The following is a 112,581-nucleotide window of genomic DNA, read 5'->3' on the forward strand; positions in this document are numbered from 1 at the left end:
AGCGACGCGTCGGCCACTTTCAGCTGATAGCCATGCCCAGCCAGTTCGTTGAGTGCTGCCTTGATTTTAGGGAAGCGATCAATCACCGCCTGCGGCACTTCCGGCAGGCAAAGTCCTTCGGCAATAATCCGGTTTTTAACGTAGCGCTCGAACACTTCAGACAGGCCCTGCACCCGGGCTTCATGCCGGGTGTTCCCCGCTGACATGCCGTTACTGACATAGATATTGCCAATGAGATTAACCGGAAAATAACGCACCGCGGCATCACGGACACGGGTATAGGGCAAAGCACAAATCCCCCGCTCCGTATTACCGGAATTGGTATCAATAAGATGTTCCGGGCTGAGCTCGCGATTGGGATCAAAATGTGCCCACAGCTCCTGGTCCAGCAGGCCCTCCGGCATCTCTCCGTTTTCCGAGAGAAACCAGCGCTCATCCGGATAATGCACAAACTCGGCCTGACTATGCTGTTCACCGAGATAAAAGTCGGCAAAGAAGTAATTACAGCTCAGTCGCTCAAAATATTCACCCAGCGCACTGGCCAGGCAGGCCTTGGCACTGCTGCCCTTACCATTGGTAAACATCAACGGGCAGCTTTTATCGCGGATATGGACTGAATAAACATGGCTGACCGGATTCAGCCAGGAAGCCTCCTCAACATCAAAGCCGAAATCTTTCAGCGTCTGCTGCATGGTGGCGATACTGGTTTCCAGATCCCGGTCTTTGCCCTTGATAAAGGTTTTTTCTGTCATCGTAATTCCAAAAAAAGAACCCCCTGCCCGGCAAACGGACAGAGGGCGCTTCAGTCGTGGATAGATAAGTTACATTTCTTCTGCGGCAGCGATCGCTTTTCTCACCAGGCGACCTTCCGCACCGCCGACATCTTTCGCCTTGATGGCTTCCAGATTCTTCGGCTCACCGACAATAATCGCACCACCCATACCGGCGCCGATATGCGGTGTGCACTTGTAGACATAAATGCCTTCAACGGTGAAGGTGCGCTCATAGTTTTCACCTAGTTTTGAATGCCAGGCCTCAGCGCCTTCCGGGATCAGGCCTTCCAGCGATTGGGTATCGTGGGTCGGCATATTTTCCCAGGCCACGGTATCGCCCGGCTGGATTGTCACCACCAGCGGATCATATTTCAGACCGACTGCTTTAACGATATGTATTTCGCCGCCTTCAGCCGAAGCTGCATCATCTTCTTCAGGCAACACTTCTTCAGCCTGAGCGGGCGTGGCGGGAGCATTTTCCAGTGACTCGAACTCGGTACCCGTCTCAGCAACTTCATCAACAACCGTTTCAGGAACTGATTCCTTGGCATCTTCCATGTGTTCTGTTGTGGTCTCGTTCAGACCACCCACTTCATTCTGTTCCAGAGGCTGGGTCGTTTCATCCTTAACAGAGGCCGGCGCCACCGCACTTTGTTCCGCGATATCAGCTTCAGTTTGCGGTGCAGGCACTTTGCCGTAGCGTTCCTCGCTATCATCAACAAACACCGTTGTCACCAGAACGACGACAAAAATCGCGACGATTGCCAGTATCACGGCGACAGTAATGGCATTTTTCTTATACATAATCCCTCCTGAATTAAAGAATACCAACCCATCATAACATCACTCTGTGACAGGCTTGTGTAGATAAAATCAAACTCTGCCCGCTTTTCTGTCATACTATGCAACAGACGACAAAGATCCATTGTCAGTTCCTGCCCGGCGTTTCGCCACGGTTTTCAAACAACAATCCTAATTTCGTTTCAGGCTGCTCTATACAGCGCTTTGAACACGACAGGCTCGCGCCGGCTTTGCGAAGCTGAGCAGCGCCGGGATTGAGCTTATTTTTTGAGTATTTTTATGACATTTTCATCTCTCGGTCTCAGCGATCCGATTCTTCGGGCCATTGCCGAACAAGGTTATGATCAACCCACACCCATTCAGGCGCAGGCTATCCCTGCCATTATGAGCGGTCAGGATGTGATGGCCGCTGCCCAGACCGGTACCGGTAAAACAGCCGGCTTTACCTTACCTATCCTGCATCGCCTTGCATCAGGCAAGCCGGCGGGGGCCAACCAGGCCCGCGCCCTGATCCTGACACCGACTCGCGAACTCGCGGCCCAGGTCGCTGACAGTATCAAGACTTATGGCAAACATCTGCGCCTGCGCTCAACCGTGGTATTCGGTGGCGTCAAAATCAATCCGCAAATGATGAAGCTGCGGCAGGGTGCCGATGTGCTGGTTGCCACGCCCGGCCGCTTAATGGATTTGTACCAGCAAAATGCGGTCCGCTTTGACCACCTGGACGTCCTGGTACTGGATGAAGCCGATCGCATGCTGGATATGGGCTTTATTCATGACATCCGCAAAATTATCGCCCTGCTACCTAAAAAACGGCAGAACCTGTTGTTTTCGGCCACGTTCTCCAACGACATCCGTAATCTGGCCAAACAGCTGGTACACAACCCGGTGGAAATCTCGGTGTCACCGGCTAACAGTACCGCGACCAACGTCAAGCAGTGGATGGTGCCGGTGGACAAAAAACAGAAGCCGGCACTGTTAAGTCAGCTCATTCGGGACAATAACTGGTTTCAGGTACTGGTTTTTTCGCGTACCAAACATGGTGCCAACAAGCTGACCAAACATCTCGACAGTGCCGGCCTCAAAGCCGCAGCGATTCATGGCAACAAAAGTCAGGCCGCCCGGACCCGGGCATTGTCCGAGTTCAAGGCCGGTCAGGTGCAGGTACTGGTCGCAACCGACATTGCCGCCCGCGGTCTGGATATTGATCAGTTACCGCATGTTATCAATGTGGATTTACCTAATGTCGCCGAGGACTATGTTCACCGGATCGGGCGTACCGGTCGCGCCGGTGCCAGCGGTGAAGCGATTTCGCTGGTCAGCGCTGATGAGGCTGAACAGCTGTTCGCGATTGAACGGCTGATTGGAAAAAACCTGGATCGGGAATATATCGATGATTTCGAGCCGGTTCATGAAGTCCCGGTATCACGGCCTGTGACTGCCGCCCAACAGCGTCCACGCCGCCCCAAAAAGCCGCGACCGGAACACCGAGATGGTCAACGCAGTGAAACCGCCCACGCACAAAAACGCCGCCGTCCGCCTCAGGCCGCAGCGGGGCGTCGTTCCCGCCGCAGCCGCACTAAATCCGCTTAGTGTGCCGCGGCTGACGGGTCGTGCGCAGGTAAGGTTTGACTGTTTTGAAGCCGGCCGGAAACATCAGGCTGGCTTCTTCATCAGTCACGCTGGGAGCGATAATTACATCATCACCCAGCTGCCAGTTGACCGGGGTCGCCACCTTGAATTCTGACGTTAACTGAATTGAGTCCAGTACCCGCAGGATTTCATCAAAATTGCGGCCGGTGGTCATCGGATAGGTCAGCATCATCCTGATTGTCTTGTCCGGCGCGATAATAAATACCGACCTTACCGTGGCGTTGTTTACCGCGGTTCGCCCCTGTGCACTGCCCGGCTCTTCCGCTGGCAGCATGTTATAGCGTTTGGCCACGGCCAGATCGTTATCGGCAATGATGGGGTAGGTGATCTTATGGCCCTGGGTCTCTTCGATATCCCGCTGCCACAATTTGTGGTCCTCTACCGCATCAACACTGAGGCCGATAACCTTGCAGTCGCGTGCTGCAAATGCCTCGGCAAGCCCTGCCATATAACCCAGCTCTGTGGTGCACACCGGGGTAAAATCTTTCGGATGGGAAAAGAGGATGCCCCAGCTGTTGCCAAGCCAGTCGTGAAACTGAATCTTGCCATGCGTGGTCTGGGCAATAAAGTCCGGCGCTGTATCGTTAATTCTCAGTGACATATCCGCCTCCTTTGATTAACTCAGCAGGCTGAAAAATTCAGCATTTCATCAGCTTAATGATAACGCTAAATTCGGTGGCAGACAGCTTTTTTATCTAAGCCCCGACAAAGCGTTTTAATCCTTGTTGACTTCGCGTTTGTCGATATACATCAAAACGATCTGCCTATCGGTGTAAATGTCGTTGCCGCTGCTTTTTCTGACCGTATCGTAAAACTCGCGAAACTTCGGATCACGCTGCTTCATCCCCTCCAGATCCTGCAGCAGCACCTGGGCCTGAAAAGCGGTAGGCGCCGTATCAAAATGACGGGAAGCACAGTAGATGGCGAGGGTCTGTCCGGCCTGTTCGGCTTTGCTTTGATTGGTATCATCAAACAGGCAATGGTGATAATTGTCCTGTTGTTCGGCCAAAACGGATCCGGCACTTACCCCCAGCAATAAGATACTGAGTGGCAGGTAGTTTTTGTACATCATTCAGTCTCCGGCAAATTTCCAGCTCAGACTCTGTACAAAATCGTTCAGTTCCTCGAGAGTGAATAGCGCCTCCCCCACACGGTAAACCTGTTTACCCAGTATCCGGTCGGTAGGCAAAGCGCCCCAGTAGCGACTGTCTCGACTGTAATCACGGTTATCTGCCAGCACAAACAGCTGATCTTCCGGCACCGTGGTTTCGACCACCCCCTCAGGAATACGCTGCTGATTACGCAGATCATCAACGTAATATTCCGCCTGCCAGTACCCATCTATAAACAGGCCGCCACCATGTACGGTCACGCGCTCACCCGGCAGCGCCACCACCCGTTGCAGAACTTCGCGGTTGGTTTCAGGGTGAATCAACAGCACGACATCACCACGCTGAACCTGTCCGGGCTGACGCTTATCGGTGGCAATCACCACCCAGTCATACTTGTTGAGCGTGCCAGCCATACTGTTATCAGCGACCTGATGCAGTGTCAGCTGGAATTTCAAGCTCAGCACCAAGGCCAGCCACAACAGGCTGAGTCCCGAAAAAGCCAGCCAGAACAGGCTGTAATTTTGCCAGCGTTGCTGCTGGCGCTGAATCATCGGACTGAGATCACGGGCACGCTGCCAGCTCATCCGCATCACCATCAGCCATAAAGCCAGCGACAGTAAAGGCAGAATAATCACGGGAAATGGCGTACTCATCCGCCAGGGGAACAGTAACAAAATAAACCAGGGCAATATCACCAGCCCCATGAACAGCCAGGCCTCACGTGCTTGCCCCAGGTAGTACAGGCCCAGCCCCGGTGCCAGCAAATTAATCCCCGCCGCCAGTGACGGGGAACGATGTTTCACACTGAGATCCTGCATTCGCGATTCTCCCTGTGCCGCGACGAAACCTTTTCGTCGATCTTTACCAGTACCACAGCCAGGCTGCCAGCATGCCCGCTATACCGGCCAGTGACAAAGGCAGCGCCGCCTTAATTCCTAATTCCCGGCCCCCAATCAGGCCGCACATCAGCGCTTTGACCAGGCTGTTAACCCCGGCCGCAATGACGCAGCCCATCACAAACAGCCGGATCGCCAGATCATTATCGGCCATGCCGATCAAAGACAGCATCATCGCATCGACATCGGCCATTCCTGACACCGCTGCCAGTGTCATCAGACCCGCTTCACCATAGGTTTCGCGAAGCACGACACTGAGCAGCATCACTGCGGTCAGGATAGCACCGAAGGTCAGAGCGGTTTTCAATTCCAGCGGATTTTGCAAGGTGGACGACGTACCGAGCGAGGTTGAGGCTTTTCCATGGCGGTACAGTAATAATGGCAGATAAGTCACCAGCGCCATCAGCACGACCGGTGGCCATAAGTGACTGAGCAGTGATGGTGCCAATACGCCGACCACAATCAGCATCCTGACATACATCGTGCCGCAGGCAATCAGCACGCCGCTGGAGGCCACCGGCACCACATCCCGGTTCTGTTTCCCCAGTCTTGATAGATGCAGGGTCACCGCCGTTGAAGAAGCCAGACCACCAAACAGGCCGGTAAACAGAATCCCGCGGTGAGCACCACCGATTTTGATGGCAAAATAACCGACAAAGGAAATCGTCGCGATCACGACGACCATCATCCAGATTCGATAAGGATTGAGCGCCTCCCAGGGACCAAAGCCCTGATCGGGTAACACCGGCAGCATCACGACCGATATCAGCAACAGTTTAATGCCGGCACGCAGTTCTTCCAGTTGCAGCTTGCTGACTAGCCCGTGCAACTGCGGCTTGTAACTGAGCAGCAGCACCGTCACCACCGCCGCGGCCGAGGCCTGGATGATCTCACCGGACGTGGCCAAGGCTGCCAGCACAAACACCAACAGGGCGGCCACCAGACTGGTAATGCCCCACTCTCGTTCCTGGCGTTGCTTAAGCAGGAAGATGGAACCGACCACCAGACTGAGGGCCATAAAGCCCAGCCCCAGTACCAGCGGGCCGAAGATCTCGGCCAGCATGCCGAATACCCCGCCGAGCAAGCCTATCAGGCCATAGGTGCGGACACCGGCGATGCGCTGACCTTCTACACTGTCACGTTCCTGCCAGCCTCGTTCAACACCGATCATCAAACCGATGGCCAGTGCCACCAGCAGGTAATACAGGCTCTCAATCTCAGGGGTCATGATCGCCCACTCCTTTGTCTGTCACCACTTAATCAACAGTGCTATTGTGCCAACGAGCCGTTATTCGATCGCCGCTGCGGCGAGATGGCTCTGTTCTTCAAGAGACTACCGGCCGAATCGCGCCACACAAGCTTCAGATACCGCTCATAATCCAGCTGCAGCATGGTTTGATTTTAAACCGGTCTTTAATTGACTGCTTTTATAAACAAATAATTTAATCACGACAGTACCGTGTCGATAAATACATTACACCATGCACGTTGTGTATTAATATTCGGGGGTTAAATCCGATCAGCCAATTCTGATTTACAGGCATGTTGAAGAGTCGGCACAAAAACTGGAAATTCAGGAGTATGAAACAACCGACTCGTAATACCAGCCCCGAACAAAAGTATTTACAGTTTCTGGAATGCCTTGACCGGGTCAATCTGATCATTCAGCGGGCAGATAATCTTGAGCAGATGATGCAATCCTTGCTGGCAGAAATGCTGGCAGTGTTCGACTGTGATCGTGCCTGGCTGCTCTACCCCTGTGACCCGTCAGCCGAATACTGGCAAATACCGGTGGCCTGTGCCAACCCGGACTATCCTCTCGCGCTTCCTACCGGCGTGGATCACCCCATGCAGCCGCCCATCGCCGAAATCATCCGGCAATGTCTCAACGACTCCGGACCGTTCACGTCCAGCCCCGGCATTGATATCAATCAAACCACGGGCACTGTCACCAATGACGAGGTTGCAAGCTTTCTCGGCCTCACAGTCGCACCAAAAACCGGCAAACCCTGGTTGTTCGGCTTGCATCAGTGCGCCTACCACAGAAACTGGAGCGATGACGAACAGCGTCTTTTCAATGAGATTGGCAGCCGTGTGGCGGAAGGTCTCAACACGCTGCTGGTTACCCGCGAACTTCGGGATAGCGAAGAACGTTTCCGCCATGCCTTCGAATTCGCCGGTATCGGTATGGGTATACTCAGCATTGAGGGCCGCTGGCTACGTGCCAATCAGGTAATTTGCACCATGCTGGGTTATGACGAAGCGCAACTACGGCAATTAACTTTCCAGGAACTGACTCACCCGGATGACCTCATCAAGGGTCGCGAGGATCTGCAGCGGCTTATCACCGGTGAGCTCCCATTTATACAGCTGGAAAAGCGCTACCGTCACCGTCAGGGACACTATCTATGGGCTAAACTCACCACCAGCATTGTCCGTGATGACAGCGATCAGCCTCTGTACTTTGTGTCGCAGATTGAAAACATCGATCAATACAAAAAGACTGAAGATGAAATCGCCCTACTGAGCTTTGCCATCAACCGTGTCGGTGAGAGTGTCTATCTGATGAGTGAAGACGCGCATTTTCGCTACATCAATGACGAAGTCTGTCGCCAGTTGGGCTACCAGCGTGATGAATTGCTGCACAAGATGCGTGTACCGGATGTCGATCCCAATTGCCCGTTTTCACGCTGGCAGGCGCATTGGCAGAAACTCAAACAGGAACAGTCGATCACTCTGGAAAGTAGTCATCTCAGCAAAACCGGCAAGCTGATACCGGTTGAAATCAATGCCAATTATTTTGAGTACAACCATAAGGGTTACAACCTGGCGCTGGTGCGTGACATCAGTGAACGAAAACAGGCCGAACAAGCACAACGCAATACTGAACGGGCCCTGCGTGAACAGGAAGAACGGTTCCGCCAGATGGCGGAAAATATTGAAGAAGTTTTCTGGCTGACGGACGTTCCCAAACAACAGGTGCTCTACGTCAGTCCAGCCTATGAGGCCATTTGGGGACTGAGCAGAGAAAGCCTCTACAAGTCGCCCACACAATGGCTGGAATGTATCCACCCTGACGACCGTGACAGAGTCACCTGGTCTGCTTTTCATCAACAGATAAGCGGCGATTATGACATTGAATATCGGATTACCCGACCTGACGGCGGTGTACGTCACATCCATGATCGTGCTTTTCCGATCCGGGACGAAGCCGGCAAGCCCTATCGTATTGCCGGCATCGCACAGGACATTACCGACCGTAAGGAGCAGGAAGCGCACATACAATACCTCGCCTATCATGACGCCCTGACCGGGCTGCCAAACCGGGCACTGGTGATGGATCGTCTGGAGCATGGCACTGCCCAGGCCGACCGGCATCAGGATATTCTGGCTGTACTGTTTCTCGATCTGGATCGCTTCAAAACCATCAATGACACACTGGGCCACCCGGCGGGCGATTCACTGCTGCAACAAACCGCGAAACGACTGATGGCAACATTACGGGATGAAGATACCGTGGGGCGGGTTGGTGGCGATGAATTCCTGATATTGCTGCCGGAGCTGAATTCACTGGAAGATGTCGGCCATGTTGCCGAAAAGATTCTCGCATCGCTCACCGCTCCCTTTCTTGTGGCTGACTATGAACTGCATGTCAGTGCCAGTATCGGTATCAGTATCTATCCTCGTGATGCGGATAACGCTGAAGCATTGATTAAATATGCCGACAGCGCACTGTATCTTGCCAAGGAACAGGGCCGCAGTACTTTCCGCTTTTTCAGCCCGGAACTCGATAGCACTGTACGTGCCCGGCTGCACCTGGAAAATGATCTGCGTTCAGCGATAGATAGGAACCAGCTGTTTCTGGAATATCAACCGCTGATGAACCTGGAATCGGGTCGTTGCAGCGGTGCCGAAGCGCTGCTGCGCTGGCAGCATCCTCAGCACGGCCTGATTTGCCCCGATGATTTCATTCCTATTGCGGAAGAAACCGGGCTGATTATTCCCATTGGCGAATGGGTCTTGACCACAGCCTGTCTTCAGGCCCGGCTCTGGCAAGAAGCCGGGATGGCTGATTTCCGGATCTCGGTCAACCTGTCACGGCGTCAGCTTGAACAACCCGGCTTGCCGGCGACTTTACGGCAGATACTTGACAAGACCGGCTGTCCGCCACAACTGCTGGAACTGGAAATCACCGAGTCCAGCACCATGAACAACCCCGAACAGGCGATCATCAGGCTCAATGCACTGCATGAAATGGGTATCGGCCTGGCGCTGGATGATTTTGGCACCGGTTATTCCAGCCTGGCTTACCTCAAACGCTTTCCATTGGATCGGATGAAAATTGACCGTTCCTTTGTCGAAGGCATCGCTGATGACAGCGATGATATGGCGATAGTGCAGACCACGATCGTACTGGCACGACAGTTACGTCTCAAGGTGGTCGCCGAGGGCGTGGAAACCAGCGCACAACAAGCCTTTCTGCGGGCACTGGGTTGTGATGAAATTCAGGGTTACCTGTTCGCCAGACCGATGTCCGCTGACGCCGTAACAAATCATTGCGCCTTAGCCCGGCCCCCACTGAAATAGAGCCTTTCAATGATTGTTAAGCTTACTGTTGCTTATCCTTCCATCGCCAGAAAGCGGCCAACAGTGAGCCACTGATATTGTGCCAGATACTGAACATCGCACCGGGTAGTGCCGCCATCGCCGCAAAGTTCTTCAAGGCCAGTGCCACGGCCAGTCCGGAGTTCTGCATACCGACCTCGATGGCCAGAGTCCGGCAGATCGTCTCTGGATAGCCGAAACAGCGCCCTGCCAGATACCCCAGCGTCAGCCCCAGTAAATTATGCAGTCCCACCGCAAGCAGCAGTGCCATCGATAAGCCGGCCATGCTGTCCTTATTCAAGGCGAACACAATGGCAATGATAAAAACGATTGCCAGCGTGGCCAGCATGGGGCAAAACTGCTGAATCGGTGTCACAAGCCGCGGCAAACACTGATTCAGCAACATGCCGCCCGCGACCGGCGCAATCACCAGCATCAGTATCGTCTGTAGCATCGACCCTACCGGCACCGCGATGGCCGCATCGATGTAAAGCCAGCTGAGCCAAGGCGTCAATATCACTGCCAGCAGGGTCGACAGCGCTGTCAATGTGATCGACAAAGCGACATTACCGCCTGCGAGATAGGTCATCACATTCGACGCGGTACCACCGGGGCTGGCACCGACCAGTATCAGTCCGGTCGCCAGTAATGTATCCAGCGCCAGTCCCCGGCCGATCAGCCAGGCAAGCAGCGGCATTAATATAAACTGCAGGCTGACACCCAGCGCTATCAGCAGCGGCAGGGTCAACACACGACGAAAGTCCCGCAAGCTGAGTGTCAGGCCCATCGCGAACATGATCAATGCCAGCAGTGGCAGAATCGCTGGCTTCAAACTCAGGAACCAGCTGGTCTGCCACCAGGCCAGCAGACACATCAATATGGCCCAGAGCGGGAGAAATCGGCTTAAACTCATCATATGTAAAAGAATGTAAACATAGGCACTCGCTACTTGCCATCGTGGTCTGTCCGATCATTAAATTAGCCTTTTTCAGCGCTTTGGTTAAGCCTGCCGGGAACTAAACACGGGGTTCATGCCCCTATACCTCTGGTCACAACCAGACCAAACGGACTTTTTTGCAACAGGATTACTCATGCGACATCTAAGCTGGCTGCTGTTCAGCCTTTTCTGCCTGACTGTCAATGCTGATGATGCCACCCCGGTGTCAACTGCCACACCAACTCAATCCGCGATTGCGGAAACCCTGAGTCTCTCCGGCTCACTGACGGCAGAAAAACAGGCGATGCTGTCACCGCGGGTCGACGGTCTGGTCAAGTCAGTGCTGGTCGATGCCGGCTATGAAGTCAATCAGGGCGATCTCCTGATCCAGCTGGATCCGGCCATTGCCAGCCAGCAGTATGCTCAGACCCAGGCTGCCACCGCCGAAGCCGAAGCTGCCCGTAACGAAGCGCAGCGTCTGGTCAATGAGGCCGAGAGCCTGCGCAAGAAAAACTACATTTCCGAAAGCGAACTGGCCAACCGTCAATCCAATCTGGCGCTGGCTGAAGCGGCACTGGTCGCCGCCAAAGCAACTGAAAGAGCCGCACTGGAACAACTGCGACGACATGATTTGCCAGCGCCTTTCAGCGGCGTTATCAGTGCCAAAATGACCGAGGCCGGTGAATGGGTTAACCGGGGTACAGCGGTACTGGAACTGGTGGCGACCGATAAAGTGCGGCTTGATGTCAAAGTACCGCAGGAGCAGTTTTCTTCGGTCAGTCAGGACAGCCCGGTGGAAGTAATCCCCGATGTCTATCCCAACCGTCGCCTGCCCGGCCAGATCAGTGCGATTGTGCCGGTCAGTGATCCGCAGGCGCGGGCTTTTCTGGTTCGTGTCGTGGTAGATGCCTCGGATATCGATCTGCTGCCCGGCACCTCTGCTACCGCCGTGATCGGCCTCAATGGCGACGGGGGACAGAAACTGCTGATTCCCCGTGATGCGCTGTTACTCCACCCGGATGGCGGTTACAGTGTGTTTGTCGTCAACAACGATGTCGCCGAACGCAGACAGGTCACTATCGGCCAGCAAAGCCAGAGCGGTGTCAGTGTGCTTGAAGGGCTGGAGGCCGATGCCCGGGTGGTGATACGGGGAAATGAAGTCTTGCGTGATGGTCAGTCTGTCACTGTCGTCAACCCATAACAGGCTGTTTTAATCATGCTGGAAGCGCCAATCAGAAACGGAAAATTGCTGACGGTGATCGTGCTTATCATCGTCGTGCTGGGTATTGCGGCCGCTACCCGCATCCCCATCCAGATGATTCCTGACCTGGATGTCCGCACTATCAGTGTCGTCACCGGCTGGCCGGGCGCAACCCCGCAGGATGTGGAAAAAGAAATTCTGATTGAACAGGAACGCTATCTGCGCAGCGTTCCCAACATGACGCGGATGGAGTCGCTGGCTGATACCGGTCAGGCGCAGATTGAAATGGAATTTCCTTTCGGCGTTGATATCAACGAAACCCTGATCGAAGTCTCCAATGCCCTGAGCCAGGTCCCCAGTTATCCGGAAAATGTCGATCAACCCACGATTCGCAGCAGCTCCTTTTCTGAAAACGCGTTTATGTATTTTGCGGTCAAGCCGCTGCCCGGCAATCCGCTTCAGCTTGATATGGATATGGTTACCGACTTTGTCGATGACGATATCCGTCCGCGTATGGAGCGGGTCAGCGGCGTGTCAGAAGTGCAGCTCCGCGGCGGTGCCGAACGGCAGATTCAAATCACCATCGACCCGGCCAAGCTGGCTCAGCGTGGGTTGACGCTGACTGAAGTCCGCGATGCGATTCGAGAACGCAACCGGGATACTTCAGCCGGTGATCTGGATGATGGCAAACGCCGTTATTTCATCCGTACCACCGGCCGCTTTCAGGATATTCAAAGCCTGGAAGAGCTCACCCTGGCACACCGCAACAATACCGATATCAAGCTCAAGGACGTGGGCGAGGTCCGTCTTGATCACTACGAAGTCCGCAATATTGCCATTGTCAACAACGAAGAAGCGCTGACCATGGCGGTCAAGCGTGAGTCCGGCTCCAACGTCATTAATATCAAGGAGGAGATGCTCAAGGTTGTCGAGGAAATCCGTCAGGACCAGCTGCATCCTAACGGGATGACAATTGAGCTGATCGGTGATGATGTCCGTTATGTACAGGCCTCAGTGGATAAGGTCAGCTCCAACCTGGCCCTGGGTGCCGTGCTGGCGACCCTGGTGTTGTTTCTGTTCCTGCGCTCGGGTCGCGCCACCCTGATCGGCCTGATGGGCATGCCGGTCTGTACCATTGCCGCCTTCCTCGGACTGCTCGCCTTCGATCGCACACTCAATGTCATTTCGCTGGCTGGTATCGCCTTTGCTATTGGTATGACCGTGGATAACACCATCGTGGTGCTGGAAAGTATCGAGCAATGCCGACGACGCGGACTGGACCGCATTCAGGCGGCGATCACCGGGGTGCGTGAAGTCTGGACCGCGGTACTGGCCTCCAGTATGACCACCGTGCTGGTGTTTGCGCCGGTATTGTTTGTGCAGGAAGAAGCCGGTCAGCTTTATTCTGATATCGCGATTGCCATTTCCACTGCGATTCTTGCCTCAATGCTGTTTGCCGTCGGCGTGGTACCCGCCGCCTGTGCCCGGGTCGGTTTCGGTGATGATCGGGATCACGGCGATGATCTGGCTCACCCCGGTCCTATTCTCAAATCGATCAGCTGGCTCAACGGCGGCCCCCTGCGCCGGTTTGCCTGTATCGTTCTGATTTTTGCCGGCACCATGGGCGCGGGTGTCTATCTGATGCCTCCGGCTGAATATCTGCCGGAGGGCGAGGAGCCGAAGGCCTTCAGCGTCATGACCGCCCCGCCTGGCTACAACCTGTCGGAAATGCAGAAAATCGGTGAAGAAATCCGCGGTCATCTGGCAGCGGCACTGGATGCCGATCCTGCCAAATTCGTGAACGGCGAACATGAACTGCCGTCGCTCAAATATTACTTCCAGCGCATTGCACCGGGGGTGGTCTGGGTGTTGAGTGAACCGACCCGTGATCAGGATATTGAGCCGATGATGAATGCGCTGACCGAAATGTTTGAGAGCTATCCGGGCATGCGTGGATTTTCCCACCGCGGTTCCATTATTGCCAGTAATCAGGGCGGAACCCGTGCGGTAAACCTGGATATTTCCGGGGCCGATCAGGAAAGCTTATATATCACCGCTGAAAACGCCTTGCGCAGTGCAGAGCGTCTGTTCGGGGATCCGCAGATCGAGTCTGAACCCGCTGCCCTGTCACTGGATCAACCTCTGGTTGAAGTGCGTCCGCACTGGGACCGGCTGGCCGAGGTCGGAATGACGGCAGATAACTTCGGCTATACCGTTGCCGCACTCAGTGACGGCGCCTATGTCGGTGAGTTCTTCATGGATGATGACAAAATCGATATGTTTATCTTCAGTGCAGCCGGCCAGAACCAGAAACTGGCGGATTTGTCGACGATGCCGATCATGACACCGGCAGGCACGGTGTTACCGCTCAATGCACTGGCCGATATTACAGAAACCGTCGACAGTGACCAGTTGCGCCGGGTCGACGGTCGGCGGACCGTCACCTTGTCAATTATTCCACCACGCGAAATCGCGCTGGAAACCGCCGTTAATCGGGTCCGCACCCAGATGTTGCCGGATATGCAGGCCGCCGGAGAGGTTGCCAAAGGGGTATCAATCAGCATCTCCGGGGCTGCCGACCAGCTCGATGCGACCCGGGAATCCTTGTCCAGTAATCTGGTGATTGCCCTGATCCTGATTTACCTGCTGCTGGTGGCGATCTTCAGCCACTGGGGCTACCCGTTGTTGATTCTGACCACGGTACCGCTGGGTATCGCTGGTGGCATCGTCGGCCTGGTGGCCGTTAACCATGCCGGCCCGCTGCTCAATCTGGTCGGTCTGCCAGCCATCATTCAGCCTTTTGATATGATCACCATGCTGGGTTTTGTCATTCTGCTGGGCACCGTGGTCAATAACCCGATCCTGATTGTCGAGCAGACCCGCACTAATCTGCGCGATAAAGCCCTCTCTGTCCGCACTGCCGTCAATCAGGCGGTAGCGACCCGCCTGAGGCCGATTCTGATGTCGACCGCCACCACCGTATTCGGGCTGGCGCCGCTGGTCTTTATCCCGGGTGCCGGGACTGAACTCTATCGCGGCGTCGGTATTGTGGTGCTGGTCGGTATCCTATGTTCGATGATCGTTACGCTGACCTTCCTGCCCAGTCTGTTGATCACGGTGATGTCATGGGTACAGAAGCGTGAGCGCGCCGGACTGAATAAGGCTGTACCACAGGATAGCTGAGCTTAGCCATCATCTTCCTTTTTCATCAGGCTACCGAACTGGAAGATGCAATAGCCAATTATCGACAGTACCAGCGCCACTTCATACCGGCTGTAGGCGACAGAAATACCGATAGCGCCGGTCAGCCAGATACCGGCAGCATTGGCGGTGCCCATCGCCTTGCCGTGCTCCTTGATGATGGCCCCACCACCGATAAAGCCCATACCGGTAATGATGCCGTACATCACCCGTGCTTCTGCCTGACCATTCGAATAGACATCCATCGCCACCAGCATAAAGGCGCAGCAGGCTATAGAGACCAGGGGGTAAGTCCGCAAGCCGGCGCCGCGGGTGAGATATTCCCGGTTGAGGGCGATCGGCAATGACAAGATAAAAGCGATACCGATTTGCGTTAAGTTAAAACGTACAAGGGTCACGTCAATTTCCGGCATGATTATCCTCCCTGTCATCTGAAGAATCGTTGTTATTCAGCTTTGCGTCGTGTTCAACAAATATCAAATCCTGGGTGGCAAAACCGAGCTGCTCTGCTCTATCGATAAACTGTGCTTTGAGCGCCTCCGAGACCACCGGTTCGCGTGCCAGTAACCATAAATAATCGCGGCTGGGCCCGCTGACAAAAGCATATTGATACTGCGCGTCCAATTCGAACACGATGTAACTGCCATAAAAAGGGCCGAAGAAAGACACTTTGAGATGCGCCGTGTTTTTATCCCCGACAAAAAAAGCCTTGCCTTCCGCCTGCTCCCATTGCTGTTCAGCCGCTGAATAGCCCCGGTTGATAACCCGGATGCCGCCGGCTTCGCGAGGCTGATATTCTGCTGTCACCTGACTCAGACCACGTTCAAAGCCATGATCAAGACGGGCAATTTCATACCACTTGCCCAGATAGCGATCGACTTCGAATGACTGAACCGGTTCAATACCCGTCGGGATGCGGGTGCAGGCACTCGTCAACAGCAGCAGGAAAAGAATCAGATTTAGACGCATATTTCACCCGTTTGCAGATAACTTTGCTGATTATGCCGAAGATAGCAATGCCTTTGCGTGAAGCTGATCGCTCCCGCATTATAGAAATGGCCTGGGAGGACCGCACCCCGTTTGAGGCCATTGCCACTACTTATGGCCTCAGTGAAGCAGCGGTGATCCGGCTGATGCGTCTGTCGTTGCAACCCGGTAGTTTTCGTCTCTGGCGGCAGCGTGTCAGTGGACGCAAAACCAAACACCGCCGTCTCAGAAACCCGGATGTCGATCGTGCTTATTGTCCCAGCCAGTATAAACACCGCTGAGTCAGCGTTTTGCCAGCAACTGCTGTAATGTCAGCGGCAGGCTGCCACGCAGCTGATCACTTATTCGTGCTTCATGGCGTTGCCACAAGACGCCCAGATAAATAATCAACAATCCCAGCGCGCTGAGGACCACCGGAAACAGCAGGCTGTCTTCAAATACCTGATGCGACAAGTATCCCAGATAGCCAGCCACACCGAGGGCACCAAACACGACAAAGACCCGCCGCAGCAACACCACGCCGATACCCATCATCAGCAGATTAATCAGGCAATAGCCGAGCTTGGCGAGTTCACTGTCACTGTCCTGCATTGATAAGCCGCACCAGAAAGTCAGCACACCAAACAGATACAGCCAGAAGGCATAGTCAGCCGTGCTCTCGCGGCTGCGAATATCCACCCAGAATGCGAGCAGCGTCATCATCAAGCCAAAATACATCGATACCAAAGCCCGGATTTCATAGTCGATCCGGTCAAAGGCCAGCCAGGCCGCGAGATCCATAGACAGATACCACAGCGTAACGGCGATAGGCATCAGCAGGAACGGGTATTTATATCGCCAGACCATAGCGGTACCCACTGCCAGCGTAGCCAGTTCGAGATACAGCCAGTGCCACTGAATATAACGGTGGTAATCCCGATATGTACTGCTGTCTGGCCACAACCCCAGCCCCTGTTGCAGCCCGTAAACCGCCAGCGGCGTCAAAGCCACAACAAAGGTCGCACAAATCCCGGCCGGGAGAGCAAAATCACGGCGCAGAAAAAAGTCGCTCAGTTTCATACCGGTGCCGGCATAGAGTAAAGCAATGAAAAAAATGCCCCAGCCGCCGAAAGTTTCCCAGCCCAGGGTCATAAACAGGGTCATGGCACCGATGGCAATCAAACCGCCCAGGTAATAAAGCACATGGGTAAAATCGAAGGCCGGCCCGGTTCCGGGTTGTGCCCGCAGAAACCGATACAGTTCCTCCGCCTGTTGCGGCTTCAGTATCTGCCGCTTGACCGCCGCCTCCAGCTGCTGTTTGCTGATTTTCATTTAGCTGCCAAAGCTTATGTCGGCGACCGATTTGATGCCGATATAAAAACTGCACAGCCAGCCGATCATAAAAACCAGCGAACGGTACGGCGCCATATCCAGCATATAAAACACGGGGTGCGCTATCCGGCTCAGTAGAAACAAGGCGGCCGCATAACTGAACTGACTCAAATCAGTGCCTGATATAAAAGCAAGCAGACACATAACAGCATAAAACAGCAGCGCTTCCCAGGCATTTTTCTGCGCCGCCAGAACCCGGGCACCGAGACCGGTCATCTGTGCCTGCTGCAGACGCGGCTGTTTGTTATCAAAGCGACCGAACTGGCGATAGCGCAGATAACCGCCCAGCACGGCAAGTGTTATCGGAAACAAGGCAACGATAAACAGGGTTTGAAACAGAAATGGCATCAGTCAGTCCTTTTTGGTCGGGAAGCGAGTTGTCTGAGCGCCTTCAACAGCGCCTGATTGAACAATTCCGGCGACTGGATATGCGGCGAATGTCCCATCTTGGGGAATAAATGCAGGCGTGCATCAGCGAAGCGGCTTACTGTGATTGAAGCCAGCTGCCGGTAGTTACCCAGTCGGGATCGTGTACGCTCGTCGGCGAAGCCTTTGCCGACCGCTGTGTTATCCTGCGCACCGATAAACAGCCAGGTCGGCACTTCAATATTTTTCAGTTCGTGCACGACGGGCTGGGTCAGAATCATGTCGTAGATTTTGGCCGAGAGCCAGGCCGACTTTTCGCGATCAGCCTTAAACTGGCCGGCCAGCATATCGACCCAGACACTGTAATCCTCGCGCCATTCGCCGGCATAGTAGGTGTTTTGCTGATAACGTTTAATGCCTTCAGCATCCAGTTTTAACTGCTGCTGATACCAGGTGTCGATGTTGATATAAGGCACGCCTTTCTGCAGCCAGTCTTCCAGCCCAATAGGATTGACCAGCAACAGTCCCTGCAGCTGTTCCGGATAAAGCAAGGCATAACGACTGGCCAGCATGCCGCCTATCGAATGCCCCATCAGATAAAATTGCGAGATCCCGAGTTCTGTCAGCAATGCCCGCGTGTTGTTCGCCAGCTGGTGAAAGCTGAACTGATAATCCAGCGGTTTTGAGGATTTGCAAAAACCGATCTGGTCCACCGCGATGACCCGATACCCCGCCTCACTCAGCAGTGTTATCGCCTGTTTCCAGGTGGCCGCACAGAAATTCTTGCCGTGAAACAGGACTACTGTCTCACCATTGGCTGTGCCTCGTGGTGCCACATCCATATAGGCCATCTCCAGTGTCTTTTGCTGGGAGTTCAGCGAGAACATCTGCACCGGATAAGGGTAATCAAACTGCTGCAGACGAAAGCCGGTATCGGCCCGGCTGAGACTGGTGAAAAGCAGCATCGATAACAGCAGGACGAGACAGCAATGTGGTTTCATCTATCCTCCCTAATTATGTACGGCAGCCGGCCACCACCATTCACCAGCATACTCTGGCTGGCGAAACTGAGCGATTCGGGCCTGCGCACACAGGGTCAACAAATAGTCGCGCAACGCGCCGGCTCCTTCATGATTGACCTCGGCGACTTTCGCGGGATTGACCAGAATGATCGCTATTACCCGCTGTAGCACCGGATCAGCTGCAAGCAGAACGGGCGTATTCATCACAGACAGCCTGATCCGTTTGTTATCGGCCTGCAGGTCGGTGCTGATGACTGCCACCGCCACCAAAACAAGTTGGCGGAGCGTGCATTTGAAGCTCATCGCAATGTGTGCTCAAGAAAATGCATGAATCGTTGCCAGGAACGGCGATCCGCCTCGGGATGATAGCGATCGCCATGCCATTCGGTAAAGGCGTGACGAGCGCCGCCATAGGCAATCATTTCATAGTTTTTATGTTCGGCTTCCAGCTGTTTGGCGAGGCGGTTAAAATCATCCAGACTGATATGCTGGTCAGCTGCACCGTGCATGATTAATAAAGCACCCTGAGCGTTTTTGTAATCCTGCCCCTCCGGCGTCGACAGACCACCGTGAAAACTGACAAAGCCCTTGAAACCGGCTCCGGCACGGGCCATTTCCAGCACCGCAGCCCCACCGAAACAATAGCCCATTACAACCACGCTGTTCGCATCGGCACCGAGAGCTGAAGCTTCAGCTAGCGCCGCTTTTACCAGGCCGCGCATTTTACTTCGATCCTGATAGAGTTCACCGGTATGCTGGCGTTTGTCTTCATCCTTGGTGGGACGGATGCCTGCACCGAACAGATCGGCAGCAAACACCGCATAACCCTGCTCCGACAGCATCTGTGCACGTTTGATTTCGTAATCCGTCAGACCATTCCAGTCATGCAACAGCAGGATCAGTGGCTGACCTGTTGCTGAGGCCTGGTAAAAGCCCTCATAGTCCTGCCCCTGATACTGATAGGTGATGGTTTCCGCAGTGAGAGAGCCTGATACTAACAATAACGCTATCGCTATCAATTGCTTCATGATGTTCCCCCCCCTCTCAGGCAGCATAGGACATCAGCCGGCGGGCTACAACTCAGGATGACTGTGGTTACTGATAACGCCCGGCGGTGATAAAAATCTGGAAAGACTCGCACCAGACTATGGCGCTGTTGTAGCCCGCCGGATTCAGTCCGGTCGGCAGATCTACCATGAAATTATTGAAGGTTTTGACGTCACCGACCTGGACTATTTTGTCTTTGTTAGCCATAAACGCGGCCTGGGTCTCGACAAATACCGGTGACAGGTAAAGCCGGTAATCCGGACCCGGTGCGATTCTGCCATCGAAGGAGAATGCACTGTCGCTGATATAGAAGGTGCCATCACCAAAATGTAAGGCATCACTGTCTTCCAGATCAGGCGTGAAATGGCCGGTGAAATGCGCCTGGGCGGCGACCTCACCGATTTGTCTGTCATCCGGTGCGGGCGGCTGGGTCAGAATCGGCAACAGGTAAATCCCCAGAGCAAAACCGACTCCCAGAAACAAACCGTGCGAAAGCAGTAACAGCAGTTTTTTCATCGGCAACTTCACTCTGCAGTTGATCAATCTTCCAGCGCGGCCACCTGCTGCTTGAGAAAAGCATAATTATCAATGAACAAGCTGACCACAGCAGGATCAAAAGACTTGCCGGATTCCGACTTTATATAGTCAAGCACTTTCTGTTCCGGCCAGGCTTCTTTATACACCCTGGGGTGAGAGATAGCATCCCAGACATCGACTATCGCAAACAAGCGTGCAGAATAGGCAATCGCCTCACCTTTAAGTCCTTGTGGGTAACCGCTGCCATCCCATTTTTCATGATGCTGATAAGGAATATCAATACAGGGACGAAGAAATTCAATCTCATTGAGAATTTCGCGGGCAATGACCGGGTGGGTCTGCATCAGCGCCCACTCCTGCTGATCCAGCTTATCCGATTTAACCAGGATATCGTCAGGAATACCGATTTTGCCGATGTCATGCAGTAAAGCCCCGCATTTCACCAGGGCTAATTCATTGGCTTTGAAGCGGCCGGACAAAGTCGCCAATGCCACACACATTTGCATCACTCTTTCCGAATGATGACGGGTTTCCTGGTGTCGCTGATCCATCACCGTGATCCAGCCCCGGACGGTCTGTTCATAACTGGCCAGCAGGCGGCGATTGGCAGAAATAATCTGGCGGTAAGCGCGGCTGATTAACAGATACAGCAAGCCGCCTGTTACCAGTACAAACAACAGCCCTTTTAAATTCTGCGCCAGGGTTATTTGCACCGACTTTTCAGACAATGCCAGTACAAGGGCATCGGAGAACATCACCCAACCAATACCGATTAACAGGTAGATCAGAACGATCCAGTGCTGCGGTTTGATTAAGTTTGCACGTTCAGCGATGAAAGCATCATGACCGGATTGGTCATTGAGTATAGAGAATTTTGAAGACATGGAACTACCTGCTGTGAGCAACGCAGAATAAAGCGCTGCCAGCCAGATTGCAAGTGATCAGATAAACGGTGCAACCGGCTTTATACCGGCTTACTGATAGAGCTGATGTATTTGCTGCTGGTTGTGTTGGACTTCCTGCTTCAGATCCTGAATCTGCTGCTGAAATTCAGCATCCAGTCGATCCATCTCTTCAAACAGTCCGTGTTCACGGGTGGCTATCCGGCCGTCATCGCTGGTATAGGTGCGCTGTCGAAGCCGATCGAGCTCACGCTGCCGGTCCTGCTGCAACTGATCGATTTTGGCAGAAAGCAGTTTATTTTTCTGCTTAAGGGAATGAACCTGATTGACTCTCGACTCTTCCTGGAAACGCTGGGTAATCGCCTGCTGGCTTATAACGGCAGTCTCATCCGGCTGCCGGGCTTCAATCTCGACCCTCACCGCATTATCAGCACAGGGCCGGTCACTGAACAGGGTATTACCATTTACCGTGCATTTGAAAATATTAGCCTGCAACGGCAGGGGCAGTAATAAGCTGATCAGCATGATAAGGGCCTTCACACTTCAGCTTTCCAGGTGGTATCTCACTATACGCTCGACTTCATTTTTGGAGCCCAGAATCACCGGCACCCGCTGATGAATATCTTGTGGCTGGATTTCCATAATGCGTTGGTAACCGGTCCAGCTCAAACCGCCCGCCTGCTCCACGATAAAACTCATCGGGTTGGCTTCATACATAAGCCGCAGTCGTCCACCCTGCTTCACCAGACGACTGTCCATCGGATACATGAAAATACCACCGCGAGTCAGAATACGATAAATTTCTGCCACCATCGATGCATTCCAGCGCATATTGAAGTTTTTCTCACGGCCGCCGTCGACGCCCTGGATACACTCATCTACATAGCGCCGCACCGGTTCTTCCCACAGACGATGGTTCGACACATTAATCGCAAATTCGGCCGTGTCTTTGGGGATATTCATATTCGGATGCGTCAGAATAAACTCACCAACATCACGATCCAGGGTAAAACCATTTACCCCGCGGCCAGTGGTCATAATCAGCATGGTCGACGGGCCGTAAATACAGAAACCGGCGCAGACCTGTTCCGTACCCGGCTGCATAAAGTCCTTCAAGGACGGGTTTTTGGTCTTTTCCGGGCAACGCAGAATCGAGAAAATCGTGCCGACTGAAAAGTTAATATCGATATTGCCGGAGCCATCAAGGGGATCGAAACAGATGAGATATTTGCCCTTGGGGTAACGCGCCGGGATCTGAATGATTTCTTCATTTTCCTCAGACGCCATCGCAGCGAGGTGACCGGTCCACTTGAGATGATCAATCATTACCTCATTACTGATCACATCGAGTTTTTTCTGGGTTTCGCCCTGCACATTTTCCGAGTCGGCGTAGCCACCAAGCCCCGACAGTCCGATACGGCCGACCAGATGAGAGATTTTTTTGCAGGCACTGATAATATCACCGAGCAGACCTGATAAATCGCCGCTCGCGCCGGGATTGGCCCGCTGTTCCTCGACGATAAACTGGATAACGGTTTTTCCACTTTCAGACATGCGCTATCCCTCTCTTACCTGCTCCAGAACCTGGCTGTTTCAAACAGCTTACAAGGTAGAGATTAAACCAATTTTTCAGATTTGCCAAAGACAAAACCGAACACAGAAAAGCCTGCTTTGTAGCAGGCTTTTCTGACATCATCGTGACAGAACCGATTAAATTTTAATCAGTATTTCGCCCATGCCGATACCGGATAAATCGCCGGCATAGCGTTGAACCCGGGAAAAGGGTTCCAGATTGGCAAACTTGGAATCAAGCTTTTTAAAAGAGGCAAACATCAGCGGCAGAAAAGCCAGCGTATGCGAGCCGCAATCATTGAAATTGGCGGAAATCCCCTGCGTCGGTGCCTGTTGCAACAGCAGGGTGCCGCGTTTCATCGCATAACCGAGATGCGCACCAACCTGTCCCAGTACGGCGATAGTGCCGGATACCATCCGCGCGCCACAATAATCACCGGCATTGCCTTCGATAAGGATCATACCCCGACGCATATGATCACCGGTTCGGGCGCCGGTATCACCCGTGATAATGACGGTACCCCCCGTCATGCCGTTTTTGTATCCAATACGGGCCGCACCGACAAAGTCGCCGGCATTGCCGTTGACCTTGATCAGGCCTTTTTTCATTTCACAGGCCGTGTAGATACCGGTATTGCCATTAACAATGATTTCGCCACCCATCATAAACTGGCCCAGGTAAGCACCCGCGTTGCCATTGACGGTTATCGTGCCGGTGGTCATGCCGTGGCCGATGTGATCCAGTTTGTCGGTGGCATTGTCAAAACGCAACAGTGCGGGATCATCACCGCTGATATCGAACAGCTCATCAACGCGCAGTTTCTGATTACCCACAACCAGCGACACGGCAGCGATATCTTTAACACTTTTACCTTCCAGCTTATCCACGGTCAGCGGTGAGCAGTCCACCCGTTGAGCGGGGGCTGTTTTCAGGGTCAATATCAACTCGCTCATGCCATGATCTCCTGCAGGTGAAAGTGGAACGGTCCCAGTTTGCCGCCGTAGTTACCGGCGCTGATGCGGCGAATCCCATTTTCAGCGCCCAACTCACAGGCGGCCTGAATACCCGCGCGCATCGCCTTTTTGATGTCATCTTCAGTGAGGCCGTCAATAACGATTTCCATGACCGATTCCACTTCCGGTGACAACTCCGTTTTAGTCTGACCTTTCAGTGTCGGGCAGAAAGCATCGTTGGTGGACGCATTCAGGGCCTTGTACTTGGAACCCACCTTGGAACCGCTTCGCACCACCCCTCCCGGGAACGGCATGATCACATTGGGCAGTTTACGCATTTCCCGTATCGCCGCTTCACAGGCAGCCAGGGCCTGGGGCTGCGACTCGGCCAGAATCAGGAAATTACCGCCGCCGACCGAGGCGCGCATGCCGGTATTTTCTTCGGCAAGGAATTCGCCATCCATTACCGGAATACGCCAGTAGCGCTTGCCGTCGATCATCTTGGAGATCTGGTAACCGTCACCGAAGAAACGCAGGTTCTTACCCAGCGGGATTTCTTTCTCTTCCTGGTCCATGGCAAGTCCAGAAAATAAAGCCGATGTCGGCGAAGTAAGCACACACTGACCGGCGCGGGTTTCTACCTGTTTGGCCAAGCCCTTACCGCCCATGGCAAAAATGAGACAGGCTACACCGGGACGACCGTCCGGCGTTTCATGAGGCTCCAATGTGCGTTCAATTGCAGCTTCGCAGCCGCAGGCAATAACCGAAGTCGCAAAACCGGTGAAGGCCTGCGCTGAATTCATCGCCCATTCCAGATTCTGCGCGGTAATAATGACGCGGGTTCCCCGCATCGGAAAGGCTTCAGCGAAGGTGTCGTCTATCGTGACGCCGTTGATAATCATAGTTTGCCTCCTTGTTTCAACGGCTGGACGGTCAGACTGCCGCGACCGTCATCAATGATTTCATCATCGCTGATTTTGAAGTTACCCATTTTCAGTGTGTGATATTTATCAAAGTAAGACTGCAATGGTTTTTCAATGGACGCGTCATACTGCGGTTTGACCACATGGGTCGTGCCCCAGGTGATTTTAATCAACTGACCGTTCTTAACGACCATCTGACCATCTTTAAACACATAATCCGGACTGCTGAACATTTTTTCGCGATCAGGATGATCGGTATAAACGGTAATATCCGCTGCCGCACCGACACCAAGGTGACCCCGATCTGCCAGACCCAGCAGTCTGGCAGCACCGGCGCGGGTCATGGTAGCGATATCGTACAGCGTATATTCGCGATCAATCGACGCCAGATGGGTCGCTTGCTGTGCTTCCGGATGCAGTGTCGACAGCATGTCATTACGGAAGGATTTATCCATCAGCAGCTTGATCAGGTGTGGATAACTGGTGAACGGCGCCCCGTTGGGGTGATCCGTAGTCAGGAAGATCCGCCAGGGATCATCAACCATCAGGAAGGTTTCTAGGCCAATCATCCACTGCAGAGCGTTTACAAAGCTCTGATCCCGGTATTTGAATGGCACCACACCACAACCGGCATCACACTCGATATCCATACAGACCCACTTGTTGGGGTGAGCATGCGGTGCACCGGCAAACTGGCGCATACTGTCGCCGGAAGCGGTGACGGTCTGACCAAACAGGATCTGACCGACATCGACCGTGATGTTCTTGTTGCGGTTGATAGCCTCTGCGATTTCGGCCGCGCCGGAAGAGAATTTGAAATCCCCCTCGGTACCGTAGCTGTGGAACTGGATATGTGTCAGATGCATCGGCAGACCTTCGATGCCCTGAATGGTATCCAGTGTTGTGTCTTTATTGCCCGGAACCCCCAGATTACAGCCGTGAACGTGCAGCGGATGCGGCACGCCCAGTTCAGTCACGGCACGTGACAGGCGTTGCAGGATTTCGCGTGGCGAGACGTTGTAAAAGGTATTTTTTTCGTCCAGATCCAGTTTGCGCTGGTTGAACTTGAAGGCATTAATGCCGCCCGGGTTGACCACTTTCAGACCCAGTGCCTGAGTGTGCGTCAGGGTCCAGGCCACGTAATTGTTAATTGCATCCTGATCTTCATTCGCCGCCATCATCCGGAGCAGGAAATCGTCACTGCCCAGCATCGCATAACCACCCTTGTCGATAATCGGTGTGTCATGCATTTCCATATGCGCCTGACGGGCATTAATAGGCAATACAGCGGGTTCGAAACCGGCGGTATAGCCCATTTCAGCATAACGATAACCGGTGGTCAGCGTACTCGGGGCGGCGTGGCCACAGCCACTGCGCATCAGCTCGGTACGCTCAAGCAGTGACTCGGCATGATCTTCGGGCAACATCGTGCGGGCAATATTGACCTTGCCGCCGCCAATATGGGTGTGCATATCTATGGCGCCGGACATGATGATCTTGCCACGGACATCAATTTCCTCGTCAATTTTTCCATCGCTGGGCGCTTCGACAATACGACCGTCCCGAATGTAGATGTCACGGACTACATCATTGATCCCGTGTTCGGGATCAATAACGCGACCGCCTGTCAGTTTAGTAAGCATCGTTGTCTCCGTTTACAGGGCTTGTTCAACAGCAGTCAGCACGTCATAGGTGCTGGGCAAGCCGCTGTCACGTAATTTTTTCAAAGGCACCGAGACCACACTGTCACAGCGGAAAGTCCGGCCACTGTGATCAATACCGGGTACCCCCACCGGGATAAAGACTTCCGGTTCCTGATCGAAAGTCATTCCCGAGCGGCCCAGCACAACGGTGGTTGCATCCGTTGCAGGCGGCCTGCCGTCAGTGTTGAAGCTGGAAACCCATAACAGCACATCGACTTCGCCTTCATCCAGCATTCTCTGACCCCGATTCATATAGGGATCATAGTCAGGCATATTACGGCTGAAACTGGTCCGCATCGGATAACCTGACTGCCAGGAGGAGACTGCATTGACGGTGGTATCTCCTTCCTTACCTCCCAGTGGCAGCCCATTACAGCGTGTCGTGTGGTTGATTTCCTTGATCATTTCGCAGATGTTCTGAATCGTCACTTCTGCATGCGCATAATTCAGCTGGAAGCCGGACCAGGTAATGACACCATATTTGGCTGACTTGAGTTTTTCTGCTATTCCGGCCAGATCCGCGGCAGCAATTCCCCCGACTGTCTCGGCCTGAACTTTTTTCCCTTTAACCAGCGCCCGCAGCACGGACATGACTTCCGGCAGACAGGCGTCATCACATTCAATCACTTCGGCAGGACGTCCACCCGGTGAGGTTGAGGCTTGACCGGAAGGTTTCTTACCCAGATAGATGATTTCGCGGCTTTCCACCTGCTGGCCGAACATGCTCTCTTCGGGCCAGATAATTCGCTCAAAAAAGCGCGGAAAACTGGATTCAATATCGGTTCCCACCACCAGCAGTAAATCCACCCGGTTACGGACTTCGGTCAACGTGGTGGTCATATAACCACTGTCCTGTAATACCAGAATGTTACGGAAGGCGGCATCGGAAAACTGGCTGTCGATGGTGGCGCGACTGATATCGGCCAGCGCCATGGCCGCCCTGGCGCCATTCAGATCCGTGCCCATCCCGCCGATTAATGGCTGCTTGCTGTTTTTCAGCAAAGCGGCAATGTGGCTAACCGCTTCATCCAGTGTCGCTTCCTGCCCCTTGATTCGCGGTGAAAGATCGGTCATCGGCGATTCAAAGCCATGCCGGGTGACAGGGTCACCGTTTTCTTTCACCGTCACCGTATTGCCGTTAACCTCGACCACCAGGTCATCGGATGCAATACCGCAGAAAGGACTGGCAACATCATGAAAGATGCTGTCACTTTGCTTGTCCGTCATGTCGGTGTCCTCAATCAAATTGTCAAATTGTAAACTGGTGTCAGCAGGCCGTTTTTTAAACCGGCTTCACTGGTATCCGGCCTTGAGCCGGGGCATCGCTAACCACTCTGCTGGGTGCGAAGCAGCAAGGAATCAATCTGGTTTTCACGTAACTGGCGCTGCAACGCATCAGCCTTGTCGCGGCCGGCAATGGGTCCGATTTGCACGCGATGCCATGTGTCTTTGTTGTCTATGGTAACGGTCTGAACTTTAGACTCAATACCCAATAAGGCTAACTTGGCACGGAAGCCGTCAGCATCAGCCAGTTTTTTGAATGAACCGACCTGAATCATATAACGCTCAGCTGGTTCAGCTTGTGTCTGAGTCGCGGTTTCCGGCTCTGCCGCTGGCGGTTCCGGCGGCGCGGTCACCACGGGCTGCTCGCCTTTATTCTTGTTTTCGACCACCGTTTCCATTTCCGGTAACAAGGTATAGAAATCAAAGGTTGGCTCAACGCTCTGTGGCTGCTCCTGCTCGGCGGGTTTATTCACTGCCGCTGTCTTATCCTCCGGCACATTATCTTTCAAGTGCAAAAGGAACATGACAAAAGCGCCGACCAGAAAACTGAGCAGCATTGGCCCCCAGGGAAGACTGCGGCCTTGATCGTTGTTACGGGTATTTCTTCTCGCTGCCACAATGGACCTCTTACATGGATTCCGGCGCGGAAACGCCCATCACGCCCAGCGCATTGGCAATAACCTGACGAACAGCGGCGATCAGTGTAAGCCTCGCCTGACACAGGGCTTCATCTTCAACAATAAACTGATGCGCGTTGTAGTAGGTATGAAAATCACGCGCCAGATCGGTCAGATAATGCGCCAGCATATGGGGGGTGTAATTAATCGCTGCATTTTCCAACACTTCCGGATACGTCGAAAGACGTGTCATCAGCGCTTCTTCATGGTCAGCGGTCAGCGCCGACAGATTGGCTTCACCCTGCGCCTGGTTCCATTGCATACCACGCTCTTCAAGCTGGCGGAACACACTGCAGACCCGGGCATGCGCGTACTGGACGTAATACACCGGATTGTCATTACTTTGCGATTTGGCCAGTTCCAGATCAAAATCCATATGCTGATCAGCACCCCGCATGACATAGAAAAAACGGGCAGCATCCTTACCGACCTCATCACGCAGTTCACGCAGGGTGACAAATTCACCGCTACGGGTGGACATACCGACTTTTTCGGCACCCCGATAAAGTACAGCAAACTGCACCAGCAGCACTTTCAGCTGATCCACATTCTGCTGCATCGCCGTTACCGCAGCCTTGACGCGAGGAATATAGCCGTGATGATCAGCACCCCAGATATCAATAATCTGCTCAAAACCACGCTGGTATTTATTCAGGTGATAGGCAATATCGGAAGCAAAGTAGGTCGCCTGACCGTTATCACGAACCACGACCCGGTCTTTTTCATCACCATAATCAGTGGAACGGAACCACCAGGCCCCTTTGTCCTGATACAGCTGACCGGCGGCCTTGAGCTGTTCAATGGCTTTATCGACTTCACCGGACTCTACCAGTGAGCGCTCGGAAAACCATTCATCATATTCGCTACCGAATTCGGCCAGATCTTCCCGGATATCGTCCAGAATTGCGTTTAGCCCTTTATCAAATACGCGACGGTAATCCTTTTCACCCAGCAGTTTCTTTGCACGGTTGGTCAGGGCATCGATGTGCATTTCCTTGTCACCACCTTCCGGTTCATCAGCCGGAATACCTTCAAACACCGCATCGGCAGGGTGACGGAACTGCTCGCCGTACTGTTGTTTCAGTTCAGCCGCAATGTCACGGACATAATCCCCCTGATAAGCATTGCTGGGAAAGGTGAAGTGCTCACCGCAGGCCTGCAGGTAACGCAGCCAGACACTGGTGCCCAGAATATCCATCTGTCTGCCGGCATCATTAACGTAATACTCACGGTGCACATCGAAGCCGGCCGCCATCAGCAGACTGCTGACCACGGAACCATAGGCGGCACCGCGACCATGACCGACATGCAAAGGACCGGTCGGGTTAGCCGATACAAACTCGACCTGCACTTTTTTGCCTTTACCGATCTGACTACGACCGTAAGCCTCAGCTTTAATCAGGATCTCTGTGACAACCTGCTGACTGGCTTCTGCGGTAAGGAAAAAATTGATAAATCCAGGCCCGGCAATCTCCACCTTGCTGACCACATCGGAAGCCGGCAGGGCTTCAGTGATGTCAGTCGCGATCTGGCGAGGATTCATTTTGGCCGGCTTGGCCAGCATCATGGCGATATTGCAGGCAAAATCACCATGGCTTTTATCTTTGGTTCGTTCGATCTGAATCTCGGGCAGATCGATCTCAAGTTGATGTTTTTGGTTAAAAATAGATAAAGCCTGGCTGACCAGGTTTTTCAGTTGATCTTTCAACGTATTAACGCCCTGAAATGCAAATTGAAGTGTGTCGCGCATTTTAACCGATCAACCGTGCTCATGACATCCTTGTTTTAACGGGAGCAGGCTGGCAAGCAAATCAAATCAGATCCATCGGATCGATATCAATTGACCAGCGGCATTTACGAGCCAGCTTATGCCGACTGATGCTGTCGGTATAGCAATCCAGCAATTGATGCAGCGGTTTACGTGATTCGCAGGTTAAAAGTAGCTGGGCACGATAACGGCCGCCTTTTTTTTCCATGATGGTCGGCACCGGTCCCAGAATCATCACTTCCTGCTGCTCGGTATGATGCAGTATTTCTGACACCTGATGCAGAAAATCCATGGCCAGGCTGCGATCTTTGGCTTCCGCCCGGATCACCGCCCAGTTGCTGACCGGGGGCATGCCCATTTCAATGCGTTCACTGAGCAGTCTCTGTGCCGCGCTGGCATACCCCTCACTAATCAGACTGCGCCAGAACGGGTGCTGAGTCTGTTCGGTCTGAATCAGAACTTCCCCCGCTTTTTCACCACGTCCGGCACGGCCGGTGACCTGGGTAATCATTTGTGCCAGGTTTTCTGTAGCGCGGAAATCGGCACTGTAGAGTCCCTGATCAGTATCCAGTACCCCAACCAGTGTCACATCATGAAAATCATGGCCTTTGGCCAGCATCTGGGTGCCTACCAGGATTCGGGCTTGCCCCTGTCTGACTTCAGACACGATATCGTTAAAAGCATTGACCCGCTGAGTTGTGTCTCGATCAACGCGGATGACCGGAAAATCAGGAAACAGCTGCTGCAAATGCTCGTCGATTTTTTCGGTACCGGCACCATAGCTTTTCAGCTGTTTATGTTCACAATCCGGACAGTTTTCCGGTAAACGCTGAATCAGACCGCAGTGATGACAGAATAGAATCTGTCTTTGCCTGTGTACCACCATGCGTGCATCGCAGTCACGACACTTGGCCTGCCAACCGCATTCATGACACATCAAGACCGGCGCATAACCGCGGCGATTGATAAACAGAATCACCTGATTACCGGCTTTCAGGTGTGTCTGCATTCGTTTAAGCAATTGCTCACTGATGCCGTGATCAGGATGGGCAGCCTGACTGTCGACCAGGTGAACCGACGGCAGTCTGGCACCTCCGGCGCGCTGGCTGAGCTGTAACAGCTGAAACCGGTTCTGCTGGACCTGATAAAGGCTGTCCAGTGATGGGGTAGCACTGCCCATCAAAACCGGGATGGCCATTTTCTGTGCGCGCACCAATGCCACATGGCGTGCGTGATAACGCAAACCGTCCTGTTGTTTGTAAGAACTGTCATGTTCTTCATCGATAATAACAAGCCCCGGTTTGGGTAACGGGGTGAAAACTGCTGAGCGGGTCCCGATGATGACATCTGCCAGTCCGGCTTTTGCCAGCAACCAGCCCTGCTTCCTTTCGCTGTCGGATACAGCCGAGTTTAAAATCACGATGCGGGCATCGAGACGCTTCTGAAAACGTTCGACAAACTGACCGGTCAGACCGATTTCCGGAATAAGTATCAGCACCTGTTTGCCAGCCTGCAGCATGCGTTCCGTGAGTTCGATATACACTTCGGTTTTACCACTGCCGGTAATTCCCTGCAGCAGGAAGGTTTTGAATTGCTCCCTTTCCTGCCAGACACTGTCAACGACCTGTTGCTGTTCCTCATTCAAGGTCATTGGAAAAGTCAGCTCATTGCGACTCAGTGGCAGTTTGACCTGTTGTTTTTGATAAATCAGCTGCTGCTGTTCCAGTGCTTTCAGTGTTGATGAAACATTGCCAAGGAAAGCCCTCAATGCAGATTGACTGATGCCTTCCGGATAATCTTCCAGCAAGCTCAGACAGGCCTGTTGTTTTTTACCCAGCTTCTTTTCCGGGCTGATATCGGTTTTATACCACCATGGCTCCAGGTTCAGTTCTGCTCCAATGCCATTACGGATTTGTTTCGGTAACGCAGTCTGAAAAGCTTCTCCCAGCGGATGGTGATAATAACGACTGACCCAGAGCACAGTTTGCATGATTTCTTCAGGTATCAGTGCGGTCTCATCAATAATCGCCTCAATTTTTTTCAGTTTCCGTGTGGTACCGGTTTCAGCCGGACTGGCACTGATCACAATCCCGATGCAGTCACGACCGGCAAAATTCACTTTAACCCGCATACCCGGCTGCCAGAAGCTGTGCTCTTTTTCAGACAGATAATCGAAAAGCTGCCTGAGCGGACTGGGGACGGCGATATGTACAGTGCTGCTCATAGGTCAATTAACAATAAAGAAAGAGAAAGATAGTTTTTTTATGATGTTGATGATTTATGCCTGTGTGTAACTGGATAGTTGTGGTAATCAGCATAAATACAACATCTTATCCTGATCCTGTGTTGTTGATAACTTTTATAGGGAAGCAGGGATTTGTTGTGGACAAAATAGCGAGTTATCCACAGCAAAAGTTATCCACAAGTTATGATCGATCTTATTGTGAACTTATACAGCACTTATTACCGGGTGTTTTTAGCGTTATCCTAGTCCCTATTTTGAATGGAATGAACGAATGAAGTTAGCGATTATTGTGGCTACAGATGAGCAGGGCCTGATAGGAAAAGACAATGATTTGCCCTGGCGTTTGTCGGCTGATTTGCAGCATTTCAAACGGGTGACCATGGATAAACCCATTATCATGGGGCGTCGCACCCATGAATCGATAGGGCGTCCGTTGCCGGGTAGACAGAATATTGTGATCAGCAGCCGTGACAACTATCAGGCGCAGGGCTGTGATGTGGTGAATTCACTCGATGAAGCGCTGGCATTGTGCCGGGCACAGGAAGAAGTGATGATTATGGGGGGCGCGTCGCTGTATCAGCAGACACTGGCGCTGGCAGATAAGCTGTATCTGACCCTGGTTCACACCCGCCTGGAGGGGGATACCTGGTTCCCGGACTGGTCGGCTGAAGAATGGAAGTTAGTCAGCCGTGAAGATCACCAGGCGGATGAGAAAAATGACTATGACTACAGTTTCCTGCTCTATCAGCGGATCAGGAAGTCATGATTCTTAGCGCATGTTGCAGATGTTCTGCGGCTTCATAGCCAAGATCGGTCAGGTAGCCACCGTCTTCCTGGCTGATCAGGCCTTTGTCATATAAATGTTGCGCTGCCTCAATCAGCCCCTCCTTGGCATTCTGGTGAATTTTAATGCCGGCCTGGGTACTGTCGAGCGGGAATTGCAGTAATACTTCCAGCTCATCAATCAGGGCTTGTTTTATGGTCATAAGCAGCGCCTCTTTGCGTGTTGATTCAGATACAACATAGCATAAGTGCGCGTCTTGCAAAGGGGCATTTATCTGCATTTACAAGCGATGCCGTGGCCGGTAATCTTGGACCTATAAAAATGTCAGGAGAGCGTAATGACAGTACCGGTTATTTCCGATAATCCACTCTATCAGCTGCTGCGTGAGGGAAAGGTAGAAGAATTCAACCGGCGTGTAGCTGCCGGCGAACAGGTAAACCTGACCAGCTGTGATTTTCGTCACCTGAATTTACAGGGGCTCAATACCGAGGGACTGGATTTCTCCAACAGTTATTTTCGTCAGGCCGATCTGCGTGGCATTGACTTCAGCGCTTGTCTGAGCCTGGAAGGTGCCAGTATCCACGGCGCCAAAATCTCCGGGGTCTATTTTCCCAGCCAGATTCGTGCAGAAGAGATCGAGTTATCGCTGCAACACGGTACCCGGATGCGTTACAGCATCTAGGCTTGTTCCTCGTCGCTGCGACGTCTTTTCGGCAGCCAGCGGGCACTGAGTAGGCCCAGCTCGAATAACAGCCACACAGGCACGGCCAGCAAGGTCTGAGAAATCACATCCGGTGGTGTCAGCAACATGCCGACGACGAAGGCGCCGACAATCACATAAGGCCGTTTTTCAGTCAGGCTTTCCACGGTCGATGCCCCGGTCCAGATCAACAGCAAGGTAGCTATCGGCACTTCAAATGCAAGACCGAATGCAAAAAACAGCTTGAGCACAAAATCCAGGTAACTGCTGATATCAGTCATTACCGCCACCCCTTCCGGCGCTGCCTGGGTCAGAAACGCAAAAATCAGCGGAAACACGACATAAAACGCGAAGGCAATCCCCAGGAAAAACAGTAGCGTGCTGGCGAACAGCAGCGGGAAAACCAGTTTACGCTCGTGATCGTATAAGCCCGGCGCCACAAAAGCCCAGAGCTGGTAGAGCAGATACGGCACGGCCAGCATAATTGCGGTGCTCAGGGTGAGTTTAAACGGGGTTAAAAAAGGTGATGCGACCTCGGTCGCAATCATCGAGCTGGTTTCCGGCAGATGTCGCATCAGCGGCTCGGACAGAAACAGGTACAAGTCGTTGGCGAAAGGAAATAAGCACAGCGCCACCAGTAAAACCGCCAGGACCGCACGCAGCAGGCGATCACGCAACTCAACCAGGTGCGATATCAGTGGCTGCTGTTCATCCATCCTGTTTTTTGTCCTGTGATTGTTGCTTTTCTTTGTCATCCAACCGGATTTCTTCATTCATATCCGGCATATTGTCTGGTTTTTTCAGCGCATCACGAAGCTCTTCCGCACGCAGTTCCTTGGAGATTTCATTGCGGATGCTTTGCAGGGAAGCCTGGGCGCGGCCAATCCAGAGACCAGTAACACGAATCAGCCTGGGCAACCGTTCAGGACCCACGACGATAAGGGCGACCACCGCAATCAGCAGGATTTCCCAGAAACCGATATCAAACATAGCGCACCTGGCGGTAGTTTAGCGGGAGGATTTATCCTTATCCTGTTGTCGCTGCTGGTTGTGGGCATTTTTATCATCATGCTCGATGATATTGTCATCATCCTTTTTCTCCGACTCGTCTCGACCTTCCTGCATCGAGTCTTTGAAGTTCTTGATGGCACTGCCCAGATCACCGCCCAGCGAACGTAGTTTCTTGGTGCCGAACAACAGCACGACGATGACCAGAATGATCAGTAACTGCCAGATGCTGATTCCACCGATACCCATAAGGCGCTCCTATTTAAAGCCGGGCAGCGAACTGCCACCGAGGATGTGAATATGCAGATGATCAACTTCCTGCCCTCCTCCGGGCCCGGTGTTAATAATACTGCGGAAACCGTCGTCGAGGCCCTGCGCTTTGGCAATTTGCGGCAATGACAACATCATATGGGCCAGTAGATCAGCATGTTCCGGTCCTGTTTCGTCAAGACGGGCAATATGGACCCTTGGGATCACCAGCAGATGGACATCTGCTTTCGGATGGATATCTTTGAAGACATAGATTTTTTCGTCTTCGAATACTTTGGTAGAAGGGATATCGCCATTGAGAATTTTACAGAAAAGGCAATCACTCATGGTTCGCTCCTGCTGGCTTTTTCTTCATGGCCGGACAGACCGAAACGCCGGTCCAGTTCGTCCAGAATCAATTGCGGATCGATATCATTATGCGCCAGTAAGACCAGGCTGTGAAACCACAGATCCGCGGTTTCGTAAATAATTTCGTCACGCTGGCCGCCTTTGCCGGCGATCACGGTCTCGGTCGCTTCTTCACCCAGTTTCTTGAGGATCTTGTCGGTGCCGGCGGCGTAAAGACTGGCGACATAGGAGGATGCCGGGTCGGCCTGCTTGCGGTCGTTCAGCACCAGGCTGAGTTTGTGCAGAATATCGCTCATGAGTATATCTCGTCAGGGTTTTTCAGGACCGGTTCCACTGGCTGCCATTGACCGTCTTCCAGGCGGAAATAGAAGCAGTGATGGCGTCCGGTATGACAGGCGATGCCCCCTTTCTGTTCAACTTCCAGCAAGACAGCGTCAAAATCACAATCGAGCCGGATCGATTTGATGATCTGCTGATGGCCGGATTGCTCTCCTTTGTGCCAGATTTTTTGTCTGGAACGTGACCAGTAAACAGCATGACCGGTCTCAGCGGTGAGCTTTAAAGCTTCACGATTCATCCAGGCTAAAGTGAGTACTTGCTTCGTTTCAGATTCCTGAGTTATAACGGGAACCAGACCGTCATCATTCCATTTCACCTGTTGCAGAAAGTCCATTACAGTCTCACCTCAATACCCTGACTGGCCATCTGCTGCTTGGCTTCCTGTACCGTGTGTTCACCGAAGTGAAAAATGCTGGCGGCCAGCACCGCGTCGGCATGACCTTCGATTATCCCATCGCTCAGATCCTGCAGCTGACCGACACCGCCCGAGGCAATCACCGGTACATCAACTGCATCGCTGATAGTGCGGGTCAGTTCCAGATCAAACCCGGATTTGGTGCCATCACGATCCATGCTGGTCAACAGAATTTCACCGGCTCCGTTGGCGACCATTTTTCTGGCCCATTCCACCGCATCAATGCCAGTAGGTTGACGACCGCCATGCGTGAAGATTTCCCAGCGCGAGGGTTCGTCTTCTGCGGACACGCGTTTGGCATCAATTGCGACGACAATACACTGTGAGCCGAATCGTTCGGCCGCTTCGCGGACAAAATCCGGGTTCTTTACTGCCGCAGAGTTGATACCGACTTTATCAGCACCGGCATTCAGCATCCGGCGGATATCTTCCACTGTGCGGATACCCCCGCCGACGGTCAGTGGAATAAACACCTGGCTGGCCACTGCTTCCACCACATGCACCATGGTGTCGCGTTCATGATGGGTTGCTGTAATATCGAGAAAGGTAATTTCGTCTGCGCCCTGCTCGTCATAACGCTTGGCGACTTCAATCGGATCGCCGGCATCACGAATATCGACAAACTGCACGCCTTTGACTACGCGGCCGTTATCGACGTCGAGACAGGGAATGATGCGTTTGGCGAGACCCATTTGCGATTAAAACTCCAGTGGCGGATTCAGTTTATCGGCCAGCTCCTGACCTTTTTTCAGATCGATACTGCCTTCGTAAATCGAACGGCCCAGAATCGCACCCATCACCCCTTCAGCTTCGGCTTCACACAAAGCCTCAATATCTTCATAGCTGCTGACACCGCCGGAGGCGATGACCGGGATCTGGATCGCACGGGCCAGTTTGCGGGTCGATTCCAGGTTCACACCCTGCATCATGCCGTCACGGCTGATATCGGTGTAGATAATGGCTTCGACGCCGTCCTGTTCAAACTGTTGCGCAATATCGATGACATCATGATTAGACAGTTTCGACCAGCCATCAATAGCAACCTTGCCGTCTTTAGCGTCCAGGCCGATGATGATGTGGCCCGGGAATTCAGCGCAGACATCGCCCACAAAGTGGGGGGCATTAATCGCCTTGGTGCCCAGAATGACATAGCGGACACCGGCGTGCAGATAGGTTTCGATGGTTTCTTCGTCACGAATACCGCCACCGACCTGAACATCCAGCTCGGGGAAGGTCTCACAGACCTTATGAATGACATCCGCATTGACCGGGTTGCCGGCGAAGGCACCGTCGAGATCGACCATATGCAGCCGTTTCGCCCCTGCTTCCACCCATTTTCGGGCGACCGCAACCGGATCATCCGAAAACACGGTATTGTCTTCCATTCGCCCCTGACGCAAACGTACGCAGTGACCTTGTTTGAGATCAATGGCAGGGATCAACAACATAAATCATTCTCCGTTAGTTGGGCGGTCATCAGCTTTGTCCGTCCCAGTTTACAAAATTTTCCAGTAACTGCAGGCCGGCGCGCTGACTTTTCTCCGGGTGGAACTGGGTCGCAAACACATTATCGCGATAAATCGCCGAAGCAAAGTCATCACCGTAATGGGTTGTGGCAGCCACCACAGCGGGGTCAGCAGGACTGACAAAATAGCCATGGACAAAATAAAAGCGGCTGTCCTGTTCAATATTTTTCCATAAGGGGTGATCACAGGTCTGATGGACCTGATTCCAGCCCATATGAGGCACTTTCAATTTATCGCCCCGGGCTGATAGCGGCTTGTTAAAGGCTTTGACTTGGCCCGGAATAATGCCGAGGGCATCAATACCGTTATTTTCTTCACTATGGCTCAGCATCGCCTGCATACCCAGGCAGATGCCCATGAAGGGTTTGCTACGGGCGGTTTCACTGACGATATCTTTGAGGCCCCGCCGTTTCAGTTCATCAATACAGTCACGTATCGCGCCCACGCCGGGGAACAGCACGTGACTGGCCGAGAGGATTTCGTCCGGATCGGAACTGACGATAACCTGAGCGGATTGCCCGGAGACGGTTTCCAGTGCCTTGGAGACTGAGCGGAGATTGCCCATGCCATAGTCGATCACTGCTACGCGACGCATCTTAAACCTGTTTACAAATCATCTTGAATAACGTTGGCGATAAGCCTGAATGGTGCGCTTATAGTGCCCCTTTGGTTGACGGTAATTGCTCCAGCGCCCGCTGATCAAGCGCAACAGCCATGCGCAGGGCACGACCAAAAGCTTTGAAAATGGTTTCAGCAATGTGATGGGCATTACGACCTTTCAGGTTATCGATATGCAGCGTGATGCCGGCATGATTCACCAGCCCCTGGAAAAACTCGTAGAAAAGATCCACATCAAAATCGCCAATCTTGTCGCGGGTAAAAGTGACATCGAACTCGAGGCCGGGGCGGCCTGACAGATCCAGTACAACGCGTGACAATGCTTCGTCCAGCGGCACATAGGCATGACCGTAGCGAACGACGCCTTTCTTGTCACCCAGCGCTTTTTTCAGTGCCTGACCAATGGTAATACCGACATCTTCAACAGTGTGGTGGGCATCAATATGCAGATCCCCGTTGGCTTTCACCGTCAGATCAAACAGGCCGTGGCGGGCGATTTGATCCATCATGTGGTCGAGAAAGGGAACGCCGGTTTCGGCTTGGAATTTGCCGCTGCCATCGAGGTTGATAGCAACGTCAATCTGCGTTTCCAGCGTGTTTCGCGCAACAGTCGCGCTACGAGCGGTCATTGTTAATCCTGATTTTATTAATAAAACGAGATAATAACTGTTTCGGACAAGGGTTTGAAGGGTTATTATAGGCAATGTTACGCACAAGGATCAGTAATGGCTCAATTGAACAACGTCACCCCGTTATTCAAAGACCTCGCCAAAGTCGAGCACGAACACAATATAGCCTGCCGTGAATGTTCACTTTACCGGCTGTGTTTACCGCTGGGTCTGCACAGTAATGACCTGGCTCAGCTCGACAAAATCATCAAGCGCAGCCAGGGCTTTACTCGTGGTGAGGCATTGTTTGCGTCAGACACACCATTCAAATCGATCTTTGTGGTGCGTTCCGGATCATTCAAAACCACGGTGCAGGCCAGCGATGGCCGCGAGCAGGTCACCGGCTTTTATTTCCCCGGTGAATTCATCGGCATGGATGCAATCTACGAACAAGCCTACAAATCCACCGCCAAGGCGCTGGAAAGCAGCAGTGTCTGTGAATTGCCGTTTGAAAAACTGCAGGAATTCGGCACCACCATGCCCCAGCTTCAGGTGCAGATGATGTCGCGACTGAGCAAAGAACTGTCCGGTGACAAAACGTTGATGTTCCTGCTGGGCAAAAAGACCGCTGAAGAGAAGCTGGCGACATTTTTGCTGTCGCTGTCCCGACGTTTCCAGGATCGCGGTTTTTCGGCGCGCGAATTTCAGCTCACCATGTCGCGCGGTGATATCGCCAACCACCTGGGGCTTGCGGTAGAAACGGTCAGTCGCCTGTTTACCCGCTTTCAGGATGAAGGTCTAATCAGTATACAGAGCAAGGCAATCAGTCTGCTCGATTCCGACAAACTCAAGCAACTCTGCGGTTGATCCCCCTACCTTACGCATAATTGATCCAGGTCAATGCGCTGATAAGCGCCCTCCCCGACAATGAGCCCATGTTTGACGTACAAGGGTTCGTCCCGGAGGAAAAAGAATGAAAAAATCGGTTTTTGCTGCTGCCATGATCACAAGCCTGGGTTTGAGCGCAGCAACGCTGCCGGCCATGGCCTATGAAGCAGGCGACTGGCTGGTTCGTGGTCGTGTGATAAACGTTAACCCAAATGATGATAGTGGCAATCTCTATATCGGCGGCGCGAGCACGGGTTCTGAAGGCGTGGAAGTTGACAGCGATACCGTTCCAGAACTTGATATCACCTATATGCTGACAAGAAACTGGGGATTGGAGCTGATTCTGGGTTATTCGGAGCATACGGTTAAAGCTCACAAAACCTGGTCTGCGCTGGGCGATGTTATTGACACCAAAGTGTTGCCACCGACGCTGACCCTGCAATATCACTTCCTGCCGGACTCCAATATTCGTCCCTATGTGGGTGTCGGTGTTAATTACACCTATTTCTTCGATGAAGAGGTCTCAGGCAATGTTTTAGACATCCCCGGTGCGGATGTGAAACTGGACAGTTCATGGGGACTGGCAGCGCAGGCAGGGGTAGACGTTGCTATTAACCAAGACTGGTTTGTTAACTTTGATGTGAAATATATCGACATCGATACTGAAGCACATTTCTCCGGCACCCCCGTCGGAAAAGCCAAAATTACTGCAGACATCGATCCCTTCGTCTGGGGCGTCGGTATCGGCCGTCGTTTCTAACCCCCTCGATGCGCGGGTGTTCAACAGCACATCCGCGCATTTTGGTTGTGTCCTCGTAGTGCCATTGGCCCTCCTTAACGGAGGGCTTTTTTTAGCGCTGATGCGGCCGGATAAATTGCCTGATACGAATGCCGAGTAAGCTCAGTACGGCAAAATAAGCCAGGGCTGCCCCAACAATCAACATCATTAGTTGCCCAAAACGCTGCCAGCCGCTCCACTCCTGCCAGGCCGCACTTGCCGGTGTGAGCCACAGCAGCAGTGCCAGCATCAGCCCATTGGCAGCAACCAGTTTGACAGCAAGCAGCCACCAGCCGCTGTTCGGTGAATAGACACCGCGACGTCGGAGTCCGATATACAGCAGGCCGGCATTTAATACAGCGGACAGTGAAGTAGCCAGTGCCAGGCCGACATGGGCCAGGTACATCATTAAGATGACATTCAACACCATATTGCTGACCATGGCGATCACCCCGATTTTGACCGGGGTTTTAGTGTCCTGGCGCGCGTAATAGCCGGGCGCCAGGACCTTGATTAATATGAATGGCAGCAGACCGAGGCCATAGGCCATCAGGCTTAATGAAGCCTTGTAGGCATCGTCAGCCGCGAATTCTCCATACTGGAACAGGGTTGTCAGTAAAGGTTGTGCCAGCGCAATCAGTCCGATAGCGGCTGGCGTACCGATAATAAAGACCCAGCGCAAAGCCCAGTCAATGGTGTCGGAAAAGCCTTCCGCTGACTGGCTGGCATGTTTTTTCGACAAGCTGGGCAGAATCACGGTCGATAAGGCAATGCCGAATACCCCCAGTGGGAATTCCACCAGGCGGTCGGAATAATAAAGCCAGGAAATACTGCCGGTGACGAGGAAAGAAGCCAGCAGCGTATCCAGCAGCAGGTTGATCTGTGCTACCGAAACCCCGAACATGGCCGGAATCATCAGCTTCGTTATTTTCCTGACGCCTTCACTGCGCCAGCCCCAGCGTGGTCTGGGCAGGGCTTTAATCTGCAGCAGGAACGGCAGCTGAAACAATAGCTGCACCACCCCGCCGATAAACACGCCCCAGGCCAGTGCTTTGACCGGTTCATCCAGATGTGGTGACAACCAGATAGCTGCAGCGATCAGGGATAAATTCAGAAACACCGGCGTGAATGCCGGCACCGCGAATTTGCCAAAACTGTTCAGTATGGATCCGGCCAGTGCGGTCAGCGAAATAAATAACAGGTAGGGAAAGGTGATTATCAGCAATTCCCCAGCCAGGGTCAGTTTGTAAGGGTCCGCGATAAAACCTGGCGCAAAGATCATAATAATGACCGGTGCAGCCAGCATGCCTACGGCACTGATCAGCATTAAAATAATCGCGAGAGTACCGCTGGTCTGTGCTATCAGTTCTTTCAGCGGTTTATCGCCACGTTCACGAAATTCGGCCAACACCGGGATAAAGGCTTGCGAAAAAGCACCCTCTGCAAACAGGCGGCGCAGGAAGTTGGGAATTTTAAAAGCGACAAAAAAGACGTCAGCACCGACGCCGGCGCCGAACAGTCTGGCGATGACAATATCCCGCAAAAAACCCAGAATTCGGGAAATGAAAGTCATGATGCTGACAACTGCGGTAGACTGAAACAGTTTTTCGCTCATTTGATACTCATAGGGTTAGTTCAACAACGGGATCAACCGGATGAAGTCATTCAAAAGCTTTAATTCTAAGGGTTTTTTACTGTTATATCTCGTTGTCTTTGCGAGTCTGCTACTTGGCTGGCTGTACAAGACGGAGCAGAAACAGGTCGATATCCGGGAAATACCACCATCACTGGCACCCTTTCTGCGTTCACCACCGCTTAACCTGCCGCAGTTTCTGCTTTATTCCGATACGCAAGCGGTACTCACTGATCAGAGCTTGCTTGGTAAGTGGACTTATGTGTATTTCACCCATCCCGCCTGTCTACCACAGTGCCAGCCGGTGTTGTCAGTCATGCATAATCTGCAGCAGCTGGCCGCAGCAAGCGAGACACAGTTTGTACTGATTAATTTCGACAGTCGTCAGGAAACATTGCGGCCGCCGTGGTGGTTGCGCAATACACCGTCGCTGCCCTTGTATGGGGGGGATAAGGCAATACTTACTGAACTGAGTGAAGCCTTTGGGTTTCTCTACCTGAGGACGCCACTGGAACGTGGTTACAGTCTCGAGCAGCAACACAGCATTTTTCTGGTTGATCCCAAAGGCCGGGCTTATGCCCGCTTCGAGCCGCCCTTTTCTTCGCCGCTGGTCCAGCAGCAATTCCTGGCATTAAGGGATTTCTATGCGCGCACTGAATAATCCGTGTCTTCTAACGCATCAGAGAAGGTTTGTGCCAGTTGCTCCAGTGTAGCGGTACGGCGGAAACTGGGCCGCCATACCAGGCCGATTTCGCGCATGGCCTGATCATTTTTATTTTCGAGCGGCACCAGGCTGATTTCCGAATGACTGACCATATCGGATTTGATCGCCATATCCGGAATCAGCGTGATCCCAAGCCCGCTGGCAACCATTTCGATCAGGGTATAAAGACTGGTGGCCTGTACACTTTTGCGCTGTGCTGATGCCGGCAATTGACAGGCGCTGAGTGCGTGCTCACGCATGCAGTGACCTTCAGCGAGCAGCAGTAGCTCATTGGTAGGCAGTTCATCGGGTTTCAGCGCTTTCTTCTGGGCCAGACGGTGCTGTCTGGGCAACGCCACCCAGAACGGCTCACGAGCAAAGATCCGATGGGTGAGGCCGCGGGTATTAAACGGAAACGCTAAAACAGCGACATCAATACTCCCCGCCTCCAGCAGATCCAGTAAGCGTTCTGACTGATCTTCAATCAGCAAAATTTCCAGATTGGGTAATTGTTTTCGCACCGTGGGCAGAACTTTGGGCAGCAGGAATGGACTGATAGTGGGAATGATACCGACCTGAATTCGGCCGGACAGCGGGTTTTTTTCTGACTGTGCCAGGTCGACAAGATCTTCACTGAGGGACAAAATCTGTTGAGCGCGTCCGGCAATCTCTTCACCAATCGGTGTCGGCAGAACTTTACGGTTTGTTCTCTCCAGCAGGGAAACTTCCAGCAGTTCTTCCAGGTCCTGTATACCGGCACTGAGTGTGGATTGAGTAACGAAACATTTTTCGGCAGCATGACCAAAATGTTTCTCTTCAACTACTGCGGTCAGGTACTGTAGCTGGCGTAGCGTGGGTAATCTCATAATCGAATTTTCCGTTTAAAATTCAAACTTTAATCAGTTATCTAAACTATCATGAATATCGGCTTTTGTATCCTGCTCTACACGTCAGGACGCTTGTTTATGAGCGTCACTCAATGTGACTCATAGCAATCCTGATTAGTTTTTGACATAGCGCGTCAAATCAGCGTGAGCATTCCCGATATTTGTTAGAATCGACGTATTCGGTTTAATTAGATCAGAAGGAGAGTTTTTCAATGAAAAAATGGCAATGCATCGTTTGCGGCTTTATTTACGATGAAGCACGAGGTTTACCGGAAGAAGGAATCCCGCCAGGTACCCGATGGGACGAGATTCCGGAAGATTGGGAATGTCCTGAATGTGGTGTTGGTAAAGGGGATTTCGAGATGGTCGAAATTTAAGGGCACACAGGATCAATCTAACAAAACATGTTCAGCCAGTTATTTTCATCTTCGAAACCCTGCTGGCTGATTTTAGAAAAAACGCACCTGCCGGTTCTCTCTAGAAAAAATTATTGTGCTGTCCCAGATTCACATTAATCAATTCCGCAATATTCTTGATGCAGAACTATTTCCTTCGCAGGGTATCAATTTTATTCTGGGCGATAATGGTTCAGGCAAAACCAGCTTGCTCGAAGCGATATTTGTATTGGCGATGGGCCGTTCGTTTCGCTCACGCTTTTTAAAGAATCTGGTCAACTATGAGCACTCACGTCTTACTCTGTTCGCTCGTTCTCTTGATAAAACACCAATTGGTCTGCAATATGACCTTCAGAGTGGTTTGCAGATTCGACTTAATAATGCACCACTCAAGCGGCTGTCAGATCTTGCCTTTCATCTCCCAGTACAGCTTATTCCGGCTAACTGTCACCAGTTCTTCGAGCAAGGTCCAAAATACCGCCGCAGGATGGTCGATTGGGGTGTGTTCCACGTGGAACATCAATTTAATTACCACTGGCAATCGTACAAAAAAGTCCTACAGCAACGTAACGCAGCCATCAAAAAACATAAACCGGTTTCAGAAATCAGCCTGTGGGATAAGGCGCTGACTGAGCATGGTCTGATTATTACCGAAATGCGGGAACTTTATCTTAAGGAATTAATAGTTCACTTCCGACCGTTTTTCAAAAAACTCTGTCCAGCATTATCAGACCACCAGTTTTCATTACGTTATATGCGAGGCTGGAATAAAGAGTCCGAACTGGCTGAGTACCTGCAAATGAACCTCGAGCGGGATCAGGCGCTGGGATATACACGCTCAGGTCCGCATGCGGCCGACTGGTCATTCAGGGTCAATGACGCTGACCCTAATGAACTGCTATCAAGAGGCCAACAAAAACTCTTTTTTCTGTCATTGAGCATGGCGCAAATCATGATTCTGGCTGAGCAGCAGCAGCGTAAAAACACCCTGCTTTTAATTGATGATTTGAGCTCTGAACTGGATTGGCATCATCAAAAAACAGTCATTAACACGCTGCGTGAACTGCCGGTTCAGAGCTTCATCAGCAGCACTAACAGGGATCTGCTTTCGCTCATTTCCCAGGAAAACGAGAAAAGGTTCCACGTGGAACACGGCATCATTTCCGAGAAAGGGCATGATGCTATCAACGCAGGTCCAGACGTAGTAGAATAATAGGTTATTCAACATCCTAGACAGGAATAGTTTGATTATGGCAACGGATAATAACAGCACCTACGACTCTTCGAATATTAAGGTATTGAAAGGACTCGACGCCGTCAGAAAAAGACCGGGCATGTACATCGGCGATACCGATGATGGCACCGGTTTACATCACATGGTGTTCGAAGTGCTGGACAACGCAATTGACGAAGCGCTGGCTGGGCACTGTAGCCAGATCGAGGTGCGTATCCATCCCGATGACTCAGTTTCAGTCATAGATAATGGACGTGGCATCCCGGTAGATATCCATGAGGAAGAAGGTGTTTCGGCCGCTGAAGTTATCATGACCGTACTGCACGCGGGCGGTAAATTTGATGACAATTCCTACAAGGTTTCAGGTGGCCTGCACGGCGTTGGTGTCTCTGTGGTCAATGCCCTCTCCAAGAAGCTGACAATGGAAATTCATCGTAATGGCCGTTTGCACAAACAGTCCTACACACACGGTGTGCCAGATGCGCCACTGAAAGACGTTGATGATACCACCCTCACCGGTACCCGCATTCAGTTCTGGCCCAGTGAAGAGACCTTCACTAATGTCAATTTCGATTACAATATTTTAGCCAAACGTATCCGCGAGCTCGCGTTCCTGAATTCCGGCGTCAGAATTAAACTGACCGATGAGCGTGATGAACGCACTGAGACTTTCTATTATGAAGGCGGTATCACGGCCTTTGTTGAGCATCTGAATAAAAACAAAACGTTGATTCATGACAACATCATCAAAATTCATGGCCTGCGTGATGATGTTACGGTTGAGCTGTCGATGCAGTGGAACGATTCCTACCAGGAAAATATTTACTGTTTCACTAATAATATTCCGCAACGTGATGGTGGTACCCATCTAGCTGGATTCCGCGCCGCCCTCACCCGTACCCTTAACCAGTACATAGAAAGTGAGGGTCTTGCCAAGAAATCCAAGGTCACGACCAGCGGTGATGATGCCCGTGAAGGTCTGACGGCGGTGTTGTCGGTGAAGGTGCCTGATCCGAAATTCAGCTCGCAAACCAAGGATAAACTGGTTTCATCAGAAGTCCGGACCATTGTCGAATCACTGGTCAATGAATTCTTCCATGATTTTCTTATTGAGAATCCGAATGATGCCAAGCTCATCGCCAACAAAATGATCGATGCAGCCCGTGCCCGTGATGCAGCCAGAAAAGCGCGAGAACTGACTCGTCGAAAAGGCGTACTGGATATTGCCGGTTTGCCGGGCAAGCTGGCGGACTGTCAGGAGCGTGATCCTGCCCTGTCTGAACTGTTCCTGGTGGAGGGTGATTCAGCAGGGGGCAGCGCCAAACAGGGCCGTGATCGACGCACGCAGGCCATATTGCCTTTGAAAGGTAAAATTCTCAATGTCGAACGGGCGCGTTTTGACAAAATGATCAGTTCGGCGGAAGTCGGCACACTGATTACCGCGCTGGGATGTGGTATCGGTCGCGATGAATACGATCCGGAGAAATTGCGTTATCACCACATCATCATCATGACTGACGCCGACGTGGATGGTTCGCATATCCGCACCCTGCTGCTGACTTTTTTCTATCGTCAGATGCCGGAGTTGATAGAGCGTGGCCACGTCTATATTGCCCAGCCGCCACTCTATAAAATCAAGAAAGGCAAGCAGGAACGTTACGTTAAAGACGACGCGGAGATGGAGCGTTACCTGACAGAAGTGGCCCTGCAGAATGCGTCACTCTATCCCTCGGCGGATGCCAGCGCGATAGAGGGTACGGCGCTGGCCTCGCTGGTTGCTGAGTACCAGACCATCAATGCGATCATCGGCCGTCTGTCCAACCACTATTACCCGGCATTCCTGGATCAACTGGTTTATCAACCGCAAATTCCGGCCTTTGGGGATCCGGCAATGGATAACTGGTTGCGGACTATTGAAACAGCAATGAACCAGGGGCTGCCAACAGGTACCAACTACAAACTGAGTATTCAGAAGCAGGAAGATGAACCGGTACCGATGGTGAATATCAGTTTCAGCCGGCACGGTATCAGCACTGATTTCCATGTACCGGGTGAGTTCTTTGATAGTACTGAATATCAGAAGATTTTGGCTTTTTCCAACAAAATCAATGGTTTATTTGGAGATGGTGCGCGCGTTGAGCGTGGTGAGCGTTCTGAGAATATCCACTACTTCTCACAAGCGGTTAACTGGCTGCTGGCTGAAGCCAGACGTGGTCAGCATGTCCAGCGCTACAAAGGGCTGGGCGAAATGAACCCGGATCAGTTGTGGGAAACCACGATGGATAAGAGCAAGCGCCGGTTGTTGCAGGTGAGGATCAATGATGCCATTGCGGCAGATGAAACCTTCAACACGCTGATGGGGGACCATGTCGAGCCGCGTCGGGAATTTATTGAAACGCATGCGTTGCAGGTATCCAATCTCGACATCTAAAGAAACATCGTAAGAAAGAGAAAAGCCCTGTCTGAATCTCCAGTCAGGGCTTTTTTATTGTCGACGGTCATGTTTAAGCGCCGTAAATAGCGATAAGAGCGATTTTCAGCCATTTCTGGAGTATCTCTGACGTTTTATCAAAAAAAGACGTCATACGGGGACTGAGAAGGCTTATAAGCGTGTCCGCTGCGAAACGAATGGCGGATAATAAAAAAGGCCCTGATCAGGGCCTTTTTTTATGCAGCACAGTTTGGGTTTAAATCAATGCAATTTGATTTTGGGGTGTACGCTGCGTCTGAACAGGTGTGACAGCGACAGCATCATCACCCGGAACGGACCGAACAGCGCCATCTGATGCATTTTGTAGAGCGACAGATACATCACCCGTGCCATCATACCTTCAATCATCATGCTGCCCCTGCTGAGATTGCCCATCAGGTTGCCGACGGTGCTATAGCGGCCCAGGGAAACCAGTGAGCCATAATCATGATATTCATATTCCGGCAGCGGCTTGTTTTTCAGACGGTTAACAATCGATTTGTAGACCAGTGACGCCATTTGGTGTGCAGCCTGGGCGCGCGGTGGCACATTCTCATCGTGGCCCTGCCATTTACAGGCGCAACAGTCGCCGATGGCATAAATATCATCGTCCAGCGTGGTTTGCAGGGTTTGTCTGACAACCAGTTGATTCATCCAGTTAGTTTCAAGCCCGTCGATGTCCTTGAGAAATTCCGGTGCCTTGATACCAGCCGCCCAGACTTTGATCGCTGCAGGAATCACACTGCCGCTTTCGGTAATGATTTCCTTGTCGTTGACTTCAACGACCCGCTCACCGGTCATCACGTTAACGCCCAGCTTATTGAGTTCTGACAAGGTCGCATCAGAAATATTTTTAGGCAGACCGGACAGAATGCGATCTGCGGCTTCGATAATCGTGATTTTCACGTCCTGTGGGTTAACTTCATCCAGGCCGTAAGCGGTCAGTAGATGAGACACTTCATGTAACTGGGCGCTGAGTTCTACGCCGGTTGCACCGGCACCGACAATGGCAATATTGAGCTGGCCTTCATCCAGTGGTTTGCCCTGTGTATGGGCGCGTAGATAGGTTTGCAGCAGTTTGCTCTGGAAAACCTCGGCTTGTTTGGTGGTATCCAGAAACAGGCAGTGTTCACGCACACCCTTGATGCCAAAATCGTGACTGATACTGCCAACCGAAATAACCAGGTAATCATAGTCAAAGTTGCGGCGGGGAATGATTTCTACGCCTTCATTGTTGAGTGTGGGGGCTACAGAAATCTGTTTGTTTTTACGATCCAGACCATCCATACGGCCGAGGCGAAAGCGAAACCCGCTGTAGTTGGCCTGACCCAGGTATTCGATCTCGTCTTCATGCGAGTCCAGCGTACCGGCTGCCACTTCGTGCAGCAGAGGTTTCCAGATATGGGTGTGGGTGCTGTCTACCAGAGTAACCTGGGCTTTACCTTTTTTGCCCAGTTTCTTGCCGAGTTTAGTGACCAGTTCCAGGCCACCTGCTCCGCCGCCAACAACGACAATTTTGGGGATGTGGTTTGACATTCGCTATGGCTCCAATCCGACGCTTAATAGTGAGGACTGCAGGTCTTTCGATTTAGCGGCATCGGGATTCTGCGCTGCGGAATCAGCGTACACCTAAACGAGCCTGGAAAGATCAATGAGTCCATCGAGTAAAACCGTGATTTTAACGTAAAAAACCCTATAAAAACTATCTTATTTTTACTACAGGGGCGGACTCTGGCAAAATTAATGATCTTGATCAATTTTAGAGACCACAAATGCAAGCAAGGCCCGAAAAACCACGCCTGGCCTGGGCTGTCACCGGTTCCGGACATTATCTGGAAGAGTGTCTGGAAATCATCCGCGAATTGGATGATGTTGATCTGTTTTACAGCCGTGCCGGTGAGGAGGTCATCAGAATGTACGGTCACGACCCGAAATCCATCGTGCCGGAAGGCCGTATTTACCGTGACCGTGCCGCTAGTGCCCCGCCTGTTGGCCTGTTTTATCGCGGTGACTACCACACACTGGTAGTAGCGCCGGCTACTTCCAACACGGTAGCTAAGATGGTGTTGGGCCTGTCCGACACGCTGGTCACCAATATCTATGCCCAGGCAGGTAAATGTCAGGTGCCGAGCATTGTACTGGCCTGCGATGCGATCCCTGAAGTGGATACGCCCGCACCGGACCGCATCGTCAGGCTGTGGCCTCGCCAGGTCGATCTCGAGCATACCGCCAGACTGAAAACCCACGAGGCTACCACGGTGGTTGAGACAGCCGGACAACTCTCTGAAGCGATAAAAAAACGCCTGGCAGAGGTAGGTTGAGCCCGACGATGGCTGACCGGATTCTGTTTCTGACCGGTAAACTGGCGGAACCCAGTGTGCGTAAGGTTCTGCAGGAAATGGCGCCGCTGCCGTTCGATTATCAGGTGCATCAGCTGGGCTTGTCAGTGGCCGCGCTGATGACAGACAAAATGATTGCCAGGCGTCTCAAACCGGAAGATTATCAGGGCTATGATGAAATTATCGTTCCGGGGCGCTGCCGTGGTGATCTGGCAGCCCTGAGCCAGGAGCTCGGCATTAAAGTCACGCGAGGTCCTGAAGAAATCAAGGATCTGCCAGTGCATTTCGGTAAAGCCCGCAAACAGCCTGATCTCAGCCGCTATGACGTTAATATTTTTGCTGAGATTGTCGATGCGCCGGAGCGCAGTATCGACAGTCTCATAGCGCGGGCACAATATTACCGCGATAACGGTGCCGATGTAATTGATATTGGCTGCCTGCCACAGGAAGATTTTCCACATCTGGAAGAGGCGATACAAGCGCTGCATGGAGAGGGTTTCAAGGTAAGTGTGGACTCACTGTCACTACCCGACCTACAACGTGCTGCTAAAGCGGGTGCCGATTATCTGCTGAGCCTGACCGAAGAAACGATTGACCTGGCCAGGGAAACGGATGCGGTGCCGATTCTGGTCCCCGCAGAGCCGGGTTCACTGGTGTCACTGGAACGGGCCATGGAGGCCATGGATAAAATCGGTAAACCCTGGATCGCAGACCCGATACTGGATCCGATTCATTTCGGTCTCACCGCTTCTATCGTCCGCTACCATGAACTGCGGCAGAAATACCCGCAGGCACCGATAATGATGGGGGTGGGTAATCTCACTGAATTGACCGACGCTGATACCAGCGGCATCAATGCGATGCTGTTCGGCATAATTTCCGAGCTGAATATCAATTGCGTGCTGGCGACAGAAGTCAGTCCGCATGCCCGCCGCGCGATTCGTGAGGCTGATGTGGCCAGGCGTATGATGTATGCCGCTAAAGACGATAACAGCCTGCCGCGGGATTTTACCGCTGACCTGCTGGTTGCCCATGAACGGCGGCCATTTACTGATAGCGCGGATGAAATTCGCGAACTGGCCAAAAATATCAAAGATCCCAACTACCGGATCAAAATTGCCCGGGAAGGCATTTTCATGTTCAATCGCGACGGTTTACTGCATGATACCGACCCGTTTGAGTTTTATCCCCAGTTACAGGTGGAAAATGATCCGGGCCATGCATTTTACCTCGGTGTCGAGCTGGCACGGGCTGAAATTGCCTGGCAACTGGGCAAACGCTACACCCAGGATGAAGATCTGGAATGGGGCTGCGCAGTCGAAAAACCGGAAGAAGATCTGATCCGGCAGAAAGCCGAAGGCACGACCATGAAGAAACGCAGAACAGATCGGGCCTGCGGCACCGCGGATAAGCCCAAGAAAAAGAAGGAGCGCGCCTGTGGCACGGCTGACAAGTCGGATACATGAGGTCATCGTCACGACCGTGGATGAAGCCGGAAATCCACACTCGGCCCCGATGGGGATTAGTGAAGTAAATGGTTACTTTCACGTTAAGCCTTTCAAGCCGTCAACAACCTATAACAACTTAAAGCGTCACCGGCAGTGCACCATCAACTACATTGATGATGTCAGGGTGTTTGCCGGTGCCTTGACCGGCAGACGGGAATGGCCGACCCTGCCCTGCAGCCGGATTGAAGGCGCCTATCTGGCACAGGCATTGGCGCACAGTGAACTGGAAATGCTTCGGTTTGATGATGATGACCCGCGAGCCTGTTTTTATGGTGAGGTGGTGGAGGAGAAGATACATGCCCCCTTCCGCGGCTTTAACCGAGCACAAAGTGCGGTGGTGGAAGCAGCGATTCTGGTCAGTCGCTTGGGTATGTTGCCGGAGGAGAAAATTCGCGAGGAAATCAACTATCTGCAGATAGGTATCGATAAAACCGCCGGTGCCCGTGAACTGGAAGCCTGGGGCTGGCTGATGGACAAAATCAAACAAGCAGGCATAGATATTCAACATGACTAAATGGCTGGCGAGTGTGCAATCGCTCGAAGAAGCAAAAGCGTTATCGCAGACGCTGCCGGATATTCTGGATTTGAAAGATCCGGCCAGTGGCGCGCTGGGTGCGCTGCCATTAACGACAGTGCAATCAGTAGTGCAATGGGTGAATGGTCGCTGTCAGACCAGTGCGACGGTGGGCGACCTGGTGATGCAGTCGGACGTTATTACTGAAGCAGTAAAAGCAATGGCGGCCACCGGTGTTGATTATGTCAAAGTGGGTTTGTTTGCACAGCCTATGCTGGAAGCCTGCCTGGCCCGGTTGCATGAAGCGCTGATTGAACTTGAAACACCGGTCATTGCAGTGTTGTTTGCGGATCAGCCGGGTGATATATCATTGGTTAGCAAGATAAAACGGGCCGGGTTCAGTGGCGTGATGGTGGATACCGCCAGCAAAAATGGTCTACGACTGCTTGATCACTGGAGTACAACCGAGCTGAACGACTTTATCAGTGCGTCCCGTGAGCATCAGCTGCTGTGCGGTCTTGCCGGAGCTCTGGCTATTGAGGACATCGCAACGCTCGAACCGCTGGGTGCCGATTATCTGGGCTTTCGCAGCGCGCTCTGTGAGCGTCGTCAACGCACCCTCAGCCTGCAACCGGCACGTGCATTGGCGATTCAGGAGCGCATGCAAAGTTATGGTCTTGCCAGTTAAGATTTAATTCTCGGCGACGGTGCCCGCGACCAGTTTCATGACCAGCGGACGGACCAGCATGACACAGATAAAGGCCGACGGCATTGCGACTTCATAAGCATGAAAGGCGCTTAACAGGTAATGCTGATCAAAACCCTGATTCACCGCAGTAATGATCAGGCACATCAAGGCCGCCATAATCGCTGACATATAAAACGCAAAGACCACTGGTGTCAGTCTGGCCGGCAATTTTCTATTGCTGAGTATTAAGGCTCTGCGCATCTCCCCTTCTCCCTGCCTGTCAATCATTGCACACAGTTTAATGTGTGCGTGGCAATGCCACTAGCGGTGTGAAGCTATCTAGACTGTTAAGCTAAACTTAATTAATAAAGAAAGAATGGGTTGATATGACTTATGGAAAATCTTCGCGGTATTGAAAGTTTTGTCCGGGCAGTTGAGCTTGGCAGCATTGCTGCGGCAGCGCGGGCACTGGCCGTCAGTCCGGCAGCAACCAGCCAGAATATTGCCCGGCTTGAGACGCAGATCGGCGCACGTTTGCTGACCCGAACCACCCGAAAACTGGCACTCACAGATGCCGGAGAGATTTATTATCAGCGGGTGAAAGGCTTAATGCAGGAGTTGGAACTGGCCGAACAAGCGGTCTCGGCACTGCAGGGTGAGGTCGGCGGAAAACTGAAAATTGCCTGTTCGGCAGCCTTCGCCCGCCATGTTCTGGCACCAAAGCTGGCGGGCTTTCAGCGAGCTTATCCACAGATCAGTCTGGAGCTCATTGCTACTGACCGGCGGACCGATCATATCGTGGAAGGTGTCGATGTCAGTATCCGTATTCGTCAGCAACTGGAAGAGAATATGGTGGCAAGAAAACTGGCCACGGTGCCGTTGTTGTTCTGTGCCTCTCCCGATTATCTGGCGCGGGCCGGTTATCCGATATCGCCGCAGGCTCTGTTACAGCATGACTGCCTGATGTTTCGCGTCCCGGTCGATGGCCGCATTTTCCGCTGGGCCTTTATTCGAGACGGTCGGCGATATGAACCGAAAGTTAAAGTCGCCATGATTAGTGATGATATCGATACACTGGCCAGAATGGCCGTCAGCGGTGGGGGGATAGCCCGTCTGGCAGCGTTTGTTGCCCGCCCCTATTTAGACAATGGAGATCTGATAGCGCTGTTCGAACAGGGGCCACAGGTGGAAGTGGAGGCAGAACCGCTGGAGTTTTATTTCTGTGTCACCGATCGTTATGCCCGCACTCCCAAGGTGGCGGCTTTGTATGATTACCTGACGGCGCACTTGCCGGCTATCTGGCGGCAATAACAGCAGTGACCGGGCTTCCGTTCCCGGTGTGCTGAGGAAGCTGACTTCAGGCAGCTGCGTTCTGCCGTAATGCGCCTGCAGCCTGCACCATGGCCTCCAGTGCCGGTTTGACTTCACTCCACTGACGGGTTTTGAGGCCACAGTCAGGATTGACCCATAAACGTTCGGGGGGAATCCGTTCGGCCGCTTTTTCCATCAGCTCACGAATCTGAGCTACGGCCGGAATATTAGGGCTGTGGATATCGTAAACGCCAGGGCCGATTTCATTGGGGTAATCAAAAGCGTTAAATACGTCCAGCAGTTCCATATCCGAACGCGAGGTTTCGATGGTGATCACATCGGCATCCATCGCGGCAATCGATTCGATAATGTCATTGAACTCGGAATAGCACATATGGGTATGGATCTGTGTCTCATCCTGGACGCCGTTGGCTGAAATACGAAAACAGTTGACCGCCCAGTCCAGGTACTGTTTCCAGCCGCTGCGACGCAGTGGCAGCCCTTCCCGCAAAGCGGCTTCATCAATCTGAATAATACGAACACCCTGTTGCTCCAGATCCAGCACCTCATCGCGGATGGCCAGTGCCAGCTGCAGGCAGGTTTGCTCACGAGGCTGATCGTCACGGACAAAAGACCAGTTGAGCATCGTCACCGGCCCGGTCAGCATGCCCTTGACCGGTTTGTCGGTCAGCGACTGGGCATAGGCAATCCAGTCAACCGTCATCGCTTTGGGCCGCTCAATATCACCAAAAATGACCGGTGGTTTGACGCAGCGTGAACCATAAGACTGAACCCAGCCAAAACGGGTGAAGGTATAACCATCCAGCTGTTCACCGAAATATTCGACCATATCGTTACGCTCAGCTTCACCATGGACCAGCACATCGAGACCGACTTTTTCCTGTTCGGCAATGGCATATTCAATCTGCTGCTGCATAGCACGGTGATAAGTGGCTTCGTCCAGATCGCCACGGCGATACTGCAGCCGGCTCTGGCGGATGGTGGTCGTCTGCGGAAAGGACCCAATGGTTGTGGTTGGAAACAGTGGCAGAGGATATCTGGACCGTTGTAATCGACGGCGTTCCGGGTAAGGGCTATGCCGTTGTCCCCAGTCGCTGGTAACTGCCTGCAGGCGTTGCTGTACGGCAGCTTTGTGAACTTTTGCCGAGTCCCGACGGCTTTGAATCGCTCTGGCGTTAGCGGTCAGTTCAGCCTTAACGCCGTCACGCCCGTGGTTCAGAGCCAGTGCCAGCAAATTCAGTTCATCGAGTTTCTGTACCGCAAAGGCCAGCCAGTTTTTGATATCCGAATCCAGTTCGGTTTCCTGTTCCAGATCCACCGGCACATGCAGCAAGGAACAGGAAGGTGCCAGCCACAGGCGTTTGCCCAGACGCTTATATATGGGCTCAAGCCAGTCCAATAGACCATTCAGATCGCTTTTCCAGATATTGCGGCCATTGATCACACCCAAAGACAGGGTTTTGTGAGCAGGCAGCCAGTCGACGACTTTAATAACTTCCTCGCGGCCATTGATGGTATCGATATGCAGACCGGCAGTCGGCAGTTCGCAGGCCAGATGCAGGTTTTCACCCAGTGGTGCGAAGTAACTGGTCAGCAGGAGTCGTAACGGCGTTTTATTGAGGGCGAAATAAGCCTGGCTCAAGGCATGTTGCCAATCCTGGTCAAGCTCGGTCGCCAGCACCGGTTCATCAATCTGAACCCAGTCGGCTCCTTCAGCAGCGAGGCTTAACAGGCATTGTTCATAGACCGGCAGCAGGTCATCCAGTAAGGCCAGCTTGTTACTGTTGTCCTTTGCCTTGCCCAGCCAGAGGTAACTGACGGGGCCCAATAAAACAGGTTTGGCCTGATGGCCCTCGGCGCGGGCCTCACGGAATTGTGTCAATAGCCGTTCAGCATCCAATTCGAAGCGGGTCTCAGCATTGAACTCGGGCACCAGGTAGTGGTAATTGGTATCAAACCATTTGGTCATTTCCGCCGCAGCGATGGGGGTTTGCTGCAATTGTTTGGAAGATTGGCCCCGTGCGGCCTGAAAGTACTGATCGGTTTCGGCCAGCCGGCTGTCAGTGCGGGATGGCAGATTACCCACCAGCAGACTGGTGTCGAGCACATGATCATAGAGAGAAAAATCGCCGACCGGCAGCCAGTCGAGTTTCTGCTGATACTGCCAGTGCCGCTGACGCAGCGCTGTTGCGGTCTCTTCCAGTTCCTGCAGCGACGACTCGCCGCGCCAGTATTTTTCCAGTGCAAATTTGAGCTCACGACGTTTGCCGATTCTCGGAAAGCCGAGGTTGTGGGTAGTAATCATTTTCTGTCCTTTGTTTTACCAATGGCGGATATTGTAAGGACTGAGTCAGATGAGTAATAATGATATTTTTTACCTTATTCATGAGAATAACTAATAGATGATTGAGCGCAGCCACCTCAAAATTATTCAGGCACTGGCCGAACACGGCACTCTCACCGCTGCCGCAAATGCCTTGTTTGTGACACAGCCGGCACTGTCACATCAGATGCGCTATCTGGAGCAGAAGCTGGAAGTCAGTTTATGGGAACGTCAGGGCCGTAAATTACGGCTGACTCAGGCCGGCGAGCTGTTGCTGAGGGTGGCTGGTCAGCTGCTGCCGGTGCTTGAGCAGACCGAAAACACGCTAAAGGCCTATGCCGAGGGTAAGCAGGGTATTCTCCGCCTGGGCGTTGAATGTCATCCCTGTTACGAGTGGCTTAAAGGGGTTTTGGCAGACTACCTGGTGCTGATGCCGAAAATGGATGTGGATATAGTCCATAAGTTTCAGTTTTCCGGACTGCAGGGGCTACTGAATTATCATATTGATTTGCTGGTCACGCCCGACAAGGTTAATCATCAGGGCGTCGTCTATGCGCCACTGTTTGATTATGAGCTGGTCCTGTTGGTGGCGCGGCAAAATCCAATGGCAACAAATCAGTTTGTTGAAGCTGATGCGTTAGCCGGTGAGTTATTACTTACTTTCCCGGTTCCGCATGAGCGACTTGATATTTATACGCAGTTTCTGATGCCTGCCGGTATTAGTCCCAGAAACAAGGCCATGGCCTCGCTGGATATCATGATACAGATGGCTGCATTGAACCGGGGCGTTACAATTCTGCCGGACTGGCTCGCAAGGCAGTATACCGAGACCCTACCCGTCACCACATTGCGGCTGGGGAAAAAAGGCGTGATGAAAACCCTGTTTGCTGCGATGCGTGAAGGCGAGGAAACGATACCCTATATGAACAGCTTTATTGAACTGGGTCAGCAGAAGGCCATCAGTTAATCAGGCATCAAGCACCCGGAACAGCATTTCACGAATGGTTTGCGGTTCGAAAGGTTTATCAAGAATGGCGGAGACACCGGCCTGCTGCACATTCCCCAGCCGGGTTTGATTGTTTTCGGTGGTGGCCATCAAAATCGGCAGCACCACATCGCCCATTTCATCGCGGATGTAACGGGTCAACTCATGACCATCCATTTCCGGCATGTTGAGGTCAGTCACCACCAGATCATAACTGTGTCGGCCCAGCAGACTGACGGCTTCGCGGCCGTTTTCTGCCAGATCAATGTTGTGAATGCCCATGCTGGCCAGAACACGTGACAGATGATTGCGGGAGGTGAAGCTGTCATCGACCAGCAGAATATTCAGTTCGCTGACATCGTAACTTTCCAGTTCAATTTCGCTGGGATCAATCACATCCAGTGTGGCGCGGATGGCGCGGCGCAGGTCGCTTGAATCAAAAGGCTTGGGCAGAATCGCCATCACCCCTGCCTGGCGAATCGGTTCCAGCGCTGCCTGACCTGTTTCACTGGAAATCAGCATAAACGCGATGTTGCTGTCGATAGCCTGAACACCGCTGATCAGTTCATCGGCCGTCATATCTGGCAGATACATGGCAGAAATAACCAGGTCCGGCGGATACTGAGCGATATGAGAGAGCGCCTCTTCTCCATTACTCACGCCATCAATTTTGCTGATTCCTTCCTGTTGAAGATGGCGCATGATGAGCTTGAGCTGCATGGCAGACGGTTCAACCAGCAGAATAGACAGATCGGCAGCAGTCAGCGACATAACCGGTCCTCAGGGTCGCACCAGGCCGGCTTCGACCTGATCCCGGGTGTCTTTGTTGACCAGCAATTCGATGATGGTGAGGGCAAAGTCCATCGCTGTGCCGGGCCCTCGTGAGGTCAGCACCTTACCATCGATGACAACCGGCTCGTCACAGACGGCGATATCAGGCCATTTGTCCTTGTCCAGCGCACCGGGATAGCTGGTGGCCCGTTTACCATCCAGTACGCCGGCATTGGCCAGTACCATCGGTGCTGCGCAGATAGCGGCAAGATATTTGTCACCGTGCTGAAGGCGCTTGATAATGGCATGGATACGGTGATCGTTATTGAGATTGTTGGTGCCCGGCTGACCGCCGGGCATCAGGAGCATATCGAAATCGCTTTCCATTAAGTTATCCAGCAGGGTATCTGCTACCAGGCCCACCCCACGACTCGCGGTCAGTTGTGGCTGGTGACCAAGGCTGGCTGTGGTCACCGTGATACCGCCTCGACGCAGCAGGTCTATCAGGGTGACAGCTTCCAGTTCCTCACAACCCTCTGCCAGGGGAATTAATACGCTGGCCATATCTGCTCCTGCTTATCGGTTAAGGATGGTCATTCCCTTCAATAAGTTCAAAGCTTGCGATAGCACATAATCAGTCACTTCCAGTGGTTGCTTCGCTTCTTTTTCCTTTTCGGCTGCTGTGCTGACTGTTTCCGGTGTCACTGATTCTTCACCGTCCTGGCTGTTTTGATTCTGGCTATCGGATTTTTCCTCAGCTTCACCGTTTTCAAGATGATGCGCCAGATCGCGTTCACGCAGCGGTACGAATTCGTTTTCATCGACTGAAGCCACACGAATACCACTGATTTCAATATCCGGCACAATACCTTCAGCCTGAATTGAGCGGCCTGATGGCGTGTAATAGCGGGCGGTAGTCATTTTCACCGCAGTGTTATTAGTGAGTGGCATCACGGTCTGTACCGAGCCTTTACCAAAAGTTTTACCACCCAGCACGATAGCGCGATTATGATCCTGCAGCGCGCCGGCCACAATCTCCGAAGCCGAGGCGGAACCGCCATTGACCAGCACAATCATCGGTGCACCCTTAAGCAGGTCATCCGGAGTGGCATGGAATTTTTGGTCAGCATCGGCGATACGGCCATCGGTATAGACAATCAGTCCTTTATCCAGGAAAGCATCTGACACATCGACCGCGGCTTCCAGCACCCCACCGGGGTTGTTGCGCAAATCCAGAACCAGGCCGTTGAGTTTGCCGTTACTCTCGCGCTTCAGATCGCTGACTGCTTCACGCAGGCTGGCACCGGTACGCGATTGGAAGGTGGTGACACGGATGTAACCGTAGCCCGGTTCCAGCATTTTTTTCTTGACACTTTCAACCTTGATAATGGCACGGGTCAGCTCAACCTTAATTGGCTTGTCGACGCCTTCACGGATGATAGTGAGCGTTAACTTCGTACCGGGCTCTCCACGCATGATATCGACCGCATCATTCAGTGTCATACCTTTGACCGGAGTTTCATCCAGTCGAATGATGAGATCGCCGGACTGAATGCCGGCTTCGGCTGCCGGGGTATCATCAATCGGTGCAACCACTTTGACAAAGCCGTCTTCCATGCTGACTTCGATACCTAGGCCGCCAAACTCGCCGGAGGTGCCTTCGCGTAATTCCTGAAACTCATCCAGATTCAGATAAGTGGAATGCGGATCCAGGCCGGCAAGCATGCCGCGGATGGCGTTTTCAAGTAATTGTTTGTCTTCTACCGGTTCGACATAGCTGCTTTTAATGCGTCCAAAGATTTCGGAGAAAGTCCGCAAGTCTTCCAGCGGCAGATCCGGCTGGGCTGACTCCCGTTCGGCAAAGACCATTTGGCCGAATACCAGGGTCGCCCCCAGAATAATGCCGCTGGTAATGAGTCCGAAATCGCGTTTAAAAAAGCTCATATCGTTTCCTTCGTGGTTGGCACACATCAGCCCTGCCTTGCCAACCATTTCAACGGGTTGGTAGGCCTGCCGCGGTGGCGAATTTCAAAATAAAGTCCGGTCAGGCCGCGAACTCCCTGCTCGCCTGACTGGGCGATAACTTCACCTGCCTGAACAGTTTCACCGGCTTGTTTCAACAGGCTTTCATTATTGCCATAGAGAGTCATGTACTGTTCACCGTGATCAACTATGATCAGCAAGCCGAATCCCCGTAACCAGTCAGCAAAGACCACACGGCCGGCAGCCGTCGCCCTGACATCATTTCCGGTCGGGGAGTCGATGACGATACCTTGCCAGGTGAGTTTACCAAGATTTCGGGGGCTGCCATAGCGCGCTAGCAGTTTTCCGTTGACCGGCCAGTTCAATTTACCAGTCAGACGCGAAAACGGGGTGTTTGGTTTCGGTGGCGGCCTAATCGCGGCTGATTTTGTTTCCGGCGCTGGCTTCTGTTGCTGCTGCTTTTCCTTCTCCCGCGCGGCTTTCTCCCGCGCAATCTGCTGCTCGCGCTCACGGGCGAGCCGGTCCAGCAGGGCCTGTAAATTGCTCTCTTCTTCTTTCAATGCGGCCAGTTTCGCATCCTGACCGGAAATGGTTTTGTCCAGGGCGGCCAGTGTCGCTTTGCGTTTATCGGTTTCCTGTTGCAGTGCCCGCTGTTTGTCCAGTTGTTCCTGTTTGGCGGCTTCCAGCGACTGTTGTGCCAGCAAGATCGTTTTCTGTTCCTCGTTCAGCTGGCTCAGGATCTGGTTAATGCTCTCGAGCTGCGCCTTGCGCGCTTCATGGAAATAGCGGAAGTAGGTGCTGCCACGACTGATCGTGGCAATATCCTCTTGATTGAGCAGCATTTCCAGATAGCTGGGTTCGGCGTTGATGTAGGCGGCACGCATCTGATCGTAAAGCGCCTCCAGTTGCTGGTTCTGCTCAGCTTCTTTGATGCCTGCCACTTCACGCAGCTGGTTCAGAGTTTGGTTTTTTTCGGCGATCTGTTGTTCCAGTGTACGCAATTCCCGATTCAACTCGGACACCTTGCGGCTCTGCGCTTTGAGCTGGGCATACATCTCTTCACGGCTGGCTTTTTTCTGCGTTAAATCGGCACTGATATCCTCGATTTCATCGCGGACATTATCCAGTCGCTGTGCAGAGTCGCCGCCGGCTTCAAGACCGGCGGAGATCAGCAGCAGTAAACAGGCTGGAGCGAGACGTTTGAGCACAACAGGCTTCAGGGTTTTGCCTCAATCAGCAGGTGTTTGCTCATTTCTGCCGGAATCGGCAAGTCCAGCAAAGACAGCATGGTCGGCGCAATATCCGACAGCGTGCCGTGCTCACGACATACGGCATCGCGGCCGGCGAACAACAGTGGCACGACGTTATTGGTGTGTGCAGTGTGCGCCTGACCGGTTTCATGATTGACCATGCGCTCGGCATTGCCGTGATCGGCGGTGACAATCATTTCACCACCCACCGACTTCAGCGCATCCCAGACTTTTCCTAAACACTGGTCCAGCGCTTCCACTGCCTTGACCGCAGCGTCAAAATTACCGGTATGGCCTACCATGTCGGCATTAGCGAAGTTGCAGATAATCACGTCGTATTTTTTCGAATGGATCGCTTCAACCAGTTTATCAGCCACTTCAGGCGCACTCATTTCCGGCTGCTGGTCGTAGGTGTCGACCTTGGGGGAAGGAATCAGAATCCGGTCTTCACCGTCGAATGGGGTTTCGAGGCCGCCGTTAAAGAAAAAAGTCACATGAGCATATTTTTCGGTTTCGGCAATACGCAGTTGCTTAAGGCCCAGCGATGAAAGATAGCCGCCGAGGATGTTTCTCATCTTCTCGTTGGGGAAGGCAATCGGTGAGCTGTAATCTTTTTTGTATTCAGTCAGCGTGACGTATTCCGCCAGCTTGATATCACGCGGGCGGTTAAAGCCATCAAAGTCAGGTTTGATGAAGCATTCTGTTATTTCACGGGCACGATCGGCGCGAAAGTTCATGAACACGATGCTGTCGCCGTCCTCAATGCGGACTGGTTCACCAATAGTGGTTGCTTTGACGAATTCATCGGTTTCCTCGCGGGCGTAGGCCATTTCCAATGCCTGGGTGGCCGTCTCGGCCTGAAACTCACCCTCGCCTTCGGCCAGCAGTCTGTAAGCTGCTTCCACCCGGTTCCAACGCTTGTCACGGTCCATCGCATAGTAGCGACCAATCATACTGACCAGGCGACCGCGGCCCTGCTCAGCAAACACGGCTTCCAGTTTGTCGATGGAAGCCTGCGCGCTTTTCGGCGGCGTATCACGGCCGTCGAGAAAGGCATGCACATAGATATGGCGGGCACCGCGATCAACGGCCAGTTTAACCATCGCGTGGATATGCTCTTCATGACTGTGTACCCCGCCGTCGGACAGTAGACCGAAAATATGCACGGCTTTGTCATGCTCGGCGGCTTTATCGACTGCGCCGGTCAGCACGGGATTGTGGAAGAAAGCCCCATCCTCAATTGCTTTACTGATGCGAGTGAATTCCTGGTAGACCACCCTGCCGGCACCGAGGTTGAGATGACCGACTTCAGAGTTACCCATCTGGTCACCGGGTAGCCCGACGCCCTGACCTGAGGCATCGATCAGAGTGTGAGGATATGCCTGCCACAATTGATCCCAGACCGGTGTGTTGGCAGCGAGAATGGCATTGTTATCCGGGTCTTCACTATAGCCCCAGCCATCCAGAATGATCAGCGCTAAGGGTCGGTGTTTGAGTGTCATTGAAAAAATCCTTGAAACGATGTGTGGTCGGGCTCTCTCGCGGCTGACCGGTGTCTTTAATATATTATTCAGCGTATCAGCCGTGTATTATATGGGCTTTTGTGATGAAATACAGTCACAGGTAACAGCGGAAATTATCGTGGCACAAGCCGGAAACCTCGATCTCATCGCGTTCGACAACGATATCGAACGGGCAGCTTTTGCGCTTAAAGCGATGTCGCACCCCCTGCGGCTGAAGATTTTGTGCGCGGTGGGTGAGAAAGAGTTGTCGGTACAGGATATTGTGGATTGCGTGGGTACGACACAGAGTAATGTATCCCAGCATCTGGCCAAGCTACGTGACAAGGAAATTCTGGCTTCACGGCGTGATGCCAACCGCATTTACTACCGGGTGAATGATGAACGTACGCTGCGTCTGATAGAGATGATGCGTGACGTATTCTGCTCGGCAAAACAGCATTAAATCAGCATATTAAGTAGGGGTAAAATGGAAAACTTGGGTGAGTTTATTGTTAACCACTGGATTCTGGTCACAGCGTTTGTAGTACTGGCCTGGCTGGTGTTCTCTGACTCAATAAACCGCAAGTTGAGTGGCCTGCAGATGCTGGGCCCGAATCAGGCGGTCCGACTGGTCAATCAGCATAAGGGATCATTTGTCGATGTCCGCGACAAGACGGAGTTCGATAAAGAGCACATCGCTGATTCCATCAACCTGCCATTATCTGAACTGGCCGACAAGGCCGATCAGCTGAAAAACAAGGCGCAACCGGTGGTCATTGTCTGTGCCAGCGGTCAGCGCTCACGCAGTGCGGTCAAGCAACTGCGTCGTCAGGGCTTTGAACAAGTCTATGTATTATCCGGCGGCCTGCATGCCTGGAAAGAGGCCAAGCTGCCGCTGTTCAGTTAATCCGAACATAAGCAGGGTGTTTTTGTGGCTAATGTAATCGTTTACTCCTCCGCGCACTGCCCTTATTGCGTCATGGCCAAGCAGTTGCTGGATCGCAAGGGGGTTAAGTATGAAGAAATCCGCGTTGATCTGGATCCGTCCCGGCGCGAGGAAATGATGAAGAAAAGCCGGCAACGTACCGTGCCCCAGATTTTCATTAATAATAAAGCTATAGGCGGCTATACCGACCTGGTGGCGATTGATCGCGCCAACAAACTGGATAGTCTCCTGGCACAATCGTAGAGAAGGAAGAAAGATGGCTGAAGAAAACGCAACAGCAACGGGTGAAGAGCAAAAACCACGCTTTGTCATCCAGAAGGTTTACACCAAAGACGTCTCATTTGAGTCACCGAACTCACCGGATATTTTCCGTGATGAATGGCGCCCCAAGCTGGATCTGCAACTGGGTAATGACTACAAACGCATCGATGATGACAATCATGAAGTCATCCTGACGGTGATGGTCACAGCCAAGGTCGACGATAAGGTGGCTTTCCTGGTCGAAGTCAAGCAGGCTGGTATCTTCACTCTGACCGGCTACAGCAATGAAGAAATGGGCCCGCTGCTGGGCAGCTACTGCCCCAACACGCTGTTCCCGTTTGTGCGTGAAGTGGTTTCCGATCTGGTCACCAAGGGCGGTTTCCCGCAGCTGGTGCTGGCGCCGGTTAACTTCGATGCCATGTATCTGCACAATAAAGAAAGAGCGCAGCAAGCCGCTAAGCAGGCACAATCTGAAGCGACCCACTGAATAACAGGACAGCACGTGGCTGAAAAGCTTTTACCGACGCTGGTTATCGGTGCTGGTGCCTGGGGAACGGCGCTGGCAATTGCGATTGCCCGTAAAGGTCACGATGTCCGCCTGTGGGCGCGTGACCCTGAGCAGATTAAGCTGATGCAGGCCAGCCGCACTAACAGGCGTTACCTGCCCGATATCCGTTTCCCCGATTCGCTGACCTTGGCCTCGGATCTGGAAACCTCGGTGCGTGAAGCCCGTCATGTCCTGATTTCTGTTCCCAGCAAATCTTTTGTCGACACGCTCCGAACCATCAAGCCATTATTGCAGCCGGGTGTGCCGGTGAGCTGGGCGACCAAGGGGCTTACCGTCGATAAGGGGGAGTTTCTGCACGATGCCGCGCGGGAAGTGCTGGGAGAATCGCATTCGCTGGCGGTGATATCCGGGCCGTCGTTTGCCGCGGAAGTGGCCGCCAATCTGCCGACAGCAGTGACCGTGGCTTCACCGGATCAGGCGTTTGCCGATGCGCTGGTTGAGTTGCTGCATTCGCAGACACTACGAATCTATACCACTCACGATATCGTCGGCGTGCAAATCGGCGGCACAGTCAAAAATGTGCTGGCTATTGCAGCAGGCATCTCGGATGGTCTGGGTTTTGGCGCCAATGCCCGTGCTGCATTAATCACCCGCGGCATGGCTGAAATTCGGCGCCTTGCCGCCGCACTGGGCGCTGATCCTGAAACCCTGTTCGGTCTCGCCGGTATCGGTGATGTGATTCTGACCTGCACCGACGATCAGAGCCGTAACCGGCAACTGGGACTGGCGCTGGGCAGTGGTCTCAGGGTGGATGATGCCGTGAAACAGGTTGGCAAAACCGTTGAAGGCATGCATGCTGCCCGTGAAGTATTACTCCGTGCTAAACAGGTTGGTGTGGAAATGCCCATTGTCGAACAGGTATGCAAAATCCTGTTTGAGGGTTACGATCCGCGCGAATCAGTGCAGGCTTTATTGTGCAGGGAACAGAAAGCGGAAGTCAGGCGCCCTGTCTGATAACCAGGTTAATTAAAAGAGGAACAATCTTATGCGAGGCATTCTTAAGTACAGTGCGACGATTGCGACAGTCGTCATGCTCAGCCTGGGGTTGAGCGGCTGTGGTAATCCGCTCAAGAAAGATGAGCCCGAGATTACAGCAGAGGGCAAAACCGTATTCGAAGCCGGCTTGCAGTATGTGAAAGTCGTCGAGCGTGATGTAGCCGGGGTGGCCAACGATCATCCGTTTTCCATTTCCTCTGACAATATGCGGACCGTACTGGAATCACTCTACGTGACCGAAACGGTGCTGTTTAACGAGCGTCAGGCGCCGTTATTCTCACCATTCGAGCTGCAGATTCTGAGTTCCGGCCTGTCTTCCGGCCTGGCCCGTGCCGAGTCTAATGAAGATGTTACATTCGTGACCATCGGTGCCCACCAGGGCGCACTGGCCAAGGAAAAGCAAACCAACACCGGTCGTGTGTTCTACAGCGGTGGTCGTTTGAATATTATCTTCGGCAAGGTGCGTGAAGAATATCTGGATAAAGATCCTTACACCGGTCAGGAAATCGATCGCCGTGTGAATCCGCTGCGTCCCGGTACCCGCCGCGCTGACTCCGAGCCCGAAGTGCGCGTGGCTCTGGATAACGGCCAGTCCTACTACACTGACCCGGAAACCGGTGAAGAGCGTACCGACTGGATTGTGATCGATATCCCGACCGTACTGGCCACCATGGCTGAACGTGAAGCCAGCACCCAGGACGGCACATTGAGCCCTGAACTGCGTGAAGATATTGCCCGTAACAAGCAGGAAACCAGCAATCTGCGTGAAGATATGGCCAATATCAAGGAAGTCTTGTTTGAAATGAGCGATAAGCTCGACAAGCTGCAAAAAGAGCTGGATGCAATGAAGTCGGAGTAATCCGGGCTCAAAGCTAACAAAAGGCGCCTCCGGGCGCCTTTTTTGTTTTACAGCTGGTAACGCCGATCCTGCATTTGCAGGCGGGGTAACAAATCGAGATCACGGCAAAGTGACAACACTTTGAATTGATGGCCCATCGCGCCGGGCATCAGGAGCTGTTTGAGTGCGCTGCTATGCTTGAGCCAATCAACAGGGTCGGATTCCTGTTCCAGTTCAGTGGCCAGCAGGGTGATATCGCCGGCCAGCAGAAAATCGCTCTGCTCATGAAAGCCCGTCACATCAAGGCCGTTCGCCAGTGCCTGTTCAGCGAGTGCCGTAAAGTCGATATGGGCGGTAATATCCTGCAGGCCTTGCAGCACTAATGGGTTATCATGCGCCTGCTGTCGATAATAGCAGCGTAGCGTGCCCTGAGTCCGCTCTGGGCGGTAATACTCAGCGAACGGATAGCCATAGTCGATTATAAAAATCGCGCCCTGAGAGAGGCTGTCAGCGACGCTCTGCAACCAGTCGGTGGCGAACAGGTTCACCTCAGTCTGATAACGCTGCGCGCCAATCTGCTTACGGATGTCTGCTGCCCGGTTCAGCAGTCTCGGGTCTTCAATCGCTTTGTTCTGCCAGCCAAAGCCGTCTGAAGTTATACTCACCCCCTGCTCTGTCACACCCTCTTCGCTGAATTCCAGCAGATGCACCGGCATCGCATCACAGACTTCATTGGCAAGCATAATGCCTTTAAAGTCGGATGGCATGTTTGTCAGCCAGACAACGCGTTCCGCCAAAGTCGGTAAATGTTTTTCAATCAGCTCACGCTGCTTCTGCTGCAGATCGGCGCTGGTTTCGAGGATGAGATAGTGATCCGGTAATGCATCCAGCTGCTTCAGCTGCTGCAAAATATCGACGGCAAGCTTGCCGCTGCCGGCGCCGAATTCAAGCATATCAAACTGAGCAAGCTGGCGGCCGATATCAGCAATATGAACCGCCAGCGCCCGGCCGAATAAAGGGGATATTTCCGGCGCCGTGGTAAAGTCACCCCCTGCTCCCAGCTTGTGACTGCCGGCACTGTAATAACCCAGACCGGGGGTATACAGACAGTCGTGCATATAGTCGGCGAAACTGAGCCAGCCGCCCTGCTGCTCAATCCTTGCAGCAATCTGCCGTTTGAGCTGGTCACTATAGTCTTGCGCCTGCGGGTCATCCGCCGCTATCGTTACGAAATCAGTCATTGAAGAGGATAAGTCGTTGCAAAAAAAGGTTCTGGTAACCGGCACCAGCCGCCGGATTGGTCTGCATATCGCCAAGCGACTGCATGAGGACGGTTACGCTGTACTGGCACATTACCGCAGCGAGACCGAAGGTGTCCAAGAATTACGTGCTCTGGGCATTGAAACGATTTATGCCGCCTTTGACAGCCGTGACAATATTCTCGATTTTGTCACCCGTCTGCGTCAGCAATATCGCGGCCTGAGGGCGATAATCCATAATGCTTCGACCTTCACCCCCACCGATGAAGAGCTGGCCCGCGCCGCAGAACAGTACGAGCAGTTTTTCTACGTGCATATGCTGGCGCCCTTCCTGATTAATCAGGGGCTGCATGATCGGCTGCAGGGTGATGATGGCAAACCGGCCGATATTATTCATATCACCGATATCAACGTTGAAAATCCAACGCCACGCTTTGATATCTATGGTACGACGAAAGCCGGTCTGCATAATATGACGCTGGCGCTGGCCAAGAAATTTGCGCCGGACATCAAGGTCAATGCGGTGGCGCCGGGACCGGTGCTATTCACCGAATCACATAGTGAGGAAGTCAGACAGGCAATGATGGCGGAGACACCGCTGGGCTGTGAAGGTGGTGCGGAACCGGTTTATCTGGCGTTGAAAAGCATCCTGGATAATTCCTTCCTGACCGGGGTGTCAATCCCGGTGGATGGTGGCCGCCGTCTCTCCAAACGTTAATCCGTCAGTACTGACCAGCGTGCCCTTTTGCATGATCGGTGTAGTGGCAGCGTCTGTCAGAAAGGCGCGGAGCTCGTTAATCAGCGGATACAGGAAGTATTCATCGGTGAGACTGCTGGCGCTGCGCTGCCAGTCATCAGGGCTGCTGAAATGAGCCAGGATATCAATATCGGCGGGTCGATCTTTCAGTTTGCTGTTGGGATCTTCGCGGTCGCGGCCCAGTTCGACTTCAATCTTATTGCAGATGGCCTTCAGAGCGGCCTCTTCCATATCGGTTTCAAGAAAGGCTACGGCATTAAGAAAATCCCGGTGACTGTTCATGCCCACCGGCGGAATATGCAGCACCCGGCTCAGATGCAAAGCATCGAAATGGCGCAGTAACTGCCGTACAATCGCCGCAAAATTATGCTGTGGATTGATATTACTGCCCAGCCCGAGCAGATAGCCGCCTGCCAGTTCTGTCATCAGCGGCTGCGCTCAATTACTATTCGTGCTGTGTTCTGACCATGCAGTGCGACCGGTTTGCTCAGCGTCAATTTAAGCCGGGGAATCGCAAACTGCTCCAGCAGCATGGCACAAAGATCTTCTGCCAGCGTTTCGATAAGCAGGTATTCGCTGGCTTTGACAAAAGCGACAATGCGCTGGGCGACAGCACCATAGTCGAGGGTTTTATTGATGTCATCGGATTCGGCAGCGGGTCTGATATCCCAGTCCATTTCCAGGTCAAACGTCAGCGTCTGCTGCGTCTGGCGTTCCCAGTCGTAAATGCCGATAATCGTGTCAATTTTCAGGTCGTTAAGAAATATTTTGTCCATGAATCAAGCTGCTTGCTGGTGGCAATCCGGTTGGCGACCTATAATGTCGCATCAGTTATAACAGGTCGCATCATATCATGCTGGAAACATACGCCTTACCCAGTAGCCTTTTGCTGGTTGCTTATCTATTCGGTTCGCTGAACAGTGCCATTGTCCTGTGCAAGCTGGCTTCTTTGCCCGACCCGCGTACACAGGGCTCGGGTAATCCCGGGGCGACCAATGTGCTGCGTTTCGGTGGTAAAAAACTGGCGGCCACGGTGTTGTTCTTTGATGTGCTCAAGGGCGTGATTCCGGTTGTCATTGCCCATCTGCTGGGCCTGGATATGGTCTGGGTGGCAGCCACGGCCTTTGCAGCCTTTGTGGGCCATCTGTTCCCGGTATTTTTCCAGTTTCAGGGGGGTAAAGGCGTAGCGACCGCTCTCGGCGGATTTCTTGCCCTGTCCCCTGCGCTGGCCGGTGCCGGTCTGCTGACCTGGCTTGTTGTGTTTGCGATAAGCCGGATTTCGTCGCTGTCTGCCTTGACGGCGGCAGCTTTGACACCGGTTTATAGCCTGTGGATTATCGACAGTGTGCCGGCGCGCTGGGTGATCCTGGTTACGGCACTCATGCTAATAGTCCGCCACCATGGCAACATCCGTCGCCTGCTGGCCGGGCAGGAAGGTAAGTCCTAAGGCGGGGTTAATTCATCCAGCGGCCAGCGGGGTCTGACACTGAAAGTCGGTGTATCCTGCATCTGCATCGCCTGTTTGCGGATGGCGCCGGCAAAGGCAATCATCGCCCCGTTATCACTGCAGAACTGCTGTCGTGGATAAAAGACTTCCACCCCGGGCATTGCATCCAGCTTTTCACGTAGAGCTTTATTGGCGCTGACGCCACCCGCCACCACCAGGCGTTTATGGCCGGTCTGTTTCAGCGCCCTTTTGCATTTAATTGCCAGCGTATCCACTACTGCAGTCTGGAAAGCCAGACAAATATCCGCTTTGTCCTGTTCTGTCTGTTCACTGTTAAGCCAGGTATTCATGGCAAAGGTTTTGAGACCACTGAAGCTGAAATCGAGACCGGGACGGTTGGTCATCGGCCTTGGGAATTCATAACGATCCGGCGTGCCCTGCTCGGCTTTGGCAGCGAGATAGGGGCCGCCGGGGTAGTCCATGCCCAGCAGTTTGGCCGTCTTGTCGAACGCCTCACCCACCGCATCATCAATCGACTCGCCCAGCAGCACGTATTCACCAACGGCTTTCACATCGACCAGCAGCGTGTGACCACCTGAGACCAGCAGCGAGACAAACGGGAATTCAGGTGCCCGGTCTTCAAGGAGCGGTGACAGCAAGTGCCCTTCCATATGATTGATAGCCAGCGCTGGTTTACCCAATGCCCAGGCAATGCTGCGGCCGATAGCGGCACCAACCAGCAATGCACCCGCCAGACCCGGTCCGGAAGTGTAGGCCACGGCATCAATATCATCACGTTCAAGACCCGCCTGCTCCAGCACTTCTTCAATGAGTGGCAGGGTTTTGCGGATATGGTCCCGTGAGGCAAGTTCCGGCACCACACCGCCGTACTCGGCGTGCAGTTCTATCTGACTGAATAAAGCATGGGCCAGCAGGCCTTTGTCGGTGTCGTAGAGGGCGACGCCGGTTTCATCACAGGAAGATTCGATGCCTAAAACACGCATTTCTGATCCGCTTTCATTTTGAGAACAGACACTATTATGCCTTTTTTGAAATTAAAGTGATTTAACTGTTTGCTTTCTGGTTGATATTTCGTACAATTGGAGGTTTTCCAAACATGAATTGAGTAGGGAATCATTAATGCCTTCAGTACGAGTAAAAGAAAACGAGCCATTTGACGTTGCACTGCGTCGTTTCAAACGCTCTTGTGAAAAAGCCGGTACCGTTGCAGAAGCACGTGCCCGCGAAGCTTACGAAAAACCAACCACTGCCCGCAAACGCGCTGCAGCTGCGGCAGTTAAACGCCACCAGAAGAAACTGGCTCGCGAAAACGCCAGCCGCGTTCGCCTCTACTAACCGCATTCGGTAAACACACGATGCCTGCAGAAGCCAGCCCACTGAAAGTCACTATCATGGACAGCGTCAAGGACGCGATGCGCGCTAAAGAAAAAGAGCGCCTCAGCGTGCTGCGCCAGATTACGGCGGCTATCAAGCAGGTAGAGGTCGACAATCGCGCCGATTTGTCTGATGACGATATTGTGGTCATTTTAACTAAAATGACCAAGCAGCGCCGTGAAGCCTTAGACCAATACGAGCAGGCCGGTCGTGATGATCTGGCAGCGATTGAAAAGGCTGAACTGAAAGTCATCGAAGAGTTCATGCCGGCTCAGCTGAGTGATGAAGAAGTGGCTGAAGCTATTGACGCTGCGATTAAAGAGACCAATGCCAGCAGTGCAAAAGATATGGGCGCAGTGATGAATGTACTGCGGCCGAAACTTCAGGGTCGTGCCGATATGGGCGCGGTCAGTGGTAAAGTCAAGGCAGTGCTGAACCAGTAAATCCCTTGCTGTGCGTTGTCCGCCACGACGGGTTTAATCTTTGCACTGAATTTCAGCCATAATAGTGCTTATGGCTGGTCAGATCCCCACACAATTCATTGATGAACTGCTCACGCGCATCGATATCGTTGATGTTATCGATGCGCGGGTAGCGCTCAAAAAAGCGGGCAAGAACCTCCACGCCTGCTGTCCGTTTCATAACGAAAAAACCCCTTCCTTTACGGTCAGCCCTGACAAGCAGTTCTATCATTGCTTTGGTTGCGGTGCCCATGGCACGGCTATCGGCTTTTTGATGGAATACGACCAGCTCAGCTTCCCCGAAGCGATTCAGGAACTGGCTGATCAGGTGGGCATGACTGTGCCGACCACCCAGCAGGCTAATTTATCGCCGGCCAAGCAGAATCTGTATGAGCTGATGGACAAAGTGGGGCGCTATTACATGCATCAGCTCCACAATCATCCACAGCGACAGCCTTTTGTCGATTATCTGAAACAGCGCGGCCTCTCTGCCAAAACCATAGAAACCTTCGGTCTGGGTATGGCGCCAGATGGCTGGGATAATGTGCTGAAAACTTTCGGCAGCAATCCACAGGTCATGAAGCAATTACTGGATGGTGGCCTGCTAATCAAAAACGATAAAGGCCGCACCTACGACCGCTTCCGCAACCGGATTATGTTCCCAATCCGTGATCGTCGGGGCAGGGTGATTGGTTTTGGCGGCCGGGTGATGGATGATTCCACCCCCAAGTATCTGAATTCGCCGGAAACACCGATTTTCCATAAGGGGACCGAGCTCTATGGCTTGTATCAGGCTCGCAAAGCTAACCGGCGGCTGGAACGCATTCTGATCGTAGAAGGCTATATGGACGTGATTGCACTGGCGGAATTCGGTATCAACAACGCCGTCGCCACCCTTGGTACCTCTACCACGGCCGATCATCTGCGAGTTCTGCTGAGAACGGCGCCTGAAGTCGTATTCTGTTTTGATGGTGACCGGGCCGGCCGTGATGCTGCCTGGCGCGCAGCGGAAAATGCCCTGTCGATGCTGGGCGGTAATCAGCAGCTGAAGTTTATGTTCCTGCCGGAAGGCGAAGATCCGGACAGTCTGGTCAGAAACCAGGGACCGGAAGCCTTCAACCGGCGCGTGGAAATGGCGCTGAATTATTCAGACTTCTTTTTTGAAACACTCTGTAGCCGTGTTGATGTGAACTCCATGGACGGTCGTGCCCGTCTGGTGGAAATGACCAAGCCTTACCTCAAACATGTGCCTGCAGGGGTTTACCGGGATCTGCTGGAGCAGCGGCTGGCCGAAATCAGTAAAACCAATATGGCAACGCTGAACCGGCACCTGGAAAAGCCGGCACAGCAACCCAAAAAAGCAACCAGAAAGCCCGGCACAGCCGCAATGACCCCGATCCGAATGGCGATCACCATCGTGCTGCAATATCCGATTCTTGCCAGGGAAATCGACAATATCAGTGCCGTCGCTCACCTGAAGCAGCCCGGCGTAAATATTTTTATCGAACTGGTTGAAACCCTGCATCAACACCCCCACTTAACCACTGCGGCCCTGCTGGAACGCTGGCGCGACAAGGAAAACGGGGCACATCTTCAGAAACTTGCCCTGCAACCGCTAACCTTGTCAGCGGATGCACTCAAACATGAACTCACGGGCATCGTCTCTCGTCTTATTAAAGAAGCCAGACAGCAGCGAATTCATGAGCTGACCAGCAAGCCGTTTAGTGCACTCACGGAAGCAGAAAAGGCTGAAGTGAAGTCTTATAAGTGAATGTTTTTAAGTTTAATTTGATGCAATACTATGGTCGCTTCGGTATAATGAAGTGTTCACGACAAGAAGCGTCGAGGGTTAAAGGGGCCGCATGAAAGATCAACAATCACGCGTTAAGGAACTGATCGCCTTAGGTAAAGAACGTGGTTACCTCACTTACGGTGAGATTAACGATCATCTGCCAGAAGACCTGGTTGATGCTGATCAGGTTGAAGACATTGTCAGCATGTTCAGCGACCTCGGTATCATGGTTCACGAAGATGGCATGGATACCGACGAGATGGAGCGTCTCGCTGAAGCCATCTCTTCCAATGATGAAGTCTCCGATGAAGAAGCGGCCGCCGTGCTGGCCAGCTCTGACGGTGAATTCGGTCGTACCACCGACCCGGTGCGCATGTACATGCGTGAAATGGGCTCCGTGGAATTGCTGACCCGTGAAGGCGAGATTGTTATCGCCAAGCGTATTGAAGCGGGCCTGCGTGAAAGCCTGCAAATGCTGTCGACTTATCCTGCCTGTATCTCATCTTTCCTGGCCATGTATGACATGGTTGAAGCCGGTGAAATGCGCCTCAATGAAGTTATCAAGGGCTTCGCCTCGCCGGAAGAAGTGGTCGCTGAAGACGGCGATGATGTCACTGATGCCGTTGATGACGATGCCGATGTCGACTCCGACGATGATGACGATGATGATGACAGCGTCAACAATGTCAGCGATGACGATGATTCCGGTGAAATCGATCCGGAAGAAGCCCGTGCCCGTTTTGAAGCGCTGCGTGAAGCCTACAATAATTACATCCAGAGCGAAGGCGATGCCGCCGATGCAGCCCGTGAACAGGCCAGTAACCTGTTTATGGAGTTTAAGCTGACGCCGAAATCCCTGGCTATCCTCAACCAACTGATGTCAGAGACTGTTGACGAAATCCGTAAGCAGGAAAAAATCATTCTGGACATCGTGGTTGAGCAGGCGCGAATGAACCGCCGTGACTTTATTGATTCATTCCAGGGCAATGAGAGCAATGTGGACTGGGCGGAAAAACATATCCGCGCCAAGAAACATTACTCATCGACCATCAAGAAACATCACGACGAAATCAAAGCAGCTCAAAGCAGATTGGCGGAGATCGCTGACGAACGCGGTATTTCTATTGCTGAAATCAAAGAAATTTCTCGTCAGATGTCGATTGCTGAAGCCAAGGCCCGCCGCGCCAAGAAAGAAATGGTTGAAGCCAACCTGCGTCTGGTTATCTCGATTGCCAAGAAATACACCAACCGCGGTCTGCAATTCCTGGATCTGATCCAGGAAGGCAATATCGGCCTGATGAAAGCGGTCGATAAATTCGAATACCAGCGTGGTTACAAGTTCTCAACTTATGCCACCTGGTGGATACGTCAGGCCATTACCCGTTCCATTGCTGATCAGGCCCGCACCATCCGTATACCGGTTCATATGATTGAAACTATCAACAAACTCAATCGTGTTGCCCGTCAGATGCTGCAGGAAATGGGTCGTGAGCCGACACCGGATGAGCTTGCAGAACGCGTTGAAATGCCGGAAGACAAAGTACGTAAAGTACTGAAGATCTCCAAAGAGCCCATCTCGATGGAAACCCCGATCGGTGATGATGAAGATTCACATCTGGGCGATTTCGTGGAAGACGTCAATGTCATTTCTCCGTCCGATTCAGCGATTATCGAGGGTCTGCGTGAAGCCACGCAAGGCGTCCTGAATGGTCTGACCGAAAGAGAAGCCAAAGTCCTGCGTATGCGTTTCGGTATCGATATGAATACCGACCACACGCTGGAAGAGGTCGGCAAACAATTCGACGTCACCCGTGAACGGATCCGCCAGATAGAAGCCAAAGCATTGCGTAAACTGCGTCATCCTTCACGCTCCGATCAACTGAGAAGCTTCCTCGACTCAGAAGGGTCATAAGACATTAACTTGTCGGGCCTATAGCTCAGTTGGTTAGAGCAGGGGACTCATAATCCCTTGGTCCCAGGTTCGAGTCCTGGTGGGCCCACCATATAAATCAAAGCCTTGGCGTTATTTTTAGCGCTGAGGCTTTTTTGTTTTCTTGTTCTGTGCCACTTGCGATTTATCTTTCAATCAAATCTTTACAAAGATTTCATCCCAGTCATGTTGCTTTGGTAGTCGTTTGACAGTTGTCAGCTCGTCCAACAGAATGAATCAGGCTTATCTAAGCGTTTCATCGTCTGCCGCAGCCAGTCGTCCCTGTCAGTAATAATTAAATAAAAGGAAACGAATTATGGCTACTGACGCCGCTTCGGGTGTTAAGAAATCGACCATATTAATCCCGGTGTTTTTCCCCGCCGTTATTGTTACGTTGCTGTTGGTTATCGGCACGATCAGCAACCCCGAACTGGCAGGACGGGCCTTTGATCAGACCCTGAGTTACCTGACTGTAAACTTTGGCTGGTTTTACATGCTGGCTGTGGCTTTTTTTCTGGTGTTTATTGTCGCGCTGGCAGTCTCCCCCTGGGGCCGTATCAAGCTGGGTCCCGATCATGCGCTGCCGCAATACAGCTTCCCGGCCTGGTTTGCCATGCTGTTTTCGGCCGGTTACGGCATCGCTTTACTGTTCTTTGGTGTCGCCGAGCCGGTCCTGCATTATTCGACACCGCCACAAGGCGCACCGGAGACGATCGATGCCGCCAAACAGGCCATGCAGATCGCCTTTTTCCACTGGGGCTTTCATATCTGGGGTATCTATGGCCTGACCGGGCTGCTGCTGGCTTATTTTGCTTTCCGGCATGGTTTGCCACTGTCGATGCGTTCGGCGCTGTATCCGATAATCGGTGAGCGTATTCACGGTCCGATTGGGCATACCGTCGATGTGGTGGCGATACTGGGTACTCTGTTCGGTATTGCGACCACTTTGGGGCTCTCGGTGGCGCAGATTAATGCCGGTATGAATTATCTGTGGTCGTCTATCCCCGTCAGCACGACGGTGCAGGTGATTACCATTGCCTTTATTACCGGTCTCGCCATTTTCTCGGTCGTCGCCGGTATGGATAAAGGGGTGAAACGGTTATCCATTCTCAATATGGTGCTGGCCGTGGCGCTGATGAGCTTTGTGTTTATCATGGGGCCGACCGTCAATATTCTGGAAGCCTTCCTGCAGAACACCGGGAGTTATCTGAATAATATTGTTGAACGTACCTTTAATCTGCAGGCCTATTCGAGAAGTGACTGGATTGGTAACTGGACACTGTTTATTTTCGGCTGGACGATTGCCTGGGCACCGTTTGTCGGTCTCTTTATTGCCAAAATCAGCCGTGGCAGAACCATCCGTCAGTTTGTGTTCGGCGTACTGCTGGTGCCGACGATATTCACCTTTATGTGGTTCTCGATTTTTGGTGACACGGCCTTACACCTGATCATGAACGAGGGGTATACCGCGCTGATTTCCGAAGTCCAGAACGACACGGCAATAGCCCTGTTTAAACTTTACGAGCAACTGCCACTGACCTCGATTGTGTCGTTTATCACTGTGATTCTGATCATGACGTTCTTTGTTACGTCTTCGGACTCCGGCTCACTGGTCATTGACTCGCTGGCCTCGGGCGGCGCCAGTCAGACACCGGTCTGGCAGCGTGTTTTCTGGGCTTCCCTGGAAGGCTTGCTGGCCGCTGCGCTGCTGATTGCCGGTGGTCTGGGTGCCCTGCAGACAATGAGTATTACCAGTGCCCTGCCATTTTCCATCATTCTGATACTGTCGGCTATCGGTATGTGGCGGGCACTGATAATCGAGGGGCATAGAGAGGTCAGCCTGCAGGCACATATGCAATCAGCCGGCCCGGCCAGTAAACGTGGCTGGCGACAGAGATTGTCGGGACTGATTGATTACCCCGGCTACGATGAAGTGGCAGGTTTTATCACCAACAACGTGCATCCGGCCATGCGTTATGTCGAGGAAGTGATTAAAGAAAAAGGCTGGCCGGTGGTAGTGGCGCATGATGAAACCCATCACCGTGCCTATATTGAAGTGGTACTCAAGGATCAGCTCGACTTTATTTACGATATCCGGATGCGGGCGTATGCCAGACCGAGTTTTGCCTACCCTGAACGGCCAAGAGATCCGGACGGGGATGAGCGCTATTACCGTGCCGAGGTTTTCTTGCGGCGGGGTGGTCAGCAATACAACGTCTACGGTTACGAGGAAGAGGAAATTATCGAGGATATCCTGCACCAGTTTGAGAAGTATCTGCACTTCCTGCATATCTCCCCCGGCATTTTGCCGTGGAAGATGCAGGAGCATGACGATATGCTCAATGGTGAGGAGCAAAAAACCTAAAAGCCGAAGTGGTATCTGAAGCCGGCGGCGAAGACCTTGCCGCCGCTGATACTGCTGTTAAAGCCGGCGAGTCCCTCCTGCTTGCCGGTCAGTGCCGCCGTTTCCTGTTCCTGATAGTATTCGGCAAACAGAATCAGGTCTTCTTTGATCTGATGGTCGATGCCGACATGGAACACGGTTTCGCCGTAGGATTCCACATCTGCGATCATCGCTTTATAGGTCAATTTGCCATGGCGGTATTCGGTATAAAGGTTGTAGGCATCGGCGCCGTCGCCATAGAAACTGTTGGGGTTATCGGTGTCGGTGGTTTCGTATTTGAGTACCACACTCCAGTTACCGAAGCGGTGCGCGGCTGAAACACCATAAATGCGGTCCTTGTAGCCGTCGGCATTGCCTCGATCATCCATGCCCATCGCCAAAACTGTGCCGTTGTAACTGTAGCGGGCAAAAGCCTGGATACGGCGATCGTCGATCCGTGACGGTGAGCGCGCGTTACCCGCTGCTGAAGAATAGGACCCACCAAAGCTGAAGTCTTTTATGGTCGGGCTGACATAACTCAGCGTCTCTTTGACGCGGAAAGTGGTGTAGGTGGCAAAGCCGCTGTAAAAGGTGCTGAACTGATCGACCGGGTAAGTGATGGTGTTGTAGTAGGGCATCCATTGCTGGCCGGCCACCCAGGTGCCTATTGGTGTTTCCAGACCGAGACGCGCGACCCGTAAATCTTCTCTGTCATCACGGCCGGCACCGCCCTGATCATAAGGATCGCCGAAACGAAAATTCGCGGTATCAAACGGCACTTCAAGCTGACCAAAGATACGGTAGTCTTCAGAGAAACGGTAGGCTGCATTGACCCCGACGCGTGAGAAGGCATCGCGCAGACCACGGTAATCATTCATGCTGGATTGATTATCGGGGTGGACTGATTCCGCCTGCATTCGCAGTGACAGATAGAAGTCATAACGGAAAGGATCTGAAGCGCCACTCTCCTGAGCCGAGAGCGGGAGTGAGAGAAGACTTAATGCGATGGAAGATAAAGTAATCGGACAGTGGGTCTTAGTAAAGCTCATAATTCTCCTGTTTTCGAGCGGGTTCTCCATGTTGTATTGAAAAGATGAAGCGCTGCTGGCTGCGCAACAGCTGGATAATGTAGTGCCGGCTTACTGCCAGCCTTGAAGCCAGGTTTTGCTGTCTCGAAGCTGACGCCAGTCGATGTGATAGATTTTTTTGCTGATGACCGCTTCTAATTGACAGCTGCTGATGCCTCCCTTTTCATCGCGACTGACTTTTGTTACCAGAAAGTGCTTTTCACGATGCTGTGGCTGACGAGCAGTCCACTTGGATAATTTCAGTTTGTTGGGATGAATCGCGTTCATAAACCGGGCTTTATCAAAAGGAATCACAGATTATTCACAAATCCAGTGATATCTAAGTGAAAATTGTCACAGTCACAAGGCTGACATCAGCCGACGTTATTGCTGCAACAACAGGCGAAATACATATGAACAGATCCTTACAGGATTTACGCAAAACCTATGAAAAAGGGCAGCTGGATGAGAATGAGACCAGCAATGCCCCCTACGATCAGTTTCGAAAATGGTTTGATGAAGCGCTTAAATATGGTTTTTTCGAGCCCAACGCAATGACCCTTGCAACGGTCGATCAACGGGGGCGTCCCGCCTGTCGTCCCGTCTTAATCAAAGACCATGATGCCCGCGGCATTATCTGGTTCTCCAATTACCACAGCCGTAAAGGTCAGCAACTGACGCAGAACCCTTTTGCCGCCCTGCAGTTTTACTGGGCCGAACTAGAGCGTGTGATTCGGGTAGAAGGCCGGGTCGAGAAAATCCTGGCAAAAGATTCGGATGAGTACTTCAACTCACGGCCACTCAGTCATCGTATCGGCGCCTGGGCTTCACCCCAGAGCCAGGTTATCCCCGGCCGTAAAACGATTGTGACCAACGCTGCCCGCTATGGTGCCGAGTTTGGATTGCATCCGCCACGGCCGCCGCACTGGGGCGGTTACCGTCTGATCCCGGATTACTGGGAGTTCTGGCAGGGCCGGCCATCTCGTCTGCATGATCGCATCGCCTATACGCTGTCAGATAACGGCGAGTGGATTAAGCAGCGTTTGGCACCCTGACCCGACCACGCAGCAAATAAATTCAAGCGCTCAAATTTCACACCGACATACTGAGTGAGTGATGTGGTTTCAGCTTCTCACTTGTTCACCTTCTGTCGTTTATTAAGCTGGGTTTTCACCCGGCTTCTTTTTTCCCCAATAAAAAAGGCCCATCCGAAGATGGGCCCTGGCGATCAGTTCGCTTAGTAGTTGGTGTTTTCTTCTGCACTTTCATCGATGGCGCTACCGGCTGCTTCAACGTCTTCACCAGCACCTTCAATCGTGTTGCAGGCAGACAAAGCAAAAGCAAAAGTCAGTCCCAGAATAGAGGATGTCATGAATTTCATCTGCATCTCCTTTTGGCTTGAGGAAAAGGCCTTCAGGGCCATGAATTCAAACAATCGAAGTTTTGATTTAATCTTTTACGACTAATGGTTTTCATTACTTACGATAGTTGCAGCTGTTAAAAGTTCACAACCGATTTCACATTTTGCTGAGATTGTTTTCCACCACTGTTCGGTTAACTCATTCAATCAATGAGTATGTTATGGTTGAAATGAATCAATAGGAATTGCACTGCAACAGGCAGTTTCAATTCGTCCAATTGCGACCGAGTTCGCAGTTAATCAACCGCTGTCTGAACCAATGTCTGACATGTTTGTCACGACAGGTAGAGGAGAGCGGTTCCTCAGAACCACCGTTTAGACTTGTTTCATGGAGGTGTGTAATGAAATCAATTTTTGAATCCAAAACCTATTCAATGCTGACCCGAGTTTTAATGCTGATGTTTGCATTATCCGGTTTCGGCGTGCTGGCAGCCTGTGATAACCAGGATCCTGCTGAAGATGCCGCCGAAGAAATGGGTGACGCCATGGAAGATACCGGTGATGCCCTTGAAGATGCTACTGACGAAGCAGAAGACGAAATGCAGTAGTCATTCCTTCAGCATTCTGAATTTTGCCTAAAACTCAAGGAGGTTTACTCATGGCAACTCAATCAAGCGAGCAAGACCTGCAAGAGCAAATGAAAGCGCTCCGCAGTGATTTTAGTGAACTGACCAAGACGATGAAAAAATTGTCTGAAGATTACGTTAATGAGGGTCAAAGCAGATTGCGTCAGACTGCGGATCAGGCCAGACAGCAAGCCCGCGACACGGCTGATCAAGCCAGAGAGCAGGCACGCAATGCTGCTTATCAGGCTCAGGAAGGGGTAGAAAACCATCCTTTCAGCAGTGTGGCCGTTGCCTTTGGCATCGGATTGCTGATTGGTAAAATTCTGGACAGATAGGATCTGACAGCATGACTGCAAAAACGCGCATGAGCTGGCGATCCCGACTTCAACTCAGCACGATAGCGATTACCCTGACAATGATGATCGGGTTTCTGGCCCTCGGATTTGTCGGTATGGCGGTGTTTCTGGTGCTGGCAGAACATTTCCCCAGTTCTCTGGCAGCGCTGATCACTGCCGGCAGCTATCTGGCGCTGGGTCTGTTAGTGACGGGTGTGGCTATTCTGATTAACAAGCCGTCACATCCGGCAAGCAGCAGGTCAGCGGAGCGACCGGCTGATGAAGTGGAGGCGCTGACCCAGTGCCTGGATAACCCGGCACTGGCCGACTTCATTAAAAAGCATCCCGGCACCTCACTGGTCACAACGCTGGTGGCCGGTGTGGTCGTGGGCTACAGCGATGAAGCCCGGGCTTTATTGAAGTCATTCAGCCAGAGTCAGTCCGACAAAGGTTGATGCGGTTTGGAAGGGATTCAGAAAAATCCTGACCGGAGCGAGGAAAGACACCGTGTCGGTGGGGAAAAACAGGCTTTAGCATGAATTTCTCAGCGAATATTAAAGTTTTCCTCAATCTTTAATTGAGCAGGGATATGCAGGCTGATGAGACAGTCTGGCATTTCAGCTCTCAGTCATCATGCTTTAGGGTCAACGCTGAGTGATCGCATGCAGTGACGGAAAACCCGGCCGCCAGGCCGGGTTTTTTATGCCTGAGGCTTAACTTATTAGCGTATTGAACTGATTAGCCCGACCCAGCAAGTCGGTGGCCAGTGATTGCGTCTGCCGACTCTGGCTGACAGATTCTTCAATAGTCGCAATCATCGCGCTGTTAGTGTCAAACAGCTCGTGCATGGTCTGGCTGATTTGGGCTGCGACGACACTTTGTTCTTCCATCATCTCAGCGATCTGCTGATTGAGTCTGTTGATCGCTACTGATCGTTCCGCAGCCTCACGCATGGTATGACTGCTTCGGTTGACACTGTCTATTGCGCCTTTACCGGTGTCATGGCAGGCACCGATTTCGCTAATGACAAGTTTGACCGAGGCATCGATCTGTTCGGCTGTGTTCATGATGGATTCCGTCGCCTGCTTACTTTTACCGGCCAGCTGTCTGACTTCTTCTGCCACCACCGAAAAACCACGGCCGTGCTCACCTGCCCTGGCAGCTTCGATGGTAGCATTTAATGATAACAGGCTGGTTTGGTTGGAAATTTCGGTAATCAGTTCAATCGCGGCATTGATCGAGGCAATATCGCTGTTGAGGCTGTTGAAAGTGGCTTCCACACTATCCAGTTTGCTGATCAGCTGACTGACTTCACTGACGCTCTGTCCGGCATGCTGCTCGGCATTTTGCAGAATCTCGCGGGTATCAGAGGACAACGACGAGGCTTTGGCCGTGTTACTGGTGACTTCACCGATGCTCTGACTCATTTCTTCCGTTGCCGTGGCGACGGATTCAATGCGCTGGTTCTGTTCTTCCAGCGCTGCGAAATTCAATTCCGCGACTTCGACACCCTTGCTGGCATAGTTACCCAGGCTGCTACCGGCCTGTTTGAAATGATTCATGGTATCGTTGATAAGGTCATAAAAATGTTTCAGTGAGCCGATAAAAGCCCGGTCACCGGTGTTAGTGGTCGTAATATCTGAGAACTCGATGGTCAGATCACGCTGCTCGGCAGCATATTGCATTGCCGCCATCACCTGGCTCGAGAGCATGAACTGACGGTACATGCGAAGACAGAAATACATCAGCACACCGGCCTCGATAATCACGAAGGCAGCATGAATAAAAAAGGTCTCCCAGTTACAACTCTGGCCGTAGACCATAAATGGCATGTTGCCCAACTGGGCGCCGCCAGTCTGTAAGGGCACAGCAATGGCATGATGTGCGGCGATCAGTGATGCCGCGAGTAACACCATCCGGTAATCCCGCCAGATGATGACAAATGCCAGCGCTACAAAGATATGAAAATGCATTTCCAGCCGGCCGAACTGCTGCATGATGAGAATCATCGACATCAGCATCAGGCTGACGGTCATCACGGACCGTGACAGCAGGGTGCCCGGCATTGTTTTGTAGGCGAACCAGCTCGCCAGTATGGCCAGTGTTGCCGGGATGCCGCCCAGAAAGTGGGTACCCAGTCCGGCTGGGACGATCCAGTAAATAAAAGGCAGGTGAGCCAAGAGGATCAGCAGAACCAGCCGGTCACTGATCTTGAGATCATCATGCTGACGTTGTTCTATATCGGCCCGGAACAGTTCGGTCGTCAGTTTAGCCATGCTGGGTTCCTGTCTTGAATTGCTTGATGTCACGGATAATGTCTTCAGCATCAGGAGCGGGGTAGGTCAGCAGTGTTCTGGACGCTGGATGATAAAGATACAGATGGCCGGCATGTTGTGGTTGCCGGTCACCCGACTGCTGAATTTGCTCGCTCCGGGCCAGTAAGGACCAGCTGGCCGGGTGTTGTTTGTCCAATAGCGCCGGCTGTTGCCCGGTGACGGCAGCGTAACGGACCAGCAGCCCTGATGCGTCCTGCTCGGGCTGGATTGACAGGATGACGAGTCTCACTGCTTGCTGTGTACGATCAAGTACTTCCCTTGTCAGCATCAGATTTGCCGGACAGGTATCGCTGCAGTTACTGAAAGCTGGCAGGATCAAATGAATATCATTAGCTGCTGCCGGCATCCCGGGCAGATTGAGATCAATGCGGTGTGAATAGCCGTGGAAGTCGGTGAAATAATGATTGAGCCTGTCTGAATAGGCGATGGAAGCGAAGGCTGCAGACAGACTGAGTGCTGAAAGCAGCAGACCGCCCAGTAGAGAGGATCTATTCACCGGCATCATCGAGCCCGGTAACAGTGAATTTTTTTCTGCATGGCTTGTATTTGTTGCCTCTCAAGCTGCGAAATTCGCCTTTAGTTTTCGCATTTGTTAAAAAATGTATCGTGCACTTTAGTTGTGCGTAAGTGAAATTGCCGTGAGGAGATAAGAAAAGCTAAGTTGCTGAGCGGTAAATAAAATCAATAGCGGTGCAGAGGGTGAAGATAGGCCATTAAGCTTCTATCCTGCACTCGGATCTTGAGGCTTATGTGCCATACCTTGTTATACTCAATTTAAGTCAAGCAACAGGTTTCTATATGTCAGAATTTTCATCATTGCCGGCTGGGTGCAGTCAGTGCCTGGATACGAACGGCTCGGAAATTGATTTCTCTATGGCATTCCAGCCGATTGTCGACATTCAAGAAAAAAATATTTTTGGCTATGAGGCGTTGGTAAGAGGCCCGAACCAGGAGCCTGCCGGCTTTATTCTTGATAAGCTGAACGATAACAATCGTTATTATTTTGATCAGGCTATCCGGGTCAAAGCGATCAAAACCGCGGTTGAGCTGGAACTGGACAGCGTGCTGTCGATTAATTTCTTCCCCAATGCGGTGTATCGCCCCGAGACCTGCATCAGAACCACGCTGAATGCCTGTGAAGAATATGGTTTCCCCATCAACAAGATCATGTTCGAGGTAACCGAGTCAGAGCGTATTGAAGACCGCCAGCACCTGAAAAATATTTTCGCTTATTACAATCAGAAAGGTTTCATCACCGCAATTGATGATTTTGGTGCCGGATTTTCAGGGTTGAATCTGATTTCAGACTGGCAGCCTAATATCGTCAAACTGGATATGAACCTGATTCGGAATATCGACAAGGATGAGACCCGTCAGCACCTCGTGAGCTCGGTTATTGGTTTTGCCCATAAGGTAGGTATCAGGATTATTTGTGAAGGGGTGGAAACCGTTGAAGAGTTGAGCGTGCTGGAACAGATGAATGTTTCTCTATTCCAGGGTTTTCTGTTTGCCAAGCCGGCCTTTGAAGCATTGCCGGCTGTCGACTTTAGCAATCTGGGGCTGGACTAACTCAGGTGCATATTGCCGGTGCGTAGTCGGCTGACATCGAGAAAGGTTTCAAAAAAGACCCGCGCCTCACGACACAAATGCGCAATGGTGTCAGTTTCCATCATATCTTCAAACAGATCATAGACGGTACGATAGTCACGCAGACGGTTTTCCGGAATGTAACGTAAAGCCATGCTCCAGTCCCGGAAAGCGCGTTTATCGACCTGATCATTACATAAAAGATGGATATCATGATGGCGGCTGTCCCTGACGATGCTGCCATAGATAAAATCAACGGAAGCTTTGCTGCCTTCCAAGTACTGAATGATATTGCCGTCATGATAAATCAGGCAGCCGGTCACGCCGAAATGGGCGTTTTTATGACGGGACTTCAGCATCAGCTGATCCAACGCTTCAGCGCTGAACAAGTCCACGGCCGAACTTGAGTACATGATTTTGTGTATGGTCTGGCTCATAAGTCATCACCGTTGATGTTTCAACAAGAGCGACAAGCAGGACTGATCTGAACAAAGCCATGCTCTCGTCAAAGTTTATCCACAAGATATCAAAATACTTTGACACGCACCATCCACGGTTATGAGCAAGGGACTCAGCAATTGTCGTCATCACAAATATTTGATTCGGAACCATTAATATCAAACAGGTACAAACCCGAATAACAGGAGTTCAGCATGCGCGCTATCCTCATTTTTATATTGTCACTTCTGTCCCCGCCGCTATGGGCCAGTGAATGTCCGGCCTTTCTTAATTATGATCTGCCCCGGCTGCACGCCAATGACACGGTCAACCTCTGCGAGATTGCCAGTGGCAAGCCGCTGTTGATTGTGAACACGGCCAGTCACTGTGGGTTCACCCGCCAGTTTGAAGGACTGGAAGCCCTGCATCAGACTTACAAGGGTAAGAATCTGATGGTGGTGGGGTTTGCCAGCAATGATTTCAATCAGGAGGCCAAAACGGAAGAAGAGGCGGCCCGGGTCTGCCGTGAGAACTTCGGCGTGACTTTCACCATGATAGCGCCAAGCTATGTCAAAGGGCAGCGCGCCAATCCGGTGTTTCGCGAAATCAATCGCCAGAGTGAAGCGCCGGGCTGGAATTTCAATAAATATCTGATCAGCCCGCAAGGTAAGGTTGTGAAGCACTTCGGTAGCCGGGTCGAACCTGATGACGAAGCCCTGACCCAGGCTATTGAAGAGATGCTTTAAAGCGCCTGCCCGTCAACCTTCAGCCACAAAATGTGATGCTATTCACATTTTGTGGCTGTTAGTGTTTAATAAGCGCAGGTACTTTGCTGGCTGAAACAGATCCTGACTGCGGCTGACAAGCTGTTTGATAAATGGACGCTAAACAGCTGTAAAGTAAGCGATATTGAGTTGACTTGCGTTTAATAACCATCGATACTTCAGTTACAAAGTAATTCACACAAGTGAGTCGGCATTTCAGGGAGAAATGGATGATGACGGAAGTGACGCACCAATCGGCTTTCAGGCCGACTTTCCCCCCGACAGGCATGCATCGGTCAGACAGGCTGCGGTATACTGCGTCCGGCCTTGTTTCTTGGCTATTTTTCAACACCGTTTACACGGAGAGGCATCAGGATGATTAATTTATGCCGTTTGTGTCTGCCACTGCTTGCCGCGCTGGTGGCGGCGGGGTGCAGTCCCATCCACAACACAGTGGGTCCTGACAGAGAAAGATCGGATTTACGTGAATCTGTGGAAGCACCATTTCAACTCAGTGACGGTCAATCACCCTTCTGTAATGTTCCGCCGATGCAGATTCCGGAAACACCTGAACTGGTTACCGCGCCGGAACCTTTTTCTGCCAAGCTTTTCTTCCTGTTGGATAAAACCGAGTTCACTGAAGAGTCCAAAGTGGAATCCAGAGAGATTTACCAGGAAATTCTTGATCGTGAATTCAGTGAAATTGTGATTAGTGGTCATACTGATACCTCAGCCTCCAACGCCTACAACGAGGCGCTGTCGCTGCGGCGTTCACAAAAAGTCCGACAGGATCTGATTGCCTACGGCGTCCCTGCGGAAAATATCCGCATCTCTGCAGAAGGCGAATATCGCTTGTTGGTCGCGACGCCGGATGATACGGTCGAACTAAGAAATCGTCGCGTCGAAATCAACGCACGCTGATTGACGGAGTTTAGCAATGGTACATAAATTTAAGCTGCTGACATTAACGGCTTCTATCATGGGTGCGACATTGATGATGGCGCAGTCCGCCTCAGCGCAAAGCCTGACCGAAGCGGTTGATAAAACAATTAGAAGTAATCCCAACGTACTGGCTGAAGCCAACTTCCGCCGCAGTGTTGATAAAACCATCGATCAGGCGCGGGCCGGTTACTACCCGCAGGTTGATTTGAACCTGGGCATCGGACGTGAGCGGGCAGAGAATAACTCAACCGCCCCCGGCCATCGTCATCTGACTCGCGGTGAAGCAGGTATTTCTGCCTCACAAATGCTTTATGACGGCTTTGCAACCAAAAGTGCAGTAGAGCAAACCCAGTCTCAGGCGGAATCTGCCGGCTACAGTGTGTTTGATACCGCGGAGAGCACCTCGCTACGTGCAGTTCAGGTTTATCTGGATGTTCTGCGCAGACAGGATCTGCTGAAGCTGACCGAGGCCAATCTGGAAAGCCATGAGCGAATTTATTCGCAGATTGAACAGCGCTTTGATAGTGGTGTCGGTAACAGTGCCGATCTGGAGCAGACCAAAGGTCGTCTGGCATTGTCACAGGCTAATCTGACCTCAAACAAGGGCAACCTTGAAGATGCGCTGAGTAATTACAACCGCGTTGTTGGTAATATGCCAGAAGCGCCTACCGATCCCGGCCTGGATTGTTGCGATAAGGCCCCTGCCACGTTGGATGAAGCATTGGCGATTGCCTATCATCAGCATCCGGCATTGCGTTCTGCCATGGCTCAGCATGAAGCCGCTCTGGCACAGGAGCAAGGTGCCGAAGCGCCTTTTCATCCCCGTGTCGATCTTGAACTGAGCACACGGGCGGACAATAATCTTGACGGTGAAAAAGGCCATGAAAAAGAAATTCTGGCCATGGCTCGTCTGCGTTACAACCTGCTCAACGGCGGCGCAGATATGGCACGGCTGGAAGAAACCGGCTTTTTAAGCCAGCAGGCACGTGAAGAAGCCAATATTGCTATTCGTGATATCGAACGTGATGTCCGCCTGGCATGGAATTCTCTGGATAATCTGTCGCATCAATTGCCGGTGCTTAAACAACGGATGGACTCAGCATTAATGACCCGCGAAGCCTACCAGGAGCAATTCAATCTGGGACAGCGCACCCTGCTGGATCTGCTGGACACCGAAAATGAAGTGCTGACAGCCAGTGCAGATTACACCAATACCTATTATGATCATCTCTATGCCTGCTACTGGCTGGCGGAAACTATGGGCAAACTGCTTGAGCAACTGGAACTGGAAGCCCCTGAAGAAGCGATTACTGTCGCCAGTCCTGAGCCGGCCGAGTAAGCGTCTAGAAGCTTAACAATTAAAGCCCCGCCATCGAAAAATGGCGGGGCTTTTTTATTGATGATGTACGGCTGTTCAATCTGCATCAACAGCCTGATGAAGTTGTTTGTTCGGGGCTACTGGTCTTGTCCTCACCAGTCCACTCATTTTGGCATCCAGCAGGTTTTGTGGCCGGGTTCTTGACGTGACTAAAGTCGATGCCATCATCTTCGGTGGCCATAAAGCCATGCCTTTCTCTGGCGGCAGTTGCAAATTGAGCCCCGTTAAGTTTTCCGTTATTAATTTTTCTGTCATCTGCCACTGCTAGATTAAACGACGCTTTTTTACAGGGTTATCAATAGTGCTGACAAGGCCCACCTACCTATGGCTCTGCCTGCTACCAGGCTTGTTACTGTTCTCGAGAGCATTGGCTGATGTCACCATCGTGCTGGTGGTCCTGGCTTTTCTGTATCGAAGCTATCGGCTGCAGGACTGGCAATGGCTCAATCAGACCTGGTTCAGACTGGCATTGTTATTTACCGCTTATCTGTCTCTTCTCAATGCGCCATTCAGCCTGGCCGCCGGGGAAAGTCTCTCCTATGCCCTGTTTTTTCTGCGCTGGCCACTGTTCGCTGCGGCATTGGCCGGGTGGTTATTGGCAACACGCGACCGGCAGCGATGGTTTCTGAAAGGCCTGCTCGTCACCAGCATGCTGGTGGCGGCCGATATCGCCTGGCAGTATGTTTTTGGCGTCGACTGGTTTGGTATAGAAGCATTTTCAGCAGACCGGCTGACCGGGCCGTTTCGAAACCCGGTGCCGGGCACATTGATGCTCAGAGTCTGGTATATCGCTATATTTTTCCTGCTTATCTGGAATTTTAGTGCACGTTACAGCTTATTTGCGTGTTTATCCGTCTGGTTCATCGGGCTGGTATTGATGTTCATCACCGGTGAACGCATGGCACTGATGCTGTACAGCGCTGGCGGACTGGTGCTGCTGCCGGCCTTGTGGACAGCCTTCCCGGCGCGTCGGGGCATGCTGAGCACGGGCCTGTTGCTGATGAGCATGATCGCGCTGCTGTTGATGCAAACACAGCCACAGACTACAGCCCGGAGTGTATTGAGCATTGCTGACAAACTGGCGGCATTCAGCAGTTCTGATTATGGCAGGGTGTTTGCTGGTGCCTGGCAAGTCTGGCAGCAGGATTTCTGGCTGGGCAGCGGGCTTCATACCTACCCGTCTGCCTGTGAGCAGCTGGGTGTGTTCGCCGGCCAGGGATTGAGCTGCACGCATCCGCATAATCTCTACCTGGAGCTGGGGGCTGAAACCGGCCTTTTGGGTCTGGTCCTATTTGTGCTGATGCTGGGCGCCATTTATCGACAGGCACTGATCGTGCCCCTTCGCCAGCGTTGCTGGACTCATGCGGCGCTCAGTTTTGTGGTTCTGACAGTGAGTTTCTGGCCGCTATCGGGCGGCGTCAGTGTATTCAGTAACTGGATAGCGGCACTGGTCTGGCTGGGCGTAGGTTGGGTGCTGGCAGTCGCGGCAAGACCGCTGCCATTACCGTCTCGACCGATAACTGAAGCAGATCATTAACCTTCAGCGCGCGGAATTCACCCCGGCGGATTTCAGCCCGGGCCACCGAGGTTTCACCACCAAATAAAGCCAGCCCTGGCCGTCCCAGACATGAAGCCAGATGGCTGGGACCGGTATCATTGCCAATGACAAAACTGGCTTTTTGTAACAGGCCAGCCAGTTCAAACCAATTTAGCAGGCCATGTTCCAGTGCGGGAGTGAAGCCGGGCAAGTCATCGGCCAGCTCCATTTCATCCGGGCCGAGGATATTCACAACTTCAAAACCATGGGCAATCAGCGCGTAAGCCAGTTGAGGATAATAGGGCCAGCGCTTTTCCGGGTGGGCGGCAGAGCAGCCGGGAATCAAAGCCACAAAAGGTGACTGACCCAAGCCATCCGGCAACAGGTGGGCGACGTTGGCGCTCATCCAGCTGACATCGGGGTAAAAGGCGTGCTCGACCGGAATGCCGGTTTGTTTCAGCAGAGCAACCTGCCCTTTTAGGCCGGATTCGGGCTCAGGTCCCTGGCCGCGGCTAATCCAGTGCTGATTTTTTAATCCCCAGTGTTGATAAAGACGGGTACGATCAGAATTCTGTAAGTCGATAATCCGACTGAAGCCTTCCTGAGCCAGTGCAGCTAACATTTGTCGTTGCTGATGCCACTGCCACCAGGAAGCACGGGGATCAGTTAATACCCGATCAATGTGCGGACAGCGTCGCATCAGAGCGGCATAGGCGGGAGAGGTCAGCAGGCTGATTTCACTGTCACTGAAATGCTCACGAATATCACGAAGTACGCCATCGCTTTGAATTAGATCCCCCAGCGCGCCGTGTTTGATGATCAGGACTTTATCAGTTTTTTTCAGCATGGCTGTCTGGCCAGTAGTGCATGATAGGTCGCGAGTGTCTGATCGCGCATCGCCTCAAGGCTCATTACGCTGAGGGCTTGATGGCGCGGAGCTGACATCAGTGCCGACCAGCTGTCGGGTAAAGCCAGCAGATCAATCAGTTTTTTCCGGAAGGCAGGGGCGTCATCAACGTCGACCAGCAGCTCGGCCGGCAGCACTTCATTAGCCACCGGCACATCCGTGGACAGAATCCTGCAGCCGAGCATCAGGGCTTCGCTGAACACATAAGAGAAACCTTCACGTCGGGAACTGATTAAAACACCGTCAGCGGCGGCCATCAGCGTCGCCAAATCAGTACGGTGGCCCAGCAGCCTGACCTCAGTGGTCGATGCCATTTGCGAGATACGGCTCGATAAGCAGTCATGCGCCGGTCCGTCGCCAACCAGTAATAGCGTGAGCGGCAGGCCATCGACGGCATCCAGCAACATATCAAAGCCTTTTGCGCTTACCAGTCGCCCGGCGGCAATCAAAACCGGTTTGTCAGCAGGCAGCTGAAACTGACGGTAAAGATCGCATGGCGGCACCAAAGCGTTGGCGGTCCCGTTGTAGATAACGCTGTGACGGCCCGGAGCAAAGGGCGCGGCCAATTGCTGGCTGACCGTAATAACATGATTCAATCGCTGAAATGCCCGGGTCCGGCGTTTGATATTGTGCAGGGTACCCACCGTGGCAGCGGGGAGGAAATGCTGTAGGTGGCTCAGTACCGAGGCGGCTTTATTGGCCTGGGCATGAATAAGCAGCGGCTGAAACTGACGTAGGGCCCTGAGAACGGACAAATGCAAAAGCGGGTTTAGCCGGCTCAGCCCGGTTGCAACAGGGTAGCGTGAAATACCGGCCGGCAAACCGGTCAGGAATTGCTGGTGGCCAATAACAGCGACTTCATGCCCTGCCTTGAATAGTTCTACAGACAGTTCTCTGACATGTTTTTCCAGCCCGCCGTTGCCGTGACTGAGTAATAACTGGGCGACTTTCATACCGGAGCAGGCGCTGACAGTGCATCCTGATAAACGGCCAGCGTATTCTCCAGCATGGTTTGTAGTTGAAACGGATGCTGAGACGGAACCTGTGGCTTTGTTTGCAGCCAGGCCAGAGAGCGAGTGATCAGCTGACGCTGGTCACCGTTGGCGATTAGACCCTGCGGCAGAATGGCCTTCATCTGTTCCGCTACGCCGCCGTGATCATAGGCAATTACCGGAACTCCGAGACTCAGGGCTTCGAGCGTGGTTCTGCCAAAAGCTTCCGGCTGTTGCGATAAAGACATCACAATAGCCGAGATAGCCATCACTTCACGGATATCACTGCGGTGACCAGTCAGCGTGATATGTTGTTGCAGACCCCGTTGTTGAATCCGCTGTTCAATTTCTCGCTGAAAACCGCTTTTACCGGCTTGGGTATCACCGACAATGAGGCCGTGGACATCGGTGTGGTGACGCCTTATTTCGGCGATAGCCTCGACAAAATCCAGCTGGCCTTTCCAGCGACTGAGCCGACCTGGCAGCGTCAGCAGCTTTTTGCCCCGGGTTTGTGGATAACTTTGATACCAGTCTTGCAGCCAGCGGCTGTCAGGCTGGTAGCCGTGGTAATAACGGGCCGGGTCGACACCCCGATAATTGAGACACAGTCGTTTGCGATCTACAGGGTAGTGCTTCAACACATAGTCACGGATCATTTCCGACACCACAATCACTCGTTCGCCACGGGTCATAATGCGGCTGTAAGGGCTGACCGAGTATTGTCCGTGTACAGTGGTGATCAGCCGCGGGCGCTGTTCGGCGGGCAGAGTTTTCCAGGCCAGATAGCAGATCCAGGCAGGGAAGCGAGAGCGCACATGAAGAATGTCGATTTGATTATCCTGAATGAATTGCCTCATCCCTGGTATATATTTCAGGGTCAGTAAAGACTTGCTTCCGACAGGCCACTGCAAATGCTCACTGCCTTCATCCAGTAGTTGTTCAACTAACCTGCCACCGGCAGAAATGACGATGGAACGGTGTCCCTTTTCGACCAGATAACGGGCAACTTCGAGTGTGCCGCGCTCGACTCCGCCTGATTCCAGAGCCGGCAACACCTGAATGATATTGAGTTTCTGAGTCATCGCTACACCGCAAGCTGGGTGTGCAGAACCGGTTCTGTCTGCAACCAGCGTTTCATCAGCCAGTCGGCACAGCGGTCTGCTTCGGTAAAACCGGCAACAGGACGAAGCGCTTTTTTGTAATTCCCCAAAGCGTCAAACCGAGTCACCATATTGTCAGCCATCAACTGATTAACGCCGCGTGAGACCCGGTTCTCCCGTTTCAGCGGCATATTCAGAATACCGACGGCATTGCGGGCGGTCAGGGCTTCATAGACCATTGAGGTGGAATCTTCGGTAATCCAGGCACTGTAGGACTGAGCAAGTTGTGCCGCGACCCAGCCCGGCCCGGTCTCAGCAAATGGCGCCACACGCAGATTCGCCAGTCTCAGCTGTCTGACAGCAGGGATAAAGTCAGCGGGGGTTCGTCTCGATGTTGTCAGGCAATAATTGACCGTCGGATTATGTTTACACAGCTGTGATATCTGTGACAGCAGGCTGTTGCCATCCCAGTTGCAATGCTTTGAAGGGCCACCGATCATGATCAAAGACTGGTCTTCGTGATGCGGCCCCTCAGGTCGCAGAGGATTGAGTACGCCACGGGTTTCTAGAAAGTTGCCATTGCCGCGATACTGGTCATGAGCCGGTATCAGGCATAAATCAAACAGCTTCAGTGGCAGGCTGGGTTGCATCATCACTACGGTCTGGCCACCGTAGACCTTCTGCGCTGCCAGCATATGCAGGTGCGTGCGGTGGCCGGCACCAATGATAAGGTCGGGCATTGGCAAGTCGCGACCAGCGTGCCAGGTGGCACTTAACCAGCTGAAGATGGGTTGCAGGCGGCCCGACACCGGAATATCAAAGCTCTCGCAAGGCAGGCGGCGTTCAAGCGCATTGACCAGGCCCTGGGTTTGACTTTGATGTCCCGGTTTAGCGTCCGTGAGTCGCCAGATGATGACAGGGGGTACTGCTGCATTCATTGGTTTGGCACCTGTGGCTTTGTTGAGCGTCAGGTGCACTATAGGCCGCTACTATTAAGGTTTTATGAAACAGGCTGGCGCGCAAGTTCAGGAAATTTGTCCCTGTTTGCTGCATCGACTCTCGGTCATAGTAAGGACAGGAATAATCTCAGGGAAATACATGATCGAACGCGACGAAGACACTTATTCCGCGCTCAGGGAGATGGCCGAAGACATTCATCTGGCCTCACGCAATCATAATGATGAATTAATCGGCAGTGAATATTACAACAAACTGACAACCCTCAGTCATGAGGAGCTGGAAGAACTGTTGCGGCTATGGCAGCGCAAAACGATCACTTGCCGCAAGGAGAAGCTGTCTTCACAGTGGATGGTGATGCAAATTCTGATGCTGATTGCTTTTGCGGTTTATGTTGCCTGGCAGTTGGGTGGGTTCGCCGGGCTGCTCTCCAGCATCATCGGTGTTATCGCGATGATCGCCATGATTGAGGATAAGCGGGTCAGCATTGCCAAGCGTAATCTCGCCGATGCCAACCGGGTTTACCGCCATCTCAGCGAACATCTGGAAAGCCGCTATTACCAATGACAGACTTCTGCTGTTGACAGTCAGCTGACGGAATGTAAGTCTCATCCGCACAATAATTTAATCAGGAGGAAATTCTTATGGCTACAGTTACCCTGAAAGGTAATCCATTCAAAACCGTCGGCGAACTGCCCGCAGTAGGCAGTCAGGCGCCGGCTTTTACCCTGACCAAAACCGATTTGTCCGATCTGAATTCCTCGGATCTGTCCGGTCGGGTAGTACTGAACGTCTTCCCGTCCGTGGATACACCGACCTGTGCCAACTCGGTACGCCAATTTAACAGTAAGGCCTCATCGCTGGATAACACTACGGTAGTCTGCGTTTCCAAGGACCTGCCTTTTGCCCTGGATCGTTTCTGTGGTGCCGAAGGCCTGGATAACGTCATCGCGGCTTCGGCTTTCCGTTCCAGCTTTGCTGAAGATTACGGTCTGAAAATGCAGGAAGGGCCACTGGCAGAACTGTGCTCACGTGCCGTGGTGATTATTGATGAATCCGGCAAAGTGATTTATACCGAGCAGGTGGCGGAAATTGCCGATGAGCCTGACTACGATAAAGCCCTGGCTGCTCTGGGCTAAACGGCTTTCCCCCCCTGCCGGAACTCAAAAGCCCCGCATGACGGGGCTTTTTTGTGGCCGTCACCTGAAGATTGTCTACGTTGTCTGTTGTGGAATTCACTGCTCATGTTCTCTGTCATTGAATTTAAGGTAGTAGATGCGATAAAAAGAACTTATGACTGAACATGCCAGCCTGTTTTCATCTGTCGCCGTGCTCGCCGAGTTTCATCCGCAGGCCAAGGCGCTGCGTTTCTGGCGTGATGAAAAACAGCAGCAATTACATGCCAAAGTGGAACTGTATGACTCGCCGCTGCCGGCATTAGAGGAGTTGGAAGCCGATATCGCACTGGTTTCCGACACACTCAGCGAGGCAGCGCTACCGGATTTTCATGCCTTCTGTCAGGATATTGAAGTGATTTTTCACGGCAGCCAGCCATCCGGGCCGGTATCACAGCTGGAGGGTGTTGACTGGCCACGGTTCCGGCGGATTTCTGCTTATGCACAGTACTGGCAGGATCGTAATCCGCGTGAGGTTAACAAGCTGCTCACGTTCATGATGGGCATTCCGCTCTACAGTCAGTTGCTGGGGAGTTTTATCACCCGCCGACATGGTGAAGCCGAGCAGGAAATCATTGAAAAGACCGCTACGCCCGGCGCTGTTTATATCATGGGCGTCAATCGGTTTAATCAGCTGTTTCGCGAAGATATTGATACCGCATTCAACGAAGCCAAGCTGCTGGTGTCTACCTTCCGCGGTACCCGCGATGAGAATGCCGCCAAAATCATCAACGGCATGGTTAAATCCATGTTGTTTCACTGAATCATCCTCTGTTTATTCGGAACCCTCTCCACTCACACTGGTCAGCTACTGTGTCAGTTTGACTCATAAGGACAGGGCTCAACATGACATCCAACATCACACATCTATCAAGCCAGACAGAACCTCATCTCGCCGAACATTTTGCCGGTCGTTTCGGCATGTTGGGACAAAGTCCTGCCATGCAGGCATTGTTCGAACAGATTGAGGTCGTGGCCAAGGCTCAGGGGCCGGTAATGATTTCCGGTGAAAGCGGCACCGGTAAGGAACTGGTCGCCCAGGCGCTGCACCAGCAGAGTGAACGGGCTGAAGGCCCGTTTGTGGTTGTAAACTGCGCGGGGATTCCCGGTGAGTTACTGGAAGCCGAGTTCTTCGGCCATACCCGCGGCGCTTTTACCGGCGCCAGTGAGGCTCGTCCTGGGATGCTTCAGCAGGCCAATGGCGGCAGTCTTTTTCTGGATGAAATCAGCGATATGCCAATCTCACTGCAGGCGAAGTTGCTGAGAGCCTTGCAGGATGGTGCGGTCAGACCGGTGGGGCGCAATCAGGAAGATCATGTTAATGTCAGAATCATCGCCGCCACCCATGACAACCTCAGAAAAAAAATCGCCCGTGGCGAGTTTCGTAAAGACCTGTTCTATCGACTCGACACTTTTCAGATTCAGATTCCCGCTCTCAGGGAGCGCGGAGATGACAAACTGTTATTGGCGCGGAATTTTCTCGACACATACTGTCGGGAGCAAGACAAACCGGTATTGGGACTCAGTGAAGAAGCCCGTCAGCTGCTGCTGGACTACCATTTTCCCGGCAATGTCCGTGAACTGCAGAACCTGATAGAACGCGCCGTGGCCTTTTGCGACAGCGACCAGATTGAAACCGCACATTTGTTGCCCGGAATACGTCAAAGCCAGACGCCTGTTTCTGCACATGCAGATGAACAGGCTTTGCTCACAGGCTCCGGGATGCCAACCATGCATGAATTACAAAGCCGTTACCTCAAAATGGTTTTAAGCGAAGTGAATGATAACAAACAGCGTGCGGCTGAGATTCTTGGTATTGGCCGTAGGACGCTATACCGCTGGCTGCAGCAGGGAAAATGACGGCCTCTGATTCACAGGCACTGCAAGCCGCCTTGCGGGAACCCGCCTTATTCTGTTCTGTCGCTGTTATAGCAAAGCGGCGTTAACGCTCAATTATCGGCACTGTTGCTGATCCTGATTTTTCTGTCTGTTTCCGGGCTCAAGCCCCAACGGCTTTTCTGTTGATATTGGGGCGCGTTCAATAAGGACACTGTCATGGATGTGTTAAAACAATTTATTGAAACTATCAGCTGGGTCGAGGTCATTACCCTTTGCGTGAGACTGGTTTTTATCCTGTTGTTTGCCTGGCTGATCAGCAAATTACTCAAAACCGGTTTGCAGCGATTTGAAGCCAGGCTGGTGGCACGCAGTCTGGCCAGAGGGGAGTCCTCGGCTGAGTCACAAAAGCGAATAGAAACGCTGATTCGTTTATTGAAACAGGCAGGACTGCTGGCGTTGTGGATTACGATTTTCCTGATGGTGCTGCGGGAAGTGGGTCTGGAAATCGGTCCTGTTCTCGCCAGCGCCGGTATTGCCGGGTTAGCAATCGGCTTTGGTGCCCAGAACCTGGTCCGTGATGTGATTTCCGGATTTTTTATGATCCTGGAAAATCAGATCCGGGTCGGTGATGTGGCGATTATCAATGGTACCGGCGGGCTGGTGGAAGCGATCAATTTCCGAACCACGGTGTTGCGTGACCTTTCCGGCACGGTTCACTTCTTTCCCAATGGCACAGTGACCACGCTGAGCAATATGACGACGGCGTGGTCGGCCTATGTGTTTGATATCGGTGTCGCTTACAAGGAAAACACTGACACCGTGACCGCCGTCATTCAGGCTGTGATCGATGAGATGATGGCAGAGGAGGAATACGGCACGCTGATTATTGAAACCCCGGAGATTTTCGGGGTGGATAAGCTGGATGATTCATCGGTGATTATCAAGGGCCGGATAAAAACCAAACCGATTATGCAGTGGAAGGTTGGCCGTGAGTTTTTGCGTCGCATCAAACTGGCATTTGATGAGCGCAATATTGAGATTCCGTTTCCGCACAGCACTGTCTATTTCGGCGAAGCCAGCAAACCCTTTGATATTAAAATGCTGGAAACGGCCTCAACTCAGTCACGGGAAATATAACCCCAGAGACCCTGCGACTGAACCCGGGCCATACCGTCATGAAAGGGCTGGGCGTCATCGAACTGTGCTTTGATAATCATCACGCCATCTTTGTTGATATAACCATATTTCCAGTAATCGACGGTGACGGCGGCCAGCCCTTCAGTAAAGGAATGCCCCCACTTGAACTGCGGTGGTATCACTATTTTGCCGGCTTGGTTGATGTAGCCGACTCTGGCGTCCATTTCGATGCGAACCATACCGTCGTTAAATGACCAGGCACTATCCATTGAGGGTTCGACTACTTCTTCACCCTCACGGTTGAGATAGCCATAACGGCCGTTCTTGACGATGACGGCGAGCCCTTCACTAAACGGCAGTAATTTGTCATAGCGTTTGTTACTGAGATCATTGCCATCAGCTTTGATAAACCACCAATCGTCAGCCTGATTGACGATCGCAAGGCCGTTATCAAAATCCTGGGCCCGTTCAAACCGGGCCTTGATGACAAACTGGTTGTCTGCATTGATATAGCCCCAGCCCTGTTCCGTTTTCACCGCAGCGAGCCCCTCACTGAACATCAGGGCGTCCTGGTATTGGGGTTCAATAACCCAGCTCCCCTGTTTATCGATAAAGCCCCATAAACCGTCTTTATTAACACTGGCCATGCCCTGATTGAAACGATTGGCCTGGGCAAACTGCGGTGGAATCTGCCAGTTACCCTTTTTATCGATATAGCCCCATTGATCGTCTTTGAGCGCTGCAGCCAGATCTTCATGGAAATGCAGCACTTTGGTGAAAGTGGGTTCAATAGCAATCTCACCCCCGGTGTTGATAAAGCCCCAGCGTATATCCTGCAGGAGGGGTGCCAGACCGTCATGAAAGTCATGGATTTCGGTATTGGGCTCGGGGCCGAACAGGATCTCACCCTGGCGGTTAATCAGTCCTGTTTGAGGCCGGCCCTTTTCTACTTTGACGATCACTGCGACGCCCTGGCTGAAACTGTTGACGGCATCGTAGTCAAAGCCAATCAACAGATCGCCGGGGTCAGCTTTTGATGGTAAAACGGGATTCAGTGCAAACAGACAAAAGAAAACAGCAGTAAACAGGGGCGGTTGGGAATACATACAAACCTCCGGAATGATGGAATCGAGTCTGTGTGGATTTACGTGAATTTCACGTGAACCGGAAAAGACTGTATCGAATTCAACTAGCAAAATAACGTACTGTCGCCAAAGAGGTTTTTCTGTTGTGAATATCCCCAGCTTAAGCTGTAAATGGTCATTGCGAGCCGCGGTGTCAGCCAGTCTGGTCTGGCTCAGCAGTGCCTGCACTCCGGTGACGGTGCTAAATGCGATGGTGCCGGAAAATGGTTATCAGCGAATTGCTGATATTGCTTATGGCGACACAGTGCGTCAGAAGCTGGATGTTTATCTTGCCAAAGCTCGCGACCAGACCGGCCCTGCCAGCACGATTATTTTTTTCTATGGCGGCAGTTGGGAGTCGGGTAACAAAAACGATTATAAATTTGTGGCCGAAGCGCTGACTGCGCAGGGCTTTGATGTGGTGATTCCTGATTACCGGGTTTATCCACAGGTACGGTTCCCGGCTTTTGTCGAAGATGGCGCCAGTGTCGTAGCCTGGGCCAAACAACACCTTGCCGATTATGGTGCCAGTGATGATCGCCTGTTTGTGGCGGGCCATTCAGCCGGGGCCCATATTGCCGCCTTATTGACACTGGATGCGAGTTACCTCCAGCGAGTCGATCTGAGCCCGGCGGTATTCAACGGCATGATCGGACTGGCCGGGCCTTATGATTTTCTGCCATTAAAAAGCGAAACCCTGAAAAGCATATTCGGGCCCGAAGCGCAGCGCTGGCGGAGTCAGCCAATTCATTATGCTGATGCCGGTAAACCACCGATGTTATTGCTGGTCGGCGAAGACGATTTAACGGTGTTACCCAAAAATAGCTACAATCTTGCAGCGAAAATTCGTGAAAAAGGCGGTAATGTGCAGCTGGAAGCATTTGATGATTACGGCCATGTAGCGATGGTGGCCAAGCTGGCCAAACCGCTGAGAGGTGAAGGGCAATTACTCCAGGTGATTAAAGACTTCGTCAGCCGCCATTAGCTGGAGACAAAAGCTGGTGACGATCTGGGTCACCAGCCTTTAGCCCACGGGCTCAATGAATGCCTTTTGAGGTCAGCACAATCATTTTCTCGATCTGCATATCATGCATGGTGTAGGGCACGCCGCCGGTACCGAGCCCTGAATGCTTGAGTCCGGCAAACGGCATCCAGTCAACGCGGAAGGCCGTGTGCTCATTAATCATCACCGCCGAGGCATCCAGTCTGTCTGCAGCCAGCATCGCTGTGTCGATATTGCGGCTGTACACCGAGGCCTGGAAGGCAAACTCTAGACCGTTGGCTTTATTGATGGCTTGTTCAATATCATCCACCGGGTAGACGCAGACTACCGGGCCGAATACTTCTTCATTAGAGACTTTCGCTGTGGCCGGTGGGTCGAATAGCACAGTCGGTGCATAGCAGTTGAAGGGCAGGGTCTGACCACCACAGAGTAGTTCGCCGCCTTTATCCACCGCTTCCTGAACCCAGGACGCAATCCGGTTCAGTTCGCTTTTATTAATAATCGGGCCGACATCGGTTTTGTCTGACAGCGGATCGCCGACTGTCATCTTATCGGCGGCGTCGGCCAGCTTTTCAGCCAGCTCGCGGGCAACACTGCGCTCGGCATAAATGCGCTGAACCGAGACACAGACCTGGCCGGCATGGTAAAAGCTGCCTTTGGCCAAACCCGGTAGTGCCGTATCAAGATTGGCATCTTCAGCGACAATCACCGGCGCCACGCCGCCATGTTCCAGCGCACATCGGGCACCGGGTGCCAGTTTCGAGCGCAGGTGCCAGCCTACTCTGGCGCTGCCGATAAAGCTTAGAAACGCGACCCGGGAATCGGTGGCGAGGTATTCCGCCAGATGATGATCCTGGGTCAGTAATGCCTGGCACCATTCCGGCGGCAGTCCGGCACGGTGAAAAATTTCCACCAGGCGGTAACAGGACAGCGGTGTTTTTTCGGCCGGCTTGACGATCACCGGACAACCACTGGCAATGGCCGGGCCTACCTGATGAGCAATCAGGTTCAGCGGATGATTGAATGCGCTGATCGCCACCACAACACCGATAGGTTCCTTGCGCATCATGGTCAGGCGATGTTGAGATGCCGGGTTGATACCCATAGGGACAGTGGCAGGCGCATCGTTTCTGAGTACATCGACACAGGCGCGCAGGCTGTCGATACAACGGGCCATTTCTACATTGGAATCCGCCAGAGGCTTACCGCCTTCCTCAGCCGCGCCGACAGCCAGCAGTTCGGCCTGGTCTTTCATCATCGCGATGGCTTTTTCCAGTATTTCGATGCGCTCGACGGTCGACAGCCATTTACTGCGGTCGCGAAACAGGCCGTAAGCCGTGTCCAGCGCCTGGTCAATATCAGCCTGGTTAGCCTGATCGACGGTACCGATAAGTTGATCATTGTAAGGTGAATAAACTTCCGCTTTATCAGCATCAGATTTGGAAAGTCCAGCGATCATCAACGGGAAGTGGGGTATGTTGCTCATTTGGGCTCTCCTTATAGAATGCAGATTTTTTGTTTCAATCCCTCGCTTAGAATTGAGTAATTCAGCGAATAGTCGACGGCCAGGTCAATCAGGTGAACACCCTTTGAATTGAGAGCGAAATCGAGCACCTTGGCAAATTCGGTATAACTGGCGGGACGATGTCCGGTCGCGCCATAGCTCTCAGCATATTTAACAAAATCCGGATTATTAAAGCTCAGACCGTAATTTTTGAAGCCCATCCCTTCCTGTTTCCAACGCACCATGCCATAAGCATTGTCGTTGAAAATCAGCACCACGAGATCCAGTCCCAGCCGCACCGCGGTTTCCATTTCCTGGGAGTTCATCATAAAGCCGCCATCACCGCAAACAGCCATGACCCGTTGCTCAGGGTGCAGCAATTTGGCTGTCATCGCGGTCGGCAGGCCGGCGCCCATGGTTGCTAGGGCATTATCAAGCAGAATGGAGTTGTAGTAATAACTGGGGTAATTGCGGGCAAACCAGATTTTGTAAACGCCGTTATCCAGCGCCAGGATATCTTCCTCTCCCATCGCTTCTCTGATGATTTGCACGGCGGCCTGCGGCAGAATGGGGAAACGCTCATCATCGCTGTATTTGGAAAGCCGTTCACGGACTTCCTGTTTGACCCGGTAATAGTAGGCAAAGTCCCAGTGCGGCTGTGGTGTCAGTCCGGCCCGCAGACGGTTGATCGAAGTGGCGATATCACCGACCACATCCAGTTGCGGGAAATAAACCGGATCGATTTCCGCCGCGTGGAAGTTGATGTGAATCACCTGGGCACCGCCGTCTTTCATAAAAAAGGGCGGCTTCTCAACTTCATCATGGCCGACATTGATAATCAGATCGGCACGTTCAATGGCGCAATGCAGAAAATCCGACTCTGACAGCGCTGCCGTGCCCAGGTAACTGTCATGCCGCTCGTCGATAACCCCTTTACCGAGCTGGGTATTAAAAAACGGAATGCCGGTATGCTCGACGAATTTGGTCAGCGCCACACTGGCGCGCTTACGGTTGGCACCAGCACCAATCAGTAACAATGGCATCGATGCTTCTTCAATCATTTTCAGCGCATGCTGAATGGTACGGTTATCGGCATCGGGCCGACGGATGGTTTCCACGGTGTAAATGCGCTCGTGAGCTTCTTCGGCGGCAATATCCTCCGGCAACTCGATATGGACCGCGCCCGGTCGTTCTTCCACCGCCACCCGAAAGGCTTCGCGCACAACAGCGGCGACGGTATTGCCATGCACCACCTGCTTGGTGAACTTGGTGATGGGCCGCATCATATTGACCACATCGACAATCTGGAACAGCGCCTGTTTACTGGCTTTGATGGGTTTCTGGCCGGTAATGATCAACATCGGCATGCCACCAAGCTGGGCATAGGCGGCTGGCGTCACCATATTGGTCGCTCCGGGACCCAGTGTGGACAGACAGACACCGGGCTTGCCGGTTAGCCGGCCGTAATTGGCGGCCATGAAGCCGGCGCCCTGTTCGTGTCGGGTAATAATCAGTTCTATCGATGAGTGCTGCAGCGAATCGACAAAGTCCAGATTCTCTTCGCCCGGTATTCCGAAAATATACTCGACCCCTTCGTTTTCCAGCGCTTTGACGAGCAGGTCAGATGTTTTCATGATGTGTCCTTATCGTTGTGTTGCAAGGTTCTCATCGATGCCGTTAAGTCGATTATATCGCCATGATTTGACTTGCGGCTATGGGTTTATGATGCCGATTTCAACCCGTCGGTTCATTGCCCTTCCGGCAGCGGTATCATTCGGTTGCAGCGGTTGATTATCCGCATATGCTTCAATCCGGAACTGGTCTTCCTGAAGACGGCGATCATCCAGCAAGGCATGCACCACTGAGGTGGCTCTGGCGCCGGAGAGTTCCCAGTTAGAGCGGTAGAGACCTGAGCGAAGCGGCACATTGTCAGTATGGCCGGCGACAACAAATTCCGTGGCCATATCAGCGAGGGCCTCAGCAATCTGTTCCAGTACCGGGGTAAAGCCCGGCTTTAAAGCGGCACTGCCGGACGGGAAAGAAGCCTGTTCATTGATTCGGATCAGTACGCGGTCCTGCAGGGTTTCCAGACTGATGAGCTCCTGATCCAGTGCCGGTTGCAACGCTTTTTGCAGGCGGTCGCGTATCGTGTTGGCTTTGGCAATGCGAAGCACGTCGGCATCTTCAGTTTCCAGTACTTCGCTGTCGGTGACCGAGGCCTGGCGGATGGACTCCACCGGGCTGGGGTTATCCGGTGTCGGTGAAAAGCGTTGTTGAATCACACTGGTGGCTTTGACGATATCTTCCGGTTCAGGCCTGTCCACACCGAAAGCATCTTCCATCGAGTTCACCACCATTTTGTATTTGAGGGCATCGATTTCCGCCATCGCCACCAACAGCACAAAAAAGCACAGCAATAACGTCATCAGATCGGCAAACGTGCCCATATAACGGGGAATAAGAATGTCTTTGGCCGCGGTACGGGGCCCGGGACGATCTGGATCCGGTTCAGCTACGCTCATAATACGAAGTATCGAATATTTCCTTCAGGCTAGCGTGTTTTGCCCTTTTGTCAAAATACAATCAGTTCAGTTCCGCTTTTTATAGCAGAATAAGCGTTTTGGCAGGCATCGGATCGGTGTCAATAAGCTGTGCTATGCTGATGAAAAGGAGGCAGGCATGACCGAATTCCTTGATGCGAAAACCATTTTTGTGCTCACAGGGATGTTTACCGGGCTCATCACAGTGGTGTTTTTTTCGATCCACAGGGGCGTCTATGCGGTAGTGAACGGGGTGTTATCCTTCGCCTGGGCCTATGGTTTTTTTACGCTTTTTGCACTGTTGTTGCTGATGCGGGGCATGGTTCATCCCCTGCTCAGTGTGGTGCTGGCCGATACGGCTTTATGCCTTGCCATTCTGATGGTAGCTGACGGGGTCAGCAAGCTCAAGAATCTGCCTGTCCAACGTGGCTTCTACCGGTGGTATCTCAGCTTCTGTCTGGTGGCCTTTATTTATTTTACCTTTCTTGCGCCGAGCTTTTCATCCCGGGTGATGGTGACGATACTCTGCACGGTCGTTATTTTCAGCTGGGTGCTGATGATGCTCAGTCGCCAACCGTTCAGGACGTGGCGTCTGGGCGAGTGGATTGTTTCGGTGTCGTTACTGTTTTCAGTGGTGGCAGCTATTCTGCGAGCGCTAACGGCCATGTTGGATAGCGAAGCTCCGACGGCCATGTCGATATTGAGCTATCAGGGGGTGCAGGCGCATTATCTGACCATCAATTTGCTGGCGACCGTGTTTATCGCCTTCGGTCTGATTGTGATGACCCAGGACAACCTGAGGCGGGATTTGGAGCGACTGGCTTCCTATGATGCACTGACCGGGGTGCTGACCCGCCGCGTGATTCTCGATCTGCTCGATAAATCCATGGCCAAAGTGTCACGTACCGGTCAGCCTCTAGCGGTGATGATGATCGATCTGGATCACTTTAAACGCATCAATGACAATTACGGCCACAGTGTGGGGGACAGGGTGCTGGCAAAAATCATTGCCGCAGTAGAGAGTGTGCTGCGCAAAGATACTTACATCGGCCGTTACGGTGGTGAGGAGTTCCTGATTGTGATGCCCGACACCAGTCATGAGCAGCTACTGGAAGTCAGTGAGCGGATCCGGCAGGCAGCAGCCAAAACACTGATTCGTGATCAGCAGAGCACCATTCAATGCACCATCAGCATTGGTGCCCTGATTATCCATGGCGGGAATGTTGACAGTCTTTCCGACCCGGTAACCCAGGCTGATAAAGCACTGTATCAGGCCAAGCAGCAGGGAAGAAATCAGGTGGTTATCGCCGGAGCACCGCCTCACCCTTCAACCCTTAAAACGGAGTCGACATAAAAGCTGCAGGCGTGCATATAATGACCAATGGCTCAGGCAGGAGCTCAGCATGGCGATATCAATGCCCCGAAGCGCTAAACGTTCAATAGTCAGTTGATGCAAGCAAATATTTCTACCAGAGTCGCTTTTTACAGCATCCTGACCGTGTTGGCAGTCATGCTTTTTATCGCCGCAGCTTATGTCAATCACAGTCTGGTCCAGAAATACCGGGCCGAATTACTGAACGACACCCGCACCCATCTTAGTCTTTATCACAATCGCCTGTTTACCAACCTGCAGAATCATATCCAGATAGTCAGAGGCCTGCCGGGCCTGTTTGCGATTAATCCTGATCTAACCCAGGAGCAATATGCCCGCGCTGTGGCCCATCTGGTGAACAGCGAATCAGAGATACGAAATATTGCGGCAGCGCCAGATATGGTGATTCGCTATATGTATCCCATGGAGGGTAATGAAGCCGCGCTCGGCCTTGATTACAGTCAGGAGCCGAGTCAGTTCGAGGCAGCAGACCGTGCCCGGCGCACCGGTAACCTGGTGTTGGCAGGACCGGTAGCGTTGAAACAGGGGGGAATGGGGTTAATCACGCGGATCCCGGTTTTTTTGCAGCGTGAAGACAATGATGAGGTCTATTTTTGGGGGCTGGTATCGGCCGTTATCGATATTCAACGCTTTTTTGAGAAAAGTGGTCTGCTTGATGACCAGATGCCGATCAATCTGGCTATCCGCGGCGCAGACAGTCTCGGCCGTCTGGGTGAGGTGTTTTACGGTGATCCGGCGCTGTTTGATGACAACAGTCTGATCCAGACCCTGAAACTGCCTGAAGGAGAATGGCTTTTGGCTGCGGAACCGGTCGATGGCTGGTCGCAGTTGCCGCCGAATTTCTGGCAGCAACGGATCCTGATTTACGGTGTGGCCTCCGCGCTGTTTTTATTACTGGCACTGTTTATCCGGTTTATTTTTGCGGCCTCGCTGGCCAATATCAAATTCCGTAATTTGATCGAAAGTTCACCGGTGCCTTATATGCTGCTTAACGAAAATAAGCAGATCAGTTTTATCAACCAGGCCTTTACCGATACCTACGGCTACGACCTGGAGGAAATCCAGTCAATGAACAGCTGGTGGGAAATGACCACACAGCCCAAGTATTACAGCCATGAATTCAGGCTATTTGCAATATAAGGTTGGACTGAGTATTTAAGTGAAAAATGGAACTGCCTCTGTTTTGTGCAAAACATGGTTGACAATTATCGTTTATGTAATGTACCGTTTTGTGCAAAACATGGTTGGAGGCCAAAATGTCAGAGTTTGCAGGTTCGGCTGCATCGCAAGCAGATTTTATTTGGAAAAATGCAGAAGATCTCTGGGGGGATTTTAAGCATACTGATTTCGGTAAGATCATTCTGCCATTTACTTTATTGCGTCGATTGGAGTGTGCTCTTGAATCTACTAGAGATGCGGTAAGAGAAGCTTACGATAACTTCAAGGATGCTGAAGTAGAGCTTGATCCGATATTACGTCAAACCGCAGGCTACCCATTCTACAATACATCTGAGTATTCGCTTTCAACACTTGGCAGCACGAAAACACGCCGAAATCTTGAAGATTACATCACACTCTTTTCCGATAATGCCAGAGCGATTTTTGAAGAGTTTGAGTTTGGTAACACAATAATTCGGCTTGAGAAAGCGGGATTGTTATACACCATTTGTAAGAACTTTGCAGGTATTGATTTGCACCCTAATGCCGTGCCTGACCGGGTGATGAGTAACATCTACGAGCATCTCATTCGCCGTTTCGGTGCGGAGGTTAACGAAGGTGCTGAAGACTTCATGACGCCTCGCGACATCGTACATTTAGCTACCGCGTTATTACTTGATCCTGATGATGCCTTGTTTGAGGAAAGCCCTGGCCTTATCCGCACTCTTTACGATCCTACTTGTGGTACAGGCGGATTTTTGACCGATGCTATGAACCATGCAGCCGATTACGGTAGTCATTATAAAATCCCACCTGTATTAGTTCCACATGGCCAAGAGCTAGAGCCGGAAACTCATGCTGTTTGTGTCGCGGGCATGTTGATCCGCCGACTTGAATCAGATCCTGGCCGTGACCTTTCTCAAAACATTCGTCAAGGTAGCACACTTTCTAATGATAAGTTCGTTGGTGAGCGCTTCCATTACTGCTTGTCCAATCCACCGTTTGGTAAAAAATGGGAAAAGGATAAGTCGGCTGTTGAACGAGAACATAAGCAAGGTGCATTAGGCCGTTTTGGGCCAGGATTACCACGTATTAACGACGGCTCTATGCTGTTTCTCATGCACCTAGCCAGCAAGCTAGAGCTACCCAAAAATGGCGGTGGACGCGCCGCTATCGTTTTATCCGGTTCTCCGTTATTTAATGGTGGCGCTGGCTCTGGCGAGTCTGAAATACGCCGCTGGTTGCTAGAAAATGACCTTGTTGAAGCAATTGTGGCACTACCAACGGATATTTTCTTTAGAACCAATATCGCTACATACCTGTGGATTTTATCCAATAAGAAAACCGAGAACCGTAAAGGTAAGGTCCAACTTATCAATGCAACCAATCTTTGGACGCCCATTAAAAACGAAGGCAACAAGCGCCGCATAGTGAGTGACGACCAGCGCCGTCAAATCTTGGATATTTATGCTGCGGCTGAAAATGACGAGCTTTCAAAAATGGTCGATTACCGCATATTTGGCTATCGTCGAATTAAAGTGCTGCGGCCACTGCGCATGAAACTGATGCTAGATAAACAAGGGCTATCAAATTTGGAATCTTCTGAGGTTTGGCAAAAACTATCGCCAGAACACCAATCATTTTGGCTTGCAGCCATTGAGCCGCATTTGAATGAAGCTAAGAAATATAGCTGGGCAGAAACCTTCGCAAAAGAAACAGTTAAAGACGCAGGAGCTAAATCGATGAAGGTTAAAGCTAACAAAACCTTTATCACTGCACTGGTAAACGCTTTTGGACAAAAAGATCCCGAAGCAGATCCTGTTATAAATGCTCAAGGTGAATTTGTTCCAGACACCGATTTAACTGATTACGAAAATGTGCCGTACTTAGATTCGATTCAAGATTACTTTGTCCGCGAAGTAATGCCGCATGTGCCGGACGCCTATATTGACGAAAGCTATACCGATGACAAGGACAAGCAGCTCGGTCGTGTAGGTTATGAAATCAACTTTAACCGCTTCTTCTACCAGTATCAGCCGCCTCGTAAGCTGCATGACATTGATGCTGAGTTGAAAAAGGTTGAAAACGAAATCGCAGCACTATTGGCTGAGGTGGCAACCGAATGAGTCACTACAAACCATACACTGCGTATAAAGAATCTGGCGTTGGATGGATTGAACCGATTCCAAAACATTGGGACATAGTTCGGATCAAAAGATTTACAACACTAAACACGGCGAGAACTTCTGAAGCTAGAGATAACATTCCCTATATAGGGTTAGAAGATGTTGAATCTGGATCTGGTAAATACGCACCAACAGAGAGTAACTCCCGGCAGTCTGATACCTCTACTGTAGGCGTTTTTTCTAAGGGCCAAGTTTTGTATGGAAAGCTAAGACCTTACCTTCGAAAAGCAATAATTACTGATTTTGACGGAGTGTGTTCTACTGAATTTCTTGCTTTACAACCTGATAGGGTTCTGCCTGAACTGCTTCAAAACTGGCTTCTATCACCCCATGTAACTCAGCAGATCGAGTCGACGTGTGAAGGCGCGAAGATGCCCCGTGCGGACTGGGAAGGTATTGGTAATATACTAATGCCTTTGCCACCGGTTGAAGAACAAATTGTAATTCGTGATAGAACCAGAGCAGAAGCCTCTCGTATTGACACACTCATTTCTAAGAAAGCTCGCTTCATTGAATTACTCAAAGAAAAGCGTCAGGCACTGATCACCCATGCAGTTACAAAAGGGCTGAACTCTGATGTGAAGATGAAGGATTCTGGCGTTGAATGGATTGGTGAAATACCGGAGCACTGGAAAATAGCTCAATTCAGGCGATTAGTATCCATTAAAAATGGTTCTGATCACAAAGATATAGAGGCTGAAAAAGGATTTCCTGTATACGGCTCTGGCGGTGTGTTTTCATACGCAACTAATTATATCTATGATGGTGAGTCGGTTTTATTAGGCAGGAAAGGCACAATAGACAAGCCACTGTATGTTAATGAAAAATTCTGGACTGTGGATACCATGTATTGGACACAAATCATGCCTAATGTAAACGGTAAGTTTTGTTATTACATTGCCAAGACAATTCCATTCGACTATTACGCTACAAACACTGCTCGTCCAAGTATGACGCAAACAGATTTAGGGTCACATTTGGTTGCATTTCCAGATCGCTCAGAGCAATCCCGTATAGCATCAGCGCTCGACTTCGAAACCACCCGAATCGACGAACTTATAAGTAAAACTCAAAAAAGCATAGACTTGCTCAAAGAGCGTCGTTCAGCTTTTATCACAGCGGCAGTGACTGGACAGATAGATTTACAAGGAGAACCCGCATGAACTCATCGGCTCATCAGGAAAAGCACTTTCAAAGCTATATCGTTGATCGGCTGGTCGAGCAAGGTTGGAAACTGGGTCATGCCAAATACTATGATAGCGATAGGGCGCTCTATCCTGAAGACCTTGAAAGCTGGATAAAGACTAGCGGCCAAGATGACAAGTGGGAAAAACTAGAGCGCTTAAACGGCACCAAAACTCTTGATGTTGTGATGGAGCGTCTAACCAAAGCACTGGAACAGCAAGGAACCGTTCAGGTACTGCGCCAAGGTTTCTCAATTGCTGGTTGCGGCCTGATTGAAATGACTGAAACAGCGCCAGAAGATAAGCGTAATCAGGCCGTCATTGAACGTTACAAAGCCAATATTCTTCGTGTTGTGCCCGAGCTGAAATATCACCCTGCGCGTGAGTTTGCGATTGATCTGGTTTTCTTCATCAATGGTCTGCCTGTGGCGACTGTTGAACTAAAGACTGACTTTACACAATCGGCTGAAGCTGCGATGGATCAGTATCGGCAAGATCGTTTGCCGCTTGACCCAAAAACCAAGCGTAAAGAGCCGTTATTAAGCTTTAAGCGAGGTGCAGTCGTGCACTTTGCTATGTCAGACTCCGAAATCATGATGGCTACCAAGCTAGATGGAGACAACACTTTCTTCCTTCCGTTCAATAAAGGCAACAATGGTCATGCAGGCAATCCACCTGGAGAAATCAAGCCCGATGGAACCCAAGAATATCCGGTGGCCTACTTCTGGGAGGATGTGTGCCAACCTGATGCCTGGCTAAGGGTCTTCCATAGCTTTGTGTATGTCGAAAAAAAGGATGCTGTGGATATTCAGGGAAATTGGTCCAAGAAGGAAACCTTGATCTTTCCACGTTTTCACCAATGGACAGCAGTGAATGAAATGCTGGCCGATGCTCGCACGAATGGTGCGGGAATGACTTATCTTGCCGACCATAGTGCTGGTTCTGGTAAAACCAGCACCATCTCATGGACGGCCCACGATTTGGTCAAGCTTCGGGAAGATAATGGCGATCCTGTGTTCAACAGCGTCATTATTGTGACCGACCGCAACGTGCTTGATAGCCAGCTCCAGGATGCGGTAAAACAAATCGATCATCAGTTTGGTGTGATTGCAGCGATTGACAGACAGAAGTCTTCCAAATCCAAAAGCAAGCAGCTCTCCGAAGCATTACTGGCTGGCACACCGATTATCGTGGTCACAATCCAGACATTTCCTTACGCGATGGAAGCCATCATCACCGACAAGAGCTTGAAGGGAAAGAGCTTTGCGGTGATTATTGATGAAGCACATAATTCTCAAACTGGTTCAACTGCAGCCAAGCTGCAAGCTGCTTTGGGTATGAGTGGGCATGGCAAAATGTCCAACATGACGGTGGATGAGTTATTGGAGCAACTGCAAAAGTCACGCGCTCGCCCTGATAATATTAGCTACTTTGCATTTACCGCCACACCAAAGCACTCCACTTTGATGTTGTTTGGTCGCCCTGCAGACCCTACCAAACCGCTGTCAGAGGACAATAAGCCGGAAGCCTTCCATACCTACACGATGCGGCAAGCTATCGAAGAGAAGTTTATTTTGGATGTGTTAAAAGGTTATGTGCCTTATAAGACGGCCTTCAATCTCTCCAAACAACTTGAAGACAAC

Annotated in this window: 117 protein-coding genes and 1 tRNA gene (2 of these 118 only partly in view); 53 read left to right on the top strand and 65 right to left on the bottom strand. The window is 52.2% G+C overall.

What is annotated here, in order from left to right; translation table 11 throughout:
- Together ycaO and FH755_RS03620 are read right to left on the bottom strand one after the other, a co-directional pair.
- Positions 1-752, bottom strand: partial view of a 30S ribosomal protein S12 methylthiotransferase accessory factor YcaO gene (gene ycaO / locus FH755_RS03615; RefSeq protein ID WP_292438752.1) — the 5' portion only. Its footprint begins 1,000 nt before the window's first position; only the first 752 of its 1,752 coding nucleotides appear in the window; its start codon is at positions 750-752; its stop codon lies beyond the left edge, outside the window.
- Between the two features lie 69 nt (positions 753-821).
- Positions 822-1,577, bottom strand: a complete 756-nt coding sequence (locus FH755_RS03620) for a plastocyanin/azurin family copper-binding protein (protein ID WP_292438754.1) — start codon at positions 1,575-1,577, stop codon at positions 822-824.
- A 276-nt stretch (positions 1,578-1,853) separates the two neighbouring features.
- Between FH755_RS03620 and FH755_RS03625 the strand changes: the two genes are divergently transcribed.
- Positions 1,854-3,167 carry a DEAD/DEAH box helicase gene (locus tag FH755_RS03625; protein ID WP_292438757.1) on the top strand — a complete coding sequence of 438 codons (1,314 nt, stop codon included), beginning with the start codon at positions 1,854-1,856 and terminating at the stop codon, positions 3,165-3,167.
- Here FH755_RS03625 and FH755_RS03630 read toward each other — a convergent pair.
- The 4 genes from FH755_RS03630 to FH755_RS03645 all read right to left on the bottom strand — a co-directional run bounded on the left by FH755_RS03630 (position 3,154) and on the right by FH755_RS03645 (position 6,463).
- Positions 3,154-3,828 (bottom strand): peroxiredoxin, encoded by a 675-nt coding sequence (locus tag FH755_RS03630; RefSeq protein ID WP_292438759.1) that lies wholly within the window; start codon positions 3,826-3,828, stop codon positions 3,154-3,156. The two genes, FH755_RS03625 and FH755_RS03630, sit on opposite strands and share 14 nt — an antisense overlap.
- A 114-nt stretch (positions 3,829-3,942) precedes the next feature.
- Positions 3,943-4,299 (bottom strand): hypothetical protein, encoded by a 357-nt coding sequence (locus tag FH755_RS03635; protein ID WP_292438761.1) that lies wholly within the window; start codon positions 4,297-4,299, stop codon positions 3,943-3,945.
- The gene (gene lepB / locus FH755_RS03640; protein WP_292438763.1) at positions 4,300-5,157 is read right to left on the bottom strand and encodes a signal peptidase I; all 858 of its coding nucleotides are present in this window, start codon (positions 5,155-5,157) and stop codon (positions 4,300-4,302) included.
- Positions 5,158-5,200: 43 nt separating this feature from the next.
- Positions 5,201-6,463, bottom strand: a complete 1,263-nt coding sequence (locus FH755_RS03645) for an MgtC/SapB family protein (protein ID WP_292438765.1) — start codon at positions 6,461-6,463, stop codon at positions 5,201-5,203.
- A 353-nt stretch (positions 6,464-6,816) separates the two neighbouring features.
- Here FH755_RS03645 and FH755_RS03650 point away from each other — a divergent pair, with 353 nt between their 5' ends.
- Positions 6,817-9,822 (top strand): EAL domain-containing protein, encoded by a 3,006-nt coding sequence (locus tag FH755_RS03650; RefSeq protein WP_292438767.1) that lies wholly within the window; start codon positions 6,817-6,819, stop codon positions 9,820-9,822.
- A gap of 22 nt (positions 9,823-9,844) precedes the next feature.
- Here the strand turns inward: FH755_RS03650 and FH755_RS03655 are convergent, their stop codons facing one another.
- Complete coding sequence (locus tag FH755_RS03655; protein ID WP_292438768.1) at positions 9,845-10,714, bottom strand: bile acid:sodium symporter family protein; 870 nt, start codon at positions 10,712-10,714, stop codon at positions 9,845-9,847.
- Between the two features lie 217 nt (positions 10,715-10,931).
- On the opposite strand from FH755_RS03655, the gene FH755_RS03660 reads away from it, so the two are divergent.
- A complete protein-coding gene (locus tag FH755_RS03660; RefSeq protein ID WP_292438770.1) occupies positions 10,932-11,978 on the top strand; it encodes an efflux RND transporter periplasmic adaptor subunit in 1,047 nt (348 codons plus the stop codon).
- 15 nt (positions 11,979-11,993) lie between these two features.
- Positions 11,994-15,161 carry an efflux RND transporter permease subunit gene (locus FH755_RS03665; protein ID WP_292438772.1) on the top strand — a complete coding sequence of 1,056 codons (3,168 nt, stop codon included), beginning with the start codon at positions 11,994-11,996 and terminating at the stop codon, positions 15,159-15,161.
- A 2-nt stretch (positions 15,162-15,163) separates the two neighbouring features.
- Here FH755_RS03665 and FH755_RS03670 read toward each other — a convergent pair whose 3' ends face one another.
- Complete coding sequence (locus tag FH755_RS03670) at positions 15,164-15,592, bottom strand: MgtC/SapB family protein (RefSeq protein ID WP_292438774.1); 429 nt, start codon at positions 15,590-15,592, stop codon at positions 15,164-15,166.
- Positions 15,579-16,148, bottom strand: coding sequence for a lipocalin family protein (locus FH755_RS03675; RefSeq protein WP_292438776.1), 570 nt, complete (start codon positions 16,146-16,148; stop codon positions 15,579-15,581). Before FH755_RS03675 ends, FH755_RS03670 begins: the two co-directional genes overlap by 14 nt.
- A 47-nt stretch (positions 16,149-16,195) precedes the next feature.
- Between FH755_RS03675 and FH755_RS03680 the strand changes: the two genes are divergently transcribed.
- Positions 16,196-16,447 carry a TIGR03643 family protein gene (locus FH755_RS03680; RefSeq protein WP_292438778.1) on the top strand — a complete coding sequence of 84 codons (252 nt, stop codon included), beginning with the start codon at positions 16,196-16,198 and terminating at the stop codon, positions 16,445-16,447.
- Between the two features lies 1 nt (position 16,448).
- Here the strand turns inward: FH755_RS03680 and FH755_RS03685 are convergent, their stop codons facing one another.
- From FH755_RS03685 to FH755_RS03760, 16 genes are all read right to left on the bottom strand, one after another.
- On the bottom strand, positions 16,449-17,477 hold the full coding sequence (locus tag FH755_RS03685; RefSeq protein WP_292438780.1) for a DUF2157 domain-containing protein: 1,029 nt from the start codon (positions 17,475-17,477) through the stop codon (positions 16,449-16,451).
- Positions 17,478-17,885, bottom strand: a complete 408-nt coding sequence (locus tag FH755_RS03690; protein ID WP_292438782.1) for an MAPEG family protein — start codon at positions 17,883-17,885, stop codon at positions 17,478-17,480.
- A complete protein-coding gene (locus tag FH755_RS03695; protein ID WP_292438784.1) occupies positions 17,885-18,904 on the bottom strand; it encodes an alpha/beta hydrolase in 1,020 nt (339 codons plus the stop codon). Before FH755_RS03695 ends, FH755_RS03690 begins: the two co-directional genes overlap by 1 nt.
- A 9-nt stretch (positions 18,905-18,913) precedes the next feature.
- Entirely contained in the window at positions 18,914-19,228 is a 315-nt protein-coding gene (locus FH755_RS03700; protein ID WP_292438786.1) for a hypothetical protein, read from the bottom strand.
- Positions 19,225-19,953 (bottom strand): dienelactone hydrolase family protein, encoded by a 729-nt coding sequence (locus tag FH755_RS03705; protein WP_292438788.1) that lies wholly within the window; start codon positions 19,951-19,953, stop codon positions 19,225-19,227. Before FH755_RS03705 ends, FH755_RS03700 begins: the two co-directional genes overlap by 4 nt.
- Before the next feature lie 67 nt (positions 19,954-20,020).
- The gene (locus FH755_RS03710) at positions 20,021-20,488 is read right to left on the bottom strand and encodes a DM13 domain-containing protein (RefSeq protein WP_292438790.1); all 468 of its coding nucleotides are present in this window, start codon (positions 20,486-20,488) and stop codon (positions 20,021-20,023) included.
- Between the two features lie 23 nt (positions 20,489-20,511).
- On the bottom strand, positions 20,512-21,393 hold the full coding sequence (locus FH755_RS03715; protein WP_292438792.1) for an HD domain-containing phosphohydrolase: 882 nt from the start codon (positions 21,391-21,393) through the stop codon (positions 20,512-20,514).
- A gap of 90 nt (positions 21,394-21,483) precedes the next feature.
- Positions 21,484-21,936 (bottom strand): DUF4124 domain-containing protein, encoded by a 453-nt coding sequence (locus tag FH755_RS03720; protein ID WP_292438794.1) that lies wholly within the window; start codon positions 21,934-21,936, stop codon positions 21,484-21,486.
- A gap of 18 nt (positions 21,937-21,954) precedes the next feature.
- Positions 21,955-22,965, bottom strand: a complete 1,011-nt coding sequence (locus FH755_RS03725; RefSeq protein WP_292438796.1) for a class 1 fructose-bisphosphatase — start codon at positions 22,963-22,965, stop codon at positions 21,955-21,957.
- Positions 22,966-23,121: 156 nt separating this feature from the next.
- A complete protein-coding gene (locus FH755_RS03730) occupies positions 23,122-23,937 on the bottom strand; it encodes a formylmethanofuran dehydrogenase subunit C (protein WP_292438798.1) in 816 nt (271 codons plus the stop codon).
- Entirely contained in the window at positions 23,934-24,839 is a 906-nt protein-coding gene (gene fhcD, locus FH755_RS03735; protein ID WP_292438800.1) for a formylmethanofuran--tetrahydromethanopterin N-formyltransferase, read from the bottom strand. The genes FH755_RS03730 and fhcD overlap by 4 nt, the downstream gene beginning before the upstream one ends.
- Positions 24,836-26,503 carry a formylmethanofuran dehydrogenase subunit A gene (locus tag FH755_RS03740; RefSeq protein WP_292438802.1) on the bottom strand — a complete coding sequence of 556 codons (1,668 nt, stop codon included), beginning with the start codon at positions 26,501-26,503 and terminating at the stop codon, positions 24,836-24,838. Before FH755_RS03740 ends, fhcD begins: the two co-directional genes overlap by 4 nt.
- 12 nt (positions 26,504-26,515) lie before the next feature.
- The gene (locus tag FH755_RS03745) at positions 26,516-27,790 is read right to left on the bottom strand and encodes a formylmethanofuran dehydrogenase subunit B (RefSeq protein WP_292438804.1); all 1,275 of its coding nucleotides are present in this window, start codon (positions 27,788-27,790) and stop codon (positions 26,516-26,518) included.
- A 98-nt stretch (positions 27,791-27,888) separates the two neighbouring features.
- Positions 27,889-28,464: an SPOR domain-containing protein gene (locus FH755_RS03750; RefSeq protein ID WP_292438806.1), complete on the bottom strand. Its 576-nt coding sequence runs from the start codon at positions 28,462-28,464 to the stop codon at positions 27,889-27,891.
- A gap of 10 nt (positions 28,465-28,474) precedes the next feature.
- A complete protein-coding gene (gene argS, locus FH755_RS03755; RefSeq protein WP_292438972.1) occupies positions 28,475-30,232 on the bottom strand; it encodes an arginine--tRNA ligase in 1,758 nt (585 codons plus the stop codon).
- A 103-nt stretch (positions 30,233-30,335) separates the two neighbouring features.
- Positions 30,336-32,516 (bottom strand): primosomal protein N', encoded by a 2,181-nt coding sequence (locus tag FH755_RS03760; RefSeq protein ID WP_292438808.1) that lies wholly within the window; start codon positions 32,514-32,516, stop codon positions 30,336-30,338.
- Between the two features lie 292 nt (positions 32,517-32,808).
- Here FH755_RS03760 and folA point away from each other — a divergent pair, with 292 nt between their 5' ends.
- Positions 32,809-33,303 carry a type 3 dihydrofolate reductase gene (gene folA / locus FH755_RS03765; protein WP_292438810.1) on the top strand — a complete coding sequence of 165 codons (495 nt, stop codon included), beginning with the start codon at positions 32,809-32,811 and terminating at the stop codon, positions 33,301-33,303.
- Here the strand turns inward: folA and FH755_RS03770 are convergent.
- Positions 33,290-33,523, bottom strand: coding sequence for a TIGR02647 family protein (locus tag FH755_RS03770; RefSeq protein WP_292438812.1), 234 nt, complete (start codon positions 33,521-33,523; stop codon positions 33,290-33,292). The genes folA and FH755_RS03770 overlap by 14 nt on opposite strands.
- Positions 33,524-33,658: 135 nt before the next feature.
- Between FH755_RS03770 and FH755_RS03775 the strand changes: the two genes are divergently transcribed.
- Entirely contained in the window at positions 33,659-34,003 is a 345-nt protein-coding gene (locus tag FH755_RS03775) for a pentapeptide repeat-containing protein (RefSeq protein WP_292438813.1), read from the top strand.
- Here the strand turns inward: FH755_RS03775 and tatC are convergent.
- From tatC to hisB, 10 genes are read right to left on the bottom strand one after another with little or no spacing between them, the layout of a single operon-like run.
- Positions 34,000-34,737 (bottom strand): twin-arginine translocase subunit TatC, encoded by a 738-nt coding sequence (gene tatC, locus FH755_RS03780; protein WP_292438814.1) that lies wholly within the window; start codon positions 34,735-34,737, stop codon positions 34,000-34,002. The two genes, FH755_RS03775 and tatC, sit on opposite strands and share 4 nt — an antisense overlap.
- Positions 34,730-35,011 carry a Sec-independent protein translocase protein TatB gene (gene tatB / locus FH755_RS03785; protein WP_292438816.1) on the bottom strand — a complete coding sequence of 94 codons (282 nt, stop codon included), beginning with the start codon at positions 35,009-35,011 and terminating at the stop codon, positions 34,730-34,732. Before tatB ends, tatC begins: the two co-directional genes overlap by 8 nt.
- Positions 35,012-35,029: 18 nt before the next feature.
- Positions 35,030-35,278, bottom strand: coding sequence for a Sec-independent protein translocase subunit TatA (gene tatA, locus FH755_RS03790; protein ID WP_366658678.1), 249 nt, complete (start codon positions 35,276-35,278; stop codon positions 35,030-35,032).
- A 9-nt stretch (positions 35,279-35,287) separates the two neighbouring features.
- Entirely contained in the window at positions 35,288-35,626 is a 339-nt protein-coding gene (locus FH755_RS03795; RefSeq protein WP_292438818.1) for a histidine triad nucleotide-binding protein, read from the bottom strand.
- Positions 35,623-35,943: a phosphoribosyl-ATP diphosphatase gene (locus tag FH755_RS03800; RefSeq protein ID WP_292438819.1), complete on the bottom strand. Its 321-nt coding sequence runs from the start codon at positions 35,941-35,943 to the stop codon at positions 35,623-35,625. Before FH755_RS03800 ends, FH755_RS03795 begins: the two co-directional genes overlap by 4 nt.
- On the bottom strand, positions 35,940-36,320 hold the full coding sequence (gene hisI, locus FH755_RS03805) for a phosphoribosyl-AMP cyclohydrolase (protein WP_292438820.1): 381 nt from the start codon (positions 36,318-36,320) through the stop codon (positions 35,940-35,942). The genes FH755_RS03800 and hisI overlap by 4 nt, the downstream gene beginning before the upstream one ends.
- Positions 36,320-37,093 (bottom strand): imidazole glycerol phosphate synthase subunit HisF, encoded by a 774-nt coding sequence (hisF, locus tag FH755_RS03810; RefSeq protein ID WP_292438822.1) that lies wholly within the window; start codon positions 37,091-37,093, stop codon positions 36,320-36,322. Before hisF ends, hisI begins: the two co-directional genes overlap by 1 nt.
- 6 nt (positions 37,094-37,099) lie before the next feature.
- Positions 37,100-37,849, bottom strand: coding sequence for a 1-(5-phosphoribosyl)-5-[(5-phosphoribosylamino)methylideneamino]imidazole-4-carboxamide isomerase (gene hisA / locus FH755_RS03815; protein ID WP_292438824.1), 750 nt, complete (start codon positions 37,847-37,849; stop codon positions 37,100-37,102).
- Positions 37,850-37,877: 28 nt separating this feature from the next.
- Entirely contained in the window at positions 37,878-38,522 is a 645-nt protein-coding gene (gene hisH / locus FH755_RS03820; RefSeq protein ID WP_292438826.1) for an imidazole glycerol phosphate synthase subunit HisH, read from the bottom strand.
- A gap of 58 nt (positions 38,523-38,580) precedes the next feature.
- Positions 38,581-39,174 carry an imidazoleglycerol-phosphate dehydratase HisB gene (gene hisB, locus FH755_RS03825; RefSeq protein ID WP_292438828.1) on the bottom strand — a complete coding sequence of 198 codons (594 nt, stop codon included), beginning with the start codon at positions 39,172-39,174 and terminating at the stop codon, positions 38,581-38,583.
- A 96-nt stretch (positions 39,175-39,270) separates the two neighbouring features.
- Between hisB and fnr the strand changes: the two genes are divergently transcribed.
- Together fnr and FH755_RS03835 are read left to right on the top strand one after the other, a co-directional pair.
- Positions 39,271-40,020 (top strand): fumarate/nitrate reduction transcriptional regulator Fnr, encoded by a 750-nt coding sequence (fnr, locus tag FH755_RS03830; RefSeq protein ID WP_292438830.1) that lies wholly within the window; start codon positions 39,271-39,273, stop codon positions 40,018-40,020.
- Positions 40,021-40,126: 106 nt separating this feature from the next.
- Positions 40,127-40,801: an OmpW family protein gene (locus FH755_RS03835; RefSeq protein ID WP_292438832.1), complete on the top strand. Its 675-nt coding sequence runs from the start codon at positions 40,127-40,129 to the stop codon at positions 40,799-40,801.
- A gap of 91 nt (positions 40,802-40,892) precedes the next feature.
- Here FH755_RS03835 and murJ read toward each other — a convergent pair whose 3' ends face one another.
- A complete protein-coding gene (gene murJ, locus FH755_RS03840) occupies positions 40,893-42,434 on the bottom strand; it encodes a murein biosynthesis integral membrane protein MurJ (RefSeq protein WP_292438834.1) in 1,542 nt (513 codons plus the stop codon).
- Positions 42,435-42,474: 40 nt separating this feature from the next.
- Here murJ and FH755_RS03845 point away from each other — a divergent pair, with 40 nt between their 5' ends.
- Complete coding sequence (locus tag FH755_RS03845) at positions 42,475-43,113, top strand: SCO family protein (protein WP_292438836.1); 639 nt, start codon at positions 42,475-42,477, stop codon at positions 43,111-43,113.
- Here FH755_RS03845 and FH755_RS03850 read toward each other — a convergent pair.
- Positions 43,095-44,021 carry a hydrogen peroxide-inducible genes activator gene (locus tag FH755_RS03850; protein ID WP_292438838.1) on the bottom strand — a complete coding sequence of 309 codons (927 nt, stop codon included), beginning with the start codon at positions 44,019-44,021 and terminating at the stop codon, positions 43,095-43,097. The two genes, FH755_RS03845 and FH755_RS03850, sit on opposite strands and share 19 nt — an antisense overlap.
- A gap of 233 nt (positions 44,022-44,254) precedes the next feature.
- Here FH755_RS03850 and FH755_RS03855 point away from each other — a divergent pair, with 233 nt between their 5' ends.
- The 3 genes from FH755_RS03855 to gyrB all read left to right on the top strand — a co-directional run bounded on the left by FH755_RS03855 (position 44,255) and on the right by gyrB (position 48,102).
- Positions 44,255-44,419, top strand: a complete 165-nt coding sequence (locus tag FH755_RS03855) for a rubredoxin (protein WP_292438839.1) — start codon at positions 44,255-44,257, stop codon at positions 44,417-44,419.
- A gap of 115 nt (positions 44,420-44,534) precedes the next feature.
- A complete protein-coding gene (gene recF, locus FH755_RS03860; RefSeq protein ID WP_292438841.1) occupies positions 44,535-45,650 on the top strand; it encodes a DNA replication/repair protein RecF in 1,116 nt (371 codons plus the stop codon).
- A 37-nt stretch (positions 45,651-45,687) separates the two neighbouring features.
- Complete coding sequence (gene gyrB / locus FH755_RS03865; RefSeq protein WP_292438842.1) at positions 45,688-48,102, top strand: DNA topoisomerase (ATP-hydrolyzing) subunit B; 2,415 nt, start codon at positions 45,688-45,690, stop codon at positions 48,100-48,102.
- Between the two features lie 261 nt (positions 48,103-48,363).
- Here gyrB and FH755_RS03870 read toward each other — a convergent pair whose 3' ends face one another.
- Positions 48,364-49,677, bottom strand: coding sequence for an NAD(P)/FAD-dependent oxidoreductase (locus FH755_RS03870; RefSeq protein ID WP_292438844.1), 1,314 nt, complete (start codon positions 49,675-49,677; stop codon positions 48,364-48,366).
- 236 nt (positions 49,678-49,913) lie between these two features.
- On the opposite strand from FH755_RS03870, the gene FH755_RS03875 reads away from it, so the two are divergent.
- The 4 genes from FH755_RS03875 to FH755_RS03890 are packed head-to-tail and all read left to right on the top strand — an operon-like array spanning position 49,914 to position 53,190.
- Entirely contained in the window at positions 49,914-50,462 is a 549-nt protein-coding gene (locus FH755_RS03875) for a flavoprotein (RefSeq protein ID WP_292438846.1), read from the top strand.
- Between the two features lie 8 nt (positions 50,463-50,470).
- A complete protein-coding gene (locus tag FH755_RS03880; RefSeq protein ID WP_292438848.1) occupies positions 50,471-51,946 on the top strand; it encodes a DUF6513 domain-containing protein in 1,476 nt (491 codons plus the stop codon).
- Positions 51,918-52,502: a DUF447 domain-containing protein gene (locus tag FH755_RS03885; protein WP_292438849.1), complete on the top strand. Its 585-nt coding sequence runs from the start codon at positions 51,918-51,920 to the stop codon at positions 52,500-52,502. Before FH755_RS03880 ends, FH755_RS03885 begins: the two co-directional genes overlap by 29 nt.
- Positions 52,495-53,190, top strand: coding sequence for a (5-formylfuran-3-yl)methyl phosphate synthase (locus FH755_RS03890; protein WP_292438851.1), 696 nt, complete (start codon positions 52,495-52,497; stop codon positions 53,188-53,190). The genes FH755_RS03885 and FH755_RS03890 overlap by 8 nt, the downstream gene beginning before the upstream one ends.
- A gap of 3 nt (positions 53,191-53,193) precedes the next feature.
- Here the strand turns inward: FH755_RS03890 and FH755_RS03895 are convergent, their stop codons facing one another.
- Positions 53,194-53,451 (bottom strand): DUF2798 domain-containing protein, encoded by a 258-nt coding sequence (locus tag FH755_RS03895; RefSeq protein ID WP_292438853.1) that lies wholly within the window; start codon positions 53,449-53,451, stop codon positions 53,194-53,196.
- Positions 53,452-53,583: 132 nt separating this feature from the next.
- On the opposite strand from FH755_RS03895, the gene FH755_RS03900 reads away from it, so the two are divergent.
- On the top strand, positions 53,584-54,501 hold the full coding sequence (locus FH755_RS03900; protein WP_292438854.1) for a LysR family transcriptional regulator: 918 nt from the start codon (positions 53,584-53,586) through the stop codon (positions 54,499-54,501).
- Positions 54,502-54,547: 46 nt separating this feature from the next.
- On the opposite strand, the gene metE is transcribed toward FH755_RS03900, so the two are convergent.
- A complete protein-coding gene (gene metE, locus FH755_RS03905) occupies positions 54,548-56,827 on the bottom strand; it encodes a 5-methyltetrahydropteroyltriglutamate--homocysteine S-methyltransferase (protein ID WP_292438856.1) in 2,280 nt (759 codons plus the stop codon).
- Positions 56,828-56,924: 97 nt separating this feature from the next.
- Here metE and FH755_RS03910 point away from each other — a divergent pair, with 97 nt between their 5' ends.
- Positions 56,925-57,812 (top strand): LysR family transcriptional regulator, encoded by an 888-nt coding sequence (locus FH755_RS03910; RefSeq protein ID WP_292438857.1) that lies wholly within the window; start codon positions 56,925-56,927, stop codon positions 57,810-57,812.
- On the opposite strand, the gene FH755_RS03915 is transcribed toward FH755_RS03910, so the two are convergent.
- The 5 genes from FH755_RS03915 to gpmI are packed head-to-tail and all read right to left on the bottom strand — an operon-like array spanning position 57,813 to position 63,336.
- Positions 57,813-58,601: a response regulator gene (locus FH755_RS03915; protein WP_292438859.1), complete on the bottom strand. Its 789-nt coding sequence runs from the start codon at positions 58,599-58,601 to the stop codon at positions 57,813-57,815.
- A gap of 9 nt (positions 58,602-58,610) precedes the next feature.
- Positions 58,611-59,165, bottom strand: a complete 555-nt coding sequence (locus FH755_RS03920) for a DJ-1 family glyoxalase III (protein ID WP_292438861.1) — start codon at positions 59,163-59,165, stop codon at positions 58,611-58,613.
- Between the two features lie 12 nt (positions 59,166-59,177).
- Entirely contained in the window at positions 59,178-60,545 is a 1,368-nt protein-coding gene (locus FH755_RS03925; RefSeq protein WP_292438863.1) for a S41 family peptidase, read from the bottom strand.
- Between the two features lie 26 nt (positions 60,546-60,571).
- Positions 60,572-61,792: a peptidoglycan DD-metalloendopeptidase family protein gene (locus FH755_RS03930; protein WP_292438864.1), complete on the bottom strand. Its 1,221-nt coding sequence runs from the start codon at positions 61,790-61,792 to the stop codon at positions 60,572-60,574.
- 8 nt (positions 61,793-61,800) lie between these two features.
- Entirely contained in the window at positions 61,801-63,336 is a 1,536-nt protein-coding gene (gene gpmI / locus FH755_RS03935) for a 2,3-bisphosphoglycerate-independent phosphoglycerate mutase (RefSeq protein WP_292438866.1), read from the bottom strand.
- A gap of 214 nt (positions 63,337-63,550) precedes the next feature.
- Between gpmI and FH755_RS03940 the strand changes: the two genes are divergently transcribed.
- From FH755_RS03940 to FH755_RS03965, 6 genes are read left to right on the top strand one after another with little or no spacing between them, the layout of a single operon-like run.
- The gene (locus FH755_RS03940) at positions 63,551-63,799 is read left to right on the top strand and encodes a metalloregulator ArsR/SmtB family transcription factor (RefSeq protein ID WP_292438976.1); all 249 of its coding nucleotides are present in this window, start codon (positions 63,551-63,553) and stop codon (positions 63,797-63,799) included.
- Between the two features lie 24 nt (positions 63,800-63,823).
- The gene (locus FH755_RS03945) at positions 63,824-64,243 is read left to right on the top strand and encodes a rhodanese-like domain-containing protein (protein ID WP_292438868.1); all 420 of its coding nucleotides are present in this window, start codon (positions 63,824-63,826) and stop codon (positions 64,241-64,243) included.
- A gap of 24 nt (positions 64,244-64,267) precedes the next feature.
- Complete coding sequence (grxC, locus tag FH755_RS03950; RefSeq protein WP_292438870.1) at positions 64,268-64,525, top strand: glutaredoxin 3; 258 nt, start codon at positions 64,268-64,270, stop codon at positions 64,523-64,525.
- Between the two features lie 13 nt (positions 64,526-64,538).
- Positions 64,539-65,030: a protein-export chaperone SecB gene (secB, locus tag FH755_RS03955; RefSeq protein ID WP_292438872.1), complete on the top strand. Its 492-nt coding sequence runs from the start codon at positions 64,539-64,541 to the stop codon at positions 65,028-65,030.
- 15 nt (positions 65,031-65,045) lie between these two features.
- Entirely contained in the window at positions 65,046-66,065 is a 1,020-nt protein-coding gene (locus tag FH755_RS03960) for an NAD(P)H-dependent glycerol-3-phosphate dehydrogenase (RefSeq protein ID WP_292438874.1), read from the top strand.
- A gap of 31 nt (positions 66,066-66,096) precedes the next feature.
- Positions 66,097-66,966, top strand: a complete 870-nt coding sequence (locus FH755_RS03965) for a hypothetical protein (RefSeq protein WP_292438876.1) — start codon at positions 66,097-66,099, stop codon at positions 66,964-66,966.
- A gap of 47 nt (positions 66,967-67,013) precedes the next feature.
- Here the strand turns inward: FH755_RS03965 and FH755_RS03970 are convergent, their stop codons facing one another.
- On the bottom strand, positions 67,014-68,186 hold the full coding sequence (locus FH755_RS03970; RefSeq protein ID WP_292438878.1) for an SAM-dependent methyltransferase: 1,173 nt from the start codon (positions 68,184-68,186) through the stop codon (positions 67,014-67,016).
- Between the two features lie 16 nt (positions 68,187-68,202).
- On the opposite strand from FH755_RS03970, the gene FH755_RS03975 reads away from it, so the two are divergent.
- The gene (locus FH755_RS03975) at positions 68,203-68,922 is read left to right on the top strand and encodes an SDR family NAD(P)-dependent oxidoreductase (RefSeq protein WP_292438880.1); all 720 of its coding nucleotides are present in this window, start codon (positions 68,203-68,205) and stop codon (positions 68,920-68,922) included.
- Here the strand turns inward: FH755_RS03975 and folK are convergent.
- Entirely contained in the window at positions 68,881-69,387 is a 507-nt protein-coding gene (folK, locus tag FH755_RS03980; protein WP_292438882.1) for a 2-amino-4-hydroxy-6-hydroxymethyldihydropteridine diphosphokinase, read from the bottom strand. The two genes, FH755_RS03975 and folK, sit on opposite strands and share 42 nt — an antisense overlap.
- Positions 69,387-69,737 carry a dihydroneopterin aldolase gene (gene folB, locus FH755_RS03985; RefSeq protein WP_292438885.1) on the bottom strand — a complete coding sequence of 117 codons (351 nt, stop codon included), beginning with the start codon at positions 69,735-69,737 and terminating at the stop codon, positions 69,387-69,389. Before folB ends, folK begins: the two co-directional genes overlap by 1 nt.
- Positions 69,738-69,814: 77 nt before the next feature.
- On the opposite strand from folB, the gene plsY reads away from it, so the two are divergent.
- Positions 69,815-70,408, top strand: coding sequence for a glycerol-3-phosphate 1-O-acyltransferase PlsY (gene plsY / locus FH755_RS03990; protein ID WP_292438887.1), 594 nt, complete (start codon positions 69,815-69,817; stop codon positions 70,406-70,408).
- Here plsY and tsaD read toward each other — a convergent pair.
- Positions 70,405-71,412: a tRNA (adenosine(37)-N6)-threonylcarbamoyltransferase complex transferase subunit TsaD gene (gene tsaD, locus FH755_RS03995; RefSeq protein WP_292438889.1), complete on the bottom strand. Its 1,008-nt coding sequence runs from the start codon at positions 71,410-71,412 to the stop codon at positions 70,405-70,407. The two genes, plsY and tsaD, sit on opposite strands and share 4 nt — an antisense overlap.
- Before the next feature lie 136 nt (positions 71,413-71,548).
- Between tsaD and rpsU the strand changes: the two genes are divergently transcribed.
- The 6 genes from rpsU to FH755_RS04025 all read left to right on the top strand — a co-directional run bounded on the left by rpsU (position 71,549) and on the right by FH755_RS04025 (position 78,351).
- A complete protein-coding gene (gene rpsU, locus FH755_RS04000) occupies positions 71,549-71,764 on the top strand; it encodes a 30S ribosomal protein S21 (RefSeq protein ID WP_266236185.1) in 216 nt (71 codons plus the stop codon).
- A gap of 20 nt (positions 71,765-71,784) precedes the next feature.
- Complete coding sequence (locus FH755_RS04005) at positions 71,785-72,246, top strand: GatB/YqeY domain-containing protein (RefSeq protein ID WP_292438892.1); 462 nt, start codon at positions 71,785-71,787, stop codon at positions 72,244-72,246.
- Positions 72,247-72,316: 70 nt separating this feature from the next.
- Entirely contained in the window at positions 72,317-74,035 is a 1,719-nt protein-coding gene (gene dnaG / locus FH755_RS04010; protein ID WP_292438894.1) for a DNA primase, read from the top strand.
- Positions 74,036-74,126: 91 nt separating this feature from the next.
- Positions 74,127-75,968 (top strand): RNA polymerase sigma factor RpoD, encoded by a 1,842-nt coding sequence (gene rpoD, locus FH755_RS04015; protein WP_292438896.1) that lies wholly within the window; start codon positions 74,127-74,129, stop codon positions 75,966-75,968.
- Between the two features lie 14 nt (positions 75,969-75,982).
- A tRNA-Ile gene (locus FH755_RS04020) sits at positions 75,983-76,059 on the top strand.
- A 243-nt stretch (positions 76,060-76,302) separates the two neighbouring features.
- The gene (locus tag FH755_RS04025; RefSeq protein WP_292438898.1) at positions 76,303-78,351 is read left to right on the top strand and encodes a BCCT family transporter; all 2,049 of its coding nucleotides are present in this window, start codon (positions 76,303-76,305) and stop codon (positions 78,349-78,351) included.
- Here FH755_RS04025 and FH755_RS04030 read toward each other — a convergent pair.
- Both FH755_RS04030 and FH755_RS04035 read right to left on the bottom strand, forming a co-directional pair.
- Positions 78,348-79,418 (bottom strand): porin, encoded by a 1,071-nt coding sequence (locus tag FH755_RS04030; protein WP_292438900.1) that lies wholly within the window; start codon positions 79,416-79,418, stop codon positions 78,348-78,350. The genes FH755_RS04025 and FH755_RS04030 overlap by 4 nt on opposite strands.
- 90 nt (positions 79,419-79,508) lie before the next feature.
- Positions 79,509-79,751: a TIGR02450 family Trp-rich protein gene (locus tag FH755_RS04035; protein WP_292438902.1), complete on the bottom strand. Its 243-nt coding sequence runs from the start codon at positions 79,749-79,751 to the stop codon at positions 79,509-79,511.
- Positions 79,752-79,849: 98 nt separating this feature from the next.
- Between FH755_RS04035 and pdxH the strand changes: the two genes are divergently transcribed.
- Positions 79,850-80,491 carry a pyridoxamine 5'-phosphate oxidase gene (gene pdxH, locus FH755_RS04040; RefSeq protein ID WP_292438903.1) on the top strand — a complete coding sequence of 214 codons (642 nt, stop codon included), beginning with the start codon at positions 79,850-79,852 and terminating at the stop codon, positions 80,489-80,491.
- A 182-nt stretch (positions 80,492-80,673) separates the two neighbouring features.
- Here the strand turns inward: pdxH and FH755_RS04045 are convergent, their stop codons facing one another.
- Positions 80,674-80,817: an entericidin A/B family lipoprotein gene (locus FH755_RS04045; RefSeq protein WP_292438904.1), complete on the bottom strand. Its 144-nt coding sequence runs from the start codon at positions 80,815-80,817 to the stop codon at positions 80,674-80,676.
- 380 nt (positions 80,818-81,197) lie between these two features.
- On the opposite strand from FH755_RS04045, the gene FH755_RS04050 reads away from it, so the two are divergent.
- The 3 genes from FH755_RS04050 to FH755_RS04060 are packed head-to-tail and all read left to right on the top strand — an operon-like array spanning position 81,198 to position 82,212.
- A complete protein-coding gene (locus FH755_RS04050) occupies positions 81,198-81,404 on the top strand; it encodes a hypothetical protein (protein ID WP_292438906.1) in 207 nt (68 codons plus the stop codon).
- A gap of 50 nt (positions 81,405-81,454) precedes the next feature.
- Positions 81,455-81,757, top strand: coding sequence for a hypothetical protein (locus tag FH755_RS04055; protein ID WP_292438908.1), 303 nt, complete (start codon positions 81,455-81,457; stop codon positions 81,755-81,757).
- 11 nt (positions 81,758-81,768) lie between these two features.
- Positions 81,769-82,212, top strand: coding sequence for a phage holin family protein (locus FH755_RS04060; RefSeq protein ID WP_292438910.1), 444 nt, complete (start codon positions 81,769-81,771; stop codon positions 82,210-82,212).
- A gap of 258 nt (positions 82,213-82,470) precedes the next feature.
- Here FH755_RS04060 and FH755_RS04065 read toward each other — a convergent pair whose 3' ends face one another.
- Both FH755_RS04065 and FH755_RS04070 read right to left on the bottom strand, forming a co-directional pair.
- On the bottom strand, positions 82,471-84,033 hold the full coding sequence (locus FH755_RS04065; RefSeq protein ID WP_292438912.1) for a methyl-accepting chemotaxis protein: 1,563 nt from the start codon (positions 84,031-84,033) through the stop codon (positions 82,471-82,473).
- Positions 84,026-84,589, bottom strand: a complete 564-nt coding sequence (locus FH755_RS04070) for an SCO family protein (protein ID WP_292438914.1) — start codon at positions 84,587-84,589, stop codon at positions 84,026-84,028. The genes FH755_RS04065 and FH755_RS04070 overlap by 8 nt, the downstream gene beginning before the upstream one ends.
- Before the next feature lie 302 nt (positions 84,590-84,891).
- Here FH755_RS04070 and FH755_RS04075 point away from each other — a divergent pair, with 302 nt between their 5' ends.
- Positions 84,892-85,662 carry an EAL domain-containing protein gene (locus tag FH755_RS04075; RefSeq protein WP_292438916.1) on the top strand — a complete coding sequence of 257 codons (771 nt, stop codon included), beginning with the start codon at positions 84,892-84,894 and terminating at the stop codon, positions 85,660-85,662.
- On the opposite strand, the gene FH755_RS04080 is transcribed toward FH755_RS04075, so the two are convergent.
- Complete coding sequence (locus tag FH755_RS04080; protein WP_292438918.1) at positions 85,659-86,117, bottom strand: BLUF domain-containing protein; 459 nt, start codon at positions 86,115-86,117, stop codon at positions 85,659-85,661. The two genes, FH755_RS04075 and FH755_RS04080, sit on opposite strands and share 4 nt — an antisense overlap.
- A gap of 216 nt (positions 86,118-86,333) precedes the next feature.
- Between FH755_RS04080 and FH755_RS04085 the strand changes: the two genes are divergently transcribed.
- The 3 genes from FH755_RS04085 to FH755_RS04095 all read left to right on the top strand — a co-directional run bounded on the left by FH755_RS04085 (position 86,334) and on the right by FH755_RS04095 (position 89,163).
- The gene (locus FH755_RS04085) at positions 86,334-86,864 is read left to right on the top strand and encodes a glutathione peroxidase (protein WP_292438920.1); all 531 of its coding nucleotides are present in this window, start codon (positions 86,334-86,336) and stop codon (positions 86,862-86,864) included.
- 393 nt (positions 86,865-87,257) lie between these two features.
- Entirely contained in the window at positions 87,258-87,803 is a 546-nt protein-coding gene (locus FH755_RS04090; protein ID WP_292438922.1) for an OmpA family protein, read from the top strand.
- 16 nt (positions 87,804-87,819) lie between these two features.
- Positions 87,820-89,163, top strand: a complete 1,344-nt coding sequence (locus FH755_RS04095) for a TolC family outer membrane protein (RefSeq protein ID WP_292438924.1) — start codon at positions 87,820-87,822, stop codon at positions 89,161-89,163.
- A 75-nt stretch (positions 89,164-89,238) separates the two neighbouring features.
- Here the strand turns inward: FH755_RS04095 and FH755_RS04100 are convergent, their stop codons facing one another.
- Positions 89,239-89,457: a hypothetical protein gene (locus FH755_RS04100; RefSeq protein ID WP_292438926.1), complete on the bottom strand. Its 219-nt coding sequence runs from the start codon at positions 89,455-89,457 to the stop codon at positions 89,239-89,241.
- Positions 89,458-89,503: 46 nt separating this feature from the next.
- Here FH755_RS04100 and FH755_RS04105 point away from each other — a divergent pair, with 46 nt between their 5' ends.
- The gene (locus FH755_RS04105; RefSeq protein ID WP_292438927.1) at positions 89,504-90,739 is read left to right on the top strand and encodes an O-antigen ligase family protein; all 1,236 of its coding nucleotides are present in this window, start codon (positions 89,504-89,506) and stop codon (positions 90,737-90,739) included.
- Here the strand turns inward: FH755_RS04105 and FH755_RS04110 are convergent.
- The 4 genes from FH755_RS04110 to FH755_RS04125 are packed head-to-tail and all read right to left on the bottom strand — an operon-like array spanning position 90,630 to position 94,676.
- Positions 90,630-91,586: a glycosyltransferase family 9 protein gene (locus FH755_RS04110; RefSeq protein ID WP_292438929.1), complete on the bottom strand. Its 957-nt coding sequence runs from the start codon at positions 91,584-91,586 to the stop codon at positions 90,630-90,632. The two genes, FH755_RS04105 and FH755_RS04110, sit on opposite strands and share 110 nt — an antisense overlap.
- Complete coding sequence (locus FH755_RS04115; RefSeq protein WP_292438931.1) at positions 91,580-92,599, bottom strand: glycosyltransferase; 1,020 nt, start codon at positions 92,597-92,599, stop codon at positions 91,580-91,582. The genes FH755_RS04110 and FH755_RS04115 overlap by 7 nt, the downstream gene beginning before the upstream one ends.
- Entirely contained in the window at positions 92,596-93,720 is a 1,125-nt protein-coding gene (locus tag FH755_RS04120) for a glycosyltransferase family 4 protein (protein WP_292438933.1), read from the bottom strand. Before FH755_RS04120 ends, FH755_RS04115 begins: the two co-directional genes overlap by 4 nt.
- Positions 93,721-93,722: 2 nt before the next feature.
- Entirely contained in the window at positions 93,723-94,676 is a 954-nt protein-coding gene (locus FH755_RS04125; RefSeq protein WP_292438935.1) for a mitochondrial fission ELM1 family protein, read from the bottom strand.
- A 160-nt stretch (positions 94,677-94,836) separates the two neighbouring features.
- Here FH755_RS04125 and FH755_RS04130 point away from each other — a divergent pair, with 160 nt between their 5' ends.
- From FH755_RS04130 to FH755_RS04150, 5 genes are all read left to right on the top strand, one after another.
- Positions 94,837-95,262, top strand: a complete 426-nt coding sequence (locus FH755_RS04130) for a hypothetical protein (RefSeq protein WP_292438937.1) — start codon at positions 94,837-94,839, stop codon at positions 95,260-95,262.
- A 77-nt stretch (positions 95,263-95,339) separates the two neighbouring features.
- Positions 95,340-95,834 carry a thiol peroxidase gene (gene tpx, locus FH755_RS04135; protein ID WP_292438939.1) on the top strand — a complete coding sequence of 165 codons (495 nt, stop codon included), beginning with the start codon at positions 95,340-95,342 and terminating at the stop codon, positions 95,832-95,834.
- 154 nt (positions 95,835-95,988) lie between these two features.
- Positions 95,989-96,633 carry a hypothetical protein gene (locus FH755_RS04140; RefSeq protein ID WP_292438940.1) on the top strand — a complete coding sequence of 215 codons (645 nt, stop codon included), beginning with the start codon at positions 95,989-95,991 and terminating at the stop codon, positions 96,631-96,633.
- Between the two features lie 83 nt (positions 96,634-96,716).
- The gene (locus FH755_RS04145) at positions 96,717-97,730 is read left to right on the top strand and encodes a sigma-54 dependent transcriptional regulator (protein ID WP_292438942.1); all 1,014 of its coding nucleotides are present in this window, start codon (positions 96,717-96,719) and stop codon (positions 97,728-97,730) included.
- Positions 97,731-97,925: 195 nt separating this feature from the next.
- Positions 97,926-98,846: a mechanosensitive ion channel family protein gene (locus tag FH755_RS04150; protein WP_292438944.1), complete on the top strand. Its 921-nt coding sequence runs from the start codon at positions 97,926-97,928 to the stop codon at positions 98,844-98,846.
- Here FH755_RS04150 and FH755_RS04155 read toward each other — a convergent pair.
- A complete protein-coding gene (locus FH755_RS04155) occupies positions 98,828-99,952 on the bottom strand; it encodes a WG repeat-containing protein (protein ID WP_292438946.1) in 1,125 nt (374 codons plus the stop codon). The genes FH755_RS04150 and FH755_RS04155 overlap by 19 nt on opposite strands.
- Positions 99,953-100,076: 124 nt before the next feature.
- Between FH755_RS04155 and FH755_RS04160 the strand changes: the two genes are divergently transcribed.
- Positions 100,077-100,955 carry an alpha/beta hydrolase gene (locus FH755_RS04160; protein WP_292438948.1) on the top strand — a complete coding sequence of 293 codons (879 nt, stop codon included), beginning with the start codon at positions 100,077-100,079 and terminating at the stop codon, positions 100,953-100,955.
- A gap of 52 nt (positions 100,956-101,007) precedes the next feature.
- On the opposite strand, the gene FH755_RS04165 is transcribed toward FH755_RS04160, so the two are convergent.
- The 3 genes from FH755_RS04165 to FH755_RS04175 all read right to left on the bottom strand — a co-directional run bounded on the left by FH755_RS04165 (position 101,008) and on the right by FH755_RS04175 (position 104,999).
- Complete coding sequence (locus FH755_RS04165) at positions 101,008-102,459, bottom strand: aldehyde dehydrogenase family protein (protein WP_292438950.1); 1,452 nt, start codon at positions 102,457-102,459, stop codon at positions 101,008-101,010.
- A gap of 11 nt (positions 102,460-102,470) precedes the next feature.
- Positions 102,471-104,111, bottom strand: coding sequence for an acetolactate synthase large subunit (locus tag FH755_RS04170; RefSeq protein WP_292438952.1), 1,641 nt, complete (start codon positions 104,109-104,111; stop codon positions 102,471-102,473).
- Between the two features lie 78 nt (positions 104,112-104,189).
- Complete coding sequence (locus FH755_RS04175) at positions 104,190-104,999, bottom strand: flagellar motor protein MotB (protein WP_292438954.1); 810 nt, start codon at positions 104,997-104,999, stop codon at positions 104,190-104,192.
- A 157-nt stretch (positions 105,000-105,156) separates the two neighbouring features.
- Between FH755_RS04175 and FH755_RS04180 the strand changes: the two genes are divergently transcribed.
- From FH755_RS04180 to FH755_RS04200, 5 genes are all read left to right on the top strand, one after another.
- On the top strand, positions 105,157-106,371 hold the full coding sequence (locus tag FH755_RS04180) for a GGDEF domain-containing protein (protein ID WP_292438956.1): 1,215 nt from the start codon (positions 105,157-105,159) through the stop codon (positions 106,369-106,371).
- Between the two features lie 96 nt (positions 106,372-106,467).
- Positions 106,468-107,550, top strand: coding sequence for a CHASE domain-containing protein (locus FH755_RS04185; RefSeq protein ID WP_292438958.1), 1,083 nt, complete (start codon positions 106,468-106,470; stop codon positions 107,548-107,550).
- Positions 107,551-107,666: 116 nt separating this feature from the next.
- On the top strand, positions 107,667-109,694 hold the full coding sequence (locus tag FH755_RS04190; protein WP_289284453.1) for a class I SAM-dependent DNA methyltransferase: 2,028 nt from the start codon (positions 107,667-107,669) through the stop codon (positions 109,692-109,694).
- Entirely contained in the window at positions 109,691-110,917 is a 1,227-nt protein-coding gene (locus FH755_RS04195; protein ID WP_289282481.1) for a restriction endonuclease subunit S, read from the top strand. The genes FH755_RS04190 and FH755_RS04195 overlap by 4 nt, the downstream gene beginning before the upstream one ends.
- A protein-coding gene (locus FH755_RS04200; protein WP_289284452.1) for a DEAD/DEAH box helicase family protein crosses the window boundary here: on the top strand, positions 110,914-112,581 show its 5' portion. The gene runs 1,575 nt beyond the window's last position; only the first 1,668 of its 3,243 coding nucleotides appear in the window; its start codon is at positions 110,914-110,916; its stop codon lies beyond the right edge, outside the window. The genes FH755_RS04195 and FH755_RS04200 overlap by 4 nt, the downstream gene beginning before the upstream one ends.

The sequence above is a fragment of the Methylophaga sp. genome (assembly GCF_009711715.1).
Taxonomy (GTDB): domain Bacteria; phylum Pseudomonadota; class Gammaproteobacteria; order Nitrosococcales; family Methylophagaceae; genus Methylophaga.

What these genes read in the sequence shown, in the direction of transcription:
- FH755_RS03620 (WP_292438754.1), bottom strand. Translation starts at nt 1,577, where the DNA reads ATGTATAAGAAAAATGCCATTACTGTCGCCGTGATACTGGCAATCGTC.
- FH755_RS03625 (WP_292438757.1), top strand. Translation starts at nt 1,854, where the DNA reads ATGACATTTTCATCTCTCGGTCTCAGCGATCCGATTCTTCGGGCCATT.
- FH755_RS03630 (WP_292438759.1), bottom strand. Translation starts at nt 3,828, where the DNA reads ATGTCACTGAGAATTAACGATACAGCGCCGGACTTTATTGCCCAGACC.
- FH755_RS03635 (WP_292438761.1), bottom strand. Translation starts at nt 4,299, where the DNA reads ATGATGTACAAAAACTACCTGCCACTCAGTATCTTATTGCTGGGGGTA.
- lepB (WP_292438763.1), bottom strand. Translation starts at nt 5,157, where the DNA reads ATGCAGGATCTCAGTGTGAAACATCGTTCCCCGTCACTGGCGGCGGGG.
- FH755_RS03645 (WP_292438765.1), bottom strand. Translation starts at nt 6,463, where the DNA reads ATGACCCCTGAGATTGAGAGCCTGTATTACCTGCTGGTGGCACTGGCC.
- FH755_RS03650 (WP_292438767.1), top strand. Translation starts at nt 6,817, where the DNA reads ATGAAACAACCGACTCGTAATACCAGCCCCGAACAAAAGTATTTACAG.
- FH755_RS03655 (WP_292438768.1), bottom strand. Translation starts at nt 10,714, where the DNA reads ATGTGTCTGCTGGCCTGGTGGCAGACCAGCTGGTTCCTGAGTTTGAAG.
- FH755_RS03660 (WP_292438770.1), top strand. Translation starts at nt 10,932, where the DNA reads ATGCGACATCTAAGCTGGCTGCTGTTCAGCCTTTTCTGCCTGACTGTC.
- FH755_RS03665 (WP_292438772.1), top strand. Translation starts at nt 11,994, where the DNA reads ATGCTGGAAGCGCCAATCAGAAACGGAAAATTGCTGACGGTGATCGTG.
- FH755_RS03670 (WP_292438774.1), bottom strand. Translation starts at nt 15,592, where the DNA reads ATGCCGGAAATTGACGTGACCCTTGTACGTTTTAACTTAACGCAAATC.
- FH755_RS03675 (WP_292438776.1), bottom strand. Translation starts at nt 16,148, where the DNA reads ATGCGTCTAAATCTGATTCTTTTCCTGCTGCTGTTGACGAGTGCCTGC.
- FH755_RS03680 (WP_292438778.1), top strand. Translation starts at nt 16,196, where the DNA reads ATGCCTTTGCGTGAAGCTGATCGCTCCCGCATTATAGAAATGGCCTGG.
- FH755_RS03685 (WP_292438780.1), bottom strand. Translation starts at nt 17,477, where the DNA reads ATGAAAATCAGCAAACAGCAGCTGGAGGCGGCGGTCAAGCGGCAGATA.
- FH755_RS03690 (WP_292438782.1), bottom strand. Translation starts at nt 17,885, where the DNA reads ATGCCATTTCTGTTTCAAACCCTGTTTATCGTTGCCTTGTTTCCGATA.
- FH755_RS03695 (WP_292438784.1), bottom strand. Translation starts at nt 18,904, where the DNA reads ATGAAACCACATTGCTGTCTCGTCCTGCTGTTATCGATGCTGCTTTTC.
- FH755_RS03700 (WP_292438786.1), bottom strand. Translation starts at nt 19,228, where the DNA reads ATGAGCTTCAAATGCACGCTCCGCCAACTTGTTTTGGTGGCGGTGGCA.
- FH755_RS03705 (WP_292438788.1), bottom strand. Translation starts at nt 19,953, where the DNA reads ATGAAGCAATTGATAGCGATAGCGTTATTGTTAGTATCAGGCTCTCTC.
- FH755_RS03710 (WP_292438790.1), bottom strand. Translation starts at nt 20,488, where the DNA reads ATGAAAAAACTGCTGTTACTGCTTTCGCACGGTTTGTTTCTGGGAGTC.
- FH755_RS03715 (WP_292438792.1), bottom strand. Translation starts at nt 21,393, where the DNA reads ATGTCTTCAAAATTCTCTATACTCAATGACCAATCCGGTCATGATGCT.
- FH755_RS03720 (WP_292438794.1), bottom strand. Translation starts at nt 21,936, where the DNA reads ATGCTGATCAGCTTATTACTGCCCCTGCCGTTGCAGGCTAATATTTTC.
- FH755_RS03725 (WP_292438796.1), bottom strand. Translation starts at nt 22,965, where the DNA reads ATGTCTGAAAGTGGAAAAACCGTTATCCAGTTTATCGTCGAGGAACAG.
- FH755_RS03730 (WP_292438798.1), bottom strand. Translation starts at nt 23,937, where the DNA reads ATGAGCGAGTTGATATTGACCCTGAAAACAGCCCCCGCTCAACGGGTG.
- fhcD (WP_292438800.1), bottom strand. Translation starts at nt 24,839, where the DNA reads ATGATTATCAACGGCGTCACGATAGACGACACCTTCGCTGAAGCCTTT.
- FH755_RS03740 (WP_292438802.1), bottom strand. Translation starts at nt 26,503, where the DNA reads ATGCTTACTAAACTGACAGGCGGTCGCGTTATTGATCCCGAACACGGG.
- FH755_RS03745 (WP_292438804.1), bottom strand. Translation starts at nt 27,790, where the DNA reads ATGACGGACAAGCAAAGTGACAGCATCTTTCATGATGTTGCCAGTCCT.
- FH755_RS03760 (WP_292438808.1), bottom strand. Translation starts at nt 32,516, where the DNA reads ATGAGCAGCACTGTACATATCGCCGTCCCCAGTCCGCTCAGGCAGCTT.
- folA (WP_292438810.1), top strand. Translation starts at nt 32,809, where the DNA reads ATGAAGTTAGCGATTATTGTGGCTACAGATGAGCAGGGCCTGATAGGA.
- FH755_RS03770 (WP_292438812.1), bottom strand. Translation starts at nt 33,523, where the DNA reads ATGACCATAAAACAAGCCCTGATTGATGAGCTGGAAGTATTACTGCAA.
- FH755_RS03775 (WP_292438813.1), top strand. Translation starts at nt 33,659, where the DNA reads ATGACAGTACCGGTTATTTCCGATAATCCACTCTATCAGCTGCTGCGT.
- tatC (WP_292438814.1), bottom strand. Translation starts at nt 34,737, where the DNA reads ATGGATGAACAGCAGCCACTGATATCGCACCTGGTTGAGTTGCGTGAT.
- tatB (WP_292438816.1), bottom strand. Translation starts at nt 35,011, where the DNA reads ATGTTTGATATCGGTTTCTGGGAAATCCTGCTGATTGCGGTGGTCGCC.
- tatA (WP_366658678.1), bottom strand. Translation starts at nt 35,278, where the DNA reads ATGGGTATCGGTGGAATCAGCATCTGGCAGTTACTGATCATTCTGGTC.
- FH755_RS03795 (WP_292438818.1), bottom strand. Translation starts at nt 35,626, where the DNA reads ATGAGTGATTGCCTTTTCTGTAAAATTCTCAATGGCGATATCCCTTCT.
- FH755_RS03800 (WP_292438819.1), bottom strand. Translation starts at nt 35,943, where the DNA reads ATGAGCGATATTCTGCACAAACTCAGCCTGGTGCTGAACGACCGCAAG.
- hisI (WP_292438820.1), bottom strand. Translation starts at nt 36,320, where the DNA reads ATGGACTTTCTGCAACAGGTGAAATGGAATGATGACGGTCTGGTTCCC.
- hisF (WP_292438822.1), bottom strand. Translation starts at nt 37,093, where the DNA reads ATGGGTCTCGCCAAACGCATCATTCCCTGTCTCGACGTCGATAACGGC.
- hisA (WP_292438824.1), bottom strand. Translation starts at nt 37,849, where the DNA reads ATGTTGTTGATCCCTGCCATTGATCTCAAACAAGGTCACTGCGTACGT.
- hisH (WP_292438826.1), bottom strand. Translation starts at nt 38,522, where the DNA reads ATGCGTCGCGTAGCAGTGATCGACTATGGCATGGGCAATCTCCGCTCA.
- hisB (WP_292438828.1), bottom strand. Translation starts at nt 39,174, where the DNA reads ATGACCGCTCGTAGCGCGACTGTTGCGCGAAACACGCTGGAAACGCAG.
- fnr (WP_292438830.1), top strand. Translation starts at nt 39,271, where the DNA reads ATGGCTCAATTGAACAACGTCACCCCGTTATTCAAAGACCTCGCCAAA.
- FH755_RS03835 (WP_292438832.1), top strand. Translation starts at nt 40,127, where the DNA reads ATGAAAAAATCGGTTTTTGCTGCTGCCATGATCACAAGCCTGGGTTTG.
- murJ (WP_292438834.1), bottom strand. Translation starts at nt 42,434, where the DNA reads ATGAGCGAAAAACTGTTTCAGTCTACCGCAGTTGTCAGCATCATGACT.
- FH755_RS03845 (WP_292438836.1), top strand. Translation starts at nt 42,475, where the DNA reads ATGAAGTCATTCAAAAGCTTTAATTCTAAGGGTTTTTTACTGTTATAT.
- FH755_RS03850 (WP_292438838.1), bottom strand. Translation starts at nt 44,021, where the DNA reads ATGAGATTACCCACGCTACGCCAGCTACAGTACCTGACCGCAGTAGTT.
- FH755_RS03855 (WP_292438839.1), top strand. Translation starts at nt 44,255, where the DNA reads ATGAAAAAATGGCAATGCATCGTTTGCGGCTTTATTTACGATGAAGCA.
- gyrB (WP_292438842.1), top strand. Translation starts at nt 45,688, where the DNA reads ATGGCAACGGATAATAACAGCACCTACGACTCTTCGAATATTAAGGTA.
- FH755_RS03870 (WP_292438844.1), bottom strand. Translation starts at nt 49,677, where the DNA reads ATGTCAAACCACATCCCCAAAATTGTCGTTGTTGGCGGCGGAGCAGGT.
- FH755_RS03875 (WP_292438846.1), top strand. Translation starts at nt 49,914, where the DNA reads ATGCAAGCAAGGCCCGAAAAACCACGCCTGGCCTGGGCTGTCACCGGT.
- FH755_RS03880 (WP_292438848.1), top strand. Translation starts at nt 50,471, where the DNA reads ATGGCTGACCGGATTCTGTTTCTGACCGGTAAACTGGCGGAACCCAGT.
- FH755_RS03890 (WP_292438851.1), top strand. Translation starts at nt 52,495, where the DNA reads ATGACTAAATGGCTGGCGAGTGTGCAATCGCTCGAAGAAGCAAAAGCG.
- FH755_RS03895 (WP_292438853.1), bottom strand. Translation starts at nt 53,451, where the DNA reads ATGCGCAGAGCCTTAATACTCAGCAATAGAAAATTGCCGGCCAGACTG.
- FH755_RS03900 (WP_292438854.1), top strand. Translation starts at nt 53,584, where the DNA reads ATGGAAAATCTTCGCGGTATTGAAAGTTTTGTCCGGGCAGTTGAGCTT.
- metE (WP_292438856.1), bottom strand. Translation starts at nt 56,827, where the DNA reads ATGATTACTACCCACAACCTCGGCTTTCCGAGAATCGGCAAACGTCGT.
- FH755_RS03910 (WP_292438857.1), top strand. Translation starts at nt 56,925, where the DNA reads ATGATTGAGCGCAGCCACCTCAAAATTATTCAGGCACTGGCCGAACAC.
- FH755_RS03915 (WP_292438859.1), bottom strand. Translation starts at nt 58,601, where the DNA reads ATGTCGCTGACTGCTGCCGATCTGTCTATTCTGCTGGTTGAACCGTCT.
- FH755_RS03920 (WP_292438861.1), bottom strand. Translation starts at nt 59,165, where the DNA reads ATGGCCAGCGTATTAATTCCCCTGGCAGAGGGTTGTGAGGAACTGGAA.
- FH755_RS03925 (WP_292438863.1), bottom strand. Translation starts at nt 60,545, where the DNA reads ATGAGCTTTTTTAAACGCGATTTCGGACTCATTACCAGCGGCATTATT.
- gpmI (WP_292438866.1), bottom strand. Translation starts at nt 63,336, where the DNA reads ATGACACTCAAACACCGACCCTTAGCGCTGATCATTCTGGATGGCTGG.
- FH755_RS03940 (WP_292438976.1), top strand. Translation starts at nt 63,551, where the DNA reads ATGTCGCACCCCCTGCGGCTGAAGATTTTGTGCGCGGTGGGTGAGAAA.
- FH755_RS03945 (WP_292438868.1), top strand. Translation starts at nt 63,824, where the DNA reads ATGGAAAACTTGGGTGAGTTTATTGTTAACCACTGGATTCTGGTCACA.
- secB (WP_292438872.1), top strand. Translation starts at nt 64,539, where the DNA reads ATGGCTGAAGAAAACGCAACAGCAACGGGTGAAGAGCAAAAACCACGC.
- FH755_RS03965 (WP_292438876.1), top strand. Translation starts at nt 66,097, where the DNA reads ATGCGAGGCATTCTTAAGTACAGTGCGACGATTGCGACAGTCGTCATG.
- FH755_RS03970 (WP_292438878.1), bottom strand. Translation starts at nt 68,186, where the DNA reads ATGACTGATTTCGTAACGATAGCGGCGGATGACCCGCAGGCGCAAGAC.
- folK (WP_292438882.1), bottom strand. Translation starts at nt 69,387, where the DNA reads ATGACAGAACTGGCAGGCGGCTATCTGCTCGGGCTGGGCAGTAATATC.
- folB (WP_292438885.1), bottom strand. Translation starts at nt 69,737, where the DNA reads ATGGACAAAATATTTCTTAACGACCTGAAAATTGACACGATTATCGGC.
- plsY (WP_292438887.1), top strand. Translation starts at nt 69,815, where the DNA reads ATGCTGGAAACATACGCCTTACCCAGTAGCCTTTTGCTGGTTGCTTAT.
- tsaD (WP_292438889.1), bottom strand. Translation starts at nt 71,412, where the DNA reads ATGCGTGTTTTAGGCATCGAATCTTCCTGTGATGAAACCGGCGTCGCC.
- rpsU (WP_266236185.1), top strand. Translation starts at nt 71,549, where the DNA reads ATGCCTTCAGTACGAGTAAAAGAAAACGAGCCATTTGACGTTGCACTG.
- FH755_RS04005 (WP_292438892.1), top strand. Translation starts at nt 71,785, where the DNA reads ATGCCTGCAGAAGCCAGCCCACTGAAAGTCACTATCATGGACAGCGTC.
- dnaG (WP_292438894.1), top strand. Translation starts at nt 72,317, where the DNA reads ATGGCTGGTCAGATCCCCACACAATTCATTGATGAACTGCTCACGCGC.
- rpoD (WP_292438896.1), top strand. Translation starts at nt 74,127, where the DNA reads ATGAAAGATCAACAATCACGCGTTAAGGAACTGATCGCCTTAGGTAAA.
- FH755_RS04025 (WP_292438898.1), top strand. Translation starts at nt 76,303, where the DNA reads ATGGCTACTGACGCCGCTTCGGGTGTTAAGAAATCGACCATATTAATC.
- FH755_RS04030 (WP_292438900.1), bottom strand. Translation starts at nt 79,418, where the DNA reads ATGAGCTTTACTAAGACCCACTGTCCGATTACTTTATCTTCCATCGCA.
- pdxH (WP_292438903.1), top strand. Translation starts at nt 79,850, where the DNA reads ATGAACAGATCCTTACAGGATTTACGCAAAACCTATGAAAAAGGGCAG.
- FH755_RS04045 (WP_292438904.1), bottom strand. Translation starts at nt 80,817, where the DNA reads ATGAAATTCATGACATCCTCTATTCTGGGACTGACTTTTGCTTTTGCT.
- FH755_RS04050 (WP_292438906.1), top strand. Translation starts at nt 81,198, where the DNA reads ATGAAATCAATTTTTGAATCCAAAACCTATTCAATGCTGACCCGAGTT.
- FH755_RS04055 (WP_292438908.1), top strand. Translation starts at nt 81,455, where the DNA reads ATGGCAACTCAATCAAGCGAGCAAGACCTGCAAGAGCAAATGAAAGCG.
- FH755_RS04060 (WP_292438910.1), top strand. Translation starts at nt 81,769, where the DNA reads ATGACTGCAAAAACGCGCATGAGCTGGCGATCCCGACTTCAACTCAGC.
- FH755_RS04065 (WP_292438912.1), bottom strand. Translation starts at nt 84,033, where the DNA reads ATGGCTAAACTGACGACCGAACTGTTCCGGGCCGATATAGAACAACGT.
- FH755_RS04075 (WP_292438916.1), top strand. Translation starts at nt 84,892, where the DNA reads ATGTCAGAATTTTCATCATTGCCGGCTGGGTGCAGTCAGTGCCTGGAT.
- FH755_RS04080 (WP_292438918.1), bottom strand. Translation starts at nt 86,117, where the DNA reads ATGAGCCAGACCATACACAAAATCATGTACTCAAGTTCGGCCGTGGAC.
- FH755_RS04085 (WP_292438920.1), top strand. Translation starts at nt 86,334, where the DNA reads ATGCGCGCTATCCTCATTTTTATATTGTCACTTCTGTCCCCGCCGCTA.
- FH755_RS04090 (WP_292438922.1), top strand. Translation starts at nt 87,258, where the DNA reads ATGATTAATTTATGCCGTTTGTGTCTGCCACTGCTTGCCGCGCTGGTG.
- FH755_RS04095 (WP_292438924.1), top strand. Translation starts at nt 87,820, where the DNA reads ATGGTACATAAATTTAAGCTGCTGACATTAACGGCTTCTATCATGGGT.
- FH755_RS04100 (WP_292438926.1), bottom strand. Translation starts at nt 89,457, where the DNA reads ATGACAGAAAAATTAATAACGGAAAACTTAACGGGGCTCAATTTGCAA.
- FH755_RS04110 (WP_292438929.1), bottom strand. Translation starts at nt 91,586, where the DNA reads ATGCTGAAAAAAACTGATAAAGTCCTGATCATCAAACACGGCGCGCTG.
- FH755_RS04115 (WP_292438931.1), bottom strand. Translation starts at nt 92,599, where the DNA reads ATGAAAGTCGCCCAGTTATTACTCAGTCACGGCAACGGCGGGCTGGAA.
- FH755_RS04120 (WP_292438933.1), bottom strand. Translation starts at nt 93,720, where the DNA reads ATGACTCAGAAACTCAATATCATTCAGGTGTTGCCGGCTCTGGAATCA.
- FH755_RS04125 (WP_292438935.1), bottom strand. Translation starts at nt 94,676, where the DNA reads ATGAATGCAGCAGTACCCCCTGTCATCATCTGGCGACTCACGGACGCT.
- FH755_RS04130 (WP_292438937.1), top strand. Translation starts at nt 94,837, where the DNA reads ATGATCGAACGCGACGAAGACACTTATTCCGCGCTCAGGGAGATGGCC.
- tpx (WP_292438939.1), top strand. Translation starts at nt 95,340, where the DNA reads ATGGCTACAGTTACCCTGAAAGGTAATCCATTCAAAACCGTCGGCGAA.
- FH755_RS04140 (WP_292438940.1), top strand. Translation starts at nt 95,989, where the DNA reads ATGACTGAACATGCCAGCCTGTTTTCATCTGTCGCCGTGCTCGCCGAG.
- FH755_RS04145 (WP_292438942.1), top strand. Translation starts at nt 96,717, where the DNA reads ATGACATCCAACATCACACATCTATCAAGCCAGACAGAACCTCATCTC.
- FH755_RS04150 (WP_292438944.1), top strand. Translation starts at nt 97,926, where the DNA reads ATGGATGTGTTAAAACAATTTATTGAAACTATCAGCTGGGTCGAGGTC.
- FH755_RS04155 (WP_292438946.1), bottom strand. Translation starts at nt 99,952, where the DNA reads ATGTATTCCCAACCGCCCCTGTTTACTGCTGTTTTCTTTTGTCTGTTT.
- FH755_RS04165 (WP_292438950.1), bottom strand. Translation starts at nt 102,459, where the DNA reads ATGAGCAACATACCCCACTTCCCGTTGATGATCGCTGGACTTTCCAAA.
- FH755_RS04170 (WP_292438952.1), bottom strand. Translation starts at nt 104,111, where the DNA reads ATGAAAACATCTGACCTGCTCGTCAAAGCGCTGGAAAACGAAGGGGTC.
- FH755_RS04175 (WP_292438954.1), bottom strand. Translation starts at nt 104,999, where the DNA reads ATGAGCGTAGCTGAACCGGATCCAGATCGTCCCGGGCCCCGTACCGCG.
- FH755_RS04180 (WP_292438956.1), top strand. Translation starts at nt 105,157, where the DNA reads ATGACCGAATTCCTTGATGCGAAAACCATTTTTGTGCTCACAGGGATG.
- FH755_RS04185 (WP_292438958.1), top strand. Translation starts at nt 106,468, where the DNA reads ATGCAAGCAAATATTTCTACCAGAGTCGCTTTTTACAGCATCCTGACC.
- FH755_RS04190 (WP_289284453.1), top strand. Translation starts at nt 107,667, where the DNA reads ATGTCAGAGTTTGCAGGTTCGGCTGCATCGCAAGCAGATTTTATTTGG.
- FH755_RS04195 (WP_289282481.1), top strand. Translation starts at nt 109,691, where the DNA reads ATGAGTCACTACAAACCATACACTGCGTATAAAGAATCTGGCGTTGGA.